Annotated in this window: 101 protein-coding genes (2 of these 101 only partly in view); 66 read left to right on the top strand and 35 right to left on the bottom strand. The window is 54.2% G+C overall.

What is annotated here, in order from left to right; translation table 11 throughout:
- The 14 genes from EYC82_RS00560 to EYC82_RS00625 form a co-directional block, all read left to right on the top strand.
- Positions 1 to 280: the final stretch of an acetyl-CoA carboxylase carboxyltransferase subunit alpha gene (locus EYC82_RS00560; protein WP_279247605.1), read on the top strand. It extends 668 nt beyond the left edge of the window; 280 of the gene's 948 nt are visible here — the last part of the coding sequence; the start codon falls outside the window, past its left edge; it ends in the stop codon at positions 278 to 280.
- 7 nt (positions 281 to 287) lie between these two features.
- Positions 288 to 1,616: a tRNA lysidine(34) synthetase TilS gene (gene tilS / locus EYC82_RS00565; protein WP_279247606.1), complete on the top strand. Its 1,329-nt coding sequence runs from the start codon at positions 288 to 290 to the stop codon at positions 1,614 to 1,616.
- A 115-nt stretch (positions 1,617 to 1,731) separates the two neighbouring features.
- Positions 1,732 to 3,384, top strand: a complete 1,653-nt coding sequence (locus EYC82_RS00570; protein ID WP_279247607.1) for a CTP synthase — start codon at positions 1,732 to 1,734, stop codon at positions 3,382 to 3,384.
- 15 nt (positions 3,385 to 3,399) lie between these two features.
- Entirely contained in the window at positions 3,400 to 4,251 is an 852-nt protein-coding gene (kdsA, locus tag EYC82_RS00575; RefSeq protein ID WP_279247608.1) for a 3-deoxy-8-phosphooctulonate synthase, read from the top strand.
- A gap of 20 nt (positions 4,252 to 4,271) precedes the next feature.
- Positions 4,272 to 5,558 (top strand): phosphopyruvate hydratase, encoded by a 1,287-nt coding sequence (gene eno, locus EYC82_RS00580; RefSeq protein WP_279247609.1) that lies wholly within the window; start codon positions 4,272 to 4,274, stop codon positions 5,556 to 5,558.
- Between the two features lie 3 nt (positions 5,559 to 5,561).
- Positions 5,562 to 5,855: a septum formation initiator family protein gene (locus EYC82_RS00585; protein WP_279247610.1), complete on the top strand. Its 294-nt coding sequence runs from the start codon at positions 5,562 to 5,564 to the stop codon at positions 5,853 to 5,855.
- Positions 5,852 to 6,565, top strand: coding sequence for a 2-C-methyl-D-erythritol 4-phosphate cytidylyltransferase (gene ispD, locus EYC82_RS00590; RefSeq protein ID WP_279247611.1), 714 nt, complete (start codon positions 5,852 to 5,854; stop codon positions 6,563 to 6,565). The genes EYC82_RS00585 and ispD overlap by 4 nt, the downstream gene beginning before the upstream one ends.
- A gap of 19 nt (positions 6,566 to 6,584) precedes the next feature.
- Positions 6,585 to 7,064 (top strand): 2-C-methyl-D-erythritol 2,4-cyclodiphosphate synthase, encoded by a 480-nt coding sequence (gene ispF, locus EYC82_RS00595; RefSeq protein WP_279247612.1) that lies wholly within the window; start codon positions 6,585 to 6,587, stop codon positions 7,062 to 7,064.
- The gene (gene truD, locus EYC82_RS00600) at positions 7,061 to 8,089 is read left to right on the top strand and encodes a tRNA pseudouridine(13) synthase TruD (RefSeq protein WP_279247613.1); all 1,029 of its coding nucleotides are present in this window, start codon (positions 7,061 to 7,063) and stop codon (positions 8,087 to 8,089) included. The genes ispF and truD overlap by 4 nt, the downstream gene beginning before the upstream one ends.
- Positions 8,090 to 8,106: 17 nt before the next feature.
- On the top strand, positions 8,107 to 8,760 hold the full coding sequence (locus tag EYC82_RS00605; protein ID WP_279250629.1) for a protein-L-isoaspartate(D-aspartate) O-methyltransferase: 654 nt from the start codon (positions 8,107 to 8,109) through the stop codon (positions 8,758 to 8,760).
- A gap of 3 nt (positions 8,761 to 8,763) precedes the next feature.
- Positions 8,764 to 9,690: a DUF368 domain-containing protein gene (locus EYC82_RS00610; protein ID WP_279247614.1), complete on the top strand. Its 927-nt coding sequence runs from the start codon at positions 8,764 to 8,766 to the stop codon at positions 9,688 to 9,690.
- Positions 9,641 to 10,579, top strand: a complete 939-nt coding sequence (locus EYC82_RS00615; RefSeq protein ID WP_279247615.1) for a peptidoglycan DD-metalloendopeptidase family protein — start codon at positions 9,641 to 9,643, stop codon at positions 10,577 to 10,579. The genes EYC82_RS00610 and EYC82_RS00615 overlap by 50 nt, the downstream gene beginning before the upstream one ends.
- A gap of 176 nt (positions 10,580 to 10,755) precedes the next feature.
- Positions 10,756 to 11,871: an RNA polymerase sigma factor RpoS gene (rpoS, locus tag EYC82_RS00620; RefSeq protein WP_279247616.1), complete on the top strand. Its 1,116-nt coding sequence runs from the start codon at positions 10,756 to 10,758 to the stop codon at positions 11,869 to 11,871.
- Between the two features lie 225 nt (positions 11,872 to 12,096).
- Positions 12,097 to 12,549 (top strand): VOC family protein, encoded by a 453-nt coding sequence (locus tag EYC82_RS00625; protein ID WP_279247617.1) that lies wholly within the window; start codon positions 12,097 to 12,099, stop codon positions 12,547 to 12,549.
- Positions 12,550 to 12,925: 376 nt separating this feature from the next.
- Here EYC82_RS00625 and EYC82_RS00630 read toward each other — a convergent pair whose 3' ends face one another.
- The 3 genes from EYC82_RS00630 to mutS form a co-directional block, all read right to left on the bottom strand.
- Positions 12,926 to 13,354 (bottom strand): hypothetical protein, encoded by a 429-nt coding sequence (locus EYC82_RS00630; RefSeq protein ID WP_279247618.1) that lies wholly within the window; start codon positions 13,352 to 13,354, stop codon positions 12,926 to 12,928.
- A 140-nt stretch (positions 13,355 to 13,494) separates the two neighbouring features.
- A complete protein-coding gene (fdxA, locus tag EYC82_RS00635; protein ID WP_279247619.1) occupies positions 13,495 to 13,818 on the bottom strand; it encodes a ferredoxin FdxA in 324 nt (107 codons plus the stop codon).
- Between the two features lie 134 nt (positions 13,819 to 13,952).
- On the bottom strand, positions 13,953 to 16,493 hold the full coding sequence (mutS, locus tag EYC82_RS00640; protein ID WP_279250630.1) for a DNA mismatch repair protein MutS: 2,541 nt from the start codon (positions 16,491 to 16,493) through the stop codon (positions 13,953 to 13,955).
- Between the two features lie 543 nt (positions 16,494 to 17,036).
- Here mutS and EYC82_RS00645 point away from each other — a divergent pair.
- The 3 genes from EYC82_RS00645 to EYC82_RS00655 all read left to right on the top strand — a co-directional run bounded on the left by EYC82_RS00645 (position 17,037) and on the right by EYC82_RS00655 (position 19,587).
- On the top strand, positions 17,037 to 18,113 hold the full coding sequence (locus tag EYC82_RS00645) for an NAD(P)H-dependent amine dehydrogenase family protein (RefSeq protein ID WP_279247620.1): 1,077 nt from the start codon (positions 17,037 to 17,039) through the stop codon (positions 18,111 to 18,113).
- Positions 18,106 to 18,771, top strand: coding sequence for a hypothetical protein (locus EYC82_RS00650; RefSeq protein WP_279247621.1), 666 nt, complete (start codon positions 18,106 to 18,108; stop codon positions 18,769 to 18,771). The genes EYC82_RS00645 and EYC82_RS00650 overlap by 8 nt, the downstream gene beginning before the upstream one ends.
- An 84-nt stretch (positions 18,772 to 18,855) precedes the next feature.
- A complete protein-coding gene (locus tag EYC82_RS00655; protein ID WP_279247622.1) occupies positions 18,856 to 19,587 on the top strand; it encodes an SIMPL domain-containing protein in 732 nt (243 codons plus the stop codon).
- A gap of 9 nt (positions 19,588 to 19,596) precedes the next feature.
- On the opposite strand, the gene EYC82_RS00660 is transcribed toward EYC82_RS00655, so the two are convergent.
- The gene (locus tag EYC82_RS00660; protein WP_279250631.1) at positions 19,597 to 21,519 is read right to left on the bottom strand and encodes an acyltransferase family protein; all 1,923 of its coding nucleotides are present in this window, start codon (positions 21,517 to 21,519) and stop codon (positions 19,597 to 19,599) included.
- Here EYC82_RS00660 and EYC82_RS00665 point away from each other — a divergent pair.
- From EYC82_RS00665 to EYC82_RS00705, 9 genes are all read left to right on the top strand, one after another.
- Complete coding sequence (locus EYC82_RS00665; protein ID WP_279250714.1) at positions 21,403 to 21,639, top strand: hypothetical protein; 237 nt, start codon at positions 21,403 to 21,405, stop codon at positions 21,637 to 21,639. The genes EYC82_RS00660 and EYC82_RS00665 overlap by 117 nt on opposite strands.
- Positions 21,640 to 21,742: 103 nt before the next feature.
- Positions 21,743 to 22,669, top strand: a complete 927-nt coding sequence (locus EYC82_RS00670) for a TIGR03564 family F420-dependent LLM class oxidoreductase (protein ID WP_279247623.1) — start codon at positions 21,743 to 21,745, stop codon at positions 22,667 to 22,669.
- A 301-nt stretch (positions 22,670 to 22,970) separates the two neighbouring features.
- Entirely contained in the window at positions 22,971 to 23,846 is an 876-nt protein-coding gene (locus EYC82_RS00675; protein WP_279247624.1) for a ribokinase, read from the top strand.
- Between the two features lie 313 nt (positions 23,847 to 24,159).
- Positions 24,160 to 25,353, top strand: coding sequence for a hypothetical protein (locus EYC82_RS00680; protein WP_279247625.1), 1,194 nt, complete (start codon positions 24,160 to 24,162; stop codon positions 25,351 to 25,353).
- 228 nt (positions 25,354 to 25,581) lie between these two features.
- Positions 25,582 to 26,643, top strand: a complete 1,062-nt coding sequence (gene recA / locus EYC82_RS00685) for a recombinase RecA (RefSeq protein WP_279247626.1) — start codon at positions 25,582 to 25,584, stop codon at positions 26,641 to 26,643.
- Between the two features lie 102 nt (positions 26,644 to 26,745).
- A complete protein-coding gene (locus EYC82_RS00690; RefSeq protein ID WP_279247627.1) occupies positions 26,746 to 27,201 on the top strand; it encodes a regulatory protein RecX in 456 nt (151 codons plus the stop codon).
- Positions 27,202 to 27,493: 292 nt separating this feature from the next.
- On the top strand, positions 27,494 to 28,207 hold the full coding sequence (locus EYC82_RS00695; protein ID WP_279247628.1) for an OmpW/AlkL family protein: 714 nt from the start codon (positions 27,494 to 27,496) through the stop codon (positions 28,205 to 28,207).
- A gap of 210 nt (positions 28,208 to 28,417) precedes the next feature.
- Entirely contained in the window at positions 28,418 to 28,915 is a 498-nt protein-coding gene (locus tag EYC82_RS00700) for a phosphate-starvation-inducible PsiE family protein (protein WP_279247629.1), read from the top strand.
- 228 nt (positions 28,916 to 29,143) lie between these two features.
- Positions 29,144 to 30,031, top strand: coding sequence for a sterol desaturase family protein (locus EYC82_RS00705; protein ID WP_279247630.1), 888 nt, complete (start codon positions 29,144 to 29,146; stop codon positions 30,029 to 30,031).
- Positions 30,032 to 30,347: 316 nt separating this feature from the next.
- Here EYC82_RS00705 and EYC82_RS00710 read toward each other — a convergent pair whose 3' ends face one another.
- A complete protein-coding gene (locus tag EYC82_RS00710) occupies positions 30,348 to 31,433 on the bottom strand; it encodes an LLM class flavin-dependent oxidoreductase (protein ID WP_279247631.1) in 1,086 nt (361 codons plus the stop codon).
- Entirely contained in the window at positions 31,360 to 33,096 is a 1,737-nt protein-coding gene (locus tag EYC82_RS00715) for an N-acyl-D-amino-acid deacylase family protein (protein ID WP_279247632.1), read from the bottom strand. The genes EYC82_RS00710 and EYC82_RS00715 overlap by 74 nt, the downstream gene beginning before the upstream one ends.
- Positions 33,097 to 33,283: 187 nt before the next feature.
- Between EYC82_RS00715 and EYC82_RS00720 the strand changes: the two genes are divergently transcribed.
- Together EYC82_RS00720 and EYC82_RS00725 are read left to right on the top strand one after the other, a co-directional pair.
- Positions 33,284 to 34,381 (top strand): NADP-dependent oxidoreductase, encoded by a 1,098-nt coding sequence (locus tag EYC82_RS00720; RefSeq protein ID WP_279247633.1) that lies wholly within the window; start codon positions 33,284 to 33,286, stop codon positions 34,379 to 34,381.
- A gap of 38 nt (positions 34,382 to 34,419) precedes the next feature.
- Entirely contained in the window at positions 34,420 to 35,358 is a 939-nt protein-coding gene (locus EYC82_RS00725; protein ID WP_279247634.1) for an LLM class flavin-dependent oxidoreductase, read from the top strand.
- A gap of 219 nt (positions 35,359 to 35,577) precedes the next feature.
- Here the strand turns inward: EYC82_RS00725 and EYC82_RS00730 are convergent, their stop codons facing one another.
- Positions 35,578 to 36,678, bottom strand: a complete 1,101-nt coding sequence (locus EYC82_RS00730; protein WP_279247635.1) for a Zn-dependent alcohol dehydrogenase — start codon at positions 36,676 to 36,678, stop codon at positions 35,578 to 35,580.
- Positions 36,679 to 36,733: 55 nt separating this feature from the next.
- Entirely contained in the window at positions 36,734 to 37,663 is a 930-nt protein-coding gene (locus tag EYC82_RS00735; RefSeq protein WP_341475046.1) for an alpha/beta hydrolase, read from the bottom strand.
- Positions 37,664 to 37,859: 196 nt separating this feature from the next.
- Between EYC82_RS00735 and EYC82_RS00740 the strand changes: the two genes are divergently transcribed.
- Positions 37,860 to 38,534: a class I SAM-dependent methyltransferase gene (locus EYC82_RS00740; RefSeq protein WP_279247636.1), complete on the top strand. Its 675-nt coding sequence runs from the start codon at positions 37,860 to 37,862 to the stop codon at positions 38,532 to 38,534.
- A 24-nt stretch (positions 38,535 to 38,558) separates the two neighbouring features.
- Here the strand turns inward: EYC82_RS00740 and EYC82_RS00745 are convergent, their stop codons facing one another.
- On the bottom strand, positions 38,559 to 39,794 hold the full coding sequence (locus EYC82_RS00745; protein WP_279247637.1) for a NupC/NupG family nucleoside CNT transporter: 1,236 nt from the start codon (positions 39,792 to 39,794) through the stop codon (positions 38,559 to 38,561).
- A gap of 205 nt (positions 39,795 to 39,999) precedes the next feature.
- Here EYC82_RS00745 and EYC82_RS00750 point away from each other — a divergent pair, with 205 nt between their 5' ends.
- Complete coding sequence (locus EYC82_RS00750; RefSeq protein ID WP_279247638.1) at positions 40,000 to 41,127, top strand: Rv3169 family protein; 1,128 nt, start codon at positions 40,000 to 40,002, stop codon at positions 41,125 to 41,127.
- 67 nt (positions 41,128 to 41,194) lie between these two features.
- A complete protein-coding gene (locus EYC82_RS00755) occupies positions 41,195 to 42,076 on the top strand; it encodes a ThuA domain-containing protein (RefSeq protein WP_279247639.1) in 882 nt (293 codons plus the stop codon).
- Here EYC82_RS00755 and EYC82_RS00760 read toward each other — a convergent pair.
- The 8 genes from EYC82_RS00760 to EYC82_RS00795 form a co-directional block, all read right to left on the bottom strand.
- Positions 42,063 to 43,247 (bottom strand): DUF1214 domain-containing protein, encoded by a 1,185-nt coding sequence (locus EYC82_RS00760; RefSeq protein WP_279247640.1) that lies wholly within the window; start codon positions 43,245 to 43,247, stop codon positions 42,063 to 42,065. The genes EYC82_RS00755 and EYC82_RS00760 overlap by 14 nt on opposite strands.
- A gap of 37 nt (positions 43,248 to 43,284) precedes the next feature.
- Entirely contained in the window at positions 43,285 to 43,701 is a 417-nt protein-coding gene (locus EYC82_RS00765; RefSeq protein ID WP_279247641.1) for a nuclear transport factor 2 family protein, read from the bottom strand.
- 30 nt (positions 43,702 to 43,731) lie between these two features.
- Positions 43,732 to 44,148: an alternative ribosome rescue aminoacyl-tRNA hydrolase ArfB gene (arfB, locus tag EYC82_RS00770; protein ID WP_279247642.1), complete on the bottom strand. Its 417-nt coding sequence runs from the start codon at positions 44,146 to 44,148 to the stop codon at positions 43,732 to 43,734.
- A 128-nt stretch (positions 44,149 to 44,276) separates the two neighbouring features.
- Positions 44,277 to 46,598: an EAL domain-containing protein gene (locus EYC82_RS00775; protein WP_279247643.1), complete on the bottom strand. Its 2,322-nt coding sequence runs from the start codon at positions 46,596 to 46,598 to the stop codon at positions 44,277 to 44,279.
- A gap of 184 nt (positions 46,599 to 46,782) precedes the next feature.
- Entirely contained in the window at positions 46,783 to 47,049 is a 267-nt protein-coding gene (locus tag EYC82_RS00780) for a hypothetical protein (protein ID WP_279247644.1), read from the bottom strand.
- A gap of 181 nt (positions 47,050 to 47,230) precedes the next feature.
- Entirely contained in the window at positions 47,231 to 48,643 is a 1,413-nt protein-coding gene (locus tag EYC82_RS00785) for a TIGR03013 family XrtA/PEP-CTERM system glycosyltransferase (protein ID WP_279247645.1), read from the bottom strand.
- A 395-nt stretch (positions 48,644 to 49,038) separates the two neighbouring features.
- A complete protein-coding gene (locus tag EYC82_RS00790; RefSeq protein WP_279247646.1) occupies positions 49,039 to 50,286 on the bottom strand; it encodes a pyridoxal-dependent decarboxylase, exosortase A system-associated in 1,248 nt (415 codons plus the stop codon).
- Positions 50,283 to 51,887: an acyl-CoA ligase (AMP-forming), exosortase A system-associated gene (locus EYC82_RS00795; RefSeq protein ID WP_279247647.1), complete on the bottom strand. Its 1,605-nt coding sequence runs from the start codon at positions 51,885 to 51,887 to the stop codon at positions 50,283 to 50,285. The genes EYC82_RS00790 and EYC82_RS00795 overlap by 4 nt, the downstream gene beginning before the upstream one ends.
- 288 nt (positions 51,888 to 52,175) lie before the next feature.
- Here EYC82_RS00795 and EYC82_RS00800 point away from each other — a divergent pair, with 288 nt between their 5' ends.
- Positions 52,176 to 52,682 carry a low molecular weight protein-tyrosine-phosphatase gene (locus EYC82_RS00800; protein WP_279247648.1) on the top strand — a complete coding sequence of 169 codons (507 nt, stop codon included), beginning with the start codon at positions 52,176 to 52,178 and terminating at the stop codon, positions 52,680 to 52,682.
- A 161-nt stretch (positions 52,683 to 52,843) separates the two neighbouring features.
- Complete coding sequence (locus EYC82_RS00805) at positions 52,844 to 55,852, top strand: tetratricopeptide repeat protein (RefSeq protein WP_279247649.1); 3,009 nt, start codon at positions 52,844 to 52,846, stop codon at positions 55,850 to 55,852.
- A gap of 38 nt (positions 55,853 to 55,890) precedes the next feature.
- Here the strand turns inward: EYC82_RS00805 and prsR are convergent, their stop codons facing one another.
- Positions 55,891 to 57,246 (bottom strand): PEP-CTERM-box response regulator transcription factor, encoded by a 1,356-nt coding sequence (prsR, locus tag EYC82_RS00810; protein WP_279247650.1) that lies wholly within the window; start codon positions 57,244 to 57,246, stop codon positions 55,891 to 55,893.
- Positions 57,243 to 59,411, bottom strand: coding sequence for an XrtA/PEP-CTERM system histidine kinase PrsK (gene prsK / locus EYC82_RS00815; protein ID WP_279247651.1), 2,169 nt, complete (start codon positions 59,409 to 59,411; stop codon positions 57,243 to 57,245). The genes prsR and prsK overlap by 4 nt, the downstream gene beginning before the upstream one ends.
- A gap of 284 nt (positions 59,412 to 59,695) precedes the next feature.
- On the opposite strand from prsK, the gene EYC82_RS00820 reads away from it, so the two are divergent.
- A complete protein-coding gene (locus tag EYC82_RS00820; protein WP_279247652.1) occupies positions 59,696 to 61,012 on the top strand; it encodes a nucleotide sugar dehydrogenase in 1,317 nt (438 codons plus the stop codon).
- Between the two features lie 65 nt (positions 61,013 to 61,077).
- Here EYC82_RS00820 and EYC82_RS00825 read toward each other — a convergent pair whose 3' ends face one another.
- From EYC82_RS00825 to EYC82_RS00840, 4 genes are all read right to left on the bottom strand, one after another.
- Entirely contained in the window at positions 61,078 to 62,178 is a 1,101-nt protein-coding gene (locus tag EYC82_RS00825) for a nucleotidyltransferase domain-containing protein (protein ID WP_279247653.1), read from the bottom strand.
- Positions 62,175 to 63,095: an HprK-related kinase A gene (locus tag EYC82_RS00830; protein WP_279247654.1), complete on the bottom strand. Its 921-nt coding sequence runs from the start codon at positions 63,093 to 63,095 to the stop codon at positions 62,175 to 62,177. The genes EYC82_RS00825 and EYC82_RS00830 overlap by 4 nt, the downstream gene beginning before the upstream one ends.
- A complete protein-coding gene (locus EYC82_RS00835; protein ID WP_279247655.1) occupies positions 63,096 to 63,365 on the bottom strand; it encodes an HPr-rel-A system PqqD family peptide chaperone in 270 nt (89 codons plus the stop codon). It abuts the gene before it with no gap.
- A gap of 112 nt (positions 63,366 to 63,477) precedes the next feature.
- Positions 63,478 to 63,903, bottom strand: coding sequence for a hypothetical protein (locus EYC82_RS00840; RefSeq protein WP_279247656.1), 426 nt, complete (start codon positions 63,901 to 63,903; stop codon positions 63,478 to 63,480).
- Between the two features lie 387 nt (positions 63,904 to 64,290).
- Between EYC82_RS00840 and EYC82_RS00845 the strand changes: the two genes are divergently transcribed.
- The 14 genes from EYC82_RS00845 (at position 64,291) to EYC82_RS00910 (ending at position 82,587) form a co-directional block, all read left to right on the top strand.
- A complete protein-coding gene (locus EYC82_RS00845) occupies positions 64,291 to 66,054 on the top strand; it encodes an AAA family ATPase (RefSeq protein ID WP_279247657.1) in 1,764 nt (587 codons plus the stop codon).
- A gap of 210 nt (positions 66,055 to 66,264) precedes the next feature.
- Entirely contained in the window at positions 66,265 to 66,921 is a 657-nt protein-coding gene (locus EYC82_RS00850; protein WP_279247658.1) for an XrtA/PEP-CTERM system exopolysaccharide export protein, read from the top strand.
- A gap of 33 nt (positions 66,922 to 66,954) precedes the next feature.
- Positions 66,955 to 68,598: an XrtA system polysaccharide chain length determinant gene (locus tag EYC82_RS00855; protein ID WP_279247659.1), complete on the top strand. Its 1,644-nt coding sequence runs from the start codon at positions 66,955 to 66,957 to the stop codon at positions 68,596 to 68,598.
- Positions 68,599 to 68,669: 71 nt separating this feature from the next.
- On the top strand, positions 68,670 to 69,629 hold the full coding sequence (locus EYC82_RS00860; RefSeq protein WP_279247660.1) for a CpsD/CapB family tyrosine-protein kinase: 960 nt from the start codon (positions 68,670 to 68,672) through the stop codon (positions 69,627 to 69,629).
- 2 nt (positions 69,630 to 69,631) lie between these two features.
- Positions 69,632 to 71,212: a TIGR03016 family PEP-CTERM system-associated outer membrane protein gene (locus tag EYC82_RS00865; RefSeq protein ID WP_279247661.1), complete on the top strand. Its 1,581-nt coding sequence runs from the start codon at positions 69,632 to 69,634 to the stop codon at positions 71,210 to 71,212.
- Positions 71,213 to 71,222: 10 nt separating this feature from the next.
- The gene (wecB, locus tag EYC82_RS00870; RefSeq protein WP_279247662.1) at positions 71,223 to 72,359 is read left to right on the top strand and encodes a non-hydrolyzing UDP-N-acetylglucosamine 2-epimerase; all 1,137 of its coding nucleotides are present in this window, start codon (positions 71,223 to 71,225) and stop codon (positions 72,357 to 72,359) included.
- Between the two features lie 5 nt (positions 72,360 to 72,364).
- Positions 72,365 to 73,240, top strand: coding sequence for an XrtA system polysaccharide deacetylase (locus EYC82_RS00875; RefSeq protein WP_279247663.1), 876 nt, complete (start codon positions 72,365 to 72,367; stop codon positions 73,238 to 73,240).
- A complete protein-coding gene (locus EYC82_RS00880) occupies positions 73,237 to 74,268 on the top strand; it encodes a FemAB family XrtA/PEP-CTERM system-associated protein (RefSeq protein WP_279247664.1) in 1,032 nt (343 codons plus the stop codon). Before EYC82_RS00875 ends, EYC82_RS00880 begins: the two co-directional genes overlap by 4 nt.
- 6 nt (positions 74,269 to 74,274) lie before the next feature.
- The gene (gene xrtA / locus EYC82_RS00885; RefSeq protein ID WP_279247665.1) at positions 74,275 to 75,801 is read left to right on the top strand and encodes an exosortase A; all 1,527 of its coding nucleotides are present in this window, start codon (positions 74,275 to 74,277) and stop codon (positions 75,799 to 75,801) included.
- Positions 75,798 to 76,946, top strand: coding sequence for a TIGR03088 family PEP-CTERM/XrtA system glycosyltransferase (locus EYC82_RS00890; RefSeq protein WP_279247666.1), 1,149 nt, complete (start codon positions 75,798 to 75,800; stop codon positions 76,944 to 76,946). Before xrtA ends, EYC82_RS00890 begins: the two co-directional genes overlap by 4 nt.
- A gap of 40 nt (positions 76,947 to 76,986) precedes the next feature.
- The gene (locus EYC82_RS00895) at positions 76,987 to 78,888 is read left to right on the top strand and encodes an XrtA/PEP-CTERM system amidotransferase (protein ID WP_279247667.1); all 1,902 of its coding nucleotides are present in this window, start codon (positions 76,987 to 76,989) and stop codon (positions 78,886 to 78,888) included.
- Between the two features lie 40 nt (positions 78,889 to 78,928).
- Positions 78,929 to 80,278, top strand: coding sequence for a phenylacetate--CoA ligase family protein (locus tag EYC82_RS00900; protein ID WP_279247668.1), 1,350 nt, complete (start codon positions 78,929 to 78,931; stop codon positions 80,276 to 80,278).
- A 24-nt stretch (positions 80,279 to 80,302) separates the two neighbouring features.
- Positions 80,303 to 81,607, top strand: a complete 1,305-nt coding sequence (locus EYC82_RS00905) for a putative O-glycosylation ligase, exosortase A system-associated (protein ID WP_279247669.1) — start codon at positions 80,303 to 80,305, stop codon at positions 81,605 to 81,607.
- On the top strand, positions 81,604 to 82,587 hold the full coding sequence (locus tag EYC82_RS00910; RefSeq protein WP_279247670.1) for a polysaccharide deacetylase family protein: 984 nt from the start codon (positions 81,604 to 81,606) through the stop codon (positions 82,585 to 82,587). The genes EYC82_RS00905 and EYC82_RS00910 overlap by 4 nt, the downstream gene beginning before the upstream one ends.
- Here the strand turns inward: EYC82_RS00910 and EYC82_RS00915 are convergent.
- From EYC82_RS00915 to EYC82_RS00925, 3 genes are read right to left on the bottom strand one after another with little or no spacing between them, the layout of a single operon-like run.
- Entirely contained in the window at positions 82,549 to 83,373 is an 825-nt protein-coding gene (locus EYC82_RS00915) for a tetratricopeptide repeat protein (RefSeq protein ID WP_279247671.1), read from the bottom strand. The two genes, EYC82_RS00910 and EYC82_RS00915, sit on opposite strands and share 39 nt — an antisense overlap.
- 54 nt (positions 83,374 to 83,427) lie before the next feature.
- Complete coding sequence (locus tag EYC82_RS00920; RefSeq protein WP_279247672.1) at positions 83,428 to 84,222, bottom strand: hypothetical protein; 795 nt, start codon at positions 84,220 to 84,222, stop codon at positions 83,428 to 83,430.
- 22 nt (positions 84,223 to 84,244) lie between these two features.
- Entirely contained in the window at positions 84,245 to 85,258 is a 1,014-nt protein-coding gene (locus EYC82_RS00925; protein WP_279247673.1) for a glycosyltransferase family 2 protein, read from the bottom strand.
- A gap of 226 nt (positions 85,259 to 85,484) precedes the next feature.
- Between EYC82_RS00925 and EYC82_RS00930 the strand changes: the two genes are divergently transcribed.
- The 6 genes from EYC82_RS00930 to EYC82_RS00955 all read left to right on the top strand — a co-directional run bounded on the left by EYC82_RS00930 (position 85,485) and on the right by EYC82_RS00955 (position 92,332).
- On the top strand, positions 85,485 to 86,381 hold the full coding sequence (locus EYC82_RS00930; RefSeq protein WP_279247674.1) for an FkbM family methyltransferase: 897 nt from the start codon (positions 85,485 to 85,487) through the stop codon (positions 86,379 to 86,381).
- 125 nt (positions 86,382 to 86,506) lie between these two features.
- Positions 86,507 to 87,973 carry a lipopolysaccharide biosynthesis protein gene (locus tag EYC82_RS00935; RefSeq protein WP_279247675.1) on the top strand — a complete coding sequence of 489 codons (1,467 nt, stop codon included), beginning with the start codon at positions 86,507 to 86,509 and terminating at the stop codon, positions 87,971 to 87,973.
- Between the two features lie 51 nt (positions 87,974 to 88,024).
- Positions 88,025 to 89,770 carry an arsenate reductase/protein-tyrosine-phosphatase family protein gene (locus tag EYC82_RS00940; RefSeq protein ID WP_279247676.1) on the top strand — a complete coding sequence of 582 codons (1,746 nt, stop codon included), beginning with the start codon at positions 88,025 to 88,027 and terminating at the stop codon, positions 89,768 to 89,770.
- A gap of 5 nt (positions 89,771 to 89,775) precedes the next feature.
- On the top strand, positions 89,776 to 90,585 hold the full coding sequence (locus EYC82_RS00945) for a hypothetical protein (RefSeq protein WP_279247677.1): 810 nt from the start codon (positions 89,776 to 89,778) through the stop codon (positions 90,583 to 90,585).
- A 35-nt stretch (positions 90,586 to 90,620) separates the two neighbouring features.
- Positions 90,621 to 91,442 carry a hydrolase 2, exosortase A system-associated gene (locus tag EYC82_RS00950; RefSeq protein WP_279247678.1) on the top strand — a complete coding sequence of 274 codons (822 nt, stop codon included), beginning with the start codon at positions 90,621 to 90,623 and terminating at the stop codon, positions 91,440 to 91,442.
- Positions 91,439 to 92,332 carry a hydrolase 1, exosortase A system-associated gene (locus EYC82_RS00955; RefSeq protein ID WP_279247679.1) on the top strand — a complete coding sequence of 298 codons (894 nt, stop codon included), beginning with the start codon at positions 91,439 to 91,441 and terminating at the stop codon, positions 92,330 to 92,332. Before EYC82_RS00950 ends, EYC82_RS00955 begins: the two co-directional genes overlap by 4 nt.
- A 29-nt stretch (positions 92,333 to 92,361) precedes the next feature.
- Here the strand turns inward: EYC82_RS00955 and EYC82_RS00960 are convergent, their stop codons facing one another.
- Positions 92,362 to 93,513 (bottom strand): GNAT family N-acetyltransferase, encoded by a 1,152-nt coding sequence (locus tag EYC82_RS00960; protein WP_279247680.1) that lies wholly within the window; start codon positions 93,511 to 93,513, stop codon positions 92,362 to 92,364.
- 111 nt (positions 93,514 to 93,624) lie between these two features.
- Between EYC82_RS00960 and EYC82_RS00965 the strand changes: the two genes are divergently transcribed.
- Genes EYC82_RS00965 through EYC82_RS00975 form a run of 3 tightly spaced genes read left to right on the top strand, consistent with a single transcriptional unit; the run spans position 93,625 to position 95,537 of the window.
- Positions 93,625 to 93,873, top strand: a complete 249-nt coding sequence (locus EYC82_RS00965; protein ID WP_279247681.1) for an acyl carrier protein — start codon at positions 93,625 to 93,627, stop codon at positions 93,871 to 93,873.
- Between the two features lie 3 nt (positions 93,874 to 93,876).
- Positions 93,877 to 94,701: a hydrolase 2, exosortase A system-associated gene (locus tag EYC82_RS00970; RefSeq protein WP_279247682.1), complete on the top strand. Its 825-nt coding sequence runs from the start codon at positions 93,877 to 93,879 to the stop codon at positions 94,699 to 94,701.
- Positions 94,698 to 95,537, top strand: coding sequence for a hydrolase 1, exosortase A system-associated (locus EYC82_RS00975; protein WP_279247683.1), 840 nt, complete (start codon positions 94,698 to 94,700; stop codon positions 95,535 to 95,537). The genes EYC82_RS00970 and EYC82_RS00975 overlap by 4 nt, the downstream gene beginning before the upstream one ends.
- Here EYC82_RS00975 and EYC82_RS00980 read toward each other — a convergent pair.
- Positions 95,534 to 97,432, bottom strand: a complete 1,899-nt coding sequence (locus EYC82_RS00980) for an asparagine synthetase B family protein (protein WP_279247684.1) — start codon at positions 97,430 to 97,432, stop codon at positions 95,534 to 95,536. The genes EYC82_RS00975 and EYC82_RS00980 overlap by 4 nt on opposite strands.
- 535 nt (positions 97,433 to 97,967) lie before the next feature.
- Here EYC82_RS00980 and EYC82_RS00985 point away from each other — a divergent pair.
- Complete coding sequence (locus EYC82_RS00985) at positions 97,968 to 99,527, top strand: MBOAT family O-acyltransferase (protein ID WP_279247685.1); 1,560 nt, start codon at positions 97,968 to 97,970, stop codon at positions 99,525 to 99,527.
- A 166-nt stretch (positions 99,528 to 99,693) separates the two neighbouring features.
- Positions 99,694 to 100,662 carry a hypothetical protein gene (locus EYC82_RS00990; RefSeq protein WP_279247686.1) on the top strand — a complete coding sequence of 323 codons (969 nt, stop codon included), beginning with the start codon at positions 99,694 to 99,696 and terminating at the stop codon, positions 100,660 to 100,662.
- Positions 100,663 to 100,681: 19 nt separating this feature from the next.
- Here EYC82_RS00990 and EYC82_RS00995 read toward each other — a convergent pair whose 3' ends face one another.
- Entirely contained in the window at positions 100,682 to 101,911 is a 1,230-nt protein-coding gene (locus EYC82_RS00995; RefSeq protein ID WP_279247687.1) for an HAD-IIIA family hydrolase, read from the bottom strand.
- Between the two features lie 133 nt (positions 101,912 to 102,044).
- On the opposite strand from EYC82_RS00995, the gene EYC82_RS01000 reads away from it, so the two are divergent.
- From EYC82_RS01000 to EYC82_RS01025, 6 genes are all read left to right on the top strand, one after another.
- Positions 102,045 to 103,253, top strand: coding sequence for a TIGR03087 family PEP-CTERM/XrtA system glycosyltransferase (locus EYC82_RS01000; protein ID WP_279247688.1), 1,209 nt, complete (start codon positions 102,045 to 102,047; stop codon positions 103,251 to 103,253).
- The gene (locus EYC82_RS01005) at positions 103,253 to 104,473 is read left to right on the top strand and encodes a TIGR04063 family PEP-CTERM/XrtA system glycosyltransferase (protein ID WP_279247689.1); all 1,221 of its coding nucleotides are present in this window, start codon (positions 103,253 to 103,255) and stop codon (positions 104,471 to 104,473) included. The genes EYC82_RS01000 and EYC82_RS01005 overlap by 1 nt, the downstream gene beginning before the upstream one ends.
- Positions 104,473 to 105,504 (top strand): GHMP family kinase ATP-binding protein, encoded by a 1,032-nt coding sequence (locus EYC82_RS01010; protein WP_279247690.1) that lies wholly within the window; start codon positions 104,473 to 104,475, stop codon positions 105,502 to 105,504. Before EYC82_RS01005 ends, EYC82_RS01010 begins: the two co-directional genes overlap by 1 nt.
- On the top strand, positions 105,486 to 106,088 hold the full coding sequence (gmhA, locus tag EYC82_RS01015) for a D-sedoheptulose 7-phosphate isomerase (protein ID WP_279247691.1): 603 nt from the start codon (positions 105,486 to 105,488) through the stop codon (positions 106,086 to 106,088). The genes EYC82_RS01010 and gmhA overlap by 19 nt, the downstream gene beginning before the upstream one ends.
- 612 nt (positions 106,089 to 106,700) lie before the next feature.
- On the top strand, positions 106,701 to 107,114 hold the full coding sequence (locus EYC82_RS01020; RefSeq protein ID WP_279247692.1) for a hypothetical protein: 414 nt from the start codon (positions 106,701 to 106,703) through the stop codon (positions 107,112 to 107,114).
- A 99-nt stretch (positions 107,115 to 107,213) separates the two neighbouring features.
- The gene (locus tag EYC82_RS01025) at positions 107,214 to 108,416 is read left to right on the top strand and encodes a glycosyltransferase (protein ID WP_279247693.1); all 1,203 of its coding nucleotides are present in this window, start codon (positions 107,214 to 107,216) and stop codon (positions 108,414 to 108,416) included.
- Between the two features lie 34 nt (positions 108,417 to 108,450).
- On the opposite strand, the gene EYC82_RS01030 is transcribed toward EYC82_RS01025, so the two are convergent.
- The 6 genes from EYC82_RS01030 to EYC82_RS01055 all read right to left on the bottom strand — a co-directional run bounded on the left by EYC82_RS01030 (position 108,451) and on the right by EYC82_RS01055 (position 114,313).
- Positions 108,451 to 109,158 carry a class I SAM-dependent methyltransferase gene (locus EYC82_RS01030; protein WP_279247694.1) on the bottom strand — a complete coding sequence of 236 codons (708 nt, stop codon included), beginning with the start codon at positions 109,156 to 109,158 and terminating at the stop codon, positions 108,451 to 108,453.
- 209 nt (positions 109,159 to 109,367) lie between these two features.
- A complete protein-coding gene (locus EYC82_RS01035) occupies positions 109,368 to 110,759 on the bottom strand; it encodes a hypothetical protein (RefSeq protein WP_279247695.1) in 1,392 nt (463 codons plus the stop codon).
- A 265-nt stretch (positions 110,760 to 111,024) separates the two neighbouring features.
- Positions 111,025 to 111,441: a YidB family protein gene (locus EYC82_RS01040; protein ID WP_279247696.1), complete on the bottom strand. Its 417-nt coding sequence runs from the start codon at positions 111,439 to 111,441 to the stop codon at positions 111,025 to 111,027.
- Positions 111,442 to 111,618: 177 nt separating this feature from the next.
- A complete protein-coding gene (mscL, locus tag EYC82_RS01045; RefSeq protein WP_279247697.1) occupies positions 111,619 to 112,074 on the bottom strand; it encodes a large conductance mechanosensitive channel protein MscL in 456 nt (151 codons plus the stop codon).
- 278 nt (positions 112,075 to 112,352) lie between these two features.
- Positions 112,353 to 113,114, bottom strand: a complete 762-nt coding sequence (locus EYC82_RS01050; protein ID WP_279247698.1) for an enoyl-CoA hydratase/isomerase family protein — start codon at positions 113,112 to 113,114, stop codon at positions 112,353 to 112,355.
- The gene (locus EYC82_RS01055; RefSeq protein ID WP_279247699.1) at positions 113,111 to 114,313 is read right to left on the bottom strand and encodes a CaiB/BaiF CoA transferase family protein; all 1,203 of its coding nucleotides are present in this window, start codon (positions 114,311 to 114,313) and stop codon (positions 113,111 to 113,113) included. The genes EYC82_RS01050 and EYC82_RS01055 overlap by 4 nt, the downstream gene beginning before the upstream one ends.
- Before the next feature lie 606 nt (positions 114,314 to 114,919).
- Between EYC82_RS01055 and EYC82_RS01060 the strand changes: the two genes are divergently transcribed.
- A protein-coding gene (locus EYC82_RS01060; protein WP_279247700.1) for a hypothetical protein crosses the window boundary here: on the top strand, positions 114,920 to 115,343 show its 5' portion. The gene runs 185 nt beyond the window's last position; only the first 424 of its 609 coding nucleotides appear in the window; the start codon lies at positions 114,920 to 114,922; its stop codon lies off the right edge, out of view.

Raw genomic sequence — 115,343 nt, forward strand, 5'->3', positions numbered from 1 at the left:
TGTGATCTCTCCGGAGGGCTGCGCCAATATTATCTGGAAGGACACCGAGCACGCTGCGGAGGCAGCCGAAGCCATGGGAGTCACATCCACAACGTTGCAGGAGCTGGGCATTGTCGATGCCACGATTGAGGAGCCCTTGGGGGGTGCTCATCGGGATCCCGACCTGATGGCCCAGCGCATAAAGGATCACCTGCTGACCCAGCTGGACATCCTGCAGGGCCTGCCGCAGGAAGACCTGCTGGCGAAGCGTTTCCAGCGGTTGATGTCCTACGGCAATTGAGCCGGGTTTGATTCACTCAAGTGAACTTGATATCGCGCTTTCTGAGCTGTCCGAGGCGCCACGCTGGCTCGTTGGCTACAGCGGCGGTGTCGATTCCACGGTGCTGCTGCACCTCCTGAAGCACTGGTGCACGCTGCACCCGGGCGCCCCTGCGCTGGCTGCACTGCATGTAAACCATGGTTTGCAGTGTGAAGCGGATGGCTGGCAGCAGCATTGTGCCGAGGTCTGTGATGTGCTGGAGGTACCCCTGATCACTTGCTCGGTTCAGGTGCCGGCACGCGGCAGCGAGGCGAATGCGAGGGAGGCGCGTTACGGCGTGTTCTCGGCCAATCTGCAGCCGGGTGACGTGTTGTTCCTTGCTCATCACCTCGATGACCAGGTTGAGACTTTCTTCCTGCGCTTGATGCGAGGCGCGGGCGTTGAAGGTCTCGCCGGGATGCCACGGCAGCGTCAACTGGGCGCGGGTCAGCTTTGCCGCCCCCTGCTGGGCGTTAGTCGAGAAAATATCGAGGCTTACGCCTGCCGGCACAATCTGGCGTTTGTGACGGATCCCTCCAACAGTGGTGCTGCTGATCGCAGTTTCCTGCGGCAACAGGTGCTGCCCCTGCTGTCTGAGCGCTGGCCGGCATACCGCACATCCGTTGCTCGTGCCGCGGGTCATATGCAGGCAGTGGCGGCGCTCTTGCCCGATGCGCCAACAACCGTATTCAGTGCCCTCGGGGATCCCGGGATCGGGTTGGCCGAGCTGCAGGAAATGGGGCAGGGGCCAGCCCGGTGCATACGCGCCTGGTTGCGTGCCCAGGGCTTGCAGGCACCAGATCAGTCGCAGTTGCAGGAATTCCTGCGGCAATTGTCCGAAAAAGCACAGGATGCGCACCCGCGCCTGGATTGCGGCGATTATGTTCTGGCCTGCTTCGGCGATGCCGTCTACCGGGTACCCGGCTTTGGCGTTTCAGCGCCAACGCAGCCGATAGCGTTAGTGCCGGGTGAACCTTGCGAGGTGCCTGGTGTAGGGACAGTTAGTTTGGAGCCCGCTGCCGGCGAGGGGCTTTTTGTCGTGCCAGGTGAGCGGTTGAATCTTGGCTGGCGCGCAGGTGGGGAGCAGTGCCGTCTATGCCGGAGAGAGGGAACGCGGTCACTCAAGCGCGTTCTGCAGGATGCGCGCATTCCGCACTGGTGGCGAGACCGAGTGCCTTTACTGTACCGCGACGAGGAGCTGCTCGCCGTCGGCGATTTCGCGTTGTGCTTGTCCTCGCGCTACCGGGAGAGTGCGGCAGGGGGTGAACCTCTCTGGCAAATGCGCTGGCGGCGCCCGGTAACAGCTTCTTCCGATTGAGCTGCACGGGCCTTTCTGTTAACCTAATTTCCCATCTTTTACCATAAGGGCGTAAGCACCTTCGGGTCGCTAACGCACTGCTTTCTTGCCCGCAATACAGCATACGTAGGTGATTATGACGCGTTATATTTTCGTCACAGGTGGGGTTGTATCATCTCTGGGCAAGGGCATTGCCGCAGCCTCCATGGCGACCGTGCTTGAAGCACGGGGCCTCAAGGTAACGCTGCTGAAGCTGGACCCTTATATCAATGTAGATCCCGGAACCATGAGTCCTTTTCAGCACGGCGAAGTGTTCGTGACGGAGGACGGCGCAGAGACTGACCTCGATCTTGGGCACTACGAGCGTTTTACCCACATCGTGATGTCGCAGAATAACAACTTCACTACGGGCAGGGTCTATAACGAGGTGCTGCGCAAGGAGCGCAGGGGCGATTACCTCGGCGGTACGGTACAGGTTATTCCCCATGTTACGGATGAGATCAAGCGACGGGTGTTACTGGGCGCTGGTGATGCCGACGTGGCGGTGGTGGAAATCGGCGGCACGGTCGGCGACATAGAAGGATTGCCTTTCCTGGAGGCCGCGCGGCAGCTGAAAGTGGAGCTGGGTTCCAGTCGGGCTTTGCTGATGCATCTGACGCTAGTACCTTATATAGCCACCGCGGGAGAGATCAAGACCAAGCCAACCCAGCACTCTGTAAAGGAGCTGCGTTCTATCGGTTTGCAGCCGGATATCTTGCTGTGCCGCTGCGCTGTAGAGATCGAGGAGAGTGCACGGAAAAAGATCTCGTTGTTTACCAACGTTGAGGAGCGCGCAGTCGTGCCCCTGTTGGATGTAGATTCAATTTATCGGATTCCCGGTATGCTGCAAAACTTTGGCCTTGACAGTTTTGTGGTTGAGCGTTTCGGTCTAAATTGCAAGGAGCGGGCTGATCTCTCGGACTGGGACGACGTGTTGGCGCGGGAATTCGGTCCCAGCCGCGGTCAGGTCAAAGTGGCGATGGTCGGAAAATACGTCGATTTACAGGATGCCTATAAGTCCCTGAATGAGGCCTTGGGTCATGCCGGTTTGCAGACCACTACCGATGTCTCTATCGAGTACTTTGATGCGGAGGATATAGAGCGGAACGGTACCGCGGCACTGGCGGGAATGAACGCTATTCTGGTGCCTGGCGGTTTCGGCGATCGCGGAGTCGAAGGCAAGATTACAGCCGTTCGCTTCGCGCGAGAAAACAACATTCCTTTTCTGGGTATTTGCCTCGGCATGCACGTGGCACTTGTGGAATATGCTCGCAATGTCTGTGGTCTGGAGGGTGCCGATTCAACCGAGATGAACGCGAAAACAGACCATCCCATCGTGGCGCTGATCACCGAGTGGATGACATCCGACGGTACGGCGGAGCGACGTGATGAAGATTCCGACAAAGGCGGGACAATGCGGCTTGGCGCGCAGTTGTGTCACCTTGAGGCCGGTTCCCTGGCGCGTGAAATCTATGCGAAAGAGACTGTGCAGGAGCGGCACCGACACCGCTACGAAATCAATAATAATTATGTTGATCAGCTGCGCGATGCCGGCATGCGCATCGCGGGCTGGTCGGCTGATCACTCTCTGGTAGAAATGATCGAGCTGCCCAGGCACCCCTGGTTTATTGCTTGCCAGTTCCATCCGGAATTTACATCTCGTCCCCGGGGTGGACACCCGCTGTTCACCAGCTATATCGAGGCGGCGATCGCCCATGCCAGTGAGCAGACGCTCAATCAGGCCAGTTAATACAAGGTACATGCTGTGAACGAGCAAAGCATATCTCTCGGTGACGTGCGTTTCGATAATGGAGCGCCTTTTGTACTGCTTGGTGGTGTCAATGTGCTGGAAAGCCGGGATTTCGCCCTGCGGGTTGCAGAACATTACGCGGGGGTGTGCGCAAGGCTGGGCATTCCCTGGGTGTTTAAGGCCTCTTTCGACAAGGCCAACCGCTCTTCGATACATTCTTTTCGCGGACCAGGGCTCGACGAGGGGCTAAAAATACTCGCGGAAGTAAAGTCTGCCTTTAATGTCGATGTAATCACCGATGTGCATACGCCAGAACAGGCCGCGCCGGCGGCGGAGGTGTGCGGTATAATACAGCTGCCCGCTTTCCTCGCGCGACAGACTGATCTGGTCAAAGTCATGGCGTCTACCGGAGCGGTGATCAATATCAAGAAGCCCCAATTTCTCAGCCCGACCCAGATGGCCAATATCGTCGACAAGTTCGACGAGTGCGGCAATCAGCGAGTGATGCTCTGCGAGCGTGGCACCAACTTTGGTTACGATAATCTGGTGGTCGATATGCTGGGCTTCGGAATGATGAAGGTGAGCTGTAATAACGCACCGATCATTTTCGATGTCACCCACGCTTTGCAGTGTCGGGACTCCGGCGGAGAGGCGTCCGGGGGTCGCCGTTCCCAGGTGGTAGATTTGGCGCGCTCGGGCATGGCGGTAGGTCTCGCGGGTTTGTTTCTGGAGGCCCATCCCAATCCGGATAAGGCGCTTTGTGACGGACCCAGTGCCCTGCCGCTGGATCAACTGGAACCTTTTTTACAGCAGGTGAAGGCTGTCGACGACCTGGTCAAGTCGCTGCCTGCACTGCAGATTGATTAGAATTAACGGAGTTTGAACGCATGACGGCGATTACCAATATTCAGGCCTTTGAAGTAATGGATTCTCGCGGCAATCCTACGGTGATGGCGGAAGTAACTCTGGAATCTGGTGAGACAGGCAGCGCCTGCGCGCCCTCTGGTGCGTCTACCGGCTCCCGGGAGGCGCTGGAACTGCGTGATGGCGACAGCACTCGCTATCTCGGCAAGGGCGTTTTGAAGGCTGTCGGGCATATAAATGGCCCGATCCGTGACCTACTAATGGGCAGTGATGGTGCGGCCCAGCGTGAGCTTGATGTGGCCATGATTGCCGCTGACGGCACTGACAACAAGGCCAACTTCGGTGCCAATGCGATTCTCGCGGTGTCGCTGGCTGCGGCAAAGGCGGCGGCGCAGTCACGCGGTATACCCCTTTATCAGCACATAGCGGATATCAATGGCACCTCGGGGTTTAGCATGCCGGTGCCCATGATGAATATCCTCAATGGGGGCGAACATGCCGATAATAATGTCGATATTCAGGAGTTCATGGTGCAGCCCGTATCCGCGGGTAGTTTTAGCGAGGCCCTGCGAACAGGCGCCGAAATTTTTCACCAGCTGAAGCAGGTGCTTTCTTCTCGTGGTCTGAGCACTGCCGTCGGCGATGAAGGCGGCTTCGCACCCAACCTGCCCTCCAATGAGGCCGCTCTGGAAGCGATCGCAGAGGCCGTGGGCAATGCGGGCTATTCGCTGGGCACTGACGTGACACTCGCGCTGGACTGTGCTGCATCGGAATTTTACCGGAATGGCGTGTACGACCTGTCCGGCGAAGGAAAGCAATTCAGCAGTGCCGAATTCGCAGACTACCTGGCGGATCTTGCGGAAAAGCACCCCATTATTTCTATTGAGGACGGTCTAGATGAGTCCGATTGGGAGGGTTGGAAGCTGTTGACGGACAAGATTGGCGACAAGGTGCAATTGGTGGGCGATGACCTGTTTGTTACCAATACAAAAATACTCAAGGAGGGCATCGACAGGGGCGTTGGCAACTCCATCCTGATCAAGTTCAATCAGATTGGCAGTCTGTCCGAAACACTGGATGCGATTGCGATGGCCAAGGCCGCGGGATACACCGCAGTGATTTCTCATCGCAGCGGTGAAACGGAGGACACCACCATTGCCGACCTCGCCGTTGCCACCGCGGCGGGCCAAATCAAGACGGGTTCCCTGTGCCGCTCCGATCGGGTGGCCAAGTACAACCGCCTGCTGCGTATCGAGGCCGAGCTCTCCGACCGGGCGCCTTATCGCGGTCTGGCGGAGTTCTCCCGGTAGCGCATGCGCGGCCTGCTGCTCGTCTTAGTGCTATTGCTGGGAGTGGTGCAGTATCGCCTGTGGTTTGGTGAGGGCAGTCTCGCTGAAAAGCATCGCCTCGAATTACAGGTAGAGGAGCAGACCCTTATCAACGCGCAACTCAGCGAACGCAATTCAGAGCTCGAACGGGAGGTGCTGGAGCTGCAAACCGGTAACGAGGGCCTGGAACAGCGCGCTCGAGAGCAGCTCGGCTTGATTCGTAAAGACGAGACCTATTACCAGGTGACAGACAAGCAATCCTCGGAATCTGCACGGTGAGTGATGCCGGGCAATGCTGGGCTGTGTTGCCTGCCGCCGGCACCGGCAGCCGCATGGGCAGCGAGGTGCCCAAGCAATACCTTGAGGTAGCGGGTGCAACTATTTTTGAGCACAGTCTGCAGGCCCTGTTGCGCGAGCCGAGAATCCGGGGCGTCGTTGTGGCGCTGGATTCTGGTGATGAGCGCGCGGCGCTGTGTCCGCTCATGGCGGATGATCGCGTGCGGTCGGTGCAAGGGGCGCAGGAGCGCAGCGGCTCGGTGTTGGCTGCGCTGCAGGATCTGGCCCCGGTAGCGCAATCCGGGGACTGGGTTCTCGTTCATGATGCAGCACGACCCTGTCTCAGCGCGGCGGATCTCACAGCATTAATTGATAGGGTCATCGACTCCGGTACGGGTGGGATATTGGCTGAACGCATGGTCGATACGGTTAAACAGGCCTCCGCAGACGGTCGGGTGCAGGCTACATTGGATCGAAGCGGTCTATGGCGGGCCCAGACACCACAGATGTTCCGACTTGGTGAATTGCGCGAGGCATTGGCGCATGCAATTGGTGCGCGTTCTGATATCACGGACGAGGCGTCCGCTATGGAAATGGCGGGCCATCCGGTGCAGTTAGTAGCGGCCACCGGGTGTAATCTAAAAGTCACTGTGCCGGCGGATCTGCCCCAGGCCGCCTGGTATCTGCAACACCGAAAGGGGCAGGCGCTATGATTTTTGGAGTCGCGTTACCATGCGCATAGGACACGGTTACGATGTGCATCGCTTCGGTCCCGGTGATGCTCTGGTGCTCGGCGGGGTCACTATTGCCCACCACCGCGGATTGTTAGCTCACTCGGACGGTGATGTGCTGATTCATGCGGTTTGCGATGCCTTGCTGGGTGCGATTGGTCAGGGCGATATCGGCCGGCATTTTCCTGATACCGACGACGCGAACGTTGGCATTGATAGTCGTATTCTTTTGCGTGAGGTGATGCAGCGGGTGCATAACAGCGGCTGGAGACTGGCAAATCTGGACACTACACTTGTTCTCGAAGCGCCGAAAATGGCACCCCATATCCGGGCGATTCGTGACAACCTCGCCGCCGACCTGTCCTGTCTGCCTGAGCGCATCAATGTGAAGGCGACAACCACCGAAAAGCTGGGCTTCACAGGCCGTGAGGAAGGTGTTGCCGCTCATGCGGTTGTCCTGTTGGAGTCGGCGGCACTGTGAATGACACTTGGCCCCGGGCCCGGGGTCCCGCGCTTGGCACCGCTACTATTCGCCACTGCCCGGAAGATTTTCTGGTTCGCGAGCAACTGGGTTTCTCCCCGTCGGGCGATGGGGAACACTGTTTTCTCTATCTGCGTAAACGCAATCTTACGACCTCGGAGCTGCGCGACTTTATCGCCGACATCGCGGCCGTGTCGCCGGTGTCGATTGGGTATTGCGGCATGAAAGACCGCAATGCGGTCACGGAACAGTGGTTTAGTATTGGCCTTGCGGGGCGAACCGAACCAGATTGGTCGCGGCTCGAAGCAGGCACCGGCGTCGAGTTGTTGGCAAAAGGTTGGCACCGTCGCAAGCTGCGTCGGGGCGTGCATCAGGCTAATAGATTCTCGCTGGTGCTGCGGAACCTCGACGCGGATCACTCGGCGCTGGAGAAACGGCTGCTGGTGATGCGGGAAGAGGGCGTCCCCAATTATTTCGGTGAGCAGCGTTTTGGCCGTAATGGCTCTACTTTGCGTCAGGCCCGGGAATGGATGCGCCGGGGGCGCCGGGTGAGCCGTGACCGGCGCAGTCTCTACCTGTCTGCCTTGCGCGCTTGGGTATTCAATGGTGTCTTGGCCCAGCGCGTCCGGCAAGGCGACTGGAATCTGGTGCTTCCAGGCGACAGGTGCATGCTGCGCGGTTCCCGCAGCCACTTCTGTTGCGACACGGTGACCGAGGATATTGTGTTGCGCGCTGCGGCGGGCGACCTGAGCCCGGGCCTGCCGCTTTGGGGGCAGGCGAGCGGAGACGTAGGGGAGCCATTAACGGTAATGGACGAAGAGGCCCTGGCGGTCTGCGAGTTTCTGACATCGGCCGGACTAACCCTTGCTTGGCGATCAGCCCGCCTCTTGCCGGATGACTTTTCCTGGCAGTTTTGTGATGATGGTACTCTGCACTTGGGATTTGACCTGGTCGCCGGTGGTTATGCAACGGCGCTGCTGGGGGAGTGTTTACAATTCAAGAACGAGGCGGTCAAAGAACATTGAACGGGGTAGTGGACAGGATGGATCTGCACGGCATTGGTATGACCTCTCGACGTACCCGGGAGCGTCTCGTCCAGCGCTTGCTTGACCAGGGTATCAACGATTCGGTTGTATTGGATGTGATGCGAACCACGCCGCGCCACCTTTTTCTGGATGAGGCTATGGCACATCGGGCCTATGAAGATGTGGCCCTACCAATCGGTCACCAGCAGACGCTCTCTCAGCCCTACGTCGTAGCCCGCATGACGGAGCTGCTGATGGCGTCCGGACCGCGCCAGCGCGTGCTGGAAATCGGCACCGGCTCAGGGTACCAGACAGCGGTGCTGGCCCAATTGGTGGGTGAGGTTTACAGCGTAGAGCGTATCAAGCCGCTGCAGCAAAAGGCCCGCCAGCGGTTGCGTCAGCTGCGGTTGCGCAATGTGCTGTTTGAACATGCTGACGGATGTATGGGGTGGCCCGAATATGGACCCTACGATGGCATCGTCGTTACTGCAGCACCGCAACGCATCCCCGAGGAACTGCTCTCGCAACTCGCAGTCGGTGGCCGAATGGTGTTGCCGGTGGGTGGCGATACTCAGGATCTTCACCTCGTAACCCGCTCCTCGTCGGGTTATGAAACGGAAGTGGTGGAATCGGTGTATTTTGTTCCCCTTCTACCCGGCAAGGAGCGCTAGGCAATGGGTGTCGTTGGGGTATTCCTGCGCGGCTTGCTCATGGGCGCTGCCGATATTGTGCCGGGCGTTTCCGGCGGCACGGTCGCGTTTATTACGGGTATTTACGACACCTTGCTCGACAGTATACGCTCGGTGAATATCGCGTTTTTTCGGAAAGTAGTGACTCTTGATATCGCCGGTGCATGGGAGCAGGTGAACGGCGGTTTTCTCGTGCCACTCCTGCTGGGTGTCGTGACCAGTATTTTTTCCCTGGCGCAAGTTGTGTCATGGATACTGACGCACTATCCGGTGCCCCTGTGGGCTTTTTTCTTTGGTTTGATTCTCGCCTCCGCACTTGTTTTGCTGCAATCCGTGCAGCAGTGGCACCCGATCCGGATACTCTGCCTGATGGCAGGTACTGCGGTAGCGCTGTCGATTGCCCTGTCGGCTTCGGTGGGTCTCGAGATGGGGTATGGGGGGGTGTTCTTGGCGGCTTTCCTCGCTATCTGCGCCATGATACTGCCTGGCATTTCCGGCAGTTTCATTCTGGTGTTGCTCGGGATGTACAATGCGGTGCTGCTCGCCATCAAGAGTCTTGATGTCACTTTTATTCTGGTGTTTATGATTGGCGCCGTCTGTGGCTTGATGTGCTTTTCCCGACTTTTGCATTGGCTGCTGGAACGTTTTCAGCAGGCTACGATGGCTGTGCTGACGGGTTTCCTGTTTGGCTCGCTCGCTGTCGTTTGGCCCTGGAAGCGGGTGCTGGTCTGGATAGAACGCAGTAATGGTGAATTGAAACCTGCGCAGCAACTGCCTGTGATGCCAGCGGATTTCGAACTGTATACCGGGCAGGATCCACAGATGCTGCTATGCCTGAGCCTAATGGTGGCGGGTTTCGCGGTTGTCTGGTTTGTCCATGCACGGTGGGGCTCGTCTGCGGCGGGTGGATGATGGTCGGGGAAGGGCGGTGCTTGCACGGGTTTTAATAGGAGTTCTTCTTGCTGCGCTGGCTGCGTGTGCAACGCCTACGCGGGCCCCAATCGAGGACAGGGTCGCACAGGCTGCGCGTCCTGATTACAGGGTCAAGCGGGGCGATACTCTCTATTCCATTGCGTTCAGTTACGGGCTCGACTACCGCAAGGTGGCGGCGGCTAATGATATTACTGTGCCTTATACAATTTATCCGGGGCAGTATATCCAACTGGCGGAAGCCGCGGTCGTCCCCCTCGCAGAACCGCCTCCCGTAGTGATAGTGATCAAGAAGGAGGAAAAAGCCCCCGCGCAGGGAGTGCCTGCGCCGGTGCCGGTTTCTCCTGTGCCTGTTGCGAGCGTGCCCGCTCCCGTGATGGCTAAAGTGCCTGTGCTGTCGGCGAAAAAGCCCGCAGCAGCTGCACGACCGGTCACGCCTCCCGTGGCCAAACCCAGTTCTGCAGCGCCCAAAAAAGTAACACACGGGGCAGTGACACTGGGTGAGGTGAAGTCCTGGCGCTGGCCAGCATCGGGGCCCGTCACTCGCGGCTATTCAGGGAGCGTGCACAAGGGTATTGATATCGGCGGAAACCGCGGCGACCCGGTGGTTGCAGTGGCACCGGGCAAGGTTGTCTATGCCGGAACCGGTATCGTGGGTTTCGGCGAATTGTTGATCGTGAAGCACAACGAGCAATATCTCAGCGCCTATGGACACAATGACCGACTCCTTGCCGCGGAGGGCGACATGGTGTCGGCCGGGCAGACTATCGCTGAAAAGGGGAGTTCCGGTACAGATTCGGTGAAGCTACATTTCGAGATACGGCGCGAGGGTAAGCCGATTGACCCGCAAAGGGTATTGCCGCGACGCTAGCAGCGACCGGTTTGATGCATGATGCAGGCTGACAATGATCGCCTATAAAATAGCAATAACTAGCTTTTTGGCGAATCTCTCCGGGGATTGCATTTTTCGATCTTTCTGGGTTAGTCTGGCCGGCCGTGCAGGCGAAAGTAGGCAGGCTCGCGGAATAAAAAGAATAGGTATTGTGCATGGAATCGACGACTGCAGGTTCGAAAAGGATTTCGAAATCAGCGAAAGTAGCAACGGATGCCAAGGTGGCGAGTAAAACCGCCACTTCTTCTGAAAAAGCCAAACGCAAAGCAAACGCACGCGCGCCTCAAGCGGTACAGGTAAAAACGGCGCCGAAAGTACCGCGTAAGCGCAGCACGTCGAAAACCAGTGACAGCAAACCCGGCAAAACGAAAACCGTTGCGGCCAAGAGCGCCGACGACCTGGCCAATGCCATCTCCGATATGCCGCGTAAGCCGGAGAAAGTGCTGGATGCTACCCAGCTATACCTTAACGAGATTGGTTACTCCCCGCTACTGACCGCCGATGAAGAAAAACACTACGCTCGTTTGGCCTTGTCAGGGGATGAGGCGGGTCGCAAGCGCATGATAGAGAGCAACTTACGGCTTGTGGTAAAGATTTCCCGGCGCTACATCAACCGCGGCCTCACGCTTCTGGACTTAATCGAGGAAGGAAACCTGGGTCTGATCAGGGCAGTGGAAAAGTTTGATCCTGAGCTGGGCTTCCGGTTTTCCACCTATGCCACTTGGTGGATTCGTCAGACCATTGAGCGCTCCATCATGAATCAGACGCGAACGATCCGTTTGCCGATCCATGTCGTGAAAGAGCTCAATGTTTATCTACGTGCTGCTCGTGAGCTGACCCAGAAGCTCGACCACGAGCCGACGGCCGAAGAAATTGCGGCTATGCTCGAAAAGCCCGTGGCGGATGTGAAACGCTTGCTACGTCTGAACGAGCGAGTCGTTTCCATGGATATACCGGTAGCCTCTGACTCGGATACTACGATGGTCGACATGATCGCCGATATACAGGTTTCTGATCCTTCCCAGTTGCTGCAGGACACGGACATAAAGTCCAATATATCCGTCTGGCTTGAAGAGCTTTCCGAAAAACAGCGGGAGGTTGTGGCGCGTCGGTTTGGTTTGCGCGGGCATGAGAGCAGTACCCTCGAAGAGGTTGGCCGCGAAATTGGGCTCACCCGGGAGCGCGTGCGCCAGATTCAGGTGGAGGCGCTGCGACGCCTGCGCGGTATCATGGAAAATCAGGGCCTCAGCAGCGATTCCCTCTTCAGCTAACGGATTGTTAATTGCGGGCCTCACTGCCCGGTAAAAGGCAACCGATTCGTGCACCTCTGGATGCGGCCAAGCTGCCGCCCGTTCTCGCAGTCGTGCCAGACCCCGCGCCGACAGAGGCATAAATTACTCAGCATTTTCTACCACGTAATCTGACCGTATCAAACACTGTATGCTGCGCCGGGGCGAGTATGCTGAAGCATTGATTTTCATATTGGAGTAGGAGCCATGGCGGAGGATATTCGCAAGCGACTGAATTTGCCCGATCTCAACCAGGTCGGCTTTGTTGTCCGTGATCTGGAAGCCGCGCTAGCGCTTTACGAGCCAATGTTTGGTCCCTTCTCGACGATGGATCCGGGTCCGATGACCTACGACTACCGCGGGCGTGAAGAGGAGTGTGAGATGCGTCTTGCCTTTGGTGCCAGCGGTGATGTGGAGATTGAGTTGATTGAGTGGGTCGCCGGCGGTTGTCCCCACAAGGAATTCCTCGATGCGGGTCGCGAGGGCATGCATCATCTGCGATTTATCGTCGAAGATCTCGAGACCACGGCGGCGCATGCGAAGGCGGTTGGATACCAGACAATCTGGAGCAAGCGCTATGGCGAAGGCCTCGCTGTCGCCTACCTGGAACGTGAAAACGATCCGTTGGTCATAGAATTTTTTGAGAATCATCACGGTTGAAGAATCCCTGCGAACCGCCTCGCGTCGGGCTGAAAGTCTGACGTGCGATGGATGCTGTCGGTGAATCGCGGTGTCCGATTTTGATACTACTGCGCCAATGTATTCAGGGGTATTGTGTTGGCGCCTACGTCCAGAATGAACTCCCCCTTGGCGTGTAAAATAATGTGATAGAAGAGTCCCTCTGCGGAGCCATTGAGCAGCGCGTCGCAAATCATGTGGTCTGTGTCGACAGACTCCGCCGCATCAAGCAGTTTCTTGAAGGTGCGCTGAAAGTTGTCGGTGTGCCGGTTGCGGATAGGTGTGCTGAAAAAATGTCGTCGAGGCAGGCACTGTTGTTGAGTTCTCCGATGGCCAAGGCAATCATTTTTCGGATGAACTAGCCGTGATCGCCGCCAGAGGAGAGCGTTCGTTGCTCAACAAATTCTAAGCCGGTGATCTCGCCGGTGCCTGTCGGTCCACAAATCGACATGTAGTGAAAGCTTGCGATGGCCCCCAGCTGGTTTTGCACCAGATTGAGCAGCTTAAAATAGCTGTCGCGCCGGGAGTGCAGCTCGAGGCGTCGCGCGCTTTGCTCCTGCAGATTGATGACACGGGTGTTGGAGCTAATCTCCTTTTGTTGCATGAAGTGCCCTATTACGAGCCAGAGGAATGCCAGAGGAGCGAAAGCCCCTTCGAGGAAGCTGCCTATATCGGCAGTAGGCAGTTGTACGAAATTCCCCGAACCGACGACAGCAATCAGATAGAAGAGGCCGGTGCCAATCCATAGGGATGTGATCGATAGACCGAAAAGGATGCGCCAATCCATACGTTTTGACTCCTGTTAGGGGCGGGGTGGAAGTTTCGCCGATGCTGCTGAGCGGTATGACGGTGTAGCGTGTGAGAGCCAATCGCAGGTCAAAAAAAACCCCGCCATGCTGCCATGCCGGGGCTTATCTTTTTGTGGAATCAGCGCTCCAGCATTGCCAATTTGTTAGGCTTGCCGGCCCATTCCTCTGCGTCTGTCGGTGCGTCTTTCATCTCGGTAATGCAGGGCCAGACTTCGGCCAGCTCCGCATTCAGTTCGAGAAAAACCGCCTGGTCTTCCGGCAGTTCGTCTTCCGAAAAAATAGCGTCTACGGGGCATTCCGGCTCACACAAAGCACAGTCGATGCATTCATCTGGGTGGATAACGAGGAAGTTGGGCCCCTCATAAAAACAGTCTACAGGGCAGACCTCTACGCAGTCAGTGTGCTTGCATTTGATGCAATCTTCTCCAACAACAAATGTCATTCGGGATATGCCTCTCGAAAAAGTGCGGATCAACTAAAGGGCGGTAGTTTACCTGTGGGGAAAGCATAAATGAACCCCTGACAACCGGTATTTCCACACATTGCGAGGGGGTTCACAGGGCGCATTTCAGCGTCCTAATTTTTCAGTTTTGCGCATAGCGCATATAAGAAATCCAATGCCTGTCGCGGGGTGAGCGCGTCCGGGTCTATCGCCTCGAGCGCCTCGAGAGCGGGGTGTGGTTTCGGCGCGGTGAATAAATCGACCTGGGCTGGCGCCGGGATCAGAGGCTCGACGACCGCGGATTTCGGCGCGCCCTGTTCCAGCTCGCGCAGTTTATCGTGTGCCGCCGCCAGCACGCCTGGCGGAATGCCGGCCAGTTTGGCCACCTGCAGGCCGAAGCTGCGGTTTGCAGGCCCCTCCTTGATATTGTGCAGGAAAACGACGTGATCTTTGTGTTCGGTCGCGTCCAGATGCACGTTGGCCATTGTGGGGCAGCGGTCGGGCAGACTGGTCAGTTCAAAATAGTGCGTGGCAAACAAGGTAAATGCTCTCACGTGCTCCGCCAGCTGCACTGCCGCGGCCCAGGCAAGGCTAAGTCCATCAAAGGTGCTTGTGCCGCGGCCGACTTCGTCCATCAAGACGAGGCTGCGCGGGGTCGCATTGTGCAATATATTCGCGGTTTCGGTCATCTCTACCATAAAGGTGGAGCGTCCGCCGGCCAAATCATCTGAGGAGCCAATGCGGGTAAAAATGCGGTCCAATGGTGACAGCCTAGCCGATGAAGCCGGGACGTAACTGCCGATGTGAGCGAGCAGCGCGATGACGGCATTTTGTCGCATATAGGTGGATTTACCCCCCATGTTCGGACCGGTAATCAGTAACATGCGCCGGTTGGGGTCGAGCAGGGTGTCATTGGCAATGAAGGGTTCATCCAATACCTGTTCCACCACGAGGTGACGCCCGGATACAACTTCAAACACCTCTTCATCGCAAAATTGTGGCTGACACAGGCTCAGCGATTCCGCGCGTTCTGCGAGATTGGCCAGTACATCAATTTCCGAGACGGCCGCGGCGGTGCTCTGCAGCTCAGCCAGCGGTTCGTTAAGCCGCTCCAACAATTCATCATAAAGCGCTTTCTCCCGCGCAAGAGCGCGGCTCTTGCTGGACAGCGCCTTGTCTTCAAATTCTTTCAGTTCCGGGGTAATAAAACGCTCAGCATTTTTCAGGGTCTGGCGGCGAATGTACGTCTCGGGAGCCTTGTCTGATTGCGTGCGACTGATCTCAATATAATAGCCATGCACGCGGTTGTAGCCCACTTTTAACGTGCTGATACCAGTGGCCTCCCGCTCGCGCTGTTCGATTTCCAGCAGGTACTCTCCGGCATGGGTGCTGATCTGGCGCAATTCGTCCAGCTCTTCATCATACCCGTCTGCGATAACGCCACCGTCCCGGATGACCACCGGCGGGTTTTCGATAACGGCTCGTTGCAGCAGGTCGCATAGATCGGGATAGTCGCCGGCTTGCGTTGCCAGTGCATCGAGCAGGGGTGCTTGCAGGACAGACAGCTCCGTCCCGAGGCAGGGCAGCGCTCCGAGGGAGCTGGCCAGTCGGGTCAAGTCCCGGGGGCGAGCGGAGCGCAGTGCGATCCGCGCCAGAATTCGCTCCATATCTCCGACCGGTTTTAGCGCATTGCGCACAGTCTCGTAGATGTAATTTTCGCAGAGGGCGTGAATAGCGGTTTGCCGCGAACGCAGATGCGGTATGCCGGTTAATGGCCTGTTTAGCCAGCGTCTCAGCATACGGCTACCCATGGCGGTAATGCTTCGATCCATGACTGACAGCAGGGTGTGGCTGTCGCCGCCGGTCAGGTTAATATCAATTTCCAGGTTACGCCGGGTTGCGGCATCCATGATGATGCTGTCTTCGCGGCTTTCAGCTTGCAGTGCACGAATATGGGGTAAGTTACCGCGCTGGGTATCCTTTACGTATTGCAACAAGCAGCCGGCGGCGCCTATGGCGAGACCCATATCGTCGCAGCCAAAGCCCTGTAGATCATGAGTTTGGCACTGTGTATTCAGTGCGCGCCTTGCGGCCTCCTGATCAAACTCCCAGGCGGGCTGACTGCGTGCGCCCCGCCTTGCGGTTACGCCAGGGTCCAGAATTGATTCATGATAGAGCGTTTCTGCAGGGTCCAGCCGTTGCATTTCACTGCTCAGTGATTCCTCACCGCTGACCTCCAGTAGTCGAAAGCGCCCGGTACTGAGATCCAGATAGGCGATGCCGTATTGGTCTTCGCGCTGGTTCAGGGCCAGCAGAAAATTATCCAGCTTGTCTTCCAGCAGGGCCTCATCGGACAGCGTGCCCGGGGTTACTACGCGCACGACCGCCCGCTCCACCGGGCCTTTACTGGTCGCCGGGTCGCCGATTTGCTCCGCGATGGCAACGGATACCCCCGCTTTGACCAGGCGGGCCAGGTAGGTCTCCGCTGCGTGGTAGGGTACGCCGCACATGGGAATGGGTTCGCCGGCGGACTTGCCGCGGGCTGTCAGCGTGATATCCAGCAGCTCAGCGGCCTGCTGCGCATCCTCGTAGAACAATTCATAGAAGTCGCCCATGCGGTAGAACACCAGGTCATGGGGGTGGTCGGCCTTGATGCGCAGAAATTGCTGCATCATGGGGGTATGTATAACTGTCTGATTCAATTGAAAAATATCTTTTTAGTTGTCGTTTTTGGGCCCGGGTGAGGGAATATGATAAGGCTTTCGGCTCGCCAGCACATCATCTGGTCGTGGAAAATCTTGCAAAGGCCGGTGTTGTTTCAGCAGATCGTCTGGCTGTTCACGGCAGGCGATCTGCCGGCCGCCTGCCGCGGGGTGCACAAAGATAAGGCATGTTGCTGTGCATGATGGCGATAGCGTTCCCGTTGGGAGATAATCCAACGGGTAATAGGTTCGCAGCGGGGTATCCAGAGAGCCTTGCCGCGCGTGGTCATAGCGCTTGAACAGTGGATCAGGTGACGACAGCGATGCTTGAACGATGTGTGCGACGCAGTGAACGCCGCTGAATGTGGACGGGATCATTGAAATAGGTAACAGTATCGGGCGAACGAAATGCGTGTCCGGTGGCCTGCCAGTTATCTGCGGGCAAATCCAATGCGAGAGTGATCGGGTTGGCGTTTTTGTGGCGTCCAGTTGGGCGAGGAAAAGAGTAGCGAAATTATGGCATTGAAAGTAGTGGTTTGGGGGTCGGGCAACGTGGGGCGCCCAGCAATTCGCGCGGTACATTCCCATGAGGATATGGAACTGGCGGGGGTGATCGTGTCCAGCGATAACAAGGTGGGGCTGGATGCTGGTGAAATCGCGGGGTTAGGTGCCATCGGTGTGATAGCGACAAAGGACTGGCGCAGTGTGCTGGACCGAGGTGCCGATGCCGTGGTCTACACGGCGACCGCTGATATACGACCGGAAGAAGCGATGGCGGATTTACTGGCGTGCCTGGAGGCCGGGATTAACGTCGCGTCCACCGCGTTTTATGCCTACCTCGACCCCGCGTCAGCTCCGCAGGAAGCGCTGGAGCCTATTAATGCCGCTTGCGAAACGAGTGGAGCTTCGCTGTTTGTATCCGGGATCGATCCCGGCTGGGTAATGGATATGATGCCGGTGGTGGTCAGTGGTGCGGTCTCGGGAATACGTGAACTGCGCACTCGAGAAATATTTAATTATGCGCTCTATGATCAGCCTCATGTCGTTCGGGAGGTGATCGGCTTTGGTGGCTCTATGGATGAGTTACCCATGATGCTGCATGATTTTGCCATCGAAATGGTGTGGGCGCCCATGGTGCGTTTGGTGGGGCAGGCACTGGATAAGCCGGTTGAAAAAATCGAGGTCAATGTGGAGCGCCTGCCGCTCGAGCGGACAATTGAGGTGGCGGGGATGGGCGTCTTTGAGAAGGGCACACAAGGTGCGTTTCGCTTCGAAGTGTTGGGCTATCACGCTGGGCACCCCCTGTATGCGTTGGAGCACATTACGCGTATTGATGATGAATGCGCGCCGCATTGGCCATACCCGCCGGAAGGACGCGGCTGTCACCAGATCATAATTAGCGGCGATCCGGATCTTCACGTGACGGTTCACGCTGAGGATCATTTCGAGCCCGGGGCCGCAGGTGGCGGAAATGCGTCTGCTGCGAATTGGGTAGTGAATGCGATACCGGGGTTGTGTGAAGCACGTTCGGGAGTGGTCAGTCTTCTCGATCTCCCCCGAATAACCGGAGCGAGGCAGGTGAAGCATGTCTAGCGAATCAGAGAGTATAAAAGGAGCGCTCAGTGCCTCGGATGACAACAAGGCACGAGCGAAAACTGAGGCCGATATGGAGGCCTTATCCCGTTCTCCGGGCATTCGACTGGCGAAGCTGATGGGCGTTCATCTTCTGACAGCACTGCTGGTGCTTTCGCTGTTTGCCGCCGCTGTGAGTTGGAGCGTGGTTTCCGGTCTGGGTATTGCATCGGCACTCAGCGTGGCGACCGGCGCGCTGGCGGGAATCACGCTGTCGACACTCGTACACGAGTGGTTTCATTACGCGGGAGCCCGTTATGCTGCCGCTTCTTTTACTGTGCCGAAAAAGCTGGGACTGTTCTTGTACGATTGGCACTTTGAAAAAAATGATCAGCACCAATTCCTCGTTATGAGTGTCGCCGGGAGCGTCGGGGGTTTTCTGTCATTGCTGTTTCTTTGGCATGCGGTGCCTGCGGATAATTGGGGTGGTGCCGCCCTGCGCGCCGGGGTGATCGCCAGCATTGTGTTTGCCGCACTGGTAGAGTGGCCCGTCGTTCGTCAGGTTAGGCAGGGAGCCGACCCTATGATGGAGTTGGCGAATATTCCCGGGCGCCTGCGACGTTGCTTTATTATTGCCAGCGCCGTGGGCATCTTGGCAACTGTGTATTTCGGCGCCTGAGTGTCCGGGCTGAATTCGAGTCGGAATGCGCTGCGGCATGCGTTAAGCTGCAGCTCGAAGCAAAAACTACAGGAGTCTTTCCTCATGAAGATAGGGTCTCTCCACCCCTTGGCATGTTTATTTATTGTTGTCTCCCTCTTTGTCCAGCCCGCAAGAGCGGAGGACCTGGGAGGTCCACGGATTATTGTCAGTGGCGAAGGTACGGTCGAGATTGCGCCTGACATGGCGATACTGAGCCTGGTTGTGATGCGCGAGGCGCCTACTGCGGAGGGCGCACTCGCGACCAATAGCGCGGCGATGACGGCGGTCATGAAAGCCATGACCGGTGCCGGAATTGCCGAGCGCGATATTCAGACCACGCAGTTTTCCATACAGCCCCGCTACAGCCGCGAGACACGTAAGCCTGATGGGACTTTAGAGACACGCAAACTGGTGGGTTACACCGTGCGCAATGGCGTAAATGTGCGAGTGCGCGATATCGATGCCGTGGGTGAAGTGCTCGACATGTCCGTCCGTCTCGGAGTCAACGAGGGAGGTGGTATCCAGTTTTCCAATGCGGACCCAACCAAGGCGCTCGAACGGGCCCGCAGCAATGCGGTGAAAGACGCTATGGACAAGGCGCGCGGACTGGCCAGTGCGGCCGGCGGTAAAGTGGGCAGGGTACTGGAAATTTCAGAACACAGCATGGGTGCCCGTCCGATGAACATGGCGCGGCGGGAAATGGCAATGGACAGCATGAAGGTTTCGGTTCCGATTGCGGCGGGAGAGAATACTTACCGGGTTTCCATCAGTTTGTCGGTGGCACTCGAGCAGTAGCTGTTTGGCTCAGTCTTTAGGCGTTGGTCGATCGATCAACTTCGTCAGTAAATTCGGGTGTTGCCTGGCGAAAAGCCTGCCACTCATTTCTGAAAACGGCAGTGAATAGTGCACCCTGTCATAGAGGGCGGGTGTGTCGTCACTTGTCCGTGTGCGGCAGGTTTCCAGTACCCGGTTTCGGCACAACAAGGCGACACGGTCAATATAATAGGACTCCAGGTTATAGAATGCCTTGTGCAATGGCTCTTCCATGAATTTGTCAGCGAAGTATGAAACGTTTTCCTGCGCAGCGCAGCTGTCGGTGGTGCCCGTCTTGTTAATGTAGTGTGTGCAGTGTCTTACCGTATTGATGTAACCGCCAAAAGTTACTATCGTGAGCGCAGGACGAGCCTCCTTTAGCGTCTGCAGGATTTGCAGAAACAAGGTCTTGTTTGCCGCGTAAGGCTGGTTTACTGCGTAGACGATAATGTCCAGTTGTTCCAGAAAGGCGGGCTCAAATAGCGTATCCAGAGCATGCTGACAGTTCGCATTATCGGTGACAAAACGTGTTGATACGCCGCGCATCGGCGCGCACCGGTTGGTACTGCCGAACAGGATCAGGTTTACGTTCGAATCGTCGCCATAGGCCGCAGACATGAAGTTATAGCCGTCGACCTCGGAGGAGTTACCCAGCACCATTATCTGAAGCTCAGCCTCCATGTTGCATGATGCCGCGGTCAGGTTGGCGAGCCGGCAAGCTTTACCCACTTTGTCAAAGCGTGTTTGCTTTCCGGCTTCAATCTGGTCGGTACTGAGGTGTATGGTCGGAAATCGCCAGCCCCAGCCGTTGCTTAACCAGGCGTTGGCGGCGATCAACGCGAGGAATACCGATACCCCGACTGTGCGCAGGGCAAATCGCTTGTCGGAGACCGCCGAGACTTCCTTGTCGCTGTTTTTGTGCCGACGGTAGAAGCGTTGTTCGATGCCGTAATGTAGCGCGCAGGTCGCCACTAGGATAGTCGCGGCAAGGACCAACTGGTCTGAGATGCGAAGTTGCATACCATGGTGGTAGCGATACAACACGATTAGCGGCCAGTGGACCAGATACATCGAGTAGGACACCCGGCCCAGCCAAATACTCAGTGGATTTTCCATCAGCGCGCGGGGTGTTCGCGCTAGGCCCGTGCGCGTGGTCCCGGCCAGCAGCATCAGCGCGGTTCCCGTGGTAGGTAGCAATACTGCCCAGCCAGGAAATCGGGTTGCTTCATCAAAGGAGAATACACTCGCACCGATGCAGCTCAGCCCCAGCCAGAAACTGGCGCTTGGCAGCCACGTTGAGCGCGCGAATACCGTGTGTGTCAGTGCGCTGGAGAGTGGGATGATCAGAGCGCCAAGAGAGAATTGGAACACTCTGAACGGCAGGAGATAGAACGCGGCGGATGGATTAACGGTTGAGTACACGACGCACAGTGCAGCACCCGCAAACGTGATCAGTGTGAGAGACGCGCCAAACGGAATGCGCTTCCGCAGTGTCAGCAGCCACGTGATCAGTGCGGGCCAGAACAGGTAAAACTGTTCTTCGACGCCCAGCGACCAGGTATGTAACAGAGGCTTCAGTTCCGAGGCTGCGTCCCAGTATCCGGATTCCGCGTAGAACACGACATTTGACACACTGAACAGCGCGGCCGCGGCCGAGCGCGCGAATGGCGTCATGTCCTCGGGTGTCAGGATGAATGAGGCACCCAGCAAAGTGACTGCGACGGTCGCGATCAACGGTGGCAGGAGGCGCCTTATTCTCCGCGCATAAAAATCTGTAAACCGGAATGACTCGTTTTCATGGCCTTGCTTGATGATCGCGGTGATGAGAAAGCCGGAGATCACGAAGAACACGTCGACGCCGACGTACCCGCCCTGAAAACCGGCTACGCCGAGGTGGAATACAACGACACACAGCACGGCGATCGCTCTGAGACCATCTATGTCGGCGCGATAGTTCACCGCTTGTGCAACCCCGAAGGAAAAGTGTTGATTGGTGGACTCGTATGCTTGTTATATAAGGTGATAGCGGGTTAGCTTACAACAAAGAGAGGGTTATTTCGCCCCGAGCCCCCGTGTTTGGCGCGCAGTCAACAGCATGGGTCTACCTCAAGTGATGGAATAAGTGGAGTAGCAACTGATGCGTATTGGTGTGTTTTCAGGCACGACCCCGGCGGTGGGAAGCAGTCTTAAGGAATTGGTTGCGTTTGCACAGGATGCAGAAGCGCGCGGTTTCGACAGCGTCTGGCTGCCCAATATTTTCGGTGTCGATGCTGTGGGCGCTTGCGCTATCGTCGGCTGGGAGACAGAGCGCATTGAATTGGGTACGGCGGTCACGCCCACCTATCCGCGCCACCCGGCGGCTCTCGCTCAGCAGTCCCTGACGACACAGATGGCCTGCGATGGTCGGTTTGCTCTGGGTATCGGGTTATCGCACCAGGTCGTGATTGAGGGCATGTTGGGTATGTCCTATGACAAGCCCGCACGCCACATGGCGGAATACCTCAAGATTATCGCGCCACTATTGCGCGGCGAGGCGGTGGATTTTGAAGGGGAGCAGCTCACGGCCAAGTTGGCCATGGGCTTGCCTGATCTGCCTCCTGTACCCCTGTTAGTTGCTGCGCTGGGGCCAACTATGCTCAAACTGGCTGGCGCGTATTCTGAGGGTACGACAACGTGGATGACTGGTCCTCGCACGATCGCTGAGTATATTGCGCCTGGCATTAATGCTGCTGCGGCAGAGGCGGGCAGGCCCGCGCCCCGAATCGTCTGTGGCCTGCCAATTTGTCTGACGAACGATGTGGATGGCGCTCGCGAAATGATCAGCAAGACGCTGCAGGTTTACGGTATGTTGCCATCCTACCGGGCGATGCTCGATCGGGAAGGTGTCGCGGGGCCTGCGGAGCTGTCGATTATTGGTGACGAGGCTGACCTTCGAGCGGCGCTGAGCGGGCTGCGTGATGCAGGTGTAACCGATTTTAACGCAGCCGTGATGACCCATGGCGATGCCCGTCTTGAGCCATTGCTGGAATTGCTGCAATCGGAGCTGTCGTGTCAACGGGATTGAGCGTGCTGAACCGGCATATTCGGATGCTCGTACTATCCGAAAAATGCGCCGGCGATTCAGTATTCTGAGTACAATGAAGCGCGTAATAGCCGATTGACGCGCTTTATTCGCGTGGATATGCAGGCGTTGTTGTGCAGTAGCCTTCGCAGACTGGACAGGCCGTTCTTGGTGGCGAGCGCCGTCGCTTTTTAGAGAATTATGTAGCCGCCCGGTGCCCGGATGGGCCAGACCACGAAGGCGTACGATGGCGACGCGCAGGGCGCTAGAACAGTCGCCAGGCGCCTGACTTTGATCATACATTATGACAGTGTTTAATCTTGGTTCGTTGATTATAGATCACGTTTATCGTGTTCCGCGCTTCGTGCAGCCCGGTGAAACGCTTGCGACCGAGCGCTACACACGCTTCGTCGGTGGTAAAGGATTAAACCAGTCGCTGGCACTCGCGCGGGCCGGTGTCAGTGTTTGCCATGCCGGCTGTATCGGGAGTGATGGTGAAATATTGCGTCAGACGCTGGTGGAGGCCGGCGTGGATGTGAGTTTGCTGCGGCGTGTTGATCAACCCAGTGGCAGTGCGGTTGTGCAGGTCGACCGATCGGGTGAAAACTGTATTCTACTTCATACGGGGGCCAACGACTGCGTCGATCCTGCCATGCTTGCGGAGATATTGGTGGAGGCGGCGCCCGGTGACTGGATTTTGATGCAGCACGAGACGCCCTGTGTGGCAGATATGATTTGCGCCGCGTCCGCGGCGGGACTGGTGGTGGCACTGAATCCGGCACCCATGGTGCCAGCAATCATTCACTACCCTCTGCACTTGCTGGATTATCTAGTGGTAAATGAAGCGGAAGGCAGGCAACTGACGGGGGAGGCCGAGCCCACCGCGGTTCTAGCGGCTCTGGCGGACCGCCTGCCCAAGTGTCATACGGTGCTGACGCTCGGTGCAGCCGGGGCGATGTACTGCGGCCCCGAGGGTGAGTGCCGGGTGCCGGCGGACCGGGTAAATGCGGTGGATACCACGGGTGCGGGCGATACGTTCATAGGGTTTTTCCTCGCGGCGCGCATCGCGGGAAAAACAGTAGAGGCCAGTCTGTTATGGGCCTGTCGTGCCGCGGCAGTGTGCGTGCAACAGGAGGGCGCTGCGCCGTCCATTCCGTACCGTGAGGCGGTTGATGCTTAGGTGGCGTTAAAGGCAATGGCTCCCGGTGCGCGGTGACACGTGTGCAGGCAAGCTTGCCGCACTGCAATGGCGGCGTGGAAAATCGTTACTGTGGCAGCCACGCTGGTTATGCCTGCTCCTCGATTTTTTTGCGGCTTCCAATTTCCCGGTCTTGCAGCAGTAGTCTATCTCTGTGGGCCGTTCTGGGTAGGCTGCCCCTGTGTAGCAGGCCCAATAGCTACCGAGCAGATAAGCGGTTGTGCAGCCAGGTGGGAGGTGTCAGTATCGCGTAAAACGCTGCAGTGTGGCGCCATAGAATGCGGTGGAATGGCCAATGGAGACGATCATACTGTGGGGTGTAACCGCATCCCCGTTTCAATTGAAGATGCAGTCCCTTCTCGACTACGCACAGCAACCCTGGCAACGCTGGCCGGAGCAGGGCGGTCGACTAGCGGTTTCAATGATGGCGGTGCGGCTCGAGCGCGCCAAGCGCCGCGGCGAGGTCAGGCGTTATCCCGCAATGTCACCCGCGCTTGATGAATATCCCTCCGTGCCCTTTTATACGTTGGACGGGCGTATTTTTTATTACGATTCCAGCGCTCTGGCAGACTACCTCGACCAGCAGGATGAGGTGCGCACCCCGGCTTTTGTGCCCGCGGACCCGGCGCAGGCTTTTATTTGTCGACTTATCGATGAGGCCTTTGATGAGTTCGGCTTGTACATGGTGCACCACATGCGCTGGGTGGGTGCCGCTCGGTCCACGCCGATGGGAGCAATGACCGCCCGGGAGTTTCGTTCCCTGTTATTGCCGGGGATGGGGCGGCTCTTCTCGCGGCGCATGTCCCGTCGGCAGGTAGCGCGTTGCCCCTATCTTTTCAGCGTTGCACCGGGAGGGTTCAGCGCGGGAGTATCATCCCAGCGGACGCCGCCTGCGAGGCCGGACTTTCCTCCTACCCACGCCCTACTTGACGACGCCTGGCGTGGCCACCTCGCGGCCACTGAGCACGTATTATCGGTGCAGCCCTATCTCCTGGGCGAGCGTTTTACCCTGGCTGATGCCAGTGCTTACGGGCAGTTGAGTATGAATCTGGCAGACCCCGAAGCTCGCGACCTGATGGAGCAACTGGCACCTCGTACGCATACCTGGCTTTGCAGCATCCGTGAGGGTGAGCATACCGGGGGGACTGGAGAGTTGACGCTCTCCAGCGCCCTGTGCCCGCTGCTCGGCATGATTGGCGAGACCTTTCTTCCACTGATGGTGCAGAACGAGCAGGCCTACGAGGCTGCTCTCGCACAGGGCGAAACCTGTTTCAACGAGGCGGCGTTCGGTCGCGGCCAGTCTCTGTATCATGGACACCTGATGGGATACCCCTTCCGCAGCGTGGTGAAAACGTTTCAGGTGCGGGTGTGGCGTGAGCTTAAGCAGCAATGGCAGGCGCTGGATGATGCCAGGCGAGAGGAGCTGGCGGTGCTCTTCCCTCTGGGGAGTGTGGCCTGCCTGGACGGGCTTGCGCTGGAGCCCGCCTGACAGGTCAGAAGCCGCGTTCGCCAGAGACCGGCGTCATATGTCCACTTTTCATGCAGGTAAATTCTGATGGTCGAATTTAGTGGCGTTTGGGGCTTGCAATCCAAAATTAATACACTGATTATATATACAGTAGTTGTGGCGCATAGCGCTGTATTGGAGTCACACGAAGTGAATCCTGCGTAGAGACTGAATTTACTGAACAAACTGCATAAATAGAGAGAGGCCTTTATGGACGCGAACAAGGGAAAAGCACTGGATGCAGCACTGAGCCAGATCGAACGACAGTTTGGCAAGGGCACGGTGATGCGCATGGGTGATCGGGAACACGTTCAAATTCCCGCGATTTCGACCGGTTCGTTGGGGCTGGATGTCGCTCTGGGCATTGGTGGTCTGCCGAGGGGGCGTATCTGTGAAATTTACGGTCCAGAATCGTCTGGCAAGACAACTCTTACCTTGCAGGTTATTGCAGAGGCTCAGAAAGTTGGCGGCACGGCGGCATTTATCGACGCGGAGCACGCGCTGGATCCTTCCTACGCTGAGAAGCTAGGAGTCCAAATGGACGATCTTATCCTCTCGCAACCGGATACCGGCGAACAGGCACTGGAAGTGGCAGAAATGCTGGTGCGCTCAGGCGCGGTTGATGTCTTGGTCATCGATTCAGTTGCTGCACTAACGCCAAAAGCGGAAATTGAAGGTGACATGGGCGCCTCTCATGTCGGCTTACAGGCGCGCTTGCTCAGTCAGGCCATGCGCAAATTGACCGCGGCTATCAAGCAGACCAACAGCCTGGTGATTTTCATTAATCAAATTCGCATGAAGATTGGTGTGATGTTTGGTAACCCGGAGACGACTACGGGGGGTAATGCGCTGAAGTTCTATTCATCTGTACGCCTGGACATACGTCGGATCGGCGCGGTCAAGGATGGCGATGAGGTTATCGGCAATGAAACACGCGTGAAGGTAGTGAAGAACAAGGTATCCCCTCCCTTCAGACAGGCCGAATTTCAGATCATGTATGGGCACGGCATTTATCGTATGGGCGAGGTCATCGACTGGGGTGTAAAGCTGAACCTGGTGGATAAGTCCGGAGCCTGGTATTCCTACAAAGGCGATAAAATCGGCCAAGGCAAGGCGAATGCGGCCAAATTTCTCAAAGATAATGCTGCTGTCGCCAAGGAGATTGAAGATCAGATACGGGCCCAGTTGCTGGCCCCCGATGCTCAGGGAAAGCCTGAAGAAGATGCCGTAGCAGCGGCTGAAAAAGCCAGTGAGGCCGAACCTGAAAAGTGACGTGCTTGCCTAATACGAAGGCAGAGAGCGATCCAATAGCGTCGGGTTCCTGCCTTTTTCGGCAGCATGTCCGGCGCGTTTGGTTTAGATGGAATTCTTTGCGTGTCTGATCAACCAGAAATCACTTCGGCCGACGTTCGACTCGCTGCTATGGATTTGCTGGCGCGACGTGAGCATTCTGTGATCGAGCTCAAGCGCAAGTTAAAACGGCGTTTTGGCGACGAATGTGTAGTCGATGATCAGGTGGCAAGGCTCGCAAAGGAAGGTTTGCAGAGCGATGCCCGTTTTGCAGAAAGTTTTTTGTGTCAGCGCAGCGGAAGCGGATATGGCCCCGTCCGATTGAAGGCCGAGTTGAGAGAACGGGGTTTGTCAGACGAGCAGATCGAACAAGGACTGCAAGAACTGGTGATAGACTGGTGCGAAGTTGCATCGCAGGTATTGGAAAAAAAGTTTGGCCCTGAGCCCCCGGCCGATGTTAAAGAAAAAGCGCGCCGTCTGCGTTTTATGCAGTACCGCGGTTTTTATCAGGATCATTATCAACCACTGTTTCCGCGATAACCGCTACGTTGCATCGCCCTGACCGGCATTGGGAGGGCTATTCATCTGCTGTAATGATGGATTAGATGACAGATCCGTTGCGTCATTGGCGGCCATTGCGATGGGCACAAAAATAGAGGCCAACCAGGGGATAGCCTGTTGCTTCGTCCTCCCGGTAGTGTGCCGATTGATAACCTCGCGCCAAAAACCTGTACATTATTGATATCTTTGCCCTCCCGCACAAGCAGCTATGGTAGCTTGGTGACCGTCAGCGTAGGGTGAAAGCAACGGAAATGAATACAGGAGTACAGGAATGAAAAGTGTATTGCATGCGATATCTGTGCTGGCAATTGTCGTCTGCGGGTCGGCGGCGCAGGCCTATGAGCAGGGTGACTGGATTCTGCGGTTTGGGGCGATCACGGTCGCTCCGGAGGCCAGCAGCCAGGATGTCAACCTGCCCGACGGGTTGGTCGCGGAAGTTGATGTCAACGATGACACGCAGCTGGGTTTTATGCCCGTTTATATGATGACTGACAATATCGCATTTGAACTGGTAGCGGCGACACCGTTTGAGCACGATATCGAGGCGAAGGGCAAAGGGGCAATCAAGGGCACGAGTTTGCCCGCAGGCTCAACCAAACACCTTCCACCAACACTGATGTTCCAGTACTACCCCCGTGGAGGAAAAAGTGGCTGGCAGCCTTATGCGGGTATCGGCATTAACTACACGGTGTTTTTTGACGAGGATGTCGATGACGAATTAGTCAACCTGCTCGGTGATCTAACGGATGGAGAAGTGGATAACGCGGATCTTGATCTTGGCGACTCTTTTGGCCTTGCATTTCAGGTCGGCGTGGATGTGCCGTTCTACGACAACTGGGCATTTAACGCAGCTGTTTGGTACATGGATATCGACACCGAGGCCAGCATTACTGCGAAGTCCGGAGGGATGCAGGTGGACAAAGTTGAGTTCGATGTGCATATCGATCCGTGGGTATACAACCTCGGAATAGCCTACCGCTTCTAGGGCGTGTCTTCGAACCGGCCCCCATCGCCGACCTTATGGCCTGACGGGGCTGCGCTGGGGGTGTTGTTCTGTTACGTCGCGCTTGGATTGGCGGTATTGTGGGCTGGCCAGGGCAGGGCTGCGTGCAGCGCTTGCCTGAACGAATATTTCTAGGTATTTTCGCCATAGGCCACGGCGGCGGTCGTTGATACCGAAAACAGGGAGCACAGTATGGAGCCAGAAGAATATAATGGCGAATATCAAATGCACGAGGAGCTATCTACGGAGTTTCATGATCCGCTGATTCGGCGCCTCCACTGGCTTATTCGTGCCTGTGTGAAGATGCTCGCAATTTTAATGGTGCTGGTTATTTTCCTTGGTGTAATCGACGTTTGCTATATCCTTTATCAACAACTGAAAGAGCCACCACTCTTTACGCTGTCGGTCGGCGATATATTCGAAGTGTTCGGCGCCTTCATGGTCGTTCTTATCGCTATCGAAATCTTTATTAATATTCGTCTTTACCTCGGGTCGAATACCTTACCTATTCGCCTCGTCGTGGCGACCGCATTGATGGCAATTGCGCGAAAAGTTATTGTTCTTGACCTTAATATGACCTCGGCCAATGAAGTCTTGGCGATTGGAGTGGTGACAATCGCATTGGGCATCACTTACTGGCTGGTAGACAAGCCCGCCCCGGTTGCGAGGCCCTTGGACGTGAAGCCCTGAGCGGTTTTGCCACTTCCGCTGTTTTCCCTGTCATCCTGTAAGAACATATCTAATTAGAGGGCGCAGCGTGGTGCGCGCGCTTGCTCCAGGTGTGTTGGCCGGTGATCCAATGAGCCTGGCGGACCGTAGTGCTTTATACCATACACTCGTCAAAACGCCGGCCTGCGCAGGCATTGCTGTCCGCAGATTAGGTGGATAGACTGGCGAAAAATAGGCTTGGATAACACTGTGCAAAAGTTTCTCGAGGCTGACCTCACTTTATTTGCCGTCCCGCTTTACCTGCTGGCGGTGCTGCTGGAGATGCGCTGGTCAAGGCAGCAGGGCTTGGGCCTGTATCACGGCGCCGATACAAGGGCGTCACTGGCTATGGGGCTGCTGGCAGTGCTGGTAGAGCTCCTCCCGAGGATGTTGGCCATTCTCGTCATGGTCAAATTGCACGAGATCAGTCCGCTTCGTGATGTAGTGCAGTACCAGTGGTGGGCGTGGGTGCTGCTGTTTTTTCTTGATGATTTTAGTTACTACTGGTTTCATCGGAGTAATCATGAAATTCGGTTGTTCTGGGCGGGGCACGTGAATCATCACTCCTCTCGCAGTTTGAACTATGCGACTGCGCTGCGTCAGGGGGTGGGCGAACGCGTGCACAAGTTTCTGTTTTGGTTGTGGTTGCCGCTGCTGGGGTTTGATCCGGCAATGATTATTACCATGATTAGTCTCAACTTGTTTTATCAATTTTGGATTCACACGACAGCAATCGATCGCCTACCCAACTGGTTCGAGAATATCTTCAACACACCGTCTCATCATCGGGTGCATCACGCGTCGAATGTGCGGTACCTCGATCGTAATCACGGGGGGGTACTAATTATCTGGGACAGGTTTTTCGGTACGTTTAGTCAGGAGGTTGCCGAGGAGCCCGTAGTTTACGGTCTGACTTCAAATCTTGAGTCCGACGACATCGTGACGGTGGCGCTGCACGAGTACCGTATGTTGTGGCGGGATGTGCGGCGTGCTGGTCACTGGCGTGAAAAGTGGCGCTATTTGTGGCTGGCGCCAGGCTGGAGTCACGACGGGCCCGACAAGCGTGCCAATACGCTTCGCCGACGCAGCACCAGATAGGCGCAGGCATGGGCTAAACTCGACCCCGGGTATTGAGGGTGATTCGAACCGGCAAAGGCAATTGTTCAACGTGTCATTGGGCAGAGGTTCACTCCCCCATACGCAGCTACCTGGTCTGTCACACTAGCGCCGTTCATCGCGCAGCGTATCGAACACAAGAGGGCCTCAGCCACGGGCAGTAGCTCAGGTCGCATGTTTTGCGGTACGGAGGCTTCGCGCCCCGTTGTGTTCTGCGATCGATTCCCTAATTACTGGGATATGTATTTTAGAAGGGATAAAAGCTTAATGCTTCCGTCAGGCCGGCGGCGAATTCTCTTTAAGCAGGCTGCTCGCGCTTGAGGGGTATCAGAACGTGTTCGGTATAGAGCTTGAGACAACGCCATGCCCGGTCTAGTGGCATGCCGCCAATAAGTGGGTGAATAGCGGCAAAAAAATCTTTTCGCTCACGGTGGCGTTTGATGCACTCAGCCGGTGTGATGATCTCGTAACGTTTTTCTGCCCGCAGAGCGTCGACAGAATCGCTGTTGAATTCCAGTGGCCGGTTTACACCCTCTGTTTTCCAGCTGCTGTATTCAATGACTTCATTGAGAAAGTACGTTCCTAATTCTTTCCACGCTTCGTCCGGTTGGTCGTGAATGAACAGCACAGAGAAGTCCGCCGGAGGGGAGTGCGTAAATCCCTTCTTGCCATAATGTTTAAGCTGTTCAAAATAGTAGGCCTCTAGCTCTGGCTCAGCTACTGGCGGCGCAAAAGGAAGGCCGAAGCGTGCTGCGCGTCTGGCCGCGGGCTTACTCATGCCGCCTACGAGGAAAACGGGGTGGGGTCTGCTGAAGGGCTTGGGTGTAACGTTGACCAGTTTGCCCTTGTAGTCAAAAGGCGCGTCTTGCCAAGCCTGCAGCAGAGTTTCCAGCACGTGGTCCATCCACTTTCCGCGCTCTGCAAAGGGCTTGTTGGCGATATGGTATTCGACCTCGCGATAGCCCATGCCCGCAACAAAATTTAGGCGACCCTCACTGAGGAGATCCACAACAGCGATATCCTCCGCCAGGCGAATCGGGTCGTAGAGAGCGACCAGCAGTGCCATGACGCCGATACTGCACTGTTCTGTGCGCCCGGCAATAGCGGAGGCCATGGTGAGAGGTGAAGGCAGCCAGCCGTTATCCGCCACATGGTGCTCCTCCACATTCACACTGGAGAAGCCACTACGGTCGGCGTACTCGGCCATATCGAGCGCTGTTCGATAACGCAGTGAACGCTGTGCGGGGTCGGCTTCGGCCCCGGTAAGGTTCAGGCGCAGATTAGCGCTAATATTCAGCACAGTGCCGGCGTCAGGCAGCTTCCTGAGGTGCGGGCTGGGTGCCGCGGATGAGTGCACCCGGTACCGCGCCCGTGTACTCTCCATTCTCCATAATGATCTCGCCATTGACGATGGTGGCGACGTAGCCGACCGCGCCCTGGAACATGCGCCGTCCGCCGGCGGGCAGATCAAACTCGATGCGTGGAACTTCCAGCTGCAGTTGGTCGAAATCAATCAGGTTAAGGTCGGCTTTCATGCCCACTTCGAGTGTACCGCGATCTTGTAAACCCACGCAGCGCGCGGTGTCGCGCGTTTGCATCTTTACCACGTCCTCCAGCTGCAAGCGGTGTCCTCGCTCTCTGTCCCGAACGTAGTAGCTGAGCATCTGTGTGGGTACGCTGGCATCGCACAATACGCCACAGTGAGCACCGGTGTCCGCCAGAGAGATGACTGTCGAGTCTTCCTCCAGCAGGGCAACCTGGCGACTGAGATCGTTCGCACCGTAGCCGAAACAGGGAAAGTAGACTACGCCCTTGCCATCATTTTCCATCATCAAGTCATAGCAAAATGCCGCAGAGGAAATGCCTGCACGTTCCGCCCTTGCAGCGATGGAATCTTCGGGGGCGGGCTCGTAGTTTGGCGGGTTACCCAGTGGATATAGCTTGTCATAGCCTCCGATGATGGTATCCATAAAGTCGTCGCCCATCAGTGGCTGATCCTCTGCGAGGATAGCGTCGCGAACCTCCGGCTTGCGCAGTTCCGCCAAGCGCTCTTCATGCGACATGACTGAGAGTGGCCCATAGTTCGCATGGAAGCTGAAGGGGTTAATCGTTCCGTCCCAGCTGAGGAGGATATTGACTGGTCGCGCCCCCACGTGTGGTATGAGTTGAGCGCCTTGAGCGTTTGCCTCCCGAGCGAACGCCAATTGCTTCAGTACCCGCTCCCAGTCCTCTTCTTCTCGAAAGAAGAGAATGAAGTTGATCTGACAGTTATTATCGATAGACAGACGCTTCATCCATCCCATCTCCTCTTCCCAGTTGTTCCAGTCAGAGACCACGCCGTATATGCCTTTACCGATTTCGCCAAGCGCCTTGCCGATACCGAGGAGTTCGTCCTCGTCTGCGTACGTGCCCGGCATGGCTTCGTCCTCGCGGGTGGTGTGCAGTTCGGTACGAGATGTAGTGAAACCTAGCGCACCGGCTGCGATACCGTCCTTTACGATAGCCGACATCGCCTTAATATCCTCGGTGGTGGCTTTCTCATTGTGCGTGCCGCGATCGCCCATGACGTAGGTTCGTACCGCGCAGTGCGGCACCTGCGCACCGACGTCGATTGCTCGAGGCATCGCTTCAACGGCATCAAGGTATTCCGGGAACGATTCCCAGTTCCACTCGATGCCTTCGTGCAATGCCGCCCCCGGAATATCTTCGACATCTTCCATCACCGCGATGAGGCGTTCGTGTGCCTTATCGTCAGTTGCACATGGAGCGAACCCGACACCGCAGTTGCCCATGATCAGGGTGGTAATACCGTGATTGGCTGCTGGACTGCACAGGGGGTCCCAGGTGGCCTGGCCGTCCATGTGCGAATGTACGTCGACCCAACCAGGGGTAAGAAGCTTACCCTGTGCATCGATCTCTTTCTCGCCAGCGCCATTGAAGGCGCCCACTGCTACAATTTTTCCCGAGGACACGGCGAGATCGCCGCTGAATGTCGCTTTGCCTGTACCGTCCACGATGTGTGCGTTGCGAATGACCAGATCATACATAATAAATCCCTCCTGCTACGAGGATGAAGTGTACTCATAATCGGCGGAAGCGGGCTAGTCCATAGCGGTCGATTGAGGAGCGCGGTTTAAATTTGGATGCCAGCCCTTTTGGGCAGACAAGAAGGGGCGTATATTAATGCGCATGAGCGTGATGAAATGCAGTTACAACGATAAGTGAGTTAGAGCCATGACCTTGAACCGCCGTGAATTTACCCTGTCATCCGTTGCCGCCCTCAGCACACTGGCAGCGACTCCCGTCTGGGCCATGGAGAATTCAGTCAATCGCAGGATTGTGCTGGCCTCGCGTCCCGCGGGGGCGCCAGCTGTGACGAATTTCCGTCTGGAGGAGCAAGCTGTACCAGAGCCCGCGGAGGGGGAGGTGCTCCTGCGCACCCGTTACCTGTCGCTGGACCCGTATATGCGGGGCCGCATGAATGCGGGAGAGAGCTACGCCGACCGGGTTGAGCTAGGCGAGGTCATGGTGGGTGGAACTGTCAGTGAGGTTCAGGCCTCACGCCATAGTGATTTCGCGGTTGGCGATTTGGTCAGTGCCTACTCGGGCTGGCAGGACTATGCCTTGTCCGATGGTGTCGGCTTGATGAAGCTGGATCCGCGTATTTCCAGTCCCTCTTATGCGCTGGGCGTTTTGGGTATGCCTGGCTTGACGGCCTATGTGGGTTTACTGGACATCGGAGAACCCAAGGCGGGTGACACGGTGGTGTTGGCGGCCTCCACGGGGGCAGTAGGCTCAGTGGTCGGCCAAATCGCCAAGCTAAAGGGCTGCCGTGTGGTCGGTATTGCGGGGGCCAGGGAAAAGTGTGAGTACGCGGTCAAGGAACTGGGTTATGACGCCTGTGTCAGTCACTATGACAGTGATATGGCGGGGCAACTGGCGCAGGCTTGTCCGGACGGTATCGACGTATACTTTGAAAATGTCGGCGGCAGTTCCTGGAATGCCGTTATGCCGTTGTTGAATAATTTTGCCCGGGTTCCCATCTGTGGCTTGATTGCGCATTACAATCAAACCGAGCTGCCTCCGGGGCCTGACCGTCTTTCTGTCATGCAGGGTCTGATCCTGCAGCGTAGTTTAAAAATACAGGGGTTCATTATTAGTAACTATCGTCACCGCATTCCTGCTTTTATAGGCGATATGAGCCAGTGGTTGGCGGCGGGCCAGATCAGGTACAGGGAAGATGTAGTTCAGGGGCTAGAGAACGCGCCCGAGGCATTCCTTGGCTTGTTCAGTGGCGCTAATTTCGGAAAGCTGGTGGTAAAAGTCAGTTAACGGAGTGTCACCTGCCTTTGGTATGGAGCGCTTCTAACGTGGCCAGCGCTATTGAAGTCGGTACAACGCCCTGGAACTGGGATTTATACGATGCGCCCGTCAGCTTGTGTGAGCAAGCGCAGCAGGCGGAGCGTCTGGGTTTTCACTCTTTTTGGTTGCCTGAAAATCACTTTGGTGAGCGGGGTGTGATTCCGTCGCCTCTGCTGTTGCTCGCAGCCGTTGCTGCTCGCACATCGAGCATTCGTCTTGGCACTACCTCCTTTCTATTGCCGATACGTCCGCCCTTGCTGGCAGCCGAGGATGTGGCGGTATTGGATCAACTCAGTGGTGGGCGATTGATTCTGGGCGTGGGACGGGGTCTATCGGGAGGCATGTTTCGCGCATTTGGTATCGATGCCAAAGAGAAGCGAAAGTTGTTCCGTGCCAACCTCGATATCATGCTGAGCGCATGGCGCGGAGAACCTGTGGCACTGGAAGAGGGCGGCAAGCCGTTGTTGCTTGCGCCTCTGCCACTGCAGCAGCCTGCGCCCCCGATCTGGGTCGCTGCATTTGGGCCGTTGGCGCTGCAACAGGTCGCAGCGCTTGGTATGCCTTACCTCGCATCCCCGGTAGAAACGTTGCCTGTTCTGGAAGAAAACTATCGTCTCTATCGCGAGGGGCTGGCGGCAGCAGGACACCCACCGGTGCAAACAGTACCTGTTATGCGTTCGGTATTTGTCACCGGAGATGCGGCCCTCGCCGCGCGCGCGCGAGCTTCTCTTGAACGCCTGGTGCCGACTTCTCTGCAGGCCGCAGACAGCACAGCTGACGGCCCTGCCATTGTAGGTGATGCCGCTGCGGTGAGAGACCAACTGGCGGAATACGTGGAGCGACTGGGTATTAGTCATCTTATCCTGCGGGGGGGTATTCCCGGGATAGAAATGCAAGATCACTTACGCAGTAATGCTGCCGTGCTAGAGATAGTGCAGAGCCTCTGAAAAGCTTGCGTCTTACCGGTATTTAGTGGTCTGTGTGGCGTTTTTGGACCAACTCCGGGCGTGACATGATTTGAGGATGAAGCTCATGCCCATGCTGCTTTCGGAGGCTGTCAAAAACCGGGTATCGAGCGGAAAACTTGAATAATGCCGCTGGAACATGATGAGCAGTCCGGAAATCTGTCGGTGAAGTACAGCGACTGTTGTGCGGGTGTCTTTTGATCAGAGAGTGAGAACGGTCCGCAGTCCGCGACCCGCTTTCAGATCGTCGACTGCTTCGTTGATTTCTTCGATGGGGCGCTGGTTGGTCACCATGCTTTTTAAATCCAGCTGATCGCTTTCCCACAACCCGATAAGCCGTGGAATATCTTTGAGGGAATTACAGCTGCCCATTAGGCAGCCCGTCAATTTCTTTTCTGCAGTACTGAATAAGACAAAGGGGCTGATTTCGATGCTTTGATCCAGTGGAGGAGCGCCAACGCATACCGTATTGCCTCCGGAGCGTGTGGCAGCGATGCCGACTTCAACGAGCTTGGCTATTCCCGCGGTTTCGAACGCGTAATCCATTCCAATCTGATGGGTTAACGCTTGGCAGCATTCCACCAAGTCTTCGTTAAGCGGGTCAATAATGTGAGTGGCTCCGAAGGCTTTGGCCATTTCGCGTCTTTCAGCAACAGGATCCGACGCGAGAATAACAGACGCGCCGGCCAGCTTGGCACCCTGCACTGTAGCAATGCCGACACCACCCAGCCCCATCACGACGACAGTCGCACCCGTCTCAACATCAGCGGTATTAAGCACGGCGCCAATACCTGTTTGTAGCGCGCAGCCGAGCAAACCCGCAAGTTCCAGTGGCACATCCGGTGATATCTTTACCGCGCCGTTGACCGGCGTTACGACATATTCGGCGAATGCGCCAACGCCAAGTCCACGGTAAAGAACTTCACCGTTGCGGGAGAGCCCCGTGTTGCCATCCGCGAGCGCATAGGTATAAAGGCTCGTGTTGTTTGCACAGAGCGTCGCTTCCCCGCGAACGCAAAAATAGCACGTGCCGCAGGGGGGTACTGGTGTCAACACTACGTGATCGCCCTTCGTCAGGCTGGTTACTCCGGCTCCCACGCTCTCTATGATGCCAGATGCCTCATGGCCCAATATGGTAGGTCCGAAGGCGGGCAGGCTGCCGTCGATGACGCTGAGGTCCGAATGGCAGACGCTGCAATACTTGACTTTAACGCGAACCTCGCCCGCGCGTGGATCAATGATATCGACATTGTCGTAGAGTTGTATGGGCTTACCTGTTTCTTCGAATACCGCCGCTTTCATAGAACGTTCCTGAGATATCGATAAATGAAGACAAGATGTCAAAGTGCCTGGTTCTTTAGTGCCCGAAATTGTCCTTGAGAAACGCGATTCGCTGGAGCATGGATTCTTTCGCTATCATATTTTTTGCCATTCCGTCATAACCATGAATGGTCTGCAAGGTATCATTGCGGACTACATCAATACCGGCGGACGTCAGCTTGCTGGCATAGTCTTTGCCTTCATCTCTCAGTGGATCGAATTCTGCCGTCTCGACATAGCTTGGCGGAAGGCTCTGCACATCGCCAAAGCCGGGTGCGGCGTAGAGCGGCGCTTCGCCCTGAGGATAACGTGCCAGATACATCTGCCACATATTGCGGTTGGATTTCGCATTCCACAGAGGCACGTCTTCAAATTGAGTGGCTGAGGGTGTGGAACAGGAGTTATCCATTACCGGATAGATCAGCAGTTGCGCGCAGGGCGATGTCAGGCCTGTGTCCCTCGCTTTCTGTGCGACCCCTGCGGCCAGTGCGCCACCGGCGCTATCGCCCCCTAACGCGATTCTACTGGGATCAATCCCTAATTCCTCGGCACGGTCAATTGTCCATTGCAACGCGTCATAGCTGTCATCGAAACCAAAGGGGAAAGGATGTTTTGGCCCCAGACGATAGTCCACGAACACCACGATACAACCTGCCTCTATAGCGTAGCGTTCACAGTTTTGCAGGTGAAGACTGCTATAGCTTATCCCGAAACCACCGCCGTGGTAGTAAATTAGCGCAGGCGCCAATTTATCGATAACGGGTGGTGTCATGGTCAGTATGTCTAGATGGCTACCGTCTTTCCGTTGGCAGCGATAGTTATTCACCTTTAATGAAAGTTTTCGAACTGCAAAAAAACATTGCAACCTCATCAGTAAATTTACAAGGAACATCACCGGCGCAGTGAAACCGATCGTTATCCTAGGAAACTTCCTGAAGTCAGGGTGGATGTCGTATTGCTGGCTCATAGTGAGATGAAGGCCCGCGTCGTTTATTGTTAGACAGCCAGAGTAACAAATGCGGTATGTTACTCAAGCTCAATTTCCCGCGTTCTTGCTTTTTCGATGAGACAATTCCAGGTGAATTAGGATAAAATAAAGAAGAAACACCTTATCGATAGATAGTGCACGTCTAAATCACAATAAACTGGCGGGGCTTTTATACGTGAAGTATTTTTTTATTCGCTTGATACGCAAAATCAACCCCTTTGCTTTTCTCTATCCAGAGGGAGACAAGGGTATCGAAGCCGTAGGTCATCGCGAGTACATTGGCGGGAACTGGGACGAGATAGGGGCGCTACAATTTAATTTCCTTGTATCGAAAGGGCTGAAACCGGAAAGTTTTTTGCTTGATATAGCCTGCGGTTCCCTGCGGCTTGGCGTCAAGGCAATTCCCTATTTGGAGGCAGGCCATTATCTGGGTATAGAAAAAGAACCCGGGCTGGTCAAAGCGGGTTTGGAGCAAGAAATGGACCCTGTTGTGAAGGCCGAGAAAGCGCCACGCATTATTATTTCCGATTCGTTTGAATTCGCCCGCTTGGAACAGAAAGCGGATTTTGCAATGGCTCAGTCACTGTTTAGCCATTTGCCTCCGGACATGATTAATCATTGCTTTAAGAATCTGCATGCCTGTCTCGTGGACGGCGGCGCTTTTTACGCCACGTATTTTGAGGTTACTACCGCGAGGAAAAACCCGGATAAACCGCATGACCACGGGTACTTTGCCTATACCAAGCAAGAAATGCTGGCGTTTGGAGAGGATAACGGTTACTCCGCAGAGTACATCGGCGAATGGAATCATCCGAGAGACCAGCGTGTCGTCGAGTATCGCAAAGTCTGATGCATGCGTTCTGGCCTTCGCTTTTTACAGTATCAGCGCGACGAAGCAGGCAGTCATGCAGGTGGCGAGAAGGCCGGACCAGATTGATCTTGGCGCAAGTCGTAAAATGTCGGCAGTGCGCTCGGGACACATTGCTGTTAGTCCGCCGATCATGATTCCCAAACTGCCGAAATTGGCAAAGCCGCATAAAGCATAAGTCATAATCAAGCGACTGCGCGCACTTAAATCGCCGGGTTCCAGCGCAGCGAGATCGAGTAACGCGACTAGTTCATTAATGAAAACTTTGGTCGCCAGCAACTCCCCCGCAGTCCTTGCCTCGTGCCACGGAATACCCGTAAGCCAGGCCAGCGGCGCAAGTATTTGACCGAATACACCGACTAATGTCAGAGGTTCGCCGCTTACAGGAACCACACTGAGGGCTCGGTCAGCCAGGTAGACCAGCGCAACAAACACGATCAGCATGCCAATAATGTTGGCCAGCAGCCGCAGTCCTTCACCGGTACCCCTGACCAATGCGTCCATGCTGCCGCCGTAGGGGGACGTCAGGGATACCGACGGTGCTGGTGTAGTTCTATCGGGGGGTACCATGACTGCCGCAAGCAATATTGCAGCCGGTGCGCTGATCAGCGAGGCGACAAGGATATGACTCAGTGCAGCAGGAATAGTACTGCCGAGAATGCCTGCATACAGACCCAATACAGTGCCAGCCACGGTAGCCATGCCGCAGCTCATTAGCATGAAAAGCTCACTATTAGACATGGTGCGTAAGTGTGGCTTTATTAACAATGGCGATTCAACCATGCCGACAAAAACCGAACTGGCTCCGCCAATGCTGATGGCTCCGCTAAGCCCCAAGGATTTTTGCAGCAATCGTGCTAGCACACTGATAATGAGAGGGATGATGCGCCAATGCCATAAGAGTGCGCTCAGCGCTGCAAATACGATAACGATAGGCAGGGCGCGAAATGCCAGAACGAAACTCTGCTGTGGCTCGGTTATCTGGAATGGGCTTGGACCTCCCCCGAGAAACCCAAAGACCATGGCGGTTCCTTGCTGCGTGGCGGCTTCCAGCATGAGTACCAGCTGGTTGATCAACATCAAGGCGTTTTGCAGCGCGGGCACCTTGAGGAGCAGGGACGCTAGCAATAATTGCGCAAGCAATCCCGCTATTACCAGTCGCAGGGGAAAGCGGCGACGATTACTGCTGGTAAGCCAAGCGAGCAACACAATTAAAGGTAGGCCTAGCAGGGCCTGTGACATGGCTTATGTCTCGTCCAGAATTGAAGCCATGACGTTAGAGCAGGCACTCTCAAAAGTCTAGCGTCCTGCAGGTCGTTTCATCGGTCCGCGGTGTTCTTGATCAGTTTGATTTAGCATACGCGGAGCCAATGTTTGCGGAGCGTGCTTGTTGAGCGCAGGTTCGTAGTCCATTCTTTGGGTCTAGAATAAGATCGGAGCTTGAGCGATGCTATCGAAGTTTGACGATTATCCTGTCCACCAGACCGCTGAGCCGGTGATCCATACGGCGAGCAGCGACCGGTTTTTCTACGACCGCTATTGGTATAACGGGCACGCGCGGGATGGCAGCTTCTATTTTGGCGTAGGGATGTGCCGCTACGCCAATCTTGGCATCCTGGACTGCAGCCTGAGTCTCGCAATTGATGGTCACCAGTTCGCTTTTCATGGCTCCCGTCGCGCGCCCGACGAGCCCACGGATACCTCGGTTGGACCTTTTGACCTCCAAATCCTCGAGCCTATGGGGCGGCACCGGATAGTGATAGCACCAAACGAAACCGGTATAGAATGCGACATTGTCTTTACTCCGCGCACGGCGTGCATTGAAGAGGGTCGGCAGACCCTGCGCAACGAGCGGCATATTGTGATGGACGCAACGCGCCTGGATCAGTTCGGTTTGTGGTCTGGCTGGATTAGCTACGACGGTAAGCGTCTCGAGGTGAATGGTGAGACGACGTATGGCCTTAAGGACCGGTCCTGGGGAATACGACCCGTAGGAGATGCTTATACAGGTGGCGCACCTCTGTCAGAGTTTCAGGCGGTACATTTTTGCTGGGTTCCAATTCATTGGGAGAGCGAGTGTACACTCGCGGGATGGTTTGAGGACGAGACAGGCTACCAGTGGCATTCGGACCAGGCGCGATTGCCGCATTACGACAAGATGGGCGATATCCCCGGTACGCTCGATCCGTCGGCTCGTGTCTGGCAAGGCCGGGTTGACCATCGGATTACGATGGTCCCGGGGACGCGTCGCGCTCGTTCCGCAGTGGTGACCATGAATGACCGTTCCGGAGAAAGCATGGAGCTCCATCTGGAACCTGTTATGGTTCATCGTATGAAGGGTTTGGGTTACCAGCACCCCGAGTGGGGCCATGGAAAGTGGCATGGTGAACTGGTTATTGCCGGTGAAAGCTGGAAAGATTCAGACCTCGATCCACTTGCATTGGAGAACATCCACGTTCAGCAGATAGTCAAGGCAACGTGCGGCGACAACGTGGGATACGGTGTGTTGGAGCAGATGCATATTGGACCATCCGCAGCTTTTGGCTTCTCAGACTGGTTCGATGCAGCCTGCTAGCCGCTCTGGGCTGTTAAGTGCAGCGTAAGCGAAAACTAGCGTTCGAATGGGGTAGGAGAGAGCAAAGATGCTGTTCAAATGTTTGAAGATACTGGTCCTGGTGGCGTCCATTATGGCGCTTATAGCACTTGCTGTAATTTGGCAGGTTGGCGCATGGAATCTGATTTTTCCGTCTGCGCATCACGATACAGTTGCCCCGAAACTGCCCCCCAGCCTGGCTTCCCCGGGAATACTCTTATTTACCAAGACCAATGGTTTTCGTCATCGAGACGGTATAAGCAGTGGCGTAGCATTCCTGGAATCTACGGCTCAAGACCGGGGGTGGGGTCTCTTTCATACCGAAAACGGAGCAGTATTTAACGAAGGCGATCTGCGGCGATTTCAGGTTGTGGTCTTCCTGAATGCGTCGGGTGATATGCTGAGTGCGGAGCAGGAAGCTGCCTTTGAGGCTTGGTTGCTAGATGGCGGTGGCTGGTTGGGAGTGCACTCAGCCGGCGACAGTTCGCACGAGGGGTGGCAGTGGTACCGTGACAACTTGATAGGTGCGGACTTTACCGCTCATATCATGGGGCCTCAGTTTCAAACAGCGACGGTACTGACGGAAAATCATGGGCACCCGGTGGTGAAAGATATGCCCGATACCTGGCAGCATGAGGAGGAATGGTATTCCTGGGAGAAAAGCCCTCGGCCAGAGGGTTTTACCATTCTGGCCACTATTGATGAAGCGTCGTATCAGCCGATCGAAAAATTCATGGGCAATGAGCGGGATTTGAGTATGGGAGATCACCCCGTCGTTTGGAGTAACTGCGTTGGCAAAGGCCGCAGTGTATATCTGACTATGGGGCATCAGGCGGAAGCTTTTGAGCGTCCGAATGTGCAAAGGTTGATCGTTAATTCTGTGCTTTGGCTGAGCAATGCTGCGGGCGGTGCGTGTCTTACGCCAGACTAATAACCTCGGTTACCAGAGGTTGGATATCTCCCTTGGGCAATTGGAAGCGCCAGAATACGATGCCGTAAGGACGGCCTTCCGTGTCTAGCCAGTTGGGTCTGCCCGGATCTTTGTGCGCGATGATCATAGAAAAGCTGCCATCATCCTCCAACACGGTCTGTGCCCTGTTGAGCGATACTGTGCGCTCTTCATAGTCCAGGGTTTGCAGGAAGCGGTTAAACAACACCACGTTGGAGAAGCGACAGGTTGGAAAACGCCCTCTTATAACTAGCGCCTGGTCTGGCCCGAGGACAAAGGGAGCCATGCTGTAGACGTTATCCCTTGCAGCGTAAGTAATGGATGTGTGACTGTCATCTTTGATCGGCGGTGTGAACTGGTTGGGAATACGAGATACCCAGGAGGGGCTGTTCTTTGCGTTCATCGTGATGACGTTGCCCCTTACAAAAGTAGTTACCCGCTGAATGCCCTCGGCAATATCGCTATCGTTGGGTGACACCCGAGGCGCGGTTGTTTGCAGGCACTCAATGTCGATGGGAATATGGTGCAGTCGATCATTATTTATGCTGTTTTCTCGCTCATAGTAGTGCCTTGAGGTGATGCTGGACGCGCCCTGCGTCATGGGTAACCAGTTACCATCTTGTTCCACCGCGCTGACAATTATTTCATAGTTGCCATGCTCGTCTGCTTTGAACTCGGTATCGTTTAGCGTAGAACCTATACCGTCACCGCTCGTATCAGCGCCCAGCTCCAGAGTGAAGCTGGTATAGGTGGCTCCAGCCAGATTGCCACTGATTCGGTAGCTATGCTGGTCATTAATCACTGCAGAGAAATACCGTGCATCCGGGTTATCGCCCAACATTTTCTTATGCTGGTTGATGAAGGGAGTAAAGAACGGTCTTGATGGGTCTGCTTCCAGCCAGCATTGCAAACCATGCATCAAGACGTGCAGCAGCACACGCCGTGCTTCAGCGAAATCCTGTCGTGTGCGCAGTTTCCACTCGGGGCTGGAGAAAGCTGCTTCCAGCTCGTTAATCGCTTTTTGTAGTTCTTTCAGTGCCGCCGCCGCCTCACTATCAGGGTTATCTGCCGCGACTGCCTGCAAGCTTGGGGCCAGCAGCGAACCCACGAGGCCGCTCAATGCGGCACTTTTCAAAACATCTCGACGATCCATCGGGTTTTTCCTCACGCCAATTTCATAAAGATTTTAGTCACGCCTCGGGACGTTGGCCACCGCAAAGTATATCGGTTACTCGCTCGGTATCCATATACTCTTTCAAGCGTAAGAGTTTGCTGTCTTTGAATATAAACAAGAAATGATACTCGTTAGAGTAAGTCTCCCCCGATATATGTTCGCCTTTGCTTGTAGCCTCAACTGCGGCTTTGTGTTCGTCGACGACCAGGCCAGTGATTTCAAATTCTAATCCATTTGGAAAGACATCAAATATTCCTCCGGCGCTGTCTGCAACCTGTTCGCGACTATACGTGCCGGATATAAGTGTATTGCCCATGGTTTGCAGGCTACCCTCTTCATGGTAGCTGTTTACGATATGCTCTACGTCACCGCGATTCAATGCAGCGAAGAAGTTTTCCACGAATTGTTTATTGCTGGCACTAAAGTTGTTCATGCGTTTATTCCGTCTGTGAGAACAAGCTGTCTAGTAGTCTATCCTGCCGCGCTGTGTCTTGAGTTTTCCACGCTGGGTTTTCTTGTCCATCCTGCGTTGCTTGCTGCCGCGGGTGGGCTTTGTTGGTCTCCGACGTTTTTCTACTTTAATGGTATCGTTGATTAGCTCTGCCAGGCGCGCAAGCGCATCCGCCCTGTTTTTTTCCTGGCTCCGGTAGCGCTGTGCTTTGATCACAATCTCCCCGTCTGTATTCAGGCGCTGATCACTCAACTCCAACAGCTTGTGCTTGTATCGTTCTGGTAAGGAAGATGACTGTACGTCAAAGCGCAGGTGAATCGCCGTAGATACTTTGTTGACGTTCTGGCCGCCGGCACCCTGTGCACGAATAGCGCGAAATCGAATTTCCTCGTCGGGAATACTGATGTAATTCGAAATTTTCAGGCCCATGCCATAAACTACCGGGAAGAGAGTAATTGAGAGAATGTCTACCGGAGTATACCCCAGTAGGCGTGTAAATAACGCGTCTCAATCAAAGCCGAAGCAGGACTGCGCGGGCGAGTGTCGAGCACGGAAACCTACACTGCGTAGCCGTTGCCAATTTGCTCAATTTGCGGTTTGAATGCGCCCGGCGCCAGTAAGTTTTTAAACTCCTCGAAGGGCACCGGTTTGCTGAACAAGTATCCCTGGATTACGCTCGCGCCATGGTTTCTTAAAAAATGATACTGCTCATGTGTTTCGACGCCCTCGGCGACGAGCTTGAGTCCCATGCTTCTGGCCATGGCGATTATCGCGATGGCGAGATTGGCGTCGTTCTCACTCTTGTCTATTTCGATAACGAAACTTCGATCAATTTTAAGCTCATCCAGAGGCAGCCTGCTGAGATAGCTGAGAGAGGAGTAGCCGGTACCGAAATCGTCCATGGAGAGTTCTACCCCCATTTTCTTAAGCGTGGACAGGGCACTAATCGTGGCTGCGGTGTCATCCATCATAATACCCTCCGTGAGTTCGAGCTGAAGTCGTCTGGGATGCAGCCCTGTACTGGCCAGTACCTCCGAAACTTTATCGACAAAGGAGACGCTAAACTGCAGCGCAGAAACATTGACCGAGACCTGTGGCAGATTGATGCCCAGGGCTTGTAATTCCACCATCTGCCGGCATGCTTCTTCCAGACCCCACTGTCCAAGTTCCACGATCAGGCCTATTTCCTCTGCCAGGGGGATGAACTTGAACGGCGATACCATACCCAGCTTCGGGTGATTCCAGCGCATCAGGGCTTCGGCACCCGAGACTTCTCCGGTTAAGGTATCTACCTGAGGCTGGTAATGCAGCAATAACTCGCCGTTTTCAATGGCCCGGCGCAGTTCGTTTTCCATTTCAAGGCGATCAGCACTTGCCGCCTCCATGCTTTTTTCATAAAACAGGTATTTATTTTTGCCAGATGTTTTGCAGTGATACATTGCCTTGTCGGCAGCCTTCATGAGTTCTTCCACGGTTTCTGCATGATCAGGCGCGATGGCAATTCCGATGCTTGGGGTGACCACCAGATCATGTCCGTCGATAGTCATGGGTTGGCTCAATGTCTCAATGATGCGCAGGGCAACTATGCCCGCTGACTCAGCCCGGTCAAGTCGGTTTAGCACGACGGTGAATTCATCGCCTCCCAATCTCGAGATACTGATACGTGATTCCGAGTCCATGTAGTGTGCCAGCAGATCGCTTTCTCTGATGCAGAGAGAGAGGCGCGCGGAAACTTCGCGGAGCAACAGGTCCCCGGCGCTGTGTCCCAGTGAGTCGTTTATGCGTTTGAAATTATCCAGATCAAGGAACAGAAGAGATAGCATCTCCTCGTTCCTTTTAGCCAACTTAAGTAGCACATCCAGCTTTTCGATAAATAACCGACGATTGGGTAGGTCGGTGAGGCTGTCGTAATAGGCCATGTGACGCAGCCTGTCCTTGGTCTCAGTGACTTCTTTTACTGCCTGATTGAGTTCTTCGTTACGCTTGGATAATTGCGAGGTGCGTTCCTCGACTTTCATACTGAGCAGTTGGTGATCGACATCCATGCGTGTCTTATAGTGGTGTAGACCCCCGACCATACGGTTTAGCACCGAGACGATCTCTTTGAACTCGCCGCTGTTCTCGACACCCTCGTACTTCACCGCGTGCCCAGCGGCAATGTCGTCCGCCATACGTTTTACGACGGAAAAAGGCGCTGTGATACGGCGAGTGACATAGCGGCTGATTATGGCGCAGAGGAGGATAAAGAGCGCGGCTATCGCCAGCACTGTTGCGCCACTGGGAAGGAGCTGGCGTATCAATTGTGCACGGCTTAACCCGAGATGAACATAGCCAATGACGTGTAGGCTACCTGCGCTATCGGCGTTAATCAGTGTTTTGCTGAATTCTGCTTCGTTGACGGTGGCAGCGGTAGGATTTATGGCAGACATAATGGGTATCGTGAGATCCCAGATTTTATCGATGCCTGAAATCATCCACCATTGAGAAACGTTACCGTGGGACTGCTGATTCGTTGATAAGCCAATCTCGGCGACCGGCAGGGTGCCGCGCATCGATTCGAGGCTTGGTGGAGCGGTTTCAGCTATTGTCCCAGGGTAGAGCTCGCTCAATGTCCTGCCGCGATCATCGACCACCCTGGCGAAGCTCAGGTATGGTCGGCCTTTGACGAGCTTGGACAGTGCGAAGCGCAGTAGAGAGCGGTCCCGATAATAGACACCCAATTGCAACTGGGGCAGGCTTTGTGCTCGCTCGGCAGTGTTAGAAAGTGCAAGATTCCGGGAAAGCGAGTACTCCCGGTGTAGTGTATTGGCTGACAACAGCACAGTCGCAGCGATAGCGACTGAAAGAACGAGGGAATTAATTTTGCCTGCCACTGTCATGTCGTCTGTGCGTCCCTGCCGCCGTGGTCGGGACGGTTGTCACCGACGGAGGCTCCCGTTGACAGCGAATGCTGATCGCCGCAACAATGGTACTGCAGTTTGTCATTTACACTAACGGTTTCTGGCTGAAAAACAACCAGTTACGCGAAAAGTAGCGAGATTGGATAGGGTGGGGAGCTATCCGTCAGGCTGCCGCAAGACGGCGGTCCGACATAAAGCGGCGATCATTTGGAATCAGAATGCCATTGACGGTGAGGGGAAAGGTTACCTGTCTGCCATTGCGACGATCGGCCGGGTTTCTTTCCACCCGTAAGCGACGATTTATAGCCTGAGACTTGTTGAGGAAGGGCGTTTGGTCATCGGAGACGTAGTTTCTCGCGGCCATGATAAAAACGTAGGTAGAGCCGAGGATTGCCATGAATCCCATGGTGCCCAATATGATCAGCAGCATATCCATTATTGCTGTAGCCCCCTAATCTCTTTACCGTCGATGTGTAACAAAGCAAGCAAATATTATGCCGGTTTCGCTAACACCTCCGACCCATGGGTCGTAAATATGGCGTGCGGGCTATGGTAGCTCTGGCAAAGGGGTGTCACAAGTGAGAAGTGTATAAAATCCTGACACAAATGGGTTAGCGCGCACCCTTACCGAATACGACTACCTCAACCGTGCTAAGCGCGACCATTAGGTCTAAAAAAAGACTCTGATTTTTCACATAGTACAGATCGAACTGCAGTTTCTGGCGAGCGTCTTCTTCGGAAGCGCCGTAGGGATAACACAACTGGGCCCATCCCGTGATGCCCGGCTTCACCGCGTGGCGCGAATTGTAGTAGGGAATTTGTTCAGCCAGTTGCTGGACAAACTCGGGTCTCTCCGGGCGTGGGCCTATGAACGACATCTCACCCGAGAGCACGTTAAATATTTGAGGCAGTTCATCGATACGGGTGCGCCGAATGAAAGCCCCTACTCTAGTGATGCGGCTATCGTTTTTGGTTGCCCAGCGCGCCTTGCCATCGCCCTCGGCGTCTACGCGCATGCTGCGAAACTTTATCACTTTAAAGGCTTTGCCACCGAGGCCGATCCTTTCTTGACTAAAAAATATGGGGGATTGGAATCCATCCTCAAGCCAGATTGCAATGGTTGTTGCCAGCATGAGGGGCCAGGTGGCCCCGAGTAAGCCAAGGCTTGCAAAGATATCAAACGCGCGTTTGGTTACACTGGTTGACACATTGCTGCGCAGATCTTCTGTTAGCGTCATCCAGCCGGGGGTGGCGAAATCCACCAGGATTTTGCCCGCTTCGCGTTCAAAAAAATTGACTAAATTGAGTACTTTGACGCCTTGCAGTCGGCATTTGAAAAACTCATCAGTGGGCGCCTGATCCCGCTGATTATCGAGTGCCACGACGATTTGGTCTATTTCGATCTGTTGGGCGTACGCCGCGAGAGGCTGACGTAAGTTGATGATGCGCTCGTTGATGACCTTGGGTTCCTCGCCCTCTACTCGAACGAACCCAACAATAGTGAAGCCCTGGCGGTCGGATTTGCGGCGCATGGAACTGCTGATGGTGGAGGCCGCAGCGCCGGAGCCATAAACCAGCACGCGATTTTTAAATTGCTCGAGGTCTGTCACGTTGCTAAACGTCAGTCGCGTGACTAGATTGGTGATGAAAGCAACTAAAACAGCGTAGACCAGCACCTCTCCCCACAGTTCAGCATCGGGTAAAAAAATAAAGACGCTGTACACGATCACGCTGGCAACTACAAAGCCCCCAAGTGAGCGCAGGAGCACGCCGGCGCGGCCCTCTCGCATGCGGGGTTCGTATAGGCCCATAGCGAACAGGCAGACCGTGGTCGAAACGCTGAAGGTCAGGGCGCGGCCAGGAATCAGCGGCAGGAGAGTGTAAAAATTGGTCTGGTCTGCCTCGATCATGCAGTGAATATAAGTCCCCGCGTAGAGCGAGAGGATGAATAGCAACATATCGGCAAGGACGAGCCAATAGAAGGACGTGTGAACGTGATGGTTGAAAACCCTGACCGTTGCCATATGTGGTCCCGAATCCCTCCAGTTGCATACGGTGTCCCGAGGCTGTCCAGCTAGAGAAAGGCCGGGTGGACAAGTATGGCTTTTTTTATAGTGGTCCCGGCTCGTACTAAATTTGGCCGGGGCAACATTTAACGCCTATGCACAGTGGATTACCAGAGTTATCCACAAAAAATTCAAGTTCGGGTTTAGGCTAACACGGCGCAGTGGGACATGCTCGTTGAGGTCTCGAATGTGTGAACCGGATTCATAATATCGCCTGAATAGCGTCGCCGGGCCAGCAGAGTATGTAGACTATTCAGAAATAAAAAATATAAAAATCAATAACTTATAGATTCCGTGCCTGTAAAGGTAGGACGCCAGCGGATGGCCTGCAGTTGCTACGAGCAGGCGGTGTGCTACAGCAGGATTTGCGCAGGCTGCGGATGACTCAGAAAGTCCCGTGGGCTTGCGCTGAAGCCATAGGCGCCGGACTGGAACACTACTATCAGGTCGCCCGGGCGGGCCGGGGGCAGCTCCACTCGATTGCCCAGCAGGTCGAGAGGTGTGCAAAGCGGACCGACCACTTGCACAGTCTCCAGTTCCGGAGCGTTGACCCGGTTACCGAGACACAACGGGTAATTCTTGCGTATCACCTGTCCGAAGTTGCCTGACGCCGCAAGATGGTGATGCAATCCGCCGTTAGTGACCAGGAATATCTCTCCCCGGGAGACTTTACGGTCCACAATTTCGCAGACATAGACGCCGGCCTCGGCTGTCAGGTAACGGCCCAGTTCCATGACGATCTCGGCGCCGGGCAGTTTTTTACTGGCAGTTTCCAACAACGGAGTCAGATTTGCCGCAATCGGTGCCAAGTCGAGGCGCTGTTCCCCGGGAAAGTAAGGAATACCCAGGCCGCCACCAATATTGAGCCAACGCAACGGTGCGGGGGCATGCTCTGCCAGCCTGTAGGCCAGCTCGAAAGTCTTCGCCTGAGCTTCCATAATGGCCTCTTCACGGAGGTTCTGAGAGCCGCTGAAAATGTGGAAGCCCATGAAATCAAGTGGCAGCTTGCTCAACTCAGCCAGCATCTCCGGCACGCTTTCGGCGTCTACCCCAAACGGCTTTGGCCCGCTGCCCATTTTCATTCCTGCGGTTTTCAACTCAAAATCTGGGTTAACCCGGATAGAGACAGTTGGGCGCCTGCCGGTTGCCTGTGCCAAGGCAGCGATGCGTTGCATTTCCGTTGGGGATTCCATATTGATTATGACGCCGCTGGCAACCGCTGCTCGCAAGTCCTCATCAGATTTTCCCGGGCCTGCGAAACTAATATCGCTTGGGTCGGTGCCCGTGGCCAGGGCCACCTTCAGTTCGGCCGCAGAGGCCACGTCAAGGCCATCTGTCTCGTTCGCCAGATGTTGTACCACCTCCGGCATTGGGTTTGCCTTCATGGCGTAGTGCAGGTGAATGCTCTGAGGCAATGCTCGGCGCAGCGATTCCACCTTTTCGGTCATTACAGATCTGTCGTAGGCATAAAAGGGGGTCTGGCCTATATCGCTGGTGATTTCTGTGATTGCCTGCCCGCCAATCGTCAGGCAGTTATTCACCACCTCAAACTGATTCATGGGAGCATGGCGCGGGATTGTTTTGACGTTGCTTTCACTCATTCGGACGCTTCCTGAAATAGGTTCTGATACTCCCCGGATAATGCACGTCGGTCTATCTTGCCGTTCTGGTTGTGCGGTAGCGATTCGCGCGCAACTACTTTCGCTGGCACCATAAAGTTTGGCATTTCTGCGCGGCAGTGGTTCAGTATCGCTGCCTCAAGTTCAGGACCCAAAGCGTGCCCCGCTGCGGGAGTCACCAGCAGCAGAATCGCCTGTCCCAACGCCGGATGGACTATCCCTAAAGCGGCTGCGCCCGTCGCGAAGCCTGAGGCGAATGCCACTTCTTCAACTTCGGTGGGGCTTACCCGATACCCTGAGGTTTTGATCATCTCATCCTTGCGACTAATGAAGTACAGATAGCCTTCCTCGTCTTTTGTTACTTGGTCACCTGACCAGACCGCCATTTCCTCGGAGACTATTTCCCGGGGCCTGCCGGGACAAGGCTTGAAGCGCTCGGCGGTTTTCTCAGGATCGTTCCAGTAGCCCAGGCTCACCAGAGCGCCACGGTGAACGAGTTCCCCTGGCTCATTTGGGCTGCACTCCTCACCCAAATCATTGATGACCAGTATTTCTGCGTTGGGAATCGCCTTGCCAATGGAATCCGGGCGCTTAGCGACCTGGTCTGGTGGGAGATAGGTAGACCGGAAGGCCTCGGTCAGCCCGTACATGAGATAGACCAGCGTATTGGGGAGAGCTTCTTGCAGCATGTGCGTGGTGGCGACGGGCATTGCACCCCCTGTATTAGCGATGTAGCGCATGCTGGATCTGGCCTCCTGCGACCACTCGAGATCTTTAAGCTGGTTCCAGAGCGGCGGAACCGCAGTAAGCCCGGTTACGCCATACTTTTCTACGGCTCGGATGACATCGCGTGGCAGCAGGTAGTCCATCAGGACCGCGGATGCGGAAACGGAAAAAGCGGTGGTCAGTTGGCTGAGGCCGGCGTCGAAACTGAGGGGAAGAACGGCCAGCAACCTGTCTTGTGAATTATTGCCCAGGTAGCCTGCCACGCTATTCGCGCCCGCGACCATGTTGCGGTGAGAGAGCACGACGCCCTTGGGGTTACCGGTGCTGCCAGAGGTATAAAGTATCGCCGCTAAATCAGTGTCTATAATACGATGTGGCGACCGCCCTAGCGCATCTTGCAGGCAAAAATCATGGTATGTAAGCAGTGATTGGGTAATGCCACCCTCGTCCTCGGCTGCAGGCGCATCTACCAGCACAATAGTATGCAGGTCGGGACAGTGTCGTAAGACTGGCTGAATGGTTTTCAGTCTGGCTGCGGAAGTGACCAATACCTTAACATTGCAGTGGGGCAGAATATGGGCCAGTTGTCGCGGCTTCAGGAGGGGGTTTACCGGGACAAAACAAGCGCCTGCCGCAGCCGCACCAAACAGGGCAAATACGGTCTCGTGTTGCTTGGGCAGATACACGGCAACACGCTCACCTGAGCCAATACCGCACGCCATGAGTCCGCCAGCGAAGGCATTCACTTGTTGATGAAGCTCGTGATAGTTGAGCGACTCACCCTTGAAGATCAGGGCTGTTGCCTCTGGTGATCGCTGCGCAGCTTCGGATATGAACTCGTGTATTAATTCAGCCATCAGGGGTGTATTGGTACCGCATCTCGGTTCGCAGACATAAGCAAGTATATCGCATTTGCCTGTCTACGAATGCACTGAATCCGCTGAAAAGTGACGTCTACAGCGCCGTAAAAGCGGATCCTTGATAGAGCCCACCTGACAATATTATTATCTTGAATCGGCTTGTGGCGTATCACGGCACGAGTATTGGGGTGGGTGTGGCCTGTTAGGTACCGGGGATAGTGTGTGCTCTCTGGTCAGTGGCTTCAGGCCCGCTTATACTAGTGAGCGGTTTGATCTGGCCTGTATATGAACTTGTTCGGTACCCGTTACGCACTGGAAATTCTTACCGTTTGCACTGCCAATATTTGCCGTTCTCCCATGGCAGAGTGCATCCTGCGGGAGGAGTTGAAGATGCGTGGTCTGGGTAAAAAAGTCAGTGTGAGTTCGGCAGGCACCCATGTCTCACGTCCGGGGGTGATGGCTGACGCCCGAGCACGCAAGGTGTGCGCACGTCACGGTGTGGACTTGCGGCGTTGCCGAACGCGTCAGGTAGCGGAACAGGATTTCCACCAGTTCCGATTTATTCTCGCTATGGATGAAAGGAACTATGGCTGGTTGTGCAGGGAATTCCCGCCCGCCCAGCAACACAGCATCTCGCTCATCGGTAGCTGGGCGCAGGGGGAGGCCATCGGCGATATCCCCGACCCCTATTTTGGAAGCCTGGCAGGATTCGAGGCGGTCTATCAACAGTTACATCTTTCAATCAAGGGTTTCGCGGCGCAAATTCCCAATCTATTGGGTGTCGACAATTGATTGGGGATGCTAATGCCTTGCCCTGTAAAACTTGCGATGCACAGTCGTCTAAACGCGTTTGCATTAACGGTAGGTCGGGCTTTTTTAGTTTGATCCGTAGAAAAATGTCATGCTCGCGAGATAAGCAGCTCCCGGTCGGATTACGATCAGGGCTTGCCGGCTTGTCATGGGCACTGCTTGTTCTTATGGGTCAGGGTTGCTCCCGCGAGCCGACTGTCGATGAGCATATGGAAGTGGCGCGGGCACTGCTGGCGGAGGCCGAGGGCCAGATTGTGATGATGCGTCGCCAAACAAGAATGGAGGCTAATACCGCACTGAAGGCCGTGCTAAAAAAAGATCGAGCTAACATCGAAGCCACTACGATTCTCGGTTTGACCCTTTTCGATATGGGGCAGTATGCGGACGCCGAGAACAAATTAGACAGGGCTATCGCGCTGGGAGCTGCGCCCTCTGTCGTTACGCCCAAGCTTGCACAAGCCCTGTTGATTTTGGGTGAGTTTGAACGGCTGGATGAGCTGACGCTCAATGGACTCGCGCCAGAGGGGCGCTCAACCGTTCAAGCGGCGAAAGCTTTGTCCATGATTTATCGAGACAACATGCCCATTGCTGTCGAGTTGATGAATGCCGTTCGGCAGAACGAGGCAATATCCCCATTTGCAGCGGTTGCCGAAGCAAGGCTGGTAATAGAGACGCAGGGCTATGCTGAGGCCCGCGAACTATTGCTGGCTCAGCTCAAGCGCTTGCCGAACTATGTTCCGGCACTGAACCTATTGGGTGACGTGCAAAGCATGCTGGGGCAGCCCGCTGCTGCCATGAAAGCTTATATGAGAGTTTCAGATCTGTCTGAGAACAGTATGGCCCCTTCGCTAAATGCCTTGCTTATGCGCGTTTATAGCGGCAACTACCGCCGTGCCCTGCAAGAGACAAAGCGTGCGGAGAGTAGTGAGCGTCAGGTGGTCACGAATGACGGTTGGCGTTTCATGAGGGGCCTGCTGGAGCTGCAAGGCCAGTCTCTGGGGGAAGCACGCAAACGCCTGATGAAAGTCGAGTCGCTGATAGACTATCCACTCACTTTTTATTATCTGGCGGCCCTTGACCTGGAGGAGGGCACTCCTGAGTTTGCGTTGAGTCATATCAACCAGTATCTGCGGTTTATTCCCGGTGCTTCCACCGGTACAAAGCTGGCAGCGAAACTCGAGTTATCATTGGGGGGATACGCGCGGGCGGAATACCTGATGCATCGGTTGCTCAGCCGTTATCCCGATGATGAAGAAGCGCTGGCGCTTTATGCTCAAGCACAGTCCCGGCAGGCTCAATACCACGAAGAGATCGCGACGCTCACGCGCTTGCTGAAGCTTGACCCGGCTTCTCACGTGATCAGGGCGCGGCTGGCGTCAGCATACCTCCACCTTGGTTCTGAAAATATTGATCTTGCAGATATTCCAGAAATCTTCTACCTAAGACCAATGGAGCCCCGGGAGGAGCCTCCGGCTATAAGCAGCAAAGTCAATTCGACGGATGAGCAAGCGCAAGCCCCCGACGATGCACCGGCAAAGGGCGGCAGGCTTAACGGGGATTTCAGCTGGCGTTCTATTGTTGCCGCCCTGCCTGGCAGGATTGAGGCCACTGCTGTTCGTTATGTTGTGGCGGAGCAGGTGGGACGTACTATCCTCGAGAAAATTCTGTCCGAGGATCCAGGCTATGAGAGCGCTGATATCTTGCTGGTGCTGAACCATTTGCGTCATGACCGGATTGAGGAGGCTGTTGTTGCTGCTGAGGCTTATCGCAAGCGAAGCCCCAGCAGTGCCGTGGCTTACGACCTGCTGGGACGGGCCCTCCAGGCAAGTGGGCGGGAAGCCGCGGCCATCACTGCATTCAAAAATGCGCTGTCGCTGCGTCCCGGCTATCCCGATGCTGCTCGTGGGCTGGCTGATTTTGAGCGGTCAGCCGGCGATATCGACGCTGCGCGCGACTACTACAAGGAGATTCTCAGTCACTATCCAGAGAATAGCCGATCCGGAATGGAGCTGGCGGGGACTTACGGAGAGCAGGGTATGACCATGGCCATGCTGGAGACCCTGGAGGAAACCCGGCTTGCCAACAGACGGGCGGCGGGCCCTTATCTGTCGCAGCTCCGCTATCAACTCGCGCTGGGTGAAGTGGAAGCGGGTTCTTTGATTGTCAGTGGTATGACAGAAACGCAGCGTGTGGATCTGGATGCGCTGGCAACGATGGCGGCCTGGGAAATCACTCGGGGTCGTTATGATCAGGCTCTGGTGAATTTGTTGCGTTTAACCAATGAGCGCCCTGATGTCGCCCACTACCACTATTTGAAGGCAAAGGCCTATGCGTTGCTTGGCGATCGCAAGCGAACGCTGTCAGAACTGGCACGGACTATTGAATTGGACTCCGGTCACTTTTTCGCCACGCTCGCCACAGCACGGCTGGAGTTGGCCGAGGGAGATGCCGAGGCTTTCCGGCGGTCGCTTGAAACGTTGGAAGCAATAGCGCCCAATAATCTCGATGTAATGAAGTTGAGTGCGGTTTATGCTGACAGTCGCGGCGATTCAGCTATTGCGCAGGCCCTGCTTGAGAAGGTACTGCACAGACACGCGGTGACCGAAAACCTCGTCGCTTTGGCTGGCTATTTGATGCTAGAGGACAATTTAAAAAGTGCTGAGAGTTATTTGAGAGTATGGCTTGATGAGCGGCCTGATGATTTAGTTGCCCGGGAGAAACTCGCAGAAGTGTATATGCGTCAGAGCAGGATAGAAGATGCTATGGCGCAGTATCGAATAATCCTGAAACGCATGCCTGCGCATGTCGCAGCACTGAATAATTTAGCCTTACTCCTAACGGAGGATGATCCAGCGAATGCCATTGAGTATGCCGAGAACGCGTTGCGTTTTTCTGGTGGTGCCAGTGCTGTGCTGGACACGTTGGCCATGGCCCAGTTGAAAAATCAGCAGGTGGTCGAAGCGAAGCGCTCTATCGAGCGTGCTCTTAGTCTTTCACCGGACAACGCCAATATGCAATTTCATCAGGCGCAAATCATGCATGCGTCTGGCGATAGAGCTGGCGCGATCGATGCTCTTGAAAAGTTGCTTGCAACCACAGCGGAGTTTCCCCAGCGCCAGGAGGTTCGGGCTTATCTTGATAGCCTTGACTGAGCGCTGTTTTTTATCGCGATCACGCAGATGAGCCTGTTTCAGACCTTTAGCTCCAGCTTTTCCATCAGGTTGTAGAGGGTTGGCCGAGTAATACCTAGCGAAATTGCCGCGTCGCTGATATTTTGATCGCTATGGTTAAGCGCTCTGAGAACGGCCCTGCGTTCCGCTTCTTCTCTGACTGCTCTTAGATTTAAGGGCAGCGGTTCGTTTTCTGTTTCGCTCAATTCTAGGTCTTCAACGGTAATCTGATTGCTGTCCGCCATGATTGCTGCCCGTTTAATGCGGCTTTCTAATTCACGTACGTTGCCTGGCCAATCATGGGATTCGATAGCGTGAATAGCGTCCTGTGAGAAGCCGACCGCGGCACTTTTATACTGGGTGCCCCAGACCTTGAGGAAAGATTTTGCCAACAGAAGTACATCTCCCTCACGGTCTTTGAGTCGCGGAATTTCGAGAACGAGCTCGCTAATTCGATAAAACAGATCCTCTCGAAACAAATCTTTTGCTATCAGGGCCTCTAAATTCTGATGAGTAGCACAGACAATGCGCACATCGACAGGGATCTCTTTGCGCCCACCGATTCTCTCGACCACTCGCTCCTGCAAGAAGCGCAACAGCTTGGACTGCAGCTCCATAGGCAAGTCGCCGATTTCGTCGAGGAACAGGGTTCCCTTGTCGGCGTACTCGATTTTTCCGGGAGTTTGTTTTGCCGCCCCGGTGAACGCGCCTTTCTCGTATCCGAAGAGTTCGCTTTCCAATAAGTTTTCCGGGATCGCTGCGCAATTGATCGTGATTAGCGGTCCATCGGCTCTGCTGCTCAAGTTGTGCAATGCTTGGGCGCAGCGCTCCTTGCCAGTGCCGCTGGCGCCGAGCAAGAGCGTGGTTATGTCTGAGGGTGCGACCTTTTCGATGGTGCGGCAGACCTTGAGCATCTGTGGGCTCATGGCGATGATGCCTTTGAGTGGCATGTTTGCCTCGCTGGTTTGGAGCCTGCGATTTTCGCGTTCCAGCTGATAGACATGCTGAGCCCGGTTCACCAGTAAAGCGAGTAATTCGGCATCGACGGGCTTTTGATGGAAATCATAGGCCCCCAGGGCGATGCATTTCACCGCGTTGCCGCGGTCATCGTCTCCGGTTACGACGATAATCTTGGTCTCTGGTGTCAAGGCGAGTATTTCACTAAGAGTGGCCATACCCTCGGTGACTCCGCCTGGATCAGGCGGGAGCCCAAGGTCTAGCAATACAACACCCGGCTGTAGGCGCCTAAACAGCGCGAGTGCCTCTGCCCGGTCGCCAGAGACGGCGACCTCGAATCCATCGAAAGCCCAGCGTAGCTGGTTTTGCAGGCCCTTGTCGTCCTCGACAACCAGCAGGTGCTTCTTATCGTTTTTCACGAAAGATTTTCCTCTAGTGATGCTTTTGCAGTGGCTTCGGGAGTGCGCGCAGAACAGGGTATATTCACCTTGAACAGGGTTCCTTCGCCGGGCTTACTCGTTACCTCGATATCGCCACCCAGACTGCGCACGAAATCCCTGCTCTCAAATACGCCTATTCCCATGCCGGTCAAACCCTTGGTCGAATCGAATGGTCTGAATAGTCTTTTTCTCAGGAATTGCTCGTTCATGCCTACCCCATTGTCTTCGATTTCGATGAGCGCGGCCCCCTCCGTGCCCTTGACGCGAACTGTCACATAACCGCTGTCATCAGTAGCTTCCTGGGCATTTTGGATCAGGTGCTCGAACACCGAGTGTAGCCGCTCGCGATCACATTCCAGTGTGGCTTTATCACATTCGACCTCCAGTTTGGGGGAGGGCAATCGGTGCTCGCTGTCCTTCACAACGGCTGTAAGCAATTGTTTTACACTGAACGCGCCCGGCTTCTGCGGCATATTGCCTTCGCGTAGCTGTGCCATGAGGCTGTTCATTCGGTTAACGGTATTGCTGACCGTATCGACCATGTCGTCGATGAAGTCCGGATTCTGCTTGTGCTTCTGGGCATTTGCAACAACCAGAGATAATTGAGCGAGTATATTTTTTAGATCGTGAATAACGTAAGCAGACAATCGATTAAACGCTTCAAACTGTCGGGACTGCGCCAGCGCCTGGTCAGCCTGGTGCTGTGCCAAGTGGATGGCTGCTTGCTTGCCTGCCACCTTTAGCAGGTCCCGGTCTTCCCAGTTCAGATCTCTCGCTTGGTCCGCACGCCGCAGTAGCAGCATACCCTGCAATCTTTCGCCGAATATCAGCGGGATGACTAACCAGGCACCGGGAATCTCTGCTAACTCACGCGGCATTCGAAGGTTGCCATAGAGATCCGGTTCGAGTTTCCACTCGTCGATATCAATTATCCACTCGTTTTCCCGCAGCCAGCCCGCTATCGGACTCAGTTCCATGGCGTTCTGGGGTGCAGGCATTTGCCAGTTGGCATCGAGATCGAAGCGCCCTTCATCCCCGAGGCTCCATAAGATGCCAGCGGGGCTTTGCGCAAGATTTGCAACGGCGCGTGTGATATTTTCGGGTACATCCATATTTTCACTGGCCAGTATTCGGGTAAATTCCAGCCACTCAAGCCGGTAATCGTACTTATAGCTGAAGAAGTTCTTGCTCAGCCAGACGCGCATCCGCGCTCGGATGCGTCCCGAGAAAAGTAGTACAGCGAGTATCATTCCCGCACCGCACAGGAATACGATCTGGAACACGCCGCCCCATGTCCCCCCCAGATAGCTAATGAAGTAGGCCGCCAAAGCCATAGTAATCAGATAGATGCCTGCAGCCATAAGTGTCAGTGAGTGAAACGCGACATGGCGAGAGAGATACAGGCCGCCTGGTTCGTCATCCGAGGTAACGTAATCTGGTGATTTATCGTGTTCCCAGCGACTCAGACTAGTGGCAATAAGAATGGCAGCCATAGTGGTGGCGAACCCGCGGGCTTGCCAGACCTCCTTATCCAGCTGCTGGAACAGGAGCGCTTGAGCATACATAAAAAAGTCATAGGTAAAGAATAGCCCGAGACCGACGCAGAGGTGTTTGCACGCCCAAAGCTCATGCTCGTTGCTGTTGCGAAATAGCTGTTCCAGCAATAAGAGCCCGAGAATTGAGACGGCCAGCCAAATGCTGAAACTAGCCTTACGTGCAGCACTGGATAAAATGGGAATGTCTTCGGCCAGAGGGACGGCGCCGAACAGGAAGCAAAAGATGATCGCCGTGCAGGCGAAAAACCAGAGTACCCAGCGCGACGTGGTGAGGATATGGTCGGTGCCCTGAATTCGCTGTCCGATGAATTTAAACAGGACAAAAAGCCAGGCGGCATTGCGTGCGGCCTCCGTAAGGCGTACCAGCTCGAATTTAGGCTCGGTCAGTAACAGGGATAGTGTTACAGCGCTGGCCCAGAGTGTGGTGAGGCTGCTGGCGGCCAGCAGGGGCATGCCCATAGGTGTTGTGCGCCGTGTGATGAACGCCAGAATAACCAGCATAGCGTAGGCAAGCATGGCGGTGCCGTAGCTGTATATGCCAATGTTGCCGATTATGCTGGCCTGAGGCTCTAGATCTAAACTTAACAATTCGAGTACCACGTCACGTTAGGCGATAGCGATGCCTTTGCAGAAACATTATACTTCTGCTCCGGTAGTGTAAATGCTACCAATAAATAAGTGGGACGCGGTGCTCACAATAATAAGGTGAATAACAGTTTTGCGCTCGAGAGCCTGGCGCTGTTGGAAATGTGGCCTCGATCGAGCGGGCTCTATAGCTATGCGCGTGCTGTGTGGAACGCATACAGGGTGTGTTCATGAGGTTACCTGCGATGGGGTGTTGGCTCGGGTTTTCATGTTCTGGGATGAAGTGAATGACTAAGCAAGATTTGGATACTGTGGCGATCGTGGGTTTGGGCTATGTTGGCTTGCCACTCGCGGTCGCATTTGGACGCGTTCGTCCTACGATCGGTCTGGACCTGAATGAAGATAAACTCACTCACTATCGGGCTGGAAATGATCCAAGTGGTGAGGTGGGATCACCCCAGTTAGCGGAGGCTGTTCACCTCGATTTCACCAGTGATGCTGCCAGGCTGGCGGACGCCTCAATCATTGTCGTGGTCGTGCCGACTCCTATCGATACGGCAAGACGCCCGGACCTTTCGCCGTTAGAGGGCGCCTGTCGTGCGGTCGGTGCTCATATGCGCCCCGGTGCTACAGTAATTTTTGAGTCAACCGTGTATCCCGGCTGTACGGAGGAAATCTGTGTTCCGCTGCTTGAAAGTGTCTCGGGCATGACTTGGTCAGGGCGTGATGGTGGACAGCGCGATGGGTTTCATGTGGGGTACTCACCTGAGCGCATTAACCCTGGCGACAAAGAGCATCGCCTGGAAACTATCACCAAGGTGGTATCGGGGGATACCGCTGAGACGCTTGAAAAAATCGCCTTACTGTACGGCGGAATTATTCATGCGGGGGTGCACCGAGCGGCCAGTATCAAGGTGGCCGAGGCGGCAAAAGTGATAGAGAACACGCAGCGTGATCTGAATATTGCGCTCATGAATGAACTCGCTCTGATATTCGATCGTCTCGGTATCGATACGCTTGATGTTCTCGAGGCCGCAGGCACCAAGTGGAATTTTTTACCCTTCAGGCCTGGCCTTGTCGGCGGGCACTGCATTGGTGTCGATCCTTATTACCTTACATACCGCGCCGAGGCGGCGGGCTACCATCCGGAGGTGATACTTGCGGGTAGGCAGACTAATGACAACATGGGCAAGTCCATTGCGGAGCAAACAGTTAAACACCTGTCGCGTTCTGGCCATAACATCAGCTCAGCCAGAATCGCATTACTGGGTCTTACCTTTAAAGAGAATTGTCCTGACCTGCGCAACTCCCGAGTGGTGGACATTCTAACGGAGTTGGATGAATACGGTTGCCAGATCCTTGTTCATGATCCGTTAGCCGACCCGGTGGATGCAAAGCAAGAGTACGGTGTAGAGCTGCACAGTCTCGATGAAATGAAAGACTGCCAAGCCGTCATTTTAGCGGTGCCACATGCTCAATATCTGGCGCTGGCGCCTGAAGATCTCGGTGCCATGATGAGTGAAGATGCAATCCTGATTGATATAAAATCTGTTATGGACAGAGAGGGCCTTGCCGCGCAGAACCTTTCCGTCTGGCGTCTATAGGTTGGCGCGAAGCACTCCACTGCGGCGCAACCGGGTGTGGCTAAGCTCGACGTTGAGCGTTTCACCTAACCCGTTTTTTTTCCTGCACTCAGCCCGCTGTGGTCGGTGTCCATTCGCTTTTTCCAGGCTTTTCGAATTAAATGCGGTAACAGCAGGTAGAGCGGCATCCGGAGATAGTGTGAGCGTATGTAAAGTGCAAAAAGGGCGACATCTCTGAAGGGTATGCGATTTTGCATAGGGTCCGGTGTAAACGCTCTTTTGAAAAGAAAATCCATGATTGGTTTGCGTAAGCGACGCAACGGTGTCTCTGCTGATTTGAACACCTCCTCTGGTATGGGAGTATTGAAGACTTGTCCAGAGTAGTTAAGGGCATGGTAGAGGGAGCCGGTAAGCCCCAGTGACTGCGCCCTCGAGACCAGACTGTGCCAGAAGTCGCTATCGTGCCGCGGAAAATCACGCAGCATGCGGTCTATATCCCACAGGTCTCTGAGACCATGATGAAATTCTCCTTCGTGAAACAGGTGGGTGGCGCTGTGTATGACTATGTCCTGATGTGACAGAGTATAAACACCGGCTTGCACCTCGAGTAAATTCTCCCACAGTATCGACGCATCCACCTGGGCGTCTGATGTGGGTGGTAGTATATTGTGGTGGACATCGAGAGTTGTACCGCGTGTTCTGTGTGTGAGTGGCGGGATTTCATGTCCCCACTTGCGATAGTAGTGCTCGTCATAGGCACTCATGGGGCTGCCGCGCCAGCCCGCTTGTTTGAGGGCTGCCTCAACCCGCGCCAGGCTTGCTTCCGGGGTGATGATGTCGATGTCTGTAACCAGTCGGCCACGGCCCGCCGGTAGATTTCCCAGTATGTAGGCGGCCCCCTTTAGTAACACTAATTTTTCCCCAAGCGGTGCCAGTACCGCGAGAATTTTTTCGCATTCGAAGTGCAGGTCACGCCGTTGCTTTTCGTGAATCACCACACCCGAGGTCCAGTGCCGGCTCGCTGCGTAAGGTAGCGACGCAAGTACCCCGGAATCAGTCAGTCGCACGCCGAGCGCTGCGAGCAGACGTGAATTGCGAGCCTGGGACAGCAGCTGATTCAATTCAGTGTTGTTCAGTGTGCGGACTGACTGAGGATTGAGCAGGGCATCTTTCAAAAGGAAGCTCATGCGCCGTGTCTGCCTTCTACCAGTGTGTTCATCGCGTCGACGGCCCAGTCCATATCTCGATATACCAAATCAAAGCATTCAACCTCGTCGAGTAGATTCTTCATAACGTGAAAGCCAGTGTCGCCCAGTAAGCTATAATTGAACGAGTGATAGGCTGCCAGAAGAAAGCTGTCTGTTCGACGACGTTTACTCAGACCCTGTGGGTCATCGGGAGAGTAGCGCGGGAACACCAGTGCAGTGGTCGACAGCGGCTGGTTCTGGTGACTTTGGCTGTGCAGATCGGCCTTCATGTGTGCGACTCGGCCCTTATGTGTTTCCTCGCTCACCGGCCCGAAACAGGCCTCAGCTGAAAAAGATTTGATTACGCCGATGCTGTCGTTTTTCAGGCTCACCGGGCGGCATAGTGGAACGATTTTTCCAGAATCAGGCTCGATGAGGGCATGCTCATCTGACAATATGCGCCAGTCACTTAGGCCGAGGGCCGCGCACAGGGTGCTTTTGCCTGCGCCGGGAATCCCCGGCATGACAATGGCCGAGTCATTCCGGGCAACGGCCGCTGCATGTAGCTTGAGGTACTCATTGGCGTGAATTGATACGCACCAGTTCATGCCCCACTCGAGAAAAGCATAGGCTTGCCCGAGGGGAATCAGGTTAAACGGTGTGGTGCCATCGAAGAGAAACTCAAGTTGGCGATGTATGTGTTGCCGCAATCCATTTTGCTGCAGGGCAATGTCGTAATCTACAAAGTCGTCATTCGTAGCGATTTCGAAATCACTATAGAGTGTCCGTATACCGTCTTCGATAGTGCGCAGCTTGCTGCGAATTCGGTAGACGTAAGGTCCTATCCTGAGTGGTAATCCGTCGGCGGAGAGACGTGTGGAGAGCTCGTCCCGAGACAGTTGACGCAGAATTGTCATCTATTCCTGCTTCAGGATGTCCATTGCCACCAGTTCTGACAGCACCCCCTCCAGTGCTTCTTGCAGGTCTGTGTCTTGGCCCGCTTCCACCACGGAAGCAATGCGAGAGATCAGCGACGCCAGTGACAGAGATTCAGCCTGGATTTCGCGGAGCACATGGGCCGCGAAAGCGGTTAGTAGATGTGTGTCACCGCTGCGCGTGTCGTAGTAGATGACGGTTGTCTCTCCTGGGTCATAAAATCTGCCCTCCGATTCAGTTCGCCACTTCATACGCACAGCCGTAATTTATAGAGGGTTGTGTTGAGCCGCCCGTTGGTCAGCCAGAGGTTGTATGTGTCCGTATGTTCGCCGCAGGGCCTGCTGAAGACGAGGCCTGCCTCGATTAGGGACAGGAGCTATCTTCTATCAGGCAGATACCATCAAGTAGGTCAGGATCCTGACATGTAGAGTAGACGGTCGTACCATCGGTCCCAACAACGCCCTCGGCAAAATAGTTGCCATCGTCGGGTGCAGAGACATAATGAATCTCTCCCGCCAGTGATTCGTTGTGCTCGGGTCTACTGCCTGGCGCTGACTGAAACATACCGGTGGAGGGGTTGAAGGAGTCCAGCGTGGAGACTGACATGCAGCCGGGGGGTGTCTGGCCCCAGGCAGTCCTGTTGCCGAGAGACAGCAGCACAGCGCTGCTGGCGAGGGCTGTACGCGAGAAGCGCCGTCGCGATTGGCTGGGTAATTCTTCGTGAGTCGCATCGGCGGGCCGCTTGTCTGCCGGGCCTGCACTGCTATCTTTATTGTCGTCGTTGCTCACACAATACCCCTCAGATCCGTGGATCCGTCGCAACCGCCGACTGTATCTATTGATGAGACGGTGCAACCAGTTTCGGACATTTTATCATTACAAGGAAGGGGGGTCACCTGTAGATATCAGGTTTGCGCGCTGGATCACATATGGGAGGGGGCCGCCATCGGGGGTCTTACATATCGTCGCATAATAAAAATCAATAAAAACAGCAATTTAGAGTTATTAAAGCCTGGGTTGCGGTCATGGTTTGGGGCTTGATTTCCTGCAGCCAGATTCTCTGTGTTGATACCCGCCAATGGCATGCGGCCTGTCCTGTCTTACCCGGCGTTCGTCGTCTTGCAAAGGCCAGTGAAGTCTGTGAAAGTGAGGTTCGCAGTTAACGGTCCCTCGTAAATGTACGAAATATATTACAATTTTCAAGCCGAGCCGTTTCGTCTCAGCCCTGATCACCATTTTTGTTTTGAGCACAAGGGTTATGCGAGGGCCGGCGCGTACATGGCGTATGCCTACAGACGGGCTGAAGGATTTGTCATGATTACCGGGCGCCCGGGCACGGGAAAGACAACCTTGATTGGTGATCTGGTCGAAAGTCTTTCTTCGGATAATGTCTACGTGGCGAATCTGGTCTGCACCCAGTTGCAAGCGGATGATCTGCTAAAGTCGGTTGCCTATAGTTTCGAGATCGGCTCCGTTAATATCGATAAGGCGGAGCTGTTGCACCGACTTACAGTGCTGCTGCATCGCTGGCATCGCGCCAACAAGCGAGCGCTGCTTATCGTAGACGAGGCGCAGGACCTCTCCCCGTCCGCCATGGAAGAGTTGCGCTTGCTGACCAATATCCAGCTGGATAACCAGCCTCTGTTACAGGTCTTTCTGGTGGGGCAGCCCGAATTGCGCGATCTGGTACTCCGGCCGGAAATGGAGCAGGTGCACCAGCGCATTGTCGCGGCCAGTCATATCGACAGCATAGACCCCGAGGAGACCGAGGGCTACGTGATGCACCGGCTTCAGGTCGTGGGCTGGAAGGGCGACCCGTCCATTGAGCGGGGAATTTTTCCTCTGATCCATAAGTTCAGTGAGGGAGTGCCGCGGCGAATCAACCTCATATGCAGTCGTCTTTTTTTGCTGGGCAGTGTGGAAGACCGCCATACTATTGAGCTAAAGGACGTGGCAGTCGTGATCGGCGAACTGCAGACGGAGGGCCTCGCCGCGGGTACTGAGTTCTCGCCCCATGATTTTCAGTCTCCCGAAGCAGCAGACTGGGTGTCGGTTCCCGCAGACGCGGCGGTGGGCGCTGTCGAGGCTGCGTCCGAACCACCTCCGCCCGTCAGCGACACCGGCAATGATAAGGAAGTAGCTCCCCTGGCCGGGGCCGACGGAGGGGAGGCAGGCGTTGAACCTGCGTCCCAGGATATCATTGCGCCGGTGTCTCCAGACCCCGCTGTGGAGGCAATATCGGCGCCGGAGGTACCACGTAGTGCGCCTGCGTCATCGACAAACCCGCAAAGCGAGGCGGCCGAGCCCGCTGCGGTTACGCAACGAACTGACGCGCAGGAGACGCGTGAAACGGGCCGCACTGGGGAAGAAGCGCGTCCGAGGCAGCGCTTGCCGGAACGTCGGGCGGAGCGCAACCGCGGCGCATGGCCGCAGCGGCTGTCCGGTGCAATAGTAGTGTTTGTCGTGCTCTTCGCCTTACTATATGTCGCGTATGACGTCAGTCCGCCGGCCCTCAAGCGCATGGTGTCTGGTTTGGTCAGTGTCGGTCAAGCGGAGCCCGAAAGCGCAATCGCGGTCGCTCCCGGCGGTACGGTAAAGCCACCCTACCGTGCGACCGTGAAGTTCGCTCCACTGACTGGTGTGCTCGATGAGGACGCCCGGGATAGGTTGGATGAGGTCGTGTCGATACTGCGCGACCAGTCCGCATCCCTGGTCTATATCGCGCCGCCGTTCGCCGGAGACCTGTACGCGGATGAGTTGTTTGCGGCAAGATTCTTTGTGGTGCAGCGTTATCTCGTTGCTGCGGGTGTTGGAGAGGATCGAGTCAAACGAACGGATGAAAAATTGGGTGCTCGCGTCGGTGCGTTCAGTACGCCGGACGAAGCGCTCGAGGCCGAGACGGCGTCGGTCTACATAACACTGGATAATAAAAGTCGTTAAATAGCGAAAAAATGACCAAAACCGACTAATCTATGGGTGTAGGCTCGCAGTACGGGCGGGCGTTATTGATGGAAAGTCGTGATTATTAGTATAAAGCTTGGTTTCATTGTGATGTTTGTCACAATATTGCTTTGGCCAGTGATTTAGTGGGGGGTGGCATGGTAAAATCGCATGGGCCACCGATGAACATGTGTTTCCAAGGAGTGTTAGATGACAATTGATAAAGAGGTGTTTTCCGGGTTGCGGGCTCTGCACAGAATGAAAGCGGGCTTGGTGACAGTATTGGCGGCCCTGCTTGTGGGCTGTGCCGTTGGCGGTGATCTTCCACCTGTGCCGGACGCGCAAGTCAACGTAGAGGTAGACTATGACTATATTATAGGGCCGGGCGACGAGATAGCCATATTCGTTTGGGGCAATAGCGAATTGAACTCATCCAGTCCGGTTCGCCCTGACGGTAAATTGACAACTCATTTGGTCGAAGACCTCCAGGCCAGTGGCAAGACTTCGACGCAATTGGCCCGTGATGTTGAAGCGGCATACTCTGAGTATGTTCGACAACCTGTGGTCAGCGTAACGGTGACCGGCTTTGAGGGCGTTCCCGATCAGTCCGTGCGCGTGATGGGAGAGGCGGTTGATCCGCAGCAGATCACCTACAAAAAACATATGACATTGCTTGACGTAATGATCGCAGCAGGTGGCCTGACAGAGTATGCGGCCGGTAATAAATCGGTCTTGATTCGTCTCGTTGACGGCAAGGAGGTTAGTTACAACCTGCGCTTGGATGATCTGGTCAAACAGGGCGATATTTCTGCGAACCTTTCGATTATGCCCGGTGATATTGTCATCATCGCGGAATCCTGGTTCTGAGCAAGTATCTTGTCCGCCGGGAGCACGGTCTAGATGCAGGAGATTCTTGCACAGGTCTTTTCGTTTGTTTGGGGTGTCTGGAGGCATCGTTGGCTCGCCCTGATTGTGTCTTGGAGTGTCGCGATAGCAGGTTGGGCTTGGGTGTGGCAGTTGCCAGAGTCGTATGTCGCGACAGCAAGGGTTTATGTTGATACCAACTCCCTGTTAAAGCCCCTGCTGCAAGGCTTGACCATTCAGCCCAATACGCAGGATCGCATTGGCTTGCTCAGCCGTACCCTTCTGAGCCGACCAAATCTTGAAAAACTTATGCGTATGACAGACCTCGACCTCGAGGTTTCAGGCCCCGCTGAACAAGCCTTATTGATATCAAGCTTAAAAGAGTCTATTTCTCTTTACAGTGGTGAACAGAAGGCCCAGTCGCTTTATACTATCGACGTACAGCATCCCGACCGGGAAACCGCCAAGCGGATTGCCCAGGCGCTGCTGACTATTTTTATTGAGGGATCCCTCAGTGGAAAGCGCGAGGACGCAGACGGTTCTCTCGATTACTTGGACGAGAAAATTCAAGAATACGAGGACAATCTGGTCGAAACAGAAGCCAAAGTTGCGCAGTTCAAGCAGCAGCATTTTGATATTGTTGGCTCTGAAGGAGGCTTCTACGCCACGCTGAACCGTGAGAGAACGGCACTCGAGAGCGCACTTAGGGCGCAGCAAGAGGAACAAAACCGGGCGATAGCGCTCGAAAGCCAGATAGCGGGTGAGGATCCTCTCTACAACCCGTTGTTCATACCTGCGAAACCGTCTTTTGGTGGGCGTCAGCCCACCAAAAGGGAGCAGGAGCTGTCAAAAATACCTACGCCGTATGACCAGAAAGTCATCATGCTTACGTCCACCATGGATGATCTGAACCTCAAGTACACCCCGAGGCATCCTGAGGTGAGGCAGGCCCGGACGCTGCTTAAAGACCTCAACGCCGAGCGTGATGCCTACCAGAGAAAGGTGTTGGCAGAGCAGCGTGGCAATACCGGTGGAAATAAAACCGGTGCGGTTGAGATGCCCGGCCCCGCGATTCCCTATTCCAGCTTGACTAGCAGTCCCGTATATCTGGAAATGCGCATGGCGTTGTCCACCGCTACCGGTAATATTGCGAGTTTAAAAGCGAGAGTAGAGGCCCAGCAGGAACGTGTGGCGGAGCTTGAGGCGCAGGTAGATTCCATTCCCGGGGTAGAGAATGAATTGCGGCAAATGGAACGGGAAATCGGACTGATGAGCAGCGCGCATAGTACGATGACCTCCAAGAGGGCGCTGGCAAGACTAGGTCAGGATGTGGAAGAGAAGGCGAGCTCTGTGACTTTCCGCGTCATTGATCCCCCGTTTGTGCCGCTAATGCCCAGTGAGCCCGATAAGCTGTTACTGAATGCGTTAGTACTGGGGGGGTCTATTGTCGTTGGCGTGGGCGTGGGTCTGCTGGTTTCTCTAATCGCGCCTGTAATCATTGATCCGCATACGCTGGTTGCCATTACCGGTCTCCCCGTGCTTGGGTCGGTGAGGTTAAATTTACAGAATGATAAGAAGCGGCGGGAGCGTCTGGAGATTGTGGCGTTTTACTGTTTGACTGCATTTTTGCCTGTAGTATTCCTCGTAATGGCTGCAGGGCAAAGCACGTTGTTCGTCTAGTAGTGACAGCAAGAAGGTCAGAAAAAAGTTAAAAAAAACAAAGAGGCGAAGGACGGTAACTGGAATCAACTGTGAGCATCATAGAAAAAGCAATTAAATCCCTTGGTAAAGGGAAAGCTGAGAGCGCATCCGAGGCCGAGAGCACGGTGCAGCGCGCCGATGATCCGGCGCATTCTGCATCTGCAGGTATCGACGCAACGCTTTCTGCTACTGCGGGAGTGCAAACGAGGCCTGCTTCTATAGGAGCGGGAGAGGGAGCCCTTATGATTCCCTTCGGGCGCCTTCAGGAGCTCGGCATACTAACCCCCACGGCTCCTCGCAGTGCGATTGCCGAGGAGTTCCGGACCATCAAAAGACCGCTGCTGGTCAATATTGTGGGTGATTCTGTTACGCCTGCGGTCCCCAACGGCAAGTTGATCATGGTCACCAGCGCCTTGGAGGGAGACGGTAAGACTTTTTGTTCTATTTCGCTGGCCTTGAGTATTGCGATGGAGCAGGACAAACGCGTTTTGTTTGTCGATGGTGATTGTGCCAAGTCAACGGCTGGATCGCTGTTAGGTGTGCCGAAAAAAACCCCGGGATTGATCGACCTTATAGAAAATCGGGGCTCGCACCCGGAAAATTTCACACTTGATACCAACATGGAGACGCTACGGGTGCTTCCCTCCGGAAAATTTCACCCACATTCGAATGAGTTATTGGCGAGTTCTCGTATGCATGAATTGATACTTGAGCTGGCAGAAGAGGATGCGGATCGAGTAATTGTTTTTGACTCGCCGCCGCTGCTGCTGACAACCGAAGCAGCGATTTTGGCAAGCTTTATGGGACAGATAGTATTTGTTGTGAGTGCGGACCAGACGCCACAGTATGCGGTGACACAGGCGATTGAACATCTTGCCGAAGACAAAATGGTAGGAATGGTGCTCAACAGAGCGCGCCGGGGCCGTAACCCCTACTACTATAATTACGGTTATGCAGATACTCCCTACGGAAATAGCCCAGAGCATATGGGCACGGACTCAGGAAGATGATTATGGAGTTTAAAGAGTCTAGATTGTGCCAGCGTATGCTGGTGCTTGCATTCGGCGCCGGTGTCTTTGCCAGCAGCGTACAAGCGGCCAAGTGGGAGCGCGACATAGTCGTGGCACCAAGCCTGATTTATACGGATAACGTGTGTCTTACGAAGGACGATAAACGCAGCGACTGGACGGGTGTTGCTTTGCTAACGCCGTCCGGCACTGTCTCGGTAGAGACAAGCAAAACGAAAGCGCGTTTGAGTGGCTCTGTGACGGTCAATACACTCTCTGACGGCGACCTCAGAGATGACGGTTGTACTGGAGACTCTCTTGATGACAGGCAGAAATATTTTCCTCGCCTGCTGGGTACGATGAATACCATACTGATAGAAGACTGGGTGAAACTTAACGTCAGCGCCCGGGCAGATCAGAACCGGGTCAGTTCCGCCCGGGCCAGCAGTAATGATGGTCTCGATCGCAACGGTAATACAAATACCTTTTATCGGTATGAAATAAGCCCCTCTACCTCGCGTAAAATTGGGCGGAATACAAAAGCGGACTTACGCTATACCTATAGCCAGGTGCTTAATTCAGAGGATTCGGTCAGTGATAGTAGTCGTCACGCCGTCGTATCTTCGGTCAAGGGCGAGTTAAACCCGCGCATGACATGGGATGTGAAGGGCCGTTACAGCAACACGTCATATAGCGATGATGCGGTCAATGTGTTCACAGGAGAGAGCGTGCCCAGGGAAGACACCGAGCTCAAGTCGCTGTCAGGTAAGCTCGGCTATCAACTGACCCGCACCCTGCAGGTCAATGGCACTTACGGTTGGGAATGGAATAGTTTTCAGACTTTTCAGGGCAATGACACGGGCGGTCAAGCCTGGGATTTAGGCTTGCGGTGGGCGCCGTCTCCTCGAACGGTAGTCGATGTTGGCATAGGAGATCGTTTTTTCGGGACTACCCCGCGTGTAAGAATCAGGCACGAGCGTCAGCGTAGTACGATCACCGCTAACTACGAAAAAGTGATTACCTTTCAGCGTGACCTGGCAACCTATGGTATCAACGATCCCGCTGAGGGCCTGGGCAGTTACAGTAGTGGGGATCCACTCTTCAGTGGTGGCGGTGATCGCTTTGACGCCGACGGCGATGCTGTTGATGGCATCGGCACCGATACCAGCATTAACAGCGACGGGGTAATCATTGACGAGCGCATGACGCTTACCTATGTCTACAAGGGACGTGCCGGAACGTTGCAGATGTTTGGCAGCTATTCTCAACAGACTCGGGAAGAAGATGGGCAGGAAGCGGATTTCACCGACTGGGAAATCTCCTTCAGTCCGACGATGTCAGGGCGCTACAACTTGGTCGGATCAGTCTATTATGAAGACGTAAAGCCAGCCGGTTTCACCACTGGTCAGGACTTTAATAACCAAGCTAAATCAGAACAATGGACCTATCGATTGAATCTCACTTACCGCATGAGTGACCGCATGAACTTGACTTTCGGTTATCGCTTTGTCGATCGACAATCAGAGTTGCGTCTCAATGAGTACAAGGAAAATCTCTTTCTAATTGGGTTCAGGATTTTCCTGTAGAGGTTGCTTTATGGGCGGCGAGTCAGGGTCAAAGCGAGTTCTCTGTGTGGTGGGCGCTCGGCCAAATTTCATGAAAATTGCGCCTATTATGCGCGCCTTCGCGGGGTCCTCATCCAGTCTGAATGCCACTTTGGTGCATACTGGCCAGCACTACGACGTGGCTATGAAACATGCGTTTTTCGATCAGCTGCATATTCCTGAACCTGATGTAGATCTTGGGGTCGGGTCGGGCACTCACGCTCAGCAAACCGCAGAAATAATGAAACGATTCGAGCCTGTGCTGGATGACGTGCATCCCTGTGCGGTACTGGTGGTGGGAGACGTAAACTCGACTATTGCTTGTGCGCTTGTAGCGGTGAAGAAAGGCATTCCTGTTGTCCACGTGGAGGCGGGTTTGCGCAGTGGCGATCGTGGCATGCCGGAGGAAATTAATCGGATATTGACCGATCAATTATCCGATTTACTCTTTCTTACGGAGGATAGTGCGAAGAATAATCTGGCCAAAGAGGGGATTGCCGGTGAAAAGATTCACTTTGTCGGAAACGTCATGATCGATACCCTGTTACATAACCTCGCCGATGCGATTCCTGCAAAAACATCATTATCAAGCATGCAGCTTGACAGTGCACTCTGTGAAAAAGGGCGTTATGGCGTTGTCACTCTGCACCGTCCGTCGAACGTCGATGACCCCGCGGTGCTGCGTGGTCTGTTGGAAGTGCTTGCTCGCGTTAGTGAGCGCACGCCCTTGTTGTTTCCGATTCATCCTCGCACCGAGGCTTGCATCGAATCGGCAGGACTCCACGCAATACTTGAGAAAGCCGCGATAACCGCAATCCCTCCCCAGGGTTATCTGGAAATGCTTGGCCTGATGAAAGATGCGCAGGTAGTACTTACCGACTCAGGGGGTATACAGGAGGAAACCACCGCACTTGGCGTGCCCTGCATAACACTGCGTGACAACACAGAGCGGCCGATTACCGTTGAGCAGGGGACCAATACGATCGTAGGCACAGATCACGCCAAGATCATGGCCTGCTACGAGGACGTCGTGTTGACAGGTGGAAAAGTGGGTAGGGTGCCTGACCTTTGGGATGGGAACGCAGCCTCGCGCATAGTCCAGATTATGCACCAGTGGGCATCGGGATAAAGCTTATGGGTGCCCCGGTTGTAACGCTCGACAGTGGGCGAATGTGCAATGCGATGACCGTAGATGTGGAAGATTATTTTCAGGTCTCCGCTTTCGAGCCGCATGTTGACAGAGCAACCTGGGACAATTTTCCCAAGCGTGTGGAAGATAACACGTTACGTATACTCGATCTCTTCGCTCGCCATGAGGTCAGGGCTACATTTTTCATGCTTGGCTGGGTGGCGGAGCGCCATCCTGGACTTGTTAAAAAAATTGTTGAGTCTGGACACGAGCTAGCCAGCCACGGCTGGGAGCACATACGCGTCAATACTCAGACGCCGGAAGCTTTTAGAGATGATATCGAGCGCACCCGAAGTCTTCTTCAGGACTTGAGCGGTGAGCCAGTGATTGGATACCGGGCGGCTAGTTATTCTATCGGGACGAATGAAGCCTGGGCTTGGGATCAACTGGCAGCAGCGGGGTACGAGTATAGTTCTAGCATCGTGCCGATCCGACATGATCTTTATGGTATACCCGGAGCACCACGTTTCCCTTTTAGCACTGCAGGTGGAGCGCTTCTCGAAATTCCGATTACGACCGTACCCTTGGCTGGACGCAATATTAACTGTGGCGGCGGTGGGTGGTTCCGCTTGTTTCCTTATGCTTTTTCTCGATGGGCGCTTGCGCGAGTCAACCGATTGGATGGAGAGTCAGGTATTTTCTATTTTCACCCATGGGAAATAGACCCTGATCAGCCTCGCCAGCAGCAACTGGGCGTGAAGACGCGTTTTCGTCATTACCTCAACCTGGATCGTACGTATAGTCGATTAGAGAAATTGTTGACCGATTTTTCCTGGGGCCGAATGGATGAAATTTTTCTGACAGAAGGCGGACGGACTTGACGTTGACGGTAAAAAACCTTGATAGCCAGCTGATGGATAGCTGGGATGACTACGTGCGCCGTTCTGACACGGCCACATTCTTTCATCTTTCCAGTTGGAAAACAGTTCTCGAACGTGCCTTCGGCCATCGAACGCATTTTTTGTGTGTGCAGGAAAACAGTGACATTGTAGGCATTCTCCCTCTTGCCGAGATCAAGAGTGTGTTGTTCGGACACTCGCTAGCCTCTCTGCCATTTTGCGTATACGGCGGGGTGGTCGCAGACAACGATGAGGTAGCGAATGCGTTGCGCAAAACAGCGTCCGATCTGTCAGACACCCTGAAAGTTGGTGCCCTTGAGTTGCGTAATCGCGAAGTAAGTGAGACCGGGTGGCCGGTGAAAGATCTTTATTTTACGTTTCGCAAAGGGATAGACCCCAGTGATGAGGTGAACCTGAAGGCCATTCCGAATCGTCAGCGCGCGATGGTGCGTAAGGGTATCAAGGAGGGCCTGGTCAGTGAGTGGACCCAGTCAACTGATCGGTTCTTTCGCGTCTATGCCGAAAGTGTGAAGAACCTTGGGACCCCGGTGTTCTCTCGAAAGTATCTGCGCATTCTGAAGGAGAAGTTCAAGGACGACTGCAGTGTCTTGATGATTACGCACGAAGGTCGCGATGTCGCGGGTGTAATGAATTTCTATTTCCGAGATGAGGTGATTCCGTATTACGGCGGTAGCATCGCAGAAGCACGGCATATTAAGGGTGTGAATCATTTTATGTATTGGGAGCTTATGCGCCTCTCCGCTGCACAAGGCTATCGCTTGTTCGACTTTGGTCGCAGTAAGGCGGGTACTGGTCCCTATAGCTTTAAGAAAAACTTCGGCTTTGAACCCAGTCCGCTTCCCTATGAGTACTACCTTGCGACTTCAGACGCGGTGCCAGATGTTAATCCCCTGAACCCAAAGTATCAGACAATGATCAAGATTTGGGGCAAGCTTCCTTTACCGGTGGCGAATTTTGTTGGCCCATTTCTCGCCCGTTCCCTGGGGTAGTAAAAGATGTCCGCAGAATCAGTGTTGGGGCGGGCAGATGCACGCGCTGGCATGTGGGTTGTCGGCCTTTTCTTTCTGGCATTGTTGTATGTGTATCACGCTACTGCTCTGTCTATGGTCGCCATCTGGGCGCGCTCTGAAACCTTTGCCCATGGTTTCCTAATTTTACCCATCTCTTTGTGGCTGATATATATTCGGTGGGATGAAATCGCGACTGTGCGCCCGCAACCAAATCTCTTCTTGAGTGCGCTTCTATTGCCTGTGGGGCTCGTTTGGCTAGTGGCTGCGCTAGTCGATGTGCAGGTGCTGCAGCAGCTAGCGCTGGTCGCAATGGTTATTGTAGGAACATGGTCTGTTCTCGGCATTCGCTTGGGGCGTATGTTGGCTTTTCCCTTATTGTTCCTGTTCTTCGCCGTGCCTATGGGGCAGGGTTTGGTCGCGCCCATGATGGAGTATACAGCGACGTCAACAGTTTGGCTGATCGAAATGACAGGCATCCCAGTTTATCGAGAGGGGCTGTTTTTTACACTGCCCTCGGGGCGCTGGTCTGTAGTGGAGGCGTGCAGTGGAGTACGCTACATCATTGCATCAGTAACAGTGGGAACCCTTTACGCGTATCTCACCTACCGCAGTATGTGGCGTCGAGCGCTGTTTGTTCTTGTGTCAGCGATCGTTCCGGTATTCGCCAACAGTGCGCGGGCTTATATTATAGTCATGTTGGGCCATCTAAGTGATATGTCGATAGCAACCGGGGCTGATCATCTGGTATATGGCTGGGTTTTTTTTGGCCTCGTTGTTTTTGTTTTGTTTTGGTTAGGCTCTTTTTTTCGTGAGGATCAGCGGGCTGAGACGCGCGGCGCAGTTGCGCAAGGGCAGGATAAAAGCGTCGTCACTGATGCCGCAGTCGCGATCGTGGTGGCGGGTTTGGTTGCTGTTGCTGCTGCAGCGGTGGCTCCCTTGATGGCGACTATGGTGGTCGCCGACAAAGGAGGTGTGCAACAGCAGTCGTTAGATTTTCCTGACGCAGCGGGGGATTGGACGTCAGTACGTGGGTCATCGTGGCGGTGGTTGCCGCCCTCGCGCCTGGCCGGCCAGCGCTCTGCTTTTTATCAGCGGGACGGTGTGGTGATGGGGCTGTATGTTCAGTTTGACGATGGCCTTTTCGAGAATGCGGAGGTGGTGGGGAGCAGTGGCCTGTTTACACTGGAAGACAGTTGGGAGCGCGTGCTGCAGCAGGGCAAATACAACGTCGCTCTCCCGGACGGTTCGATTCAGGTCGATGAGGCGCAACTGCGGGGGCGCGGTAGTGAATTGCTTGTCTGGTCGTGGTATCTCATTGGCAGTGTTAGCACGTCCAATAATTATGAAGCCAAGATATTGCAGCTGAAAACTAGCGTTGGCATAAACGGTCCCGGCATTTACCGCGTGGTGCTTGCAATGCCGATGGTTTCATCGCTGGAGGCGACGCGAGAGCAGATGCAGCGCTTTTTCAACAAGCATGGCGAGGCACTTTACAACGGTTTGCAGCCATGAGCACTGATTCAGAGTCCAGCCCGCTGATTGCCCATATTATTTATACGCTGTCTACTGGAGGTATGGAGAACGGGCTGGTGAATATCATTAACCGGATGCCAGCCGGGAAGTACCGCCACGTGATTATTTGCCTCACCGAAGCGGATAATTTTGCCCGGCGTATCACCGCCGATGGTGTGGAGATTATCGAATTACATATGCGTGAAGGTCACGATTTTGATTGTTACCGCAGGCTGCGAAAATGTCTCAAGCAGCTTCGCCCTGATATTGTTCATAGCCGTAATCTCGCTGCGCTTGAGGCTCAGTTGTTTACACTTGGTTTGAGTGGGGTGAAACGGGTACACGGCGAGCACGGCAGAGAGATTTTTGACCTGGACGGCAGCAACTGGAAGTACCTCGCGCTGAGAAAGCTGATGCGTCTGTTTATCGATCGCTACATTGCTGTAAGCCGCGATCTGGAGCATTGGTTAGCGGCATCAGTGGGGGTTCCTTCCGAACGCATTCTGCAGATATACAATGGCGTTGATCACAAGCGTTTCGCGCCGGATGCGGTCAAGCCCTTGGCATTATTGCCCAAGTCTTGGCAGGCACTAGATGGTATGTTGATTGTAGGCACTGTGGGTCGACTGACCCCCGTTAAGGATCAGCAGATTCTGCTTCGCGCGATGGCGTCGCTTCGAGCCAAGCACCCTGAATTGGGTGAGCGTTTGCGTATGATATTGGTTGGAGGTGGTCCTTTGCGGGCTGATATCGAGCGTCTGTCGGCCCAGTTGGGCTTGCAGGAGGTTGTCTGGTTGACGGGTGATCGCGCCGATGTGCCAGAGCTGCTCAAGTTGATGGATGTATATCTGTTGCCGTCGCTGGGAGAGGGTATTTCGAATACGGTTCTTGAAGCGATGGCCAGTGGTTGCCCGATTATAGCCACGGAGGTGGGCGGTAACGTAGAACTGGTTGAGGATGGTTTAACGGGAGCCTTGGTGCCTGTAGGTGATCAGGGCGCACTGGAAGAGGCTATGCTGGCCTTGCTGGGTAATGAACGCGCCCGCCGGGAGCAGGGGTCCAACGCTCGCCAAAAGGTATGCAGGGATTTTGATTGGGAGCGCACCGTAGCATCCTATATGAGTGTTTATGATGTGGTGTTGTAGTGCGCATAGCGCCGAGCAATTGGAGATTAGCGGATAAAGTATGTGCGGCATAGCAGGCTTATTTGACATTACTGGACATCAGGCGTTCGACCGTGGCCTGCTAAGGGAGATGAACCAGACCCAGTTTCATCGTGGTCCTGACGAGGGAGGTGACTTTTTAGAGCCGGGTATCGCTCTCGCCCATCGCAGGCTTTCGATTATTGATCTCTCTTCCGGCCAGCAACCCATGCACAGCGCGGATGGCGCGGTCTCTCTTGTATATAACGGTGAAATTTATAACTTCGGTGAACTGGCAGCCGAATTAAAAGGCCTTGGTTATCAGTTTCGTACTCGTTGCGATACAGAAGTGATCCTCTATGCGTGGCAGGAATGGGGTGAGGCTTGTGTGGAGCGTTTCCGTGGCATGTTCGCCTTCGCGATTTACGATGCCAGACGTCAATGTGTCTTTCTTGCCAGAGATCGTCTTGGCATAAAGCCTTTGTTCTACTCGCTGTTGCATGATGGCGTGGTAGCCTTTGGTTCGGAACTCAAGGTGCTTAAGGCGCACCCTAAGCTGCCCCGTTCATTGGAGCCACGAGCAGTTGAGGATTATTTTGCGCTAGGCTACATCCCGGAGCCGAAGACTATTTATCGGGGCGTCTACAAGTTGCGCCCCGGTCATACCTTACTGCTGGAACGCGGTAAGTCCATGCCCAATCAGCGGGAGTACTGGGACGTGCCGTTTGAGCCAGTGGCAACGGGCAGCGAGGCGGATTTATGCGAGGAACTGTTCGCCCGTATGCGCGAAGCGGTGGATATTCGGCTTGTGTCGGAAGTCCCCCTCGGTGCTTTCCTGTCGGGTGGTGTGGATTCCAGTGCGGTGGTCGCTGCGATGGCGCAACTTCAAAGTGATCCGGTAAACACCTGCGCCATTGGCTTTGATGTGCCTCAGTTCAACGAGACAGATTTTGCTCGCCAGGTAGCTGATCGTTACGGTACTAATCACCTCGAGCGAGTGGTCGCCAGCGATGATTTTGATTTGCTTGATACGCTCGCAGCCCTATACGATGAGCCCTACGCTGACAGTTCTGCGATTCCTACCTATCGGGTATGCCAGCTCGCGAGAGAACGTGTGACCGTTGCCCTTTCTGGCGACGGTGGCGACGAACACTTTGCTGGCTATCGGCGCTATCGCTGGCACATGAACGAAGAGCGAATGCGTAATCTTTTGCCTCTAGGGATTCGTAAGCCCGTGTTCGGCACTTTGGGACGCCTCTATCCAAAACTGGATTGGGCGCCACGAGTTTTTCGCGCCAAGACCACTTTTGAGTCTATCGGTCGCACTGCGGTAGAGGCCTATCTGCATTCAGTTTCTTTGACCTCTGACACGCAGCGTAACCTGATGTTCAGCGATGCGATGCAGCGCGAATTGCAGGGGTATCGAGCGGTAGAAACTTTTGAACACTACGCGCGCCGTTGTCCCGCTGATGATCCGCTGTCACTCATACAATATCTGGATATGAAAACTTATCTGGTCGGCGATATCCTGACCAAGGTGGATCGTGCCAGTATGGCCCACTCGCTCGAGGTCAGGGTGCCTCTGCTTGATCACAAGTTTATCGAATGGGTTTCTGGATTGCCGGTGAATATGAAGTTACGCGGGCAGGAAGGTAAGTATATTCTGAAGAAGGCCCTGGAGCCTCACTTGCCCCACGATGTGCTGTATCGACCCAAGATGGGGTTTGGGGTCCCGCTAGGCAAATGGTTCCGTGGCCCTCTCAAGAAACGGATACGTGAGTCCCTGCTGGAGGGGAATCTCGCGCAATCCGGCATGTTTTGCCAGAGCTACCTGGAACAACTGGTCAATGATCACCAGTCCGGTTTGCGAGAGTACAGCGCACCGCTTTGGGCTCTGATGATGTTCCAGGCGTCTATGGCTGACGACGATATCTCGCTGGCATGATGTACCGGATGAGATCGAGTAGCTTCTCAGAGGCGGCATTATGAGCCTTTATACCCGTTTGGTAGCCAGTGCGATATTTCCCCTCCACGAGCGTTTGAAGGGCCACAGCACCCTGAGCGCTCTGCGATCCATGGAGCAATCCCAGTGGCTACCCAGAACTGACCTGAAGGCCTTTCAACTCGCTCGGCTTCGAGCTTTCCTCGAACGCATTGGACGAGATGTACCCTACTATCGCGATCTGTTCCGCGATAGTGGATTTAGTCCAGCTGACGTAAATGCCCTCACTGATCTGCAGCGTCTGCCTATCACAGGAAAGCCCGATATCCGCGAGAACCTGGAGCGTATGAAGGCAGATAATGCGGGCCCTTTGGAAAGATTCAGTACCGGTGGTTCAAGTGGGGAGCCTCTGGTGTTCTATCGAGGTAAGGAGCGGGTGAGCCATGACGTAGCCGCGAAGTGGCGCGCCACTCGCTGGTGGAATGTCGATATCGGTGACCGGGAAATTGTGATCTGGGGTTCGCCGATTGAGCTGGGTTCGCAGGATAGGGTTCGGCTGATTCGGGACAAGCTGCTTCGCACCGAACTGCTGTCGGCCTTCGAGATGTCCGAGGATAATCTGGAGCGCTTTATTCGTCGGATTCAGGCGTTCAAGCCACGCATGCTGTTCGGTTACCCATCGTCTTTAGCATTAATGGCGCGGTATGCAGCGGGTAAAGGGTTCAAGATGGATGAACTGGGAATTAAAGTAGTCTTTGTCACCAGCGAAAGTCTTTACCCACATCAGCGGGAGACGATCGAGTCGGTTTATGGTGCTCCTGTCGCCAACGGTTATGGCGGGCGAGACGGCGGTTTTATTGCCCATCAGTGTCCCGCGGGTTCCATGCATATTACGGCAGAGGATATTGTTGTCGAGATTGTGGACAGCGATGGTAATGTGCTCCCAACCGGCCAAAACGGTGAGATCGTGATTACTCATATGGCGATGGGCGACTTTCCCTTTGTGCGCTACCGCACAGGGGATGTCGGCAGCCTGTCCGATGAGTCCTGTTCCTGCGGCCGTGGGCTGCCGCTACTCAAGGAAATTGAAGGCAGAACCACTGACTTTATCATGGCGACAGATGGTACCGTCATTCATGGTCTGGCGTTGATCTATATTCTGCGTGAGTTGCCTCAGGTGGGGGAGTTTAAGATTGTCCAGGACGCCCTTGACAGGATAACGGTACAGCTTGTGGTCACGGGACCTCTAACAGGTGAGATGGAGGCTGAAATCACGGCGCAGTTCAGGAAGAGACTGGGTAGCACTGTTTCTGTTATATATGATTACGTTGAAAAGATCCCGGCGGAAGCCTCGGGTAAGTTCCGATATGTTGTCAGTCATGTGGCACATTAAAATAAGCGACAAGCGGAGTTAGCGATGCGCGATATTATCGTGACGTTGATGGTGTTTGGGACGATCCCATTTATCCTGCGTAATCCGTGGTACGGCGTGCTGGCGTGGTCGTGGCTGAGTTATCAAAATCCACACAAGCTGGCTTGGGGCTTCGCAAACAACATGCCTTTTGCGCAAATCGTCGCGATTGTGCTGTTGCTCTCATTGCTCATACACAAAGATCAAAGGCAGTTGCCGAAGAACGGCCTGGTCATTGTCTGGGCGCTTTTCTTCCTGTGGCTAATCATATGTGCTCTTGTTGGTCTTGAGCCTCAATATGCGACTGAGACGATAGAAAAGGTTTTAAAAATCCAGCTCATTGTCTTCGTGACAATGCTCCTCATGAGAGACTTCGAGAAGGTGAACCAGTTAATCTGGATGATCGTGTTTTGTATCGGTTTTTTCAGTGTCAAAGGAGGGATTTTCACCGTCTTCACGGGCGGTGGTTATCACGTGTTCGGGCCGCCCGGCAGTGAGATCGAGGAAAATAATGCACTTGCGGTGGCGATACTCATGATCGTCCCCCTGATGGTTTACATGTACCGATTTCCACCTCAGGCATGGGTAAAAAAAATCATGCCACTGAGTATCTTTTTCAGCCTCGCCGCGGTGCTTGGATCCCAGTCCCGGGGAGCCTTGATCGCCATCGCCGCTGTGGGTGGTTTCTACTGGTGGAAATCACAAACAAAACTTGTTACTGGATTTATTATTCTCATTATGGCCTTTTTTGGATACCAGTTTATGCCCCAGAGTTGGCATGAACGTATGGCGACGATTTCCGAGTATAAGGAAGACTCCTCGGCTATGGAGCGTATCACCGCGTGGCAATTCACCATTGCCGTCGCCAATGACCGCTTCACTGGAGGCGGATTTAATTCCTCCACTTTAAAGCAATACATGAAATACGGTATCGAGACGGTTAAAGAAAAAGCATTCGTCGCTCACAGCATTTATTTCGGTGTGCTGGGAGATGGTGGTTGGCCTGGCCTATTGTTATTCCTGTTGGTCATTTTAGGTATGTGGCGCCAGCTGACCATGATTATACGGTTGACCAAGGATGACCCCGATCGGGCGGACTATAATCTATTGGCCCGTATGCTGCAGGTGTCGATTGTCGCCTTTCTTGCGGGCGGTGCTTTCCTGAGCTTGCAGTATTTTGATCTTGCCTGGGGAATCATGGCAATAACCATCGGTCTGACACAGTTGGTCAAGGGAATCTACCCGCGCAAGACCAAGGGCAAAGTGGCCGCGTCATCCCGGCCCGGCGTCAAGGTTCCGACGAAAGCATGAGGCATGCCGCATTCAGTCTGCTTGCTCGCATGCTTCCGCTTGCCTTGGGCACACGGGGTAAACAAAGGTTGTCCATTCTCATTTATCATCGTGTTGTCACCGAGTTTGATCCTATGCGGCCCGCCGAGCCGACCCGGGAAATCTTTGACTGGCAAATGCGTCTGGTCAGACAGCATTTTCACCCTCTGTCATTGCTCGAGGCGTTGGACAAGCTGGAGTCGGGTCAGCTGCCGGAGAGGGCGATCTGTGTCACCTTTGACGATGGCTATGCCGATAATGAACTGCATGCGATGCCTATTTTAAAAAAATACGCAGTTCCGGCAACGGTGTTTGTCAGCCCTGGCTTTCTCAACGGTGGCCGCATGTGGAATGATTCCTTAATAGAGTTTTTCAGGTGCTTCAGGGGAGATTCACTGGATCTCAACGAACTTGGACTGGGTCGTCACGATACCGCCAACATGGATGCCAGGCTGGCCTCGGCTGAACGGGTGATAGGGGAAATAAAGTACCGTGATCCTGCCGAGAGAGTGCAGTTGGTTGAACAGATACAAGACTGGTTTGAGGGTGAGGGCCGGCCTGATGACCTAATGATGACGGATGCACAGGTCAGGTCGTTAGCGTCAAACGGTATCAGCATCGGCGCGCATACGGTGAACCACCCTATATTGGCGAGCGTGACAGACGAGGTGGCCCACCGCGAAATACAGGACAGTAAAGCCCGCTTGGAGGACATGCTGCAGCAGAGCGTAGATGTGTTTGCCTATCCAAATGGCCAGCCGGGCCAGGATTATCGAAAGGAGCATGTGGCGATGGTCAAGTCACTCGGATTTCGCGCTGCGGTATCAACGCATTGGGGTGTCAGTGATCGGGAAAATGATTGTTATCAATTGCCGCGGTTCACGCCCTGGGATAAGCAGCCCTCTCGATTTGCCGGCCGCTTACTATTGAATTACCGCGAGATCGGCGTCCCCGGTTTGTAAAGGCGCTTCTGATTGCCCTGTTCCGGTGAGCTGATCTGTTACTGCTTCAGATGTCTCCTTTGTTTCGTTCGCATTTGGCTTACCCCAATGGCCCGCATTGGCCAGTTTTTTCTTCAGGCCGGGCAGAGGAAAGTCGGTGCTATACACTTCTTGCGCGACCGTCACGGCCTCTTCATAGCGTTCCAGAGCGACCAGCGTAAGACCCATGTTGTAAAGCGTAATCACGTCATTAGGGAGTAGCGCGTTGGCTTTGCGATACGACTTCAGTGCCGTGTCGTAGTGCTTGAATTCATGCATTAACATACCGAGGATCATGTAAGGCACCGGGTCGTTTGGGCTAAATTTGATGGCGCGTTGCAGATGGCACTCAACGGGGCTGGGGGCATTAATGGACCGAGAGAATTCTCCTCGATTTCGCTTGAGGCGGTATTCATAAGCGGCATAAAGAGCCTGGGGGTGGTTAGGCCATGCCATCAAGGTGTATTGAATATCATTTATCGCGGCGGTGGTGGTCGCCTGTTGCAGCTGCAGAATCTCTGGGGTCAGGTGATACTCTTCGGTAATAAATAGCTCGCCCTGAAATTTTGCGCGGTCACGGTAGTCGAAGGGGCCAAAGGGTATCCTGGCGCCTCGGCAGGTGAGTTTTTGCAGGTCTGCACCCACAAAGGGTGCCGGGCGCCGACTGTTTTTGACAGGATCCGCGGCCAGCGCAGGGCCAGTAAAAAAGAAACTGAATACGATCGATATCAGGGCGGCATTATTTATTAAGTCTTTGAATTTAAACATAATATATAGTACTCAGGCAGCGAGACACGGTAGTAATATACTATAAAGGCGGGCCTATGGGGTACCGGGCAATGCCTTGTCATTGTTGCTCAGGCTTTGGGCCGCACTGCTACTTGTCAGGGTGTTGCGCGCGGCGAGATAGGCTGCCGTGGCCCTTTCTATCATGTCCTCGTCCAGTTGCGCGCGTACCCTGTTCGCCTCTGGCTTTATAATAGTGCCTGCCTCGAGTTTGGCAGAGGTATCACCGTAGCGCTTTTTTGATGTATTCCTCTGCTTGTCGTAGTGGGTTGAGAGTGGTGTTTCGAGACCTAACCAGTCGCTAAGACTTTCAAGGCACGCGCCGGCGTTTTCTACGAGCGTTTCCGCGTCCAGATAGTAGAAGGGTTGTTCCATGTTTGCGGCGATGTCACTCAAGGCTGTCAGTCGATTGATGTAGTAATCCAGCGCGTAGTCGGGAGAATTGAATTCGTTGGTAGGGTCCACCTGTTGGTAGAGCGTTACGATACTGGGGAGTGTATCCCTGGGGTGACGTAAGCTGAAGATGGTCCGGGTATTGGGGCGCAACAGAACGCTGGGTGAAACTGCGTGATCGTTATGCAGGACCTTATCGAACATGTAGGAAAATCCTGTCTTTACCTCTTCATCCTTGAAATAAAGTAGTTTCTGTCGCAGGAGGCTCTTCCAGCTGTAGTAGCCGATATGCATTTCGTAGTAGCCGCAGACGGCGGGGTTCGACCCGATAATATGGCCGAACAGGCTGGTATAAGCCCGCATATGGCTTAGTAGCAGGATATGCTGTTTTGGTAGGAGAACCCTGAGCAATTGCAGCGGGTCTGTCAGAGAAGGCAAGTATTACTCCGTTACGGCCGTGTCACGGTGCCTCGCTATGCGTTTCATCCTTGCCAGCCCAGGTCATTACAACGAGATACAAGGTATACGCTAACCAGCGTAAGTTAAAGCCGTTGCAGAGTGCCGCTCTGGCGTAATGAGCTGCACCGCGGAATTGCTTGTTCTGTGCCAGGATGTGCGCGGCATGCTTGAGTTCATACATTTTCGCCTTGCAGCAAAAGCGCACAACCTCCGGTTTGCGGCTGAGGGAAATACCCTTGTCCAACACGCGGAGTTGGTAGAGCTTCTTCTCGATCATAGGGCTGACCGTGGACATATTGCTTTTCTTGCTGACATCAGGGATGTTATGCAGCGATACAAAGCGTGTGCTGTAGAGCATCACCCTGGCCGCATCAATAGAGCGGATATAAATATCCCGATCGTTCTCATAGCGGATAGTTTCGTCCATGCCGCCTCGTGACAGGTAGAAGTCGCGATTAAACACGCTGCAGTTAAGGTGAGCGAAACCTCCGCTTGACAGCAAAAAAGCGGCGTCGACAAAGTAGCTGTCCTCAACGTGCTGGTTTTTTGGGTCGACCTTCTCGATCAGGTCGTCAATCCAGACATGCTCTCCCTTAACGTTGCCGTCGAAGAATACAGCTTTCTGGTTGCTATAGTATACGTCGACAGACTCATTCGAATTGGTAATGCAATTGTATGCGCGTTGGAGATGCTCTGGATCTGCCCATTGATCATCATCATCAAGAAAGCATAAGTACTGTCCTGCTGATCGGTGCACGCCGGTATTCATAGCGTAACTTTGCCCGTGACCCATGGCCCGGTGCTGGAGGTGATAAAAAGCGATTCCTTCGTACTGGCGCTCCAGTTCTCTGTAATCTTCCAGATTGGAGTCTTCAGAGCCATCGATGACAACAATGACCTCCTTATTGATAAATGTTTGCTCCAGCACTGATTGCAGTGCGATTTGAAAGAGTTCTGGCCTGTCCCGGGTGGACAGGATGATGGAGAAAAACGGTGATTTATTGTTTGGCGTCACGTGGCCCCTGGTCGTTTAAACGGAATCGGGATGTCTGTTGTTATAGTCCCTTGCTCTCCGTGGCCTATACCGCTTGTGCGCCCGAGAGAGGAAATCCTGCGGTTGTCAGGTGTAATCTTAGAAACTCGAGCAGAGTGGGTCAACCACTTCTTCCGGCATTTACTTGCAGCATGACAGGCAATATAGTGATTAGCGTCATCTATGTGGAAATTCGGGGAGGAGGCGATTGCAGAATATAATTCCGGGGGATTCAGAGCCTGACTACCCCTTCCTGTTTCGTATTGCGCGCACGTTTTACGCCTTGCTGTCAGGGTATCGTGGCGAGTTTTTCCTCTACTCCCTGCTCGGCAAACTGAACCAACTGGAGAGGGCTGGCCGTTTTCAGTACTTTTCTGGCGTTATCTATATTCCGCTCAGAGTTCCTGAGACCCTATACATACAAGATTTTTCGTTGTTTCAGGGCTTACGTGAGGTGCATTTTGCTCATCAGATTAACCAGCAGTTCGATGAGTTTGTGCTGTTGGACTGCGGGGGTTATTTCGGTCAGGTAAGTATGCGTATTGCCGCACTGTGCCCCGGTCTGCGCAAAACCCTCCTTTTTGACCCCAATGCCGAAAACTGTGTGTACTCCACCGCGAACCTGGAACTGACTGGACACCCCTTCAGCGTGATTAATGCCGCTGTTTCCGACTTTTCGGGAGGAGCAACCCTGATTTTTCCTGAGGGCCCCCACGTCCCTGACTCTGCCTATATCGAGAAAACTGAGGATGGCGATATCCCCGTGGTACGGCTAGATGACGTCGAAGTGCAGCATAATGAGAACCTGAAGGGGAAAAATCTCGCTATAAAACTTGACGTAGAAGGCCAGGAATTAGCGGCAGTTATCGGAGGGCAAAATCTTATAAAACAGGCAGGCGGAGTGTGTTATTTCATGGAATTGCATCCGGGCGTGCTGAAAAGAACGGGGCAGACGGCCGAGGCCCTTTTGCAGTCGGTCTCTAAAATAAGGCCTACGGATTGGTATCTGGCCGATCAACCGGAGCTCAAACTGGATCCGGCGAGACCTATATTCCCTCAAATCGGTCAGGAAAGAATCTGTGATGTAATCGGGGTCGCTTCATAGGTTGGTAGGCCTGCGTGAACAGGGCTGTATACTGTGTGAAAGCCCGCAAAGCTTGGGCCCGGGTGTCCTGCACTCTATTAACAATAAAATAACCAGTAAAGCTCCGGATAAATAGACCGTACACTATGGCCGCAGAGGAACTCAATGAGTCAAATTTAGTGGAAAAGGCGATGTCGGCTTTCCGCTGGGTTGCGGCGTTGCGTTTTCTCGGGCAGATGGTCAGCTGGCTGTCCACTATTTTTGTCATTCGGTTCCTTGCGCCAGAAGATTACGGAATCATTAGCCTTGCCGAAGTGTTAAGAACATTTCTCGTTTTTTTCTCTGTAATGGGGTTGGGGCAGGGCTTGATGAAGGTCAAGGACCTGACCCCTCAGTTGGTTCAAAAAACGCTGGGCCTGATGGTCCTAATCAATGTATCTCTGTTTGTCCTGCAATTTTTCTCTGCGCCTTATATAGCGCGTTTTTATGCAACGCCAGAGTTGGAGTTAGTACTGCAGGTGCTCGCCTTTAGTTATCTGTTTATTCCCTGGACATCGATTCCCTCTTCGTTGATTGCCCGGGAGCTAGACCACAAGCGGACCTCGCAGGTCACGCTAGTGTCAAATGTGTTGGCTTCTGCCTTAAGTCTGACGCTTGCTTATATGGGTTACGGTTACTGGGCGTTGGTAGCGGCGATTATTTTCACTATGGTTTTCAACTGTGTCTGTTTTAACCTGATCCTTTCTTACCCCCGTATCCCGTCCTTCCATTTTAAGGGTACGAGAGAGGTATTCAGCTTCGGTGCCTTTATCGCTATGTCGGACATTTTTTACGTGGCGTACAATAAAGTCGATGTGGCTGTAGCAGGCAAGTACTTCACAATCGCAGAAGTCGGTTTTTATGGCGTGGCACTCCAGCTCGCGACTATGCTCATGTCCAAGAGCATTCCTTTGTTCAATGTCGTTGCCTTTCCCGCCTTCGCCCGCATGAATGCGATATCGGGCGATAGTAATGAATACCTTGTGACGACTCTTCGATTTGCTGCCACGATGGTGTTCCCAGTTTTTTTTGGGGTCGCGATGGTGGGCGAAGATCTTATCCTGCTCGTGCTCGGAACTAACTGGGTGCAGATTTCCGGTATTTTCACCTTATTGGTGATAAGCGTGCCCGTAAGAATTCTTGCTTATGTAATAACGCCTGCCATTCTTGCCGCGGGCGGTGCCCGGCTCGATATGATCAATTCCCTGATCACGTTGGCCTTTCTGACCGCGGCGATTGTTGTCTTGTTGCCGATGGGGCTGGAGGGGGTGGCTATAGCGTGGAGCCTTGCATCTCTCTGCCTGTTTGGTGTCACGGTAGTGCGCGGTGGCCGACTGTTGGAATTACCGGTCAAGAGGGTGATGGGCGCTGCGGCGCCCGCTTTGATGTCATCGATCGTGATGTGTCTTTCCATCTATTTCGTAAATCTGCAGCTTCCGGACGTATCGCCGATTTTCTCGCTTTACAAAATCCCCCTTGGAATGTGCGTTTATATTGCCTTCAGCTGGCTGGTGTTCAGGAGTAGTAGCGAAGAACTGATTCGTGTGACACTTCGCCTTATGGGGCGTACCTAATGCGAGTGGTATCAATCAACGTGCTAACTAAGCTGAAGGTCATGGCGAATTATGAGTGATGGCAAACGCTACAGGGTGCTGGTGCTGGACGCGGATATGATCCCCGCTCTGACCGTCTCCCGGTCGCTGGCGCAGCGGGGGTGCCACGTCTATCTGGCAGGTCATGTGGAGCGCCCCTTGGCGAGCCGCTCCAATGCGATAGACACCTATTACCAGTATCCAGACCCACTGCAGTCTACGAATTTGTTTGTCGAATGGCTGCTCGCGCATGTTGAGTCGAACGAATACGATCTCGTTGTCCCGGTGACCGAGCGCGTGGTGGTGCCTTTGTCGCGCAATATCGAAAAGTTTTCCCGGATAAAAATTGCTCTGCCTTCAAGAGAGAGTCTGGAGGTCGCTCTAGACAAATCTCGAACGCTCACGCTAGCGAAAAAGGTTGGGGTACCCTGCCCACATAGCGTGACAGTATCGACAGTAGAGCAGTTGTCGGCAGCGGCCGCGACACTGAATTTTCCGGTTGTGATCAAGCCCTCACGTTCGATTGCTGTCGCTGCTAGTGGTTCCAGTCAGCTTCAGGTCAGTTATGCCTTTGATCTTTCTGAACTGGAATCTGGTTGCGAGCATGCGCTAAAATTTGGCCCGGTTATTTTGCAGGAGTATTTCGCTGGCGATGGAGTCGGGATTGAGTTGATAGCTAAGCAGGGGGAAATTATTTATTCTTTCCAGCATCTCAGATTGCACGAGGTGCCACTCACCGGGGGCGGCAGTAGCTTACGAAAAAGTGTGCCGGTCATGCCAGATTTGCTCGAGGCATCCAGAAAACTTATCTCGGCTCTTGGCTGGAATGGCGTTGCCATGGTCGAGTTCAAGCATAATCCGCGCTCTGATAAGTTTTGTCTTATGGAAATCAACGGCAGGTTCTGGGGTTCGCTGCCCCTGGCTGCCGCGGCAGGAGCGGATTTCCCGGCCATGCTTTTCGACCTGGAAGTGAAGGGTGCGGTTGGTGCATATCCACCCTATCGCAATAACGTCTACTGTCGCCTGTTGTCGCGCGATATGCACTGGTACGAGGCGATCCTTCGCTCAGACGCAGATACTCGAATCGTCAATGTGCCGGATGCCGCTGGTGTGCTGAAGGGACTTGGTTTATTTCTCCATCCAAGGCATCGTTACGATGTTCAGAGTTTGCTCGATCCTCTGCCCGGACTAATCGATATCGGGCAAATGCTAAAAATATACTACAGTCGCGCGCTTGCCTTTCTCGATGAGTTAAAATTTCGCGGTCAACAAAGAAAAGCTTGGAGTAGTGGAGAGGTAGCCGCGGCAATTTCTAGTGCGCGGTCGATACTGTTTTTATGTTACGGCAATATAAACCGCAGTGCGCTCGCGGATGTTTTGGTGCGCGCATATGCTGAGGACTCGGGGATCGTAGTGGCATCCGCTGGCTTTCATGATGAAGAAGGGCGACCTGCAGACCCTGTTATGGTCGAGGTGGCGGCTCAGTTTGATCTTGAGCTCGGCAATTTACGCTCATCCTGTGTGACGCCTCAGCAACTGCGCGATAGCGATGTCATATTCGTTATGGAGAAGCGGCACTATGATAAGCTGTTAGACATGGACATTGGGTTATCGAAAAAGATATTCCTGCTGGGTGCACATCACGGTGGAACGAGTCGATCGGTAGAGATCGAGGATCCCTATGGTCGAGCGCAGGACGTCTATCTGGCGTGTTATGAGCAGGTTGTCGAGGCGGTAGATCAAATCAAGAGCGTTATCGCGCTGCAAGTCGGCGAGTAGAATAAGTGACATATGCGGAAGGTGATTCGGTGAACGCTACGCTGGACAATAAGCGAATCGTGATCGGCTTGGGCTCCGGCAGATCGGGTACGGCTTCTCTCACCTCGCTTATTGACCGTCAGGCAGGTGGTCTTTGCTTTCATGAAATGAATCCGTCATCTGCTGTCTTCAGTGGCAATCCACAGCCTCATGTGAACGCGGTTGAGGAGTTTCGCCGTGTGCTTGATGGGGGTATTCGATCGCGCTTGTGCATCGACTATTCCAGGCCTTCCTCGGTAGAGACTTACCAGAGACTGCAGCACATGCCACAACTGAATATTGTGGGTGATATCGCATTTTACTATCTCAATTATGTGGATGATCTGCTGGAGGCAGCGCCGGAATGTGTATTCGTCTGTATCAAGCGTGACAGGGCGAAAACAGTATCCAGCTGGCTGCGGAAGTCCACGATATTGCGCTGGCGTTCACTATGGCTGGCTGACAGGATAAAGGCCTTGTTAACACGAACTCCGTTTTACACAGAGTATAATTATTGGCAGGAGCATGACGGAGGTCGTTGGAAGAATGATCTAGTCTGGGACAGCTGCTTTCCCAAATTCGATGCGGCGTCCAAGGAAGAGGCAATCGGCATGTATTGGGATTTCTATTACCTGGAGGCAGCGCGCTTGCAGGAACTGCATCCAGACCGTTTCAGGATATTCGATGTGGAAGATCTCGGAAACCCCGAGGGCCAACGGCGTGTTCTCTCGTTCATTGGGTTGGCTGAGATTGATATGGTCTGCAGCGAGGAGTTGCACCTGCATCGTCTCACTTAGGGCGGGCTGTTAGTAAATTCAGGAATACGCGCTTGATGAGCAAGACGGAAGTAACAATAGAGCCTCGTTTCATGGGTCCCGCGGGTGCCCGTTTTTTTACCACACGATTTTCCTGTGGCGGGTCTCGCGGAAATATTGTATTTATTCCTCCGTTTGCGGAGGAGATGAACCGCTGTCGGGCATTGGTGGCTACTCAGGCACGCAGTTTCGCTCGCTCTGGTTATGACTGCACATTAATCGATTTTTTTGGTACGGGAGATAGCGACGGAGAGCTGGCCGACTGTACTCTGGCGGTCTGGTACGACAATATTCGTGCAGCAATTGAGAGCGCGCAACTCGAGTCGGATGCTCCCGTTACCCTGTGGGGCTTGCGTCTTGGCGGTTTATTTGCATTGGATTATGCGTCTAAAAACCGGGGCTCGATCAGGGATATCATCTTGTGGCAACCCGTCAACGCCGCCAAGGTGTATGTCACCCAGATGCTTCGGCAACGTGTTGCTTCTTTGATGGTAAGAGATCTACCTCCAGAGACAACTACGGAAATTAGAAAGAGATTGGACGAGGGCGAGATTGTAGAGATTGCTGGCTACGAGGTAGGAGGCGCGCTGTTGAATGATATAGAAAAAATTGACGTTGCCGCCATTACCGAGCCGTGCTCGGGCGATGTGTTCTGGCTGGAACACGTTATGGAAAAGGGCAAGGATATCGGCGTGGCTTCGCGCAGGGCAGTAGATCAGTTGTCCGATTCCGGAGTGCCGGTCGATGTCCAGACCTTCGCCGACCCCCCTATTTGGTTGATTCATGAGAGAGATTTTGCGCCACAATTGCTGGCAGCCACGGATAGCCTGCTGCCATGAGCGATACCGCATTAAATGCCGGCGATGTCAGAGAAACGCCTATCGTTTTCCCCTGTGACGGGGACTCTCTGGTGGGTATTGTGCACCGGCCGAAAAATCCGCTGGAATACGGTTTAGTCACTATTGTGGCGGGTGGCCCGCAATATCGCGCTGGGGTAGGGCGAGGCATGGTCAATACGGCGCGTTTTCTCGCAGACCGCGGTGTGGCGGTGTTGCGCTTCGACTATCGAGGTCTGGGTGACAGTGGCGGCGATTTCCTCGGCTTTGAGCATATTGAGCAGGATATCGAGGCTGCCGTGTCTTTGCTCCAGCGCGAAGTACCGGAGGTGAAAAAGGTCGTATTGTGGGGTGGTTGTGATGCGGCATCAGGCGCCATGATTCACAGTTGGAAGATTCCCGGGGCAAAGAGTCTGGTGCTTGGAAATCCCTGGGTGACTACTCACGAAACGCACGCGGCTGCGATGAAACACCACTATCTCAGTAGGCTGCGCGAACCTTCTTTTTGGCGCAAGCTCTTTCGTCTCGACTATGACCTGCTGGCTTACGCCCGAGCGGGCCTGAAAAAAGCAGGTCTTCGTGTCGCCCGTATCGTCAGGTCACCTTCGGATGAGGCGGCGAACGTGGGTGCGGATAACTTCGTCGATAGCATGCTGGCAGGCCTGGAGCGCTACGAAGGCCCTGTATTGTTTCTTGTTAGTGGCCAGAGCGTGGCAAGCCGTGAGTTTGATGAGTTAATTAATCAGGATGAACGTTGGAGAGCGGCCTGTGGTCGGTCGCTGCACAAACGGGTTGATTTTCCCGCGGCGGACCAGACCTTTTCGGACAAGAATTCCCGGGAGCGGGTTAACCAAACAATTCTCGACTGGATACTGGAGCTTACTAGACGGTAGCACGCCGGGCGGTGTTCGCCTATTGGTTGTTATTTAAAACGCCGCTTCAACGTATGCCCAAGCTGTAGCGCGCGGCCCCGCAGGGTTCTTGGATTGTAGGCGGCTACGCCCTTGCGCTCCCCGCGATGAGACATCCAGTCTTTCTTGTAGTCGTCATCGCCGGTCAGAAAGTCTACTGTTGCAATGTGGTCCTGATCGATAGCGCGCTCCAGCATAAACGCTGAGAGTACGGTTCCCGGTGACAGATGCGCATACTCATCTAGATGGGCGAGCTTGTAAATATAGGCGACGCCACCCGACACCAGCCAGACTTGGCTCGCAACAGGAATGTCGTCATAGTAGGCAAGCCCTAGTCGCAGCCAATCACGTCGAGCGGACAGGCGGATTAACTCTGGCATAAACGCGTCAAAGGGTTCGTTGGTCTTCCAGCTGCGCTCGTAAATCGAAACAAAGGCCTTGATACCGTACTCCACTTGCTCGCCTCCGTGCAGTACCTCCATGCGCCCCCTGTCGTGCTTGAAAAAACTACGTGTCTTGCGGTTTATCGTATTACTGAGCCGGCTTGGGCGATTAGAAAGATAGGTCTGAAAGGGGGCGTCCTCCAGAGAGTGCGTCCAGTTGGCGAAACAGGCGTAGTGGTGGACGCCAGTCCAGCCGGCGTCCTCAAGCAGTGCGGCCACCTCTGCGAAAAAAGGCGTCTGGCTGTCTATCGGCGATAGAGTCAGAGCAGTAAACCGCTCCCGATCTGCGAGGAACCGTAACAAGGCTACCAGGAGTGGTCTTGAAGAGTCGGACTGTATGACCGGCGTATAAGTAGATGTATAAAAATTGGCCAGCGCATGGGCTTGCCCCGTGCGACCGTCTAGTTTTAGTGGCAATGCAACCAAGTCTCCGGGACCACGTCTAGCTACGTAAAGCGCGGCGCTCTCATGACCGGTCAGGGCAGTGCGGACAAGGTTGTCGAGCCAGTCGAGACCGAACTGAGGATTGTCACACTCGTGCCGCGAAAAGGCAGCGTGCAGATCCTCGGCCAAGTTTTTGCTTGGCAGGAGTATTTTCTTGATCTCGACTGGATTATTGTTTTGTGGCAACCAGAGTGCGCCGGTGCGGGGCTCAGCGTTTACTATCGGGCAAACGTTCAGAATTCGCAAGGCCCTTGCCGATAATGCTGTGTTGTTCACAATTCTGTCTTGAGAACAATTACTTACAGGGTTAGCATAGCGAAGTGTGCGCTATTCGGTCCTGACTCACATTCTCTATTATTGGGTCGACAATCGGCAGTGGTTTGGTTTATGGATATTCAGTCTGATGTTATTGCTATATTACAGTCCACTCTGGGCGTGCCAGAGGGCGCCATAGCGCCTCACCCGGATACGCCGGTATTGGGCGCGATTCCCGAAATGGATTCTATGTCGGTGGTCGGTATTCTCGCCAGTCTCGAAGAACAGTATGGCATCATGGTTGATGACGATGAGATCGACGCGGATGTTTTCGCCACTGTGGGTAGCCTGACCAGTTTTGTGGCGTCCAAGCTCGGATAAATCATGGGATCGAGGAAATACAGTATAGACGCTGATTTTCTCGAGCATCAGGGGCGAAACCTGTTCCACCTTCTTTTGCGTCCCTCTGACGTAGCGCCCCGCGGTTCCATACTGTTCCTGCCGCCTTTTGCTGAAGAGATGCACAAGTCCCGGGATGTGGTCGCGTCCCAGGCGCGTCTTTTTGCCGCGCAAGGCTACAACGTGCTGCTGCTCGATCTTACCGGATGCGGGGACAGTAGCGGTGATTTTGCGGATGCGTCATGGCAGTTATGGCTGGAAGATGCCATCGCTGGCATTGACCGGCTGTCATCAATATCTCAGGCGCCGCTGACGTTATGGGGCCTGCGTATGGGCGCTCTGCTGGCCTGTGATCTCGCCGTGCGCCTATCTCGTGTGAATCAATTGGTGTTGTGGCAGCCAGTATTAAATGGCGAGCAGCATCTCGACCAGTTCCTTCGCATGCGCACCGTGCTAACCGGCTTGGGTCAGGGCGAGCGGTTCGATCGTAAGTCCCTTTGGGATGAGTTGCGCGCCGGACATTCGCTGGAAATTGCGGGCTATGAACTGTCCTCTCGTATGGCGGTGGAAATGGCTCGTGTCAGGCTGCATGATCTCTGTCCCGCTTGTGAGGTGTCATGGTATGAAATTGGGCGCTCTACTGGCGCGGGCCTTGGCATGGCCAGTGAAAATGTTGTGCGCGCTTGGCGTGGGCAAGGCGTCAAAGTGACGGCATCTGAAGTGCCGGGGGAGCCTTTTTGGCGTGTCGTGAAAGGAGAGGTAAATCCCGCTTTAGAAGACGCGACGCTCAAGAATATGCAATCCGCATGAGCGAATATACGGAGAGCGGTGTCGTATTCGACCGGGGAGAGGATCGCCTCGTGGGTGTTGTGGCGCAACCCGAGGTTCAATCGGATATCGGCGTTTTGATTTTGGTGGGTGGGCCGCAATACCGTGTGGGAAGTCACCGTCAATTTACCCAATTGGCGAGAAGCCTGGCTGAGGCTGGTATCGCCTCGTTTCGGTTCGACTTCGCTGGAATGGGCGATAGCGAGGGCGTACGTCAGGAGTTCAACCATACACTCGATGACGTACGTGCAGCGATCGACGCGTTTACCGGGCAAGTGCCGAGTGTTTCACGTGTCGTACTCTGGGGTCTGTGTGATGCCGCCTCGAGCGCGATGATTTATGCGCCGCATCACCCTCTGGTGTCTGGCTTGGTGTTGCTCAACCCATGGGTCCACAGTGGTGAATATGCACCAGAGGTCAAGTTGACTCATTTCTACAAACCGTTCCTGTCTAATGCATCGAGGTGGCGCAACCTCGTGGCACGCAAGGATATGATCTTCCCTACGATCAAGGAACTGAGCCGGGACATGCTGATGCTAATGAGTCGCAGGTCGTCGTTGGATGCTCAACCTTTTGTGCAGGAGATGTTAGAGGGTGTGCGTGCGTTTTCCCACGATGTGCTAATCGTATTGAGTGGGGCCGATCTTACCGCAAGTGAATTTTCGGCACTCATCGCAACGGACGCTGACTGGCGAGAAGTCAGTGCGAGGCCGTCAATTACAATCCACACGGTAGCGTCTGCTGACCACACGTTTTCCCGGGCAAGCTGGAAAAGCGAGGTCAATGCACTGACAATTAGCTGGTTGCACGAGCTCTAAAGAGGCAGCTGCGCTTTTGCAGATTCTCCTGCGGTATGTATATGATTGCCCGAGCGTTTTTCCATCCACAGCTCGAACACGGTGAGAATCCACACAAGCTCACCGTAGTATGCGGCGTGATCGCTCTGATGCATTTTGATGGTCTTGTCGATAAATTCTGGCCTGATATAGCGCCTCGCCTTGAGCTTGAGCAGGTTATCGTAAGCAAGCTCGCGCAGGGGCTTGTACGTTTGCATCCAGATGCCAAAAGGCAGGCCGAAGCCTTGCTTATTCTTGCTAATAGTCTCTTCAGGTAGCCAATCTTGCAGGGCGGATTTGAAGAAATGCCGTAAATCTCCACCCTTCATCTTCACTTTGCTGGGAACCCGGCAAGACAGTGCAACCAGACTGTCGTCAAGCATGGGGTAGGTTACGTTTACCCCCGCTAATGCGCAGGTGTGGCTGACCTTGCGCAGATCGTTGTCTGCCAATGTAATTTGCCAGTCAAGATACAGCATGCGGTTGAGGTCAGACGCGTCTGCCGGTCTGTGATAGATGGAGCGCAGTAGCTCTATGGGTGATTCGATGTCCACTTCGGACAAGAGGTCGTCTGAAAAAATTTCGGATACCGGGTGCCGGTGCAGAAAATTATAGCTCTGCAACCGGTCCGGCAGTGGCATATTGGCCTGTTCGATATAGCTTCGGGCCTTGCTAACCAACGGCAGGCCTCCGGGAGAAAATTTTAGCAGTGGCTCTAACAGGCCTCGACGAAGTGGCTCGGGCACCTTCTCGTAGTGTGCGAACACCTGTTGCTTTATGTAGCGTTCGTTGCCCGCGAATATTTCATCGCCGCCATCTCCGGCGAGAAGCGTATCCACGCCATTTTGCACCGCCATGCGTGCGCAAAAATAGGCTGGTAAAGCCGACGAATTACCAAAAGGTTCTTCGTAACTAGTTGCAATCAGGGGCAGCGCATCGACTACGTCCTGAGGCGTTACATAGTATTCGTTGAGTTTGACGCCAAAGTGCTTTGCGCTTATACGCGCATAGGCCATCTCGTCATAGCCCTCTGCGGAAAAGCCTATGGAGTACGCCTCCGCTTCTCCTTCACTGACCTCTGCGAGCATGCCAGTGACCGTGGTGCTATCCAGGCCGCCGCTTAAAAAGCAGCCGATCGTCCCGCTAGTAGGCATGCAGTTTTTTACCGCTTGTCTGAGCGTGCATTTCAGTTCGGCAGACAGCGACGTGGATGAGAGGTTGTTGGACTCGAAAAATCTCGGTTGCCAGTAGTTTTCCACACGGCATTGACCGCCTTGGTAAACGATATAGTGTGCGGCTGGGAGCTTTTTAAGCCCGTCATATATGGTTTCAGAGCAGGGCACCATATGAAAGTAGAGATAGTTATAGATGCCCTGATGAAGAAGCTTTTTTTCTCCGCGAATGGCAGACAACACGTCGTCAGCAGAAGTCCCGAAAGACAGACCCTCATTATTTTTTGCATAATAAATAGAGTGTTGCCCGAGACGATCGAGACCGATCAGTACGCGCTCCTGTTTTATGTCGACGATTACACAGCAGAAAGCACCTCGCAAATGGATAAATATTTTCTCGCCATATTCCTGATAACCTGCCGCCAGTGCTGCGGCCATCGTTTGAGACTTGGCGATCGTGGCGAGATTTTCATCGTCGAATCGGGCTTGCCCGTTTATGGCGACCGCGCCACCGCAGGGCAGCTTGGCGAGTGTACCGCTAACCCCCAGTTCATAACGTGCTCCGTCGGTGCCAGAGGCAGGAAGTAACGTTTTCGCGCTAATAGACAGAGAATGTGAGGCGCTGGCGGCGAAATAACCGAGCACCTTGTGATGCACAAGACCTTCTGCAACTTGCGCGCCAGCATTAGACCCAGTCTGTGTCATTAAGGTGAATCCGGTGTATCGATAAAGTATCATGCTACCACCAGACCTGCTCCAGAGTAAGCGTTCGACACATTTGGGTGTGCTTATATTGCTAGGGGGCATTTGTTATGCTCCCAGTTGAGCTCAAGCCCCGAGTGAGTGTCGGCCACAGGTTGGTCGGGAATTTTTAGAATGTATCAGGTTAGTTGGCTGGATTTTTTTACAACAGGCGCGGCCAATATCTCGCGGCGTCATTCTCCTATTGTTTCTGGCATACAGGGGGATGGATCATTCTTTTGGCTACGGTATTTCCGCATCTGAATCGCCCTGTGCGGCCCATAAGGACAGGCTCTATTTTGCAGCGAATATGGAAATAAAAGAGGCTCTCTTTATCAATCCGTGCGGCGTTAATTCTTTTGGGCATACGCTTGTAGAAGTTGCCGGCCGGCTGATTCCCGGGTTGGGGTGATCATGCACGGTGCGAGTGGACGGCAGGGAGTAGAATTTCGGGCGGTAAATCAGGAATGGTGCTGCGCGGTTCAGGAGTGTTCTAGAATTGCTGTTTAACTCATTTGAGTTTATTTTTCTTTTTTTCCCTCTTTGCGTGCTGGGCTACTTTCTTGTTGCGCGATTTTTATCGCTTGAAGCCGCGCTCGGCTTTCTTGTATTTGGCTCTTTGGTCTTTTATGCCTACTGGCAGCCAGTGTATTTATTGCTACTGCTCTTCTCGATAGGGTTTAACTTTTTTATCGGCAGGGCGTTGGCCAGACCAGACTGCGCAGGACGACGTAGTTGTCTGATATTTGGTGTATCGATTAATCTGGGCCTAATAGGTTACTTCAAGTACGCAAATTTCTTTGTGGACAATGTTAACAACGCGCTGCACACGAATTGGACTATCGAGCAGATTTTCTTGCCATTGGCAATCTCGTTTTTTACTTTCCAACAAATCGCCTATCTCGTTGATGCCTATCGGGGCAAGGTGAATGAATGCAGCCTATTACACTACTGTCTTTTTGTGAGTTTTTTTCCGCAACTTATCGCGGGGCCTATTGTTCGTCAGCAAGAGATAATTCCTCAATTCATGCGGTCTGAGAACATATCACCGCAGTGGTCTAACTTCGCGATCGGCGTTTCCATTTTCGCGATTGGCTTATTTAAAAAAACGGTTATCGCCGATAGTTTATCTGTTTACGTTGGTCCGGTATTTGACACGTCGCCGAACGTTCAAAACATTGATTTTTTTAGAGCATGGGGAGCGACACTGGCCTACACGTTTCAGCTTTATTTTGATTTTTCTGGATACTCCGATATGGCGGTTGGGGCTGCACGCGTTTTTGGTGTGCGGCTACCGGTAAATTTCTTTTCTCCCTATAAGTCCACTAGTATTATCGAATTCTGGCGGCGCTGGCACATTACCCTATCCCGGTTCCTGCGCGATTATCTTTACATCGGTCTCGGAGGAAACCGTAAGGGCAGGTGTCGTCGTTACGTGAATTTACTTCTTACTATGGTACTGGGAGGGCTCTGGCACGGTGCCGGATGGCCCTTTGTTGTTTGGGGCGGGCTGCACGCTATCTATTTAATGATTAACCATGCATGGCGCAGTCTACTGCGACGAACAGGGATGAATTTAAGTGCTAGTGTGCTGTACCAACGGCTTTGCTGGCTGGTCACTTTTAACGCGGTCGTTTTCGCCTGGGTCTATTTCCGTGCGCCCACCCTGGAGAAGGGCAATTCTATTACTCTGGCTATGTTAGGGGCGTCTGGCTTCGAAGTGCCAAAGGGGATTTTGGCGCGGGTGGGTGAGTTCAGTGCCGTGTTGGAGGCTGCAGGAGTGGGGTCTTCCTTTGGAGGTGGCGCGGTGTTGATGACGAATGTTCTATGGATTGTATTCGCCGGAACCATTGCGCTGTTGACTCCTAATGTGGCGCAGCTGTTCAGTAAGGTGGATCCGGTGTTATACGAGAACGATAATGTTTTTCGCAATACGCGCTCGGTGAGTCGTATGCGTTGGAGATATAGCAGTCTATGGGCGTTCGCGATCGCAGTGGCCGCAGTGGCCGGGGTGCTGACGCTACAACACGTCTCCGAATTCTTGTATTTTCAGTTCTGACATGACGGAACGTAGCTACTTCATACGTATTTTACAATTTATCTTCATAACGACGATGGTCGTTGTGTCGATTAACTACTTTATTGATCCTTTTGGGATAACGGGTGCGCCAAGACTGCCAGGGCTAAATGAGTATAAAGTCGATATAGGCGGTCGGGTGCGACTGATGAAAAAGTACAGTCCACTGATGTCGCAGCATAACGCACTGGTAGTGGGCAATGCCCGCAGCGAAATCGGCATAAATCCGGCGCACCATTGTTTTGCAAACAGTGGCATGGTCGTTTACAACATGGGGTTGCCGGGGGCGAAAGTGCGCGATCAGGTGAGCTACGCTGCTAATGTAATGAATCATCAGCCTGTGAAAGCAGTTTTCCTTAGTCTTGATTTTACGGATTTTATCTTTACACGAAGAAAAATCGGACGCTCTGGCTTAAAAACGCTAGGAGAGCACCAAGAAAAGGGGTTCAAGTACAGAGCCGACGGTGAGGATAACCCAGCTTACCTGTCTGGTCTTGCGTTGGATTACTACAGTGCCTTGTTTTCACTTGATGCATTGGTTTCATCTTTCAGGACGGTAGCGTTACAGGGGACGTTTGCGTCAGATCGCACTGCAGCGGGGTTTAATCCGGCGCGTGATTATAATGGAGTCGTGCAAGTAGAGGGTTCGAGTGCATTATTCGATCAGAAAATGAAAGATCTACGAGAGCACTTCGCGGTGCCTTGGTATCTGGTCGATAGTGAGGGAAGAATGGATTCGGCGTTTGATGAGATTCGTTATTTCCTCGACCTGGCGAGGCAGAAGCAGGTCCGTGTATACCTGTTCATAAATCCGCTCCACGAGGTTTTTTGGACCCTACTGGGTGATCGTGGCTTAACGTCTCTGAATGAGGTCTGGCTGGAGGAAATACAGGAGCTGGTCGAAGGCTACCCGAGGGACACGGTGACACTGTGGGACTTCTCGGGCGACTCACCCTATATCCATGAACCTGTGCCCGCTCCAAGTATCAAAACGGGGCCACTAAAGTGGTTCTGGGAGCCTTCCCACTACAGGGAGGAATTGGGTGGTTTGATGATAGAGACCATGCTCTCAGAGCGTTGTGGGACCGACGAAGCCTTTGGCCAAAAGCGTTATTAATGCGCACAACGCGGCGTCGTTAGCCCCTATGTGCAAGCAGTGCTTGAACGTCTGCGAGGATGGATAGCGGGGCAATTTTTCTTCCCGTTACTCCTGCCGCCTCACCGGCCTCTGCGTCCTTTTCCGCGTCACCCAGCATAAAACTGTGCTCGAGCAGAGGGTTCCACTGTTCTATCAGGCTGTTCAGCATGCCCGCTGCCGGTTTACGGCAGTCACAAAGTATGGCGAGTCCTTCGACACTTCCCTCGGGGTGGTGCGGACAAAAACGCAAATCGTCAAAATGTGCACCGTCTCTTGCCAGTTCATTCTGCATCCACTGGTGCAGCGTATTAACCGCTGCAGCGTCGTAATAGCCTCGCGCTAGTCCCGCCTGGTTGGTCACAATAAACACGAGATACCCGGCATCATTTAATTGCTTGATGGCTGCTCTGGCACCCTCAATCCAGCGAAAATCTTCAATCCTGTGCGTGTAACCGTCGTCGTGGTTCAGCGTTCCGTCTCTGTCGAGAAAAGCGGCGGGTTTCCGCAGACGCTCAGTCAGTGCCTCACGTGCTTTAGCCAGGTCCTCTGGGATACCTATATCAATAAAGAAACCCTCGTAGGTGCGACCGATCAGGTGTCCTTCCTTTACGAGTCTGGGGAACACTGCTTGTTCCAGCGAGCATGGCGTCTCGACGATATAGTCCAATACCTTTTTTCTGAGCCAGTACACGCCGCTGTTGATCAGTCCCGATCGAGCTGCCTTCGGTTTCTCCCTGAACGCGCTAATGGTTGCATCCTGCAATTCGACGAAGCCATAGCGAGTTGCATTTTCCACGGGCAGCAGCGCGATGCGGCCCAGCCAGTCGAGAGGCTCGTTTTCGCGCGCGCAGTTGCACAGATCCAGATAATTGAAGTCGAAAATAGAATCCCCATTTAGCAAGAGAAACTCGTCGTGCAGATAATCCTTCGCAAATTTCAGCGCGCCACCAGTGCCTAGGGGAGAGGGTTCTACCAGAACTTCGATGGAGGCGCCGAGTTCCTCCTCGAAACAGGAGTTGCCGTGGTAGAGCTCCTGAACGACTTTTGCCTGGTGGCCTGCCAGCAACACAAATGATTCAAAGCCGAAACGCCTGAGATTGAGCATGACGTGTTCGACAAACGGCCGACCGCATACCTCCAGTAAAGGCTTGGGCGTGGACTTAACAGCGTCGCCCAGGCGCGTTCCCTTGCCGCCAATGAGAATGGCGGCTTGTTTCACAGATTCCATAAAAATATATCGCCCGCCGCCCCTAAGCGCTTTATCTATGCGTGTTTGCCCTTTACTATCAGTGGTTCAATATAACTGCGCCCCGAGGGCGGAGCAAGGCGTACCTCCTGAGGCAGTCAGTTAATATCGCATAATGAAAAAATTGCTCTATCTCGTTCATCGTTTGCCCTATCCCCCTAATAAGGGCGACAAGATTTCTTCCAATAATATGCTCAATTATTTTTCCGCCCGTTGGCGCGTACACCTGGGCACTTTCGTGGATGATCCCGAAGACTGGCAATATGTTGATTTAGTGAGCAGTAAATGCGAGGACTGCTGTATCGTCAATTTGCCCGGCTGGCGTCGACTCACCGGCAGTTTTTCTGGTCTGGTCACCGGTCAGGCTCTCAGCCTCAGTTACTACGGCAATCGCGAGTTACAAGACTGGGTGCGGACAACCATAGAGCATGAGTGTCCGGACGCGGTGCTTGTATTCAGTGGTGTAATGGGACGTTTTGTTCGCGACTTATTGCCAGCTCATGTGCCGGTGATATTCGATGCCGAGGATGTGGATAGCGAAAAGTGGCGTAGTTATGGCGATTCCGCGCGCTGGCCGCTGTCATGGTTATACCGGCGTGAGGCGGATAAACTCCTTGCCTACGAGCGAAAAATGGCTGCTTCGACCAGTGTCACCCTGTTTGTATCGGAAGAGGAGGCAGACTTGTTTAAAACTCTCGCACCCGAGAGTGCGGACAAGACCCATTTCCGTACGCAGGGGGTAGATAGTGTTTACTTTGACCCTTCGGTTGAGCTGGATAATCCCTATGAGGAAGGGCAAAGGGTGCTGGTGTTTACTGGAGCCATGGACTATCGGCCCAATATCGAGGCTGTTACGTGGTTCTGTGACAATGTGTTCAACACTATTCGAGAGAAGGAGCCGAGCTTTCTATTTTGTATTGTCGGCATGAAGCCCACAGACGAGGTTCGACAACTGGATAATATCCCTGGCGTACGAGTGACCGGCGGCGTGCCGGATGTGCGTCCCTATCTCAGTCACGCGCTGGCAGCCTGTCTGCCCTTGCAGCTGGCACGAGGGATACAGAATAAGGCGCTGGAGGCGATGGCCATGTCACTGCCCGTTCTGGCGACAGACGATGCACTGGTGGGTATTATCGATCACCCGGGGGTGCTGTCCCATGTGGCTAACAGCGCAGACGAAATGTCGCGGCTTGCCCTGACTATTTTGTCGAGGCCACGGCAGGCCAATACGGCAGGTAGGGCCTGCGTGCAGGAACACTATAACTGGGATACGAACCTGAAGCGGATGGAGTCATTTCTGCTCAGGGAGGAAGACGTTCACTGATGCACGTGCTGCATGTACTCGATCATTCTATTCCACTGCAAAGTGGCTACACGTTTCGTACCCGTGCGATTCTCAAAGAACAGCGGGCACTGGGCTGGCGGACTAGTCAGATAACCAGTCCAAAGCATAACCCTGGAGAAAATCCTCCGGCAATGGAGGAGGTCGACGGCATTCGCTTTTACCGTTGCCTGGAATCCCGTAGTCTGGTTTCTCGTCTACCTGTATTGGGGCAATGGTCGGTCATTCAGGTGTTAACCAAGCGCCTGATTGAGGTGGCCCGCGAGCTGCAACCTGATGTTATCCATGCTCACTCGCCGGCCTTGAACGGGGTAGCGGCGATCCGGGCCGGCCAGGCGCTGGGCATTCCCGTGGTGTATGAAGTGCGAGGATTCTGGGAGGATGCCGCGGTTAGCCACGGCACGAGTTCGGAGGGTGGCTTGCGCTATCGACTGACTCGCGCGATGGAGACTTGGGTACTGCGGCGTGCCGATGCGGTGACTTGTATCTGCGAGGGTATACTTCAAGATCTCGTCTCGCGAAGCATTCCCAGGGAGAAGATAACGATCGTGCCCAATGCGGTTGATGCCAGTCGCTTTCAGCCGCTGGAAAAACGGGATCCAATATTGGAGCGGGAGCTCAGTCTCGAAGGTAAGAAAGTGGTTGCATTCATAGGCTCTTTTTACGATTACGAGGGTTTGGATCTTCTCGTTGACGCCATGCCGGATCTGCTGGTGGCGCGGCCGGATATTCGTCTTTTACTGGTTGGCGGTGGTCAGGTCGCGGATGCGATCTCGACCAGGGTGGCTGAACTCGGTTTATCGGAGAAAGTGATCATGACCGGCCGTGTGCCTCACGAGACCGTGGAGGGATATTATTCCTGCACGGACATTCTTGTCTATCCGCGTAAGTCCATGCGCCTGACTGAGTTGGTGACGCCTCTCAAGCCACTTGAGGCTATGGCGCAAAAAAGTATGTTCCTCGCATCCGACGTGGGTGGACACAAGGAGCTTGTCAGAGACGGAGTCAATGGGACGCTATTTCGGGCGGATGACCGAAATGATCTGGTAGACTGCTTGCTCAGGTTGATGGAGCAGGAGAGCCGCTGGCCATCCATTCGCGCTGCGGGAAGGGAATTTGTGGAAAACGAACGTAACTGGGTGAATAGCGTAGCTAACCTTAAGGCGGTATACAGTCGCCTGGCGCCGGGGGCATCCCTGTAATGTTGATTCGTTCCAAGGCACCATTGCGATTGGGTCTCGCTGGCGGGGGCAGCGATGTTGCACCCTACTGTGATCTATACGGTGGAGCGGTGCTCAACGCATCTATCAGTCTGAGTTCATTTTGTACCATAGAGCCAACGAAGGACGACGCTGTAAGCTTTGTTGCAAAGGATCGGGGCGAGGTGTTCAATGCCCCGTCGGCTCAGGTCTACGATTACGATGGTGTGCTTGATTTGCATAAGGGCGTTTATAACCGGGTTGTGAGAGATTTCAACCACGGTGAGCCGTTATCACTGAATATCACCACCTGGTCTGACGCGCCTGCCGGTTCTGGCCTCGGGTCTTCATCAACCATGGTAGTTGCAATACTGACGGCTTTTGCAGAGCTGCTGCGTCTTCCCCTCGGAGAATACGATCTCGCTCATCTCGCTTTCGAAATTGAGCGGGAGGATATCGGCTTGCGTGGCGGTGCGCAGGATCAGTACGCGGCAACTTTTGGGGGAGTAAATTTTATGGAGTTCCACGAGCGCAACAGGGTTATCGTGAACCCGCTGCGGGTAAAACAGTGGATCCTTAGCGAGCTCGAAGCGTCATCCGTACTTTACTATACGGGTGTTTCACGCTCCTCCGACATGATTATCGCGCAGCAGATTGAGAGCTATAAATCGGGCACTGGAAAATCGGTAGAGGCAGTGCACCAGCTAAAGCGTGACGCGGTCGCGATGAAAGAGGCTCTCCTGCGTGGAAACATCCGTCGCTTCGGAGAAATCCTCGGCAGCAGTTGGGAGACCAAGCGCAACGTCGCGGATCAAATCAGTAATCCTGAAATTGAGGAAATCATGACAGCAGCCCGTGAGGCTGGTGCATGGGCTGGCAAGGTATCGGGTGCAGGTGGAGGCGGGTATATTGTTTTCATCGTCGACCCGGTCGATCGCGTTCAACTGGTAGGCGCCTTAAACGAGCTGGGAGGAGACGTTGTTTCGTTCCGCTTTGAACCCCACGGAGCATCCGCATGGACAGTCCCGACCTGAGATACGTTGTCGAAGAATTTCAGTCTTCTGTTGCCGTCAAGCAGCGCATACTGGAGGATTCTGCGTTTACCGAGCAGGTCTTACATATGGGGCAGTTGCTAATCGAGCGCTACAGGGGCGGTAATAAATTACTGATCGGCGGCAACGGCGGAAGTGCTGCGGACGCACAGCATATCGCCGCCGAATTCGTAAGCCGTTTCAATTTCGATCGCCCGGGCTTGCCCGCACTGGCACTGACCACCGATACGTCCATACTCACGGCGGTGGGCAACGACTATGGATATGACCAATTGTTCCGTCGCCAGCTGGAGGCGAATGGGGTAGCGGGAGATGTCTTTCTGGGCATTTCGACCTCAGGCAATAGCCCCAATATTCTGCAGGCCCTGGAAGCAGCTGCTGAAAAGGGGGTTACCACGTTCGGGATGACAGGCGAGTCGGGTGGTGCCATGCGCGAGCTTTGCGATTATTGCCTGTGTGTGCCCAGTGCCGAGACTCCGCGGATACAGGAGGTCCATATCCTGATTGGGCATACGCTGTGTGCCATGGTCGAGTTAGCACTGTTTGCTGATCTGCAGCCTCAATAGCACACTTGCGACGTTCAGTCCCGGGCGTCAAATTACTGTAGACCGGCCTGTGCCGCTAATCGTCCTGAAGTAGTGTGCTGTGGCCATGCGGTCAGAGTCGTGTTGAACCACCATGGTGTTGCTCAGAAAATTTTATCGGTCAGGTTTTGTTCGTTGCTTTGGAATAGGCGAGCGAGGCCCTCGCTGACTAATCACGGGTAAGACTTTGGCATGACGTTGCCTCCGGGTGCGGGATCAAAGGTCTGTACAGGCTCTCACGCCTGACGCCCTCCGGGAGAAATTTGCTTCCCTGCTGTTACAGGGCGGTTTGGGTGTTTTTATCACGGGCGATTGATTACGCCGCCGTTGTGCTGTTACCAGTAATGCTGATAGGGTATAACGCAAAAGGACTTAACAATAATCTTGAAATAGGCTTCATCCTATACGAAGCTACCTTGTGTCGCGGGTTGCTGTCCGGCGTGTCGTGTCCGGCGTGACCGGGTTTATATTGATTTGAGGCGACCGTCTGATTATATTTATGGGTAGGGTCCCCGCCTTGCCACGATAAACGATGGCGGGAAAAGTAGGCGGATTCAAAGTGACGAGCCGCCGCCGAGTCAATGGAGACGCAGTATGCAGGCTGCAATCGTACTCGTGGCGCTACTCTTGATAATAGGCGTCCTCGTTAGCTTATTCTTTCCCTCTGGAAATGAAAGAGAAAAAGATGGCGGCCGTGACAGGCGAGCCGGATACTGCGAATCGGGCGCTTTTCACGCTGTATCTATCCGGCCGTCAGGGGAGAGTTGCGCTTCGATCCATGCGATGAAGATGCAGCGTTTTCTGAGTGAAGAGGCGCCCGGCTTACCGTTAGAGAATTGTTGTGCTGCTGAATGCCAATGCAAGTATGTTCATCACGTCGATCGGCGTAGCGATTCCAGAGACCGCCGTTTTGCGCGCGCGAGTTCCGCCAATGAGTTGGAATTCTGGAGCCAGCGCAACCGCCGCATTAGCAGCGGTCGTCGACAAGCGGACTTCCTCTCTGCGTGATAACCGACAACGGCTAACCTGCAGCGCTTCTGCGCGGCAGTGCTGCGTTTGGTGTCTCGTGCCGTGCGGCTGTCAAGGCCGCTGCCTGCCTGGGCTGTCATGAGACGCAGCATTCTCGTATTCAGTTCCCTTTTCCCCAGCGCAGCAGCTCCGGGAAACGGTTTGTTTGTGCGCGAGCGTATGTTCAGAGTGGCTGATAATGCGCATGTGGACATGGTAGTGGTGTCTCCCACCCCCTGGTTTCCTGGGCAGGGTATCATTCGCAGGTTCAAGAAGGACTATCGACCCCAACCGCGTGTGATGGATATACAGCATGGTATTACGGTGCACTCCCCGCGTTTTTTGGCTTTTCCTGGGATATTGAGAAACCTCGACGCGGTTATGATGTACCTGTTCTGTATTGGCCTGGTCCGGAAGCTGGTGCGGGAACACGGTATCGAGATTATCGATAGCCATTTCACCTATCCGGACGGCCTTGCCGCGACCTGGTTAGCTCGTAAATTCGGTCTCAAATCGATTATCACCCTGCGTGGAACAGAAGTGCCCCACGCCAGAATTCCTGGCCGCGTCAGTAAATTATTGCAAGCCTGGCGACAGGCAGACCGTGTGTTTTCCGTATCAGATTCCCTGCGCCAGCACGCGATTTCGTTGGGCGCCCAGCCTGATAAATTTCGAGTGGTGGGCAATGGTATCGATACGGAAAAATTTCAGGCCCTGGACCCGGCTGATGCCCGAGAACGTCTTGGCATTGCCCGGGATGCCCGGGTGTTGGTGACAGTGGGTGGATTGGTGGAGCGCAAGGGCTTTCACCGAGTGGTGGAGTGTTTGCCCGCACTCATAAAAGAGTACCCTAATCTGGTCTATCTGTTGGTTGGCGGGGCCAATGCGGAGGGCGACTATTCAGAACATATTCGGGCGCTCGCGGAAACGCTGGAGGTGTCACACCACCTTGTGTTTCTGGGTGCACTGGAACCGTCAGAGCTGAGCGGACCCTTGTCAGCCGCGGATATCTTTGTGCTCGCCTCGAGCAATGAAGGCTGGGCCAATGTAATTCTGGAATCAATGGCCTGCGGTACTCCGGTGATCGCAACCGATGTGGGGGGCAACGCCGAAGTGGTCAATTCATCGAAATTGGGTAGCATCGTGCCATTTGGCGACAGACAGGCACTTACTGATTCATTGCTGGATAGTCTGCGTCTGGAGTGGCCGGTGGCGCCGCTAACGCAATATGCCCTGCAGAACCATTGGGACACCCGTATCGAGATAATTATCGACGAATACAGTCGACTCTGTAGCGACTAAACCGCGGGAGGGTGGTCGGCCAATGGTCTTGTGCTCAGGACGCTTGCTTGCGGCCTACAAAATAGCTTCCGGTATGAATGACGTAGGCCATTTTGTAGTTGCCGATAATCTTGTCCAGGTACTTCACCCAGAAAAATAGCCACTTGAACAAATCGACATTGATACCGTAGAGAGTTTTACTGTTGAAAGAAAACAGGATAGCGAAAAAATGCACCGATAAGTGGTGCATGCTAGACGCGGGCCCGCGATCGAAGCCGCTATCGAGGCGTTCAAATGCCTCGCAAAGGATGTCTATACCTCGGTGCGAGAAACGATAATAGTCGTCGGGGTCGGCGTGGAACGGGAACATAAACGGAACGTTGATATAAACGATGCCGCCTGGTTTTAGTATTCGGTGTATCTCTGCCACTACTTTTTGAGGGTAGCGCACGTGTTCCAGAGTGCTGATAGTCACGACGCAGTCGACACTATTATCTTCGACCTCGGTCATATTATGGGCGTCGGCGACAAGGTCTACTCCGGGTCCGGCCTCGATATCGACGCAGATGACCTTGGCCCCCGCCGGAGGTAGGCCGAAGGAATAGTCGCCTCGCGCGTCCTTGGAGCCGATATCGAAAATAATTGGGTTCTCAGGCAGCATTTCGTAGGGGTTCACGGCTGCATTCCGAAACGCGTAGTAGCTGCCCGGCGGCTCTGGCAGCGTGTGATAAAGCTTTTTGAGAAAATTGACCAAAGCTGACATAAAGGATTCGCTAGTTAATAGTCAGGCAGGAATGCAAGACGACGCGCAGGTGCGGAAGATCGGCTTCCGCCGTGGACGCGTCCGCGATGCTTGTGAGCAGCTAGCTTTGGAGCACTGTTTCGCGGCTTCATGTATGGCGTCTCATGCACGATGAGTTGTTCGGGAGAGCTTAAACACTCTGTCTGGTCGATGCAATAGCGTGGGCCCTGTCAGTCGGGATGAAAGAACTGCACACCGATGCGCCTGAGCTGGAGTGCAGACAGTTCCATGCCGGATACCGGGCTTGGGGGAGGCTCTTGAAATTCGTGCCGCAGTTCCACCTCGAGAGTCTGGTTGTCACCGAGGCATGAGGCTGGCACGCGAATTTCACGGGAAAACGAACTCAAATTCTGCCAGCCGAAATCTACACCGTTGATCTTTACCTGCGTTTTTGAATTGCTCTTTGTGTAGCGGCCCTTCAAAAAGACTGCAACTTCTCCGCGAGGGCGTGTCGACATCCAGAAAGGCAGTCTGAACTGCAACAGGGAAGTCTCACCAAGACTCCACGCCCCGTCGGCTATCGTCCCCCATCCAGTGGTCAGTATTCCCTGTGGAGGTCGCTGGTGGGGTCTCTTTGTCGCAAACAGCATGGGTATTACGGAGAGTGCTGTGAGCTTGCTCGCGCGCATCTCCACTCGTGCCGAAAGGCTCGACAAAGTCTCGGCGGTGGCGCAATCTGGAGATGTTTGGAAAAGCGGTGACAGTTGTGTGCCGATGATGTCGGCTATAGCGGCGTTTGATCTTTTGTAGTGCCTGCGGATAGCGCTGACTCGCTCGGGCGAAAGGAAGTAGCGTGTTCCAGGGCCTTCAGAATCCACCAGGGACTGCAGTGAGAACGATATTGTCTTCCGGCAGAGGGTCCCGCTGGACTCGTTATCGAATGTGTTTAACAGAATAGCGCTCTCCACGTCCAGACTGGGATTAGAAAAGTGCTCCACCCTGCAGAAATGATGGTCGGGGGAGAGTCCGAGGGCCGACAGGAAATCATCCACCACGCTGCCGCGCACTAGTTTGTCACGCTGAAATTCTCGCACGATGACTCGCCCCGGCTGGATAACGCGCATCCATCGTTGCAGCATGCGTGCGTAATTGCGCGTCCCGGAGTAGCAATGCATCCGCGCGCGAATTCCCCTCGGCGACAATGCGCCTCGCTGAAAATCCTCAATAGTGATCGGGCTACCGTCTGTCTTGATCTCCTGCAAGTAACCAGTCTGCGTAATATCGGCTTGTTCCCTGAGGTAGACCAGCAACCAGACGTTATCAAGGCGGAGCGTGTTGACGAGTTTCGCTATTTCTTGCGAACTCATATAACTCATTCCCTCCCAGGACAGCAGAGCACTGTCATAGCCATGGGCCTCAGCTATCGCTAGTTCTTTCGCCAGTTCAGACAGGTCGCGAGAATCAAGGGCGCGCAACAGTTTTGAGTGCCCGTTGTCTTTACCAAGGCCGGTCAGTGGCACATAGACGCCCCGGTCCAGCAACCACTCCCGATTGGCGTGAACATGCATCTGTATCGCCGTTGTGCCGGTCTTGTCGGTGCCGATGTGGAGTATCAGTTTCATTGTAAGCCCGAGGCTGGTCCTGCCGGCGGTTGTAAATTGCTCTTCTGACTTATCATAACCGACACGGCGTGTGCATCAAGCGGTGCAAGGAGACCTGCAGCCGGGTGCCCGCTCTCTTGGTCTAGACATTGCGGATGATAGGGCCACTGGGAAATCGTATCCGTAGCTGGTCGCCTGTCCGAGGAGTAACACGACGTGCTTGCTGATGTGGCGATGTCAGATTTTGAATCTGCGGAGGGGGCAGCCTCCCGCTGGCAGCGGGGGGTTAACGCAAGAAAGATTTCGCAGCGCCCAGCAGTCCGTCGACGCCGCCTGCTGCCTCCAGAAGGCTGCCGCCAGCGCTCGATTTATCGACGAGTTGGGGCAGCAGTTCAGCCAGACCAGCGGCGGCCGAACCGGGGTCTATGCCAATCTGGGAAGCAAAAGCTGAAAGCTGCTCACTGCCAAGAAGAGTCTGCACGCTTTCTGCCGAGATCGGTGAATTTGCGCCGTCTCCCAGCCAGGAACCCAGAATGTCACCAAAGTCGCCCGAAGAAGCCATCTGACCAGCGATTGCGGCCAGCTCAAGGCCGCCCTGGCCATCACCCAAAAGACTGGAAAGCGCAGTCGATGCGGTATCCGCATCTATTTGCGTGCCCAATTTTTCTGACATCAGTTGAACACCGAGTTGAAGTACATCCATTGTGTAAATGCCTTTTTCTTATCAAGCCTTTTTATCCGAGGAAAAAGTGCCGATGGAGTGGCGCCTGATATTTAATCGAGTGATGCCGCACTGAGGTCTGTTTGACGTTTCGCGATTGCGGCGTACAAGTGTCGAGTGCTCACCAGAGCACTCTGAACTCTATTGAAAGTAACCGCCTCAGGCGCTTGTTAACTCAGAGGTGCAGTTTGGGCATCGTGTGGCCTTGAGGGAGATGCTGGTAAAGCAATGGGGACACTCCTTTTCGGTCGGATCTTCGGGTGCCTCTTCCTCTTCAGCTTGCATCTTATTGATGCTTTTTATGAGAAGGAAAACGGCGAATGCAACGATTAAAAAACTGATAACTGCGTTGATGAACACGCCGTAACTAATAAATACTGCGCCCGCTTCTTGCGCGCCGACCAGTGTTTCGTAAGGTCCGGCAGTCGCTCCATCTTTCAAGGTGATGAAAAAGTCGGTGAAGTCGACTCCTCCGAGCAGTAAGCCGATGGGCGGCATAATCACATCGGCGACGAGACTCTTGACGATCGTGCCAAATGCTCCACCGATGATGATACCGACTGCCATGTCGACAACATTACCCCGCATTGCGAACTTCTTGAATTCTTCGAGCATTTTAAAAATCTCCAAACAGTAACGGCCGCCATTCAGCGAGAGGGCGATCAGGAAAAAGTAATATTGCTTATTATGTGATGCACACGTGACCCAAGTATAGACCAGAGAATATACGTTGTGCGATCGATGAGTTGACTAATCTGGGTACATGTTGAGGGTGTGAGCGACTCATGGCGCCCTAGACGCTCGGATTAACCCTACTTTCTGTGTTGTATACGCAACAGCGGCGGAGGTTCCATCCGGCGTTTTACTGTGCTTTGGTATGAAATAATGCGGCGCTACCTCGATTGGCGGTTTTCAAGAAAGCTCCTGAGCCGTTTTTGCGTGGACACAGATGTCGCGGTGGTGCAAAAATCATCGACCGCCTTAGCTATGTCGTCGCGATAGCCCCTATCACTTGCTCGAACCAGTGCTGTGCGTGCTGCGCGAATCGCGTTGGGCGGTTTACTGGCAAATACTGCAGCCATCTCTGCAGCGCTGCGCAGTAAACCCGAATCGACTGTGCATCGATTGACGAGACCGATGCGCTCCGCTTCTATAGCAGAAAATGTCCGTCCGGAAAAAAGCAACTCAAACGCCCGTGGCCGGCCAATCAGTCGAGGTAAGTGTGACAGGTGAATTGCCGGCAGTAAGCCAAGATCAATCTCAGGGTAGCCGAAGGTTGCACTTTCTGCGGCGAGAATGAGGTCACAAGAAATCGCCAGAGTCATTCCCCCGCCCCGCGCCGCGCCTCCCACTGCCGCGATAGAAGGTTTGCCCAGGCCACATTGCACGTCCCATAGCTGCACGTACAGGCGATCCAGGAAATGTCTTATTTCGTCACTGGATTTGCCTAGCAGTATTTCGATATCCAGGCCCGCGGAAAAGCGATCAGGTATGGCGCTACTGACGATAATCGCGCGCACCGCATCATCGTCGCCAGCGGCAGTGAGTGCTGAAAGAATATCATCCAGGAACTCTATACTAAGTGCGTTAACCGGGTCTCGGTTCATGACAATATGGGCAAGATCACCGTCGACCCGGTATGTGACAGAGTTCATGAGGCGCTGTCGCCTTGGTAGACGAGATTGCGTTCGATGAGCTCCATAATAGCGCCTGTGCTATAGCCGGCTTCTTCCAGTATTTCGATACTGTGTTGCCCATGCAGTGGGGGCGGAGACTCTACGGATCGCGGCTCGTTGTTGAACATTGCCGGGAAGCCCACCAGCGGAAGGTCACCCAATGTGGGGTGATTCGTGTTGACGATCTGGCCCCTGGCCACAGTATGCGGGTGGGCGACGGTTTCATCGAAACTGTAAATGGGGGCGCAGGGAATGCCCGCATTGCCCAGTCGTTCGAGCCAGCAGCTAATACTTTCTTTAAATAACTCTTCCTGGACCAATTCTGCGGTAACGAAATAGTTCCTAACCCGATCGGCATTGGTTTTAAGCCTGGGGTCGTTAATCCACTCCTCTCGATTGAACGCGCGGCACATTTGCTGCCATTGCGAGTCATTGCCAACGCCTACCATGATGTCACCATCGGCTGCTCGAAAAGCTTGGTAGGGCACTATAGCGGTGTTTGCCCAGCCGGTTTTGCGGGGTGGTTCACCCGTCGTAAGATAATTCTGGGCCAGATAAGACATCAGTGAAATGGCGGTATCAAGCAGTGACAGTTCCACGTGCACGCCGTTGCCTGACTGTGAGCGTTCCAACAGTGCGGCCAGAATACTACTTGCGCCAAACATCCCTGTTCCGAGATCAACCGCGGCATAACTGACGCGTGTGTGTGGGCCATCCGGCTCTCCAATAGTAGAGATGATTCCGGCAAAGGCCTGCAACATTACGTCGTAGCCGGGTAAGTCCGACAGTGGCCCGCCGCTGCCGTAACCTGTTATCTCACAGTAGATAAGTTTTTCATTAAGAGCAGACAAGGAGTTGTAATCAATCTGTAGTTTTTTCGCAGTGGAAGCCTTAAAACTCTGTATGACCACGTCAGCCTGTTTAGTCAGCGTGTGAATGATATCAAGTCCCTCGGGAGATTTGATGTCTACGGCAAGACTGCGTTTATTACGGTTAAAAGCAAGAAAAGGAGAGGATTGTCCTTCTCGTTTTGGTTCCCATGTGCGTGTATCGTCCCCGGTGTCTATTGGCTCTATCTTGATTACTTTTGCGCCAAGGTCGGAAAGTTGTTGCGAGCAAAACGGCCCGGCAAATACCTTGCTCAAGTCAAGAATGACAACGTTGCGTAGTGGCTTCAATTTCTTCCCGGTATAAAACGGCTTCGGTAACCACAGTATATATTCCCAGCTAAGGGGTAAAGTACGATATCGAACACCAGACCTTTTAATTACGAACCGAATATTTATCGCGCGGAACTGCGCGATTACGTCTAAACATGCCTGATCACAGAGGCGGCTTTTGCAGGTTGATAAGCAAAAGCGTGAGCGTCAACGCGAGATGTTCTTTTCGCTCGGCGATCGGGCGTGCAGCGTGTGCTTCGGTTCGGTGCAGTGCCGAGTCCTCTTGGCATTATACTGAAACGTGCAGTAACACGCGGGCGCTGGCGCAGTGCGAGGCCTGAGTCGATGTCTGCTGGCGCGAGCTCCATGCCTAACGTCAACTGTGGCCTTGCTGCAGGTAATCTGGACACCCGGTGTGCGCGAAAGTACCGGGTTAAAAAGTGTCTGCCGAGGGGTCTTGGCTGTCAGTTTTTTTTACACCGCGGCAACAAACTAGGGTTGCTACACATCGTAGAATTTAAATAATTTATATAAAACAATAGCCTATGTCATTTTGGTCTGTTTCTTGCGTGCTTTTATCGGCTTTGGGCTGCTTGCCCGCAATAAAATAAAAAGGTGGGAATTGTGCCGCGTAGTCGACTCCTCAGGTCCCTCGTACTGGTAACGATTGCCTGCAGTGGCTTACATGCCTCAATCGCACGTTCCGCACTTATTGAATTGCAGCCCAGTGCTCTGTTTGCGGGTCCGGGAGATTCCATTGCTCTCGATATAGTCGTGGGAGGCCTCGGTAGTGCGGCGCCGGACGCACTTGGAGCGTTTGATATCTCTGTAGGATTTGACGTTAGCAGCATTTCATTCACGGGATACAGCTTGGGGAATTTCCTCGGTGACGTGGGATTGGCCGAGGCTATTGACGCCAGTGCGGGCGACATGGGCGGTGCGGTAAACGTCGCTGAGGTGAGTCTGCTCGCCGCGTCAGATCTCGACTTGCTGCAGTCTGATAGTTTTGTGTTGGCGACACTTGCCTTTGATGTCGTCAACCTCGGGC

It is taken from the genome of Candidatus Marimicrobium litorale (assembly GCF_026262645.1).
GTDB lineage: Bacteria > Pseudomonadota > Gammaproteobacteria > Pseudomonadales > Halieaceae > Marimicrobium > Marimicrobium litorale.

What these genes read in the sequence shown, in the direction of transcription:
- EYC82_RS00905 (WP_279247669.1), top strand. Translation starts at nt 80,303, where the DNA reads ATGCGCGATATTATCGTGACGTTGATGGTGTTTGGGACGATCCCATTT.
- EYC82_RS01030 (WP_279247694.1), bottom strand. Translation starts at nt 109,158, where the DNA reads ATGTCAGCTTTGGTCAATTTTCTCAAAAAGCTTTATCACACGCTGCCA.
- EYC82_RS00605 (WP_279250629.1), top strand. Translation starts at nt 8,107, where the DNA reads ATGGATCTGCACGGCATTGGTATGACCTCTCGACGTACCCGGGAGCGT.
- EYC82_RS00680 (WP_279247625.1), top strand. Translation starts at nt 24,160, where the DNA reads ATGGAGACGATCATACTGTGGGGTGTAACCGCATCCCCGTTTCAATTG.
- EYC82_RS00630 (WP_279247618.1), bottom strand. Translation starts at nt 13,354, where the DNA reads ATGGATTGGCGCATCCTTTTCGGTCTATCGATCACATCCCTATGGATT.
- EYC82_RS01020 (WP_279247692.1), top strand. Translation starts at nt 106,701, where the DNA reads ATGCAGGCTGCAATCGTACTCGTGGCGCTACTCTTGATAATAGGCGTC.
- EYC82_RS01040 (WP_279247696.1), bottom strand. Translation starts at nt 111,441, where the DNA reads ATGGATGTACTTCAACTCGGTGTTCAACTGATGTCAGAAAAATTGGGC.
- EYC82_RS00645 (WP_279247620.1), top strand. Translation starts at nt 17,037, where the DNA reads ATGGCATTGAAAGTAGTGGTTTGGGGGTCGGGCAACGTGGGGCGCCCA.
- ispF (WP_279247612.1), top strand. Translation starts at nt 6,585, where the DNA reads ATGCGCATAGGACACGGTTACGATGTGCATCGCTTCGGTCCCGGTGAT.
- EYC82_RS00730 (WP_279247635.1), bottom strand. Translation starts at nt 36,678, where the DNA reads ATGAAAGCGGCGGTATTCGAAGAAACAGGTAAGCCCATACAACTCTAC.
- EYC82_RS00940 (WP_279247676.1), top strand. Translation starts at nt 88,025, where the DNA reads ATGAGTGATGGCAAACGCTACAGGGTGCTGGTGCTGGACGCGGATATG.
- EYC82_RS00570 (WP_279247607.1), top strand. Translation starts at nt 1,732, where the DNA reads ATGACGCGTTATATTTTCGTCACAGGTGGGGTTGTATCATCTCTGGGC.
- EYC82_RS00830 (WP_279247654.1), bottom strand. Translation starts at nt 63,095, where the DNA reads ATGACAATTCTGCGTCAACTGTCTCGGGACGAGCTCTCCACACGTCTC.
- EYC82_RS00670 (WP_279247623.1), top strand. Translation starts at nt 21,743, where the DNA reads ATGCGTATTGGTGTGTTTTCAGGCACGACCCCGGCGGTGGGAAGCAGT.
- EYC82_RS00845 (WP_279247657.1), top strand. Translation starts at nt 64,291, where the DNA reads ATGTACGAAATATATTACAATTTTCAAGCCGAGCCGTTTCGTCTCAGC.
- EYC82_RS00890 (WP_279247666.1), top strand. Translation starts at nt 75,798, where the DNA reads ATGAGCACTGATTCAGAGTCCAGCCCGCTGATTGCCCATATTATTTAT.
- EYC82_RS00700 (WP_279247629.1), top strand. Translation starts at nt 28,418, where the DNA reads ATGGAGCCAGAAGAATATAATGGCGAATATCAAATGCACGAGGAGCTA.
- mutS (WP_279250630.1), bottom strand. Translation starts at nt 16,493, where the DNA reads ATGATGCAGCAATTTCTGCGCATCAAGGCCGACCACCCCCATGACCTG.
- EYC82_RS00875 (WP_279247663.1), top strand. Translation starts at nt 72,365, where the DNA reads ATGGGTGCCCCGGTTGTAACGCTCGACAGTGGGCGAATGTGCAATGCG.
- EYC82_RS00785 (WP_279247645.1), bottom strand. Translation starts at nt 48,643, where the DNA reads ATGGCAACGGTCAGGGTTTTCAACCATCACGTTCACACGTCCTTCTAT.
- EYC82_RS00990 (WP_279247686.1), top strand. Translation starts at nt 99,694, where the DNA reads ATGAAAAAGTACAGTCCACTGATGTCGCAGCATAACGCACTGGTAGTG.
- EYC82_RS00750 (WP_279247638.1), top strand. Translation starts at nt 40,000, where the DNA reads ATGCTATCGAAGTTTGACGATTATCCTGTCCACCAGACCGCTGAGCCG.
- EYC82_RS00695 (WP_279247628.1), top strand. Translation starts at nt 27,494, where the DNA reads ATGAAAAGTGTATTGCATGCGATATCTGTGCTGGCAATTGTCGTCTGC.
- EYC82_RS00975 (WP_279247683.1), top strand. Translation starts at nt 94,698, where the DNA reads ATGAGCGAATATACGGAGAGCGGTGTCGTATTCGACCGGGGAGAGGAT.
- fdxA (WP_279247619.1), bottom strand. Translation starts at nt 13,818, where the DNA reads ATGACATTTGTTGTTGGAGAAGATTGCATCAAATGCAAGCACACTGAC.
- EYC82_RS00855 (WP_279247659.1), top strand. Translation starts at nt 66,955, where the DNA reads ATGCAGGAGATTCTTGCACAGGTCTTTTCGTTTGTTTGGGGTGTCTGG.
- EYC82_RS00955 (WP_279247679.1), top strand. Translation starts at nt 91,439, where the DNA reads ATGAGCGATACCGCATTAAATGCCGGCGATGTCAGAGAAACGCCTATC.
- EYC82_RS00935 (WP_279247675.1), top strand. Translation starts at nt 86,507, where the DNA reads ATGGCCGCAGAGGAACTCAATGAGTCAAATTTAGTGGAAAAGGCGATG.
- EYC82_RS00625 (WP_279247617.1), top strand. Translation starts at nt 12,097, where the DNA reads ATGGCGGAGGATATTCGCAAGCGACTGAATTTGCCCGATCTCAACCAG.
- EYC82_RS00800 (WP_279247648.1), top strand. Translation starts at nt 52,176, where the DNA reads ATGAACTTGTTCGGTACCCGTTACGCACTGGAAATTCTTACCGTTTGC.
- EYC82_RS00710 (WP_279247631.1), bottom strand. Translation starts at nt 31,433, where the DNA reads ATGGAGAGTACACGGGCGCGGTACCGGGTGCACTCATCCGCGGCACCC.
- EYC82_RS00720 (WP_279247633.1), top strand. Translation starts at nt 33,284, where the DNA reads ATGACCTTGAACCGCCGTGAATTTACCCTGTCATCCGTTGCCGCCCTC.
- EYC82_RS00760 (WP_279247640.1), bottom strand. Translation starts at nt 43,247, where the DNA reads ATGGATCGTCGAGATGTTTTGAAAAGTGCCGCATTGAGCGGCCTCGTG.
- EYC82_RS00775 (WP_279247643.1), bottom strand. Translation starts at nt 46,598, where the DNA reads ATGACAGTGGCAGGCAAAATTAATTCCCTCGTTCTTTCAGTCGCTATC.
- EYC82_RS00995 (WP_279247687.1), bottom strand. Translation starts at nt 101,911, where the DNA reads ATGGAATCTGTGAAACAAGCCGCCATTCTCATTGGCGGCAAGGGAACG.
- EYC82_RS00650 (WP_279247621.1), top strand. Translation starts at nt 18,106, where the DNA reads ATGTCTAGCGAATCAGAGAGTATAAAAGGAGCGCTCAGTGCCTCGGAT.
- EYC82_RS00850 (WP_279247658.1), top strand. Translation starts at nt 66,265, where the DNA reads ATGACAATTGATAAAGAGGTGTTTTCCGGGTTGCGGGCTCTGCACAGA.
- EYC82_RS01000 (WP_279247688.1), top strand. Translation starts at nt 102,045, where the DNA reads ATGAAAAAATTGCTCTATCTCGTTCATCGTTTGCCCTATCCCCCTAAT.
- EYC82_RS00795 (WP_279247647.1), bottom strand. Translation starts at nt 51,887, where the DNA reads ATGGCTGAATTAATACACGAGTTCATATCCGAAGCTGCGCAGCGATCA.
- EYC82_RS00655 (WP_279247622.1), top strand. Translation starts at nt 18,856, where the DNA reads ATGAAGATAGGGTCTCTCCACCCCTTGGCATGTTTATTTATTGTTGTC.
- EYC82_RS00780 (WP_279247644.1), bottom strand. Translation starts at nt 47,049, where the DNA reads ATGCTGCTGATCATATTGGGCACCATGGGATTCATGGCAATCCTCGGC.
- rpoS (WP_279247616.1), top strand. Translation starts at nt 10,756, where the DNA reads ATGGAATCGACGACTGCAGGTTCGAAAAGGATTTCGAAATCAGCGAAA.
- EYC82_RS00745 (WP_279247637.1), bottom strand. Translation starts at nt 39,794, where the DNA reads ATGTCACAGGCCCTGCTAGGCCTACCTTTAATTGTGTTGCTCGCTTGG.
- EYC82_RS00765 (WP_279247641.1), bottom strand. Translation starts at nt 43,701, where the DNA reads ATGAACAACTTTAGTGCCAGCAATAAACAATTCGTGGAAAACTTCTTC.
- EYC82_RS01005 (WP_279247689.1), top strand. Translation starts at nt 103,253, where the DNA reads ATGCACGTGCTGCATGTACTCGATCATTCTATTCCACTGCAAAGTGGC.
- mscL (WP_279247697.1), bottom strand. Translation starts at nt 112,074, where the DNA reads ATGCTCGAAGAATTCAAGAAGTTCGCAATGCGGGGTAATGTTGTCGAC.
- EYC82_RS00900 (WP_279247668.1), top strand. Translation starts at nt 78,929, where the DNA reads ATGAGCCTTTATACCCGTTTGGTAGCCAGTGCGATATTTCCCCTCCAC.
- EYC82_RS00675 (WP_279247624.1), top strand. Translation starts at nt 22,971, where the DNA reads ATGACAGTGTTTAATCTTGGTTCGTTGATTATAGATCACGTTTATCGT.
- gmhA (WP_279247691.1), top strand. Translation starts at nt 105,486, where the DNA reads ATGGACAGTCCCGACCTGAGATACGTTGTCGAAGAATTTCAGTCTTCT.
- EYC82_RS00950 (WP_279247678.1), top strand. Translation starts at nt 90,621, where the DNA reads ATGAGCAAGACGGAAGTAACAATAGAGCCTCGTTTCATGGGTCCCGCG.
- EYC82_RS00825 (WP_279247653.1), bottom strand. Translation starts at nt 62,178, where the DNA reads ATGAGCTTCCTTTTGAAAGATGCCCTGCTCAATCCTCAGTCAGTCCGC.
- eno (WP_279247609.1), top strand. Translation starts at nt 4,272, where the DNA reads ATGACGGCGATTACCAATATTCAGGCCTTTGAAGTAATGGATTCTCGC.
- EYC82_RS00610 (WP_279247614.1), top strand. Translation starts at nt 8,764, where the DNA reads ATGGGTGTCGTTGGGGTATTCCTGCGCGGCTTGCTCATGGGCGCTGCC.
- EYC82_RS00820 (WP_279247652.1), top strand. Translation starts at nt 59,696, where the DNA reads ATGACTAAGCAAGATTTGGATACTGTGGCGATCGTGGGTTTGGGCTAT.
- EYC82_RS00895 (WP_279247667.1), top strand. Translation starts at nt 76,987, where the DNA reads ATGTGCGGCATAGCAGGCTTATTTGACATTACTGGACATCAGGCGTTC.
- EYC82_RS01025 (WP_279247693.1), top strand. Translation starts at nt 107,214, where the DNA reads ATGAGACGCAGCATTCTCGTATTCAGTTCCCTTTTCCCCAGCGCAGCA.
- EYC82_RS00715 (WP_279247632.1), bottom strand. Translation starts at nt 33,096, where the DNA reads ATGTATGATCTGGTCATTCGCAACGCACACATCGTGGACGGTACAGGC.
- EYC82_RS00790 (WP_279247646.1), bottom strand. Translation starts at nt 50,286, where the DNA reads ATGAGTGAAAGCAACGTCAAAACAATCCCGCGCCATGCTCCCATGAAT.
- recA (WP_279247626.1), top strand. Translation starts at nt 25,582, where the DNA reads ATGGACGCGAACAAGGGAAAAGCACTGGATGCAGCACTGAGCCAGATC.
- EYC82_RS00735 (WP_341475046.1), bottom strand. Translation starts at nt 37,663, where the DNA reads ATGAGCCAGCAATACGACATCCACCCTGACTTCAGGAAGTTTCCTAGG.
- EYC82_RS00915 (WP_279247671.1), bottom strand. Translation starts at nt 83,373, where the DNA reads ATGTTTAAATTCAAAGACTTAATAAATAATGCCGCCCTGATATCGATC.
- EYC82_RS01050 (WP_279247698.1), bottom strand. Translation starts at nt 113,114, where the DNA reads ATGAACTCTGTCACATACCGGGTCGACGGTGATCTTGCCCATATTGTC.
- EYC82_RS00970 (WP_279247682.1), top strand. Translation starts at nt 93,877, where the DNA reads ATGGGATCGAGGAAATACAGTATAGACGCTGATTTTCTCGAGCATCAG.
- EYC82_RS00585 (WP_279247610.1), top strand. Translation starts at nt 5,562, where the DNA reads ATGCGCGGCCTGCTGCTCGTCTTAGTGCTATTGCTGGGAGTGGTGCAG.
- EYC82_RS00965 (WP_279247681.1), top strand. Translation starts at nt 93,625, where the DNA reads ATGGATATTCAGTCTGATGTTATTGCTATATTACAGTCCACTCTGGGC.
- EYC82_RS00910 (WP_279247670.1), top strand. Translation starts at nt 81,604, where the DNA reads ATGAGGCATGCCGCATTCAGTCTGCTTGCTCGCATGCTTCCGCTTGCC.
- EYC82_RS01010 (WP_279247690.1), top strand. Translation starts at nt 104,473, where the DNA reads ATGTTGATTCGTTCCAAGGCACCATTGCGATTGGGTCTCGCTGGCGGG.
- EYC82_RS01035 (WP_279247695.1), bottom strand. Translation starts at nt 110,759, where the DNA reads ATGAAACTGATACTCCACATCGGCACCGACAAGACCGGCACAACGGCG.
- wecB (WP_279247662.1), top strand. Translation starts at nt 71,223, where the DNA reads ATGGGCGGCGAGTCAGGGTCAAAGCGAGTTCTCTGTGTGGTGGGCGCT.
- EYC82_RS00980 (WP_279247684.1), bottom strand. Translation starts at nt 97,432, where the DNA reads ATGACACAGACTGGGTCTAATGCTGGCGCGCAAGTTGCAGAAGGTCTT.
- EYC82_RS00835 (WP_279247655.1), bottom strand. Translation starts at nt 63,365, where the DNA reads ATGAAGTGGCGAACTGAATCGGAGGGCAGATTTTATGACCCAGGAGAG.
- EYC82_RS00865 (WP_279247661.1), top strand. Translation starts at nt 69,632, where the DNA reads ATGGAGTTTAAAGAGTCTAGATTGTGCCAGCGTATGCTGGTGCTTGCA.
- xrtA (WP_279247665.1), top strand. Translation starts at nt 74,275, where the DNA reads ATGTCCGCAGAATCAGTGTTGGGGCGGGCAGATGCACGCGCTGGCATG.
- arfB (WP_279247642.1), bottom strand. Translation starts at nt 44,148, where the DNA reads ATGGGCCTGAAAATTTCGAATTACATCAGTATTCCCGACGAGGAAATT.
- EYC82_RS00665 (WP_279250714.1), top strand. Translation starts at nt 21,403, where the DNA reads ATGGCCTTGCTTGATGATCGCGGTGATGAGAAAGCCGGAGATCACGAA.
- EYC82_RS00755 (WP_279247639.1), top strand. Translation starts at nt 41,195, where the DNA reads ATGCTGTTCAAATGTTTGAAGATACTGGTCCTGGTGGCGTCCATTATG.